The organism is Streptomyces sp. NBC_01618, assembly GCF_045209435.1.
GTDB lineage: Bacteria > Actinomycetota > Actinomycetes > Streptomycetales > Streptomycetaceae > Streptomyces.
In genome coordinates this window covers 5548662-5664004 of the sequence record NZ_CP109297.1, presented here as the reverse complement: position 1 = coordinate 5664004, position 115343 = coordinate 5548662, and the positions used below count along the sequence as shown (strand labels likewise).

Annotated in this window: 103 protein-coding genes and 1 pseudogene (1 of these 104 only partly in view); 43 read left to right on the top strand and 61 right to left on the bottom strand. The window is 70.1% G+C overall.

What is annotated here, in order from left to right:
- Positions 1-1094: 1094 nt before the first annotated feature.
- Complete coding sequence (locus OH735_RS26400; RefSeq protein WP_406384120.1) at positions 1095-2126, top strand: alcohol dehydrogenase; 1032 nt, start codon at positions 1095-1097, stop codon at positions 2124-2126.
- A gap of 34 nt (positions 2127-2160) precedes the next feature.
- Here OH735_RS26400 and OH735_RS26395 read toward each other — a convergent pair whose 3' ends face one another.
- Complete coding sequence (locus tag OH735_RS26395; protein ID WP_406384118.1) at positions 2161-2877, bottom strand: MFS transporter; 717 nt, start codon at positions 2875-2877, stop codon at positions 2161-2163.
- Between OH735_RS26395 and OH735_RS26390 the strand changes: the two genes are divergently transcribed.
- Together OH735_RS26390 and OH735_RS26385 are read left to right on the top strand one after the other, a co-directional pair.
- Positions 2876-3268, top strand: a complete 393-nt coding sequence (locus OH735_RS26390) for a TetR/AcrR family transcriptional regulator C-terminal domain-containing protein (protein WP_406384117.1) — start codon at positions 2876-2878, stop codon at positions 3266-3268. The two genes, OH735_RS26395 and OH735_RS26390, sit on opposite strands and share 2 nt — an antisense overlap.
- A 160-nt stretch (positions 3269-3428) precedes the next feature.
- Positions 3429-5456, top strand: coding sequence for a M4 family metallopeptidase (locus tag OH735_RS26385; protein WP_406384116.1), 2028 nt, complete (start codon positions 3429-3431; stop codon positions 5454-5456).
- 127 nt (positions 5457-5583) lie between these two features.
- Here the strand turns inward: OH735_RS26385 and glgP are convergent, their stop codons facing one another.
- The gene (glgP, locus tag OH735_RS26380; RefSeq protein ID WP_406386740.1) at positions 5584-8187 is read right to left on the bottom strand and encodes an alpha-glucan family phosphorylase; all 2604 of its coding nucleotides are present in this window, start codon (positions 8185-8187) and stop codon (positions 5584-5586) included.
- 723 nt (positions 8188-8910) lie between these two features.
- Between glgP and OH735_RS26375 the strand changes: the two genes are divergently transcribed.
- From OH735_RS26375 to OH735_RS26350, 6 genes are all read left to right on the top strand, one after another.
- Positions 8911-10962 (top strand): alpha-1,4-glucan--maltose-1-phosphate maltosyltransferase, encoded by a 2052-nt coding sequence (locus OH735_RS26375; protein WP_406384115.1) that lies wholly within the window; start codon positions 8911-8913, stop codon positions 10960-10962.
- A complete protein-coding gene (gene treS, locus OH735_RS26370; RefSeq protein WP_406384113.1) occupies positions 10959-12665 on the top strand; it encodes a maltose alpha-D-glucosyltransferase in 1707 nt (568 codons plus the stop codon). Before OH735_RS26375 ends, treS begins: the two co-directional genes overlap by 4 nt.
- A 237-nt stretch (positions 12666-12902) precedes the next feature.
- Positions 12903-14300, top strand: a complete 1398-nt coding sequence (locus OH735_RS26365; RefSeq protein WP_406384112.1) for a maltokinase N-terminal cap-like domain-containing protein — start codon at positions 12903-12905, stop codon at positions 14298-14300.
- A gap of 274 nt (positions 14301-14574) precedes the next feature.
- Positions 14575-17049 (top strand): 1,4-alpha-glucan branching enzyme, encoded by a 2475-nt coding sequence (gene glgB / locus OH735_RS26360; RefSeq protein ID WP_406384111.1) that lies wholly within the window; start codon positions 14575-14577, stop codon positions 17047-17049.
- 148 nt (positions 17050-17197) lie between these two features.
- Positions 17198-17470 carry a type II toxin-antitoxin system Phd/YefM family antitoxin gene (locus OH735_RS26355; protein ID WP_406384110.1) on the top strand — a complete coding sequence of 91 codons (273 nt, stop codon included), beginning with the start codon at positions 17198-17200 and terminating at the stop codon, positions 17468-17470.
- Positions 17463-17915 (top strand): PIN domain-containing protein, encoded by a 453-nt coding sequence (locus OH735_RS26350; protein ID WP_406384109.1) that lies wholly within the window; start codon positions 17463-17465, stop codon positions 17913-17915. Before OH735_RS26355 ends, OH735_RS26350 begins: the two co-directional genes overlap by 8 nt.
- A 27-nt stretch (positions 17916-17942) precedes the next feature.
- Here the strand turns inward: OH735_RS26350 and OH735_RS26345 are convergent, their stop codons facing one another.
- Positions 17943-18152 (bottom strand): hypothetical protein, encoded by a 210-nt coding sequence (locus OH735_RS26345; protein WP_406384108.1) that lies wholly within the window; start codon positions 18150-18152, stop codon positions 17943-17945.
- Positions 18153-18278: 126 nt separating this feature from the next.
- On the opposite strand from OH735_RS26345, the gene OH735_RS26340 reads away from it, so the two are divergent.
- Positions 18279-19208 (top strand): TIGR04222 domain-containing membrane protein, encoded by a 930-nt coding sequence (locus tag OH735_RS26340; RefSeq protein WP_406384106.1) that lies wholly within the window; start codon positions 18279-18281, stop codon positions 19206-19208.
- Positions 19209-19255: 47 nt separating this feature from the next.
- Here the strand turns inward: OH735_RS26340 and OH735_RS26335 are convergent, their stop codons facing one another.
- From OH735_RS26335 to OH735_RS26305, 7 genes are all read right to left on the bottom strand, one after another.
- Complete coding sequence (locus OH735_RS26335) at positions 19256-20536, bottom strand: hypothetical protein (RefSeq protein WP_406384105.1); 1281 nt, start codon at positions 20534-20536, stop codon at positions 19256-19258.
- Positions 20533-20793, bottom strand: a complete 261-nt coding sequence (locus OH735_RS26330; protein ID WP_406384104.1) for a hypothetical protein — start codon at positions 20791-20793, stop codon at positions 20533-20535. Before OH735_RS26330 ends, OH735_RS26335 begins: the two co-directional genes overlap by 4 nt.
- Positions 20790-23441, bottom strand: coding sequence for an SUMF1/EgtB/PvdO family nonheme iron enzyme (locus OH735_RS26325; protein ID WP_406384103.1), 2652 nt, complete (start codon positions 23439-23441; stop codon positions 20790-20792). Before OH735_RS26325 ends, OH735_RS26330 begins: the two co-directional genes overlap by 4 nt.
- Positions 23438-24223 (bottom strand): class I SAM-dependent methyltransferase, encoded by a 786-nt coding sequence (locus OH735_RS26320; RefSeq protein WP_406384101.1) that lies wholly within the window; start codon positions 24221-24223, stop codon positions 23438-23440. Before OH735_RS26320 ends, OH735_RS26325 begins: the two co-directional genes overlap by 4 nt.
- A 148-nt stretch (positions 24224-24371) precedes the next feature.
- On the bottom strand, positions 24372-24611 hold the full coding sequence (locus OH735_RS26315) for a hypothetical protein (RefSeq protein ID WP_406384100.1): 240 nt from the start codon (positions 24609-24611) through the stop codon (positions 24372-24374).
- Positions 24608-24838 carry a hypothetical protein gene (locus OH735_RS26310; RefSeq protein ID WP_406384098.1) on the bottom strand — a complete coding sequence of 77 codons (231 nt, stop codon included), beginning with the start codon at positions 24836-24838 and terminating at the stop codon, positions 24608-24610. The genes OH735_RS26315 and OH735_RS26310 overlap by 4 nt, the downstream gene beginning before the upstream one ends.
- 94 nt (positions 24839-24932) lie before the next feature.
- Complete coding sequence (locus tag OH735_RS26305) at positions 24933-26165, bottom strand: helix-turn-helix domain-containing protein (protein ID WP_406384096.1); 1233 nt, start codon at positions 26163-26165, stop codon at positions 24933-24935.
- Positions 26166-26651: 486 nt separating this feature from the next.
- Between OH735_RS26305 and OH735_RS26300 the strand changes: the two genes are divergently transcribed.
- Positions 26652-27704, top strand: coding sequence for a MarR family transcriptional regulator (locus tag OH735_RS26300; RefSeq protein WP_406384095.1), 1053 nt, complete (start codon positions 26652-26654; stop codon positions 27702-27704).
- Between the two features lie 59 nt (positions 27705-27763).
- Here OH735_RS26300 and OH735_RS26295 read toward each other — a convergent pair.
- A pseudogene (locus OH735_RS26295) lies at positions 27764-27925 on the bottom strand (thioredoxin family protein); the annotation flags it as partial.
- Between the two features lie 206 nt (positions 27926-28131).
- Between OH735_RS26295 and OH735_RS26290 the strand changes: the two are divergent.
- Positions 28132-29145: a LuxR C-terminal-related transcriptional regulator gene (locus tag OH735_RS26290; RefSeq protein ID WP_406384094.1), complete on the top strand. Its 1014-nt coding sequence runs from the start codon at positions 28132-28134 to the stop codon at positions 29143-29145.
- A 163-nt stretch (positions 29146-29308) separates the two neighbouring features.
- Here OH735_RS26290 and OH735_RS26285 read toward each other — a convergent pair whose 3' ends face one another.
- Together OH735_RS26285 and OH735_RS26280 are read right to left on the bottom strand one after the other, a co-directional pair.
- Positions 29309-30532 (bottom strand): hypothetical protein, encoded by a 1224-nt coding sequence (locus OH735_RS26285; RefSeq protein WP_406384092.1) that lies wholly within the window; start codon positions 30530-30532, stop codon positions 29309-29311.
- Between the two features lie 160 nt (positions 30533-30692).
- Positions 30693-30854 carry a hypothetical protein gene (locus OH735_RS26280; protein ID WP_406384091.1) on the bottom strand — a complete coding sequence of 54 codons (162 nt, stop codon included), beginning with the start codon at positions 30852-30854 and terminating at the stop codon, positions 30693-30695.
- A 140-nt stretch (positions 30855-30994) separates the two neighbouring features.
- Between OH735_RS26280 and OH735_RS26275 the strand changes: the two genes are divergently transcribed.
- The 4 genes from OH735_RS26275 to OH735_RS26260 all read left to right on the top strand — a co-directional run bounded on the left by OH735_RS26275 (position 30995) and on the right by OH735_RS26260 (position 36008).
- Entirely contained in the window at positions 30995-31984 is a 990-nt protein-coding gene (locus OH735_RS26275; protein ID WP_406384090.1) for an alpha/beta hydrolase, read from the top strand.
- Between the two features lie 14 nt (positions 31985-31998).
- Positions 31999-33537 (top strand): peptidoglycan DD-metalloendopeptidase family protein, encoded by a 1539-nt coding sequence (locus tag OH735_RS26270; RefSeq protein ID WP_406384089.1) that lies wholly within the window; start codon positions 31999-32001, stop codon positions 33535-33537.
- A 260-nt stretch (positions 33538-33797) separates the two neighbouring features.
- Positions 33798-34577: a serine/threonine protein kinase gene (locus OH735_RS26265; protein WP_406384087.1), complete on the top strand. Its 780-nt coding sequence runs from the start codon at positions 33798-33800 to the stop codon at positions 34575-34577.
- A 12-nt stretch (positions 34578-34589) separates the two neighbouring features.
- Positions 34590-36008: a serine/threonine-protein kinase gene (locus tag OH735_RS26260; protein ID WP_406386738.1), complete on the top strand. Its 1419-nt coding sequence runs from the start codon at positions 34590-34592 to the stop codon at positions 36006-36008.
- A gap of 208 nt (positions 36009-36216) precedes the next feature.
- Here OH735_RS26260 and OH735_RS26255 read toward each other — a convergent pair whose 3' ends face one another.
- Positions 36217-36585 (bottom strand): hypothetical protein, encoded by a 369-nt coding sequence (locus OH735_RS26255; RefSeq protein ID WP_406384086.1) that lies wholly within the window; start codon positions 36583-36585, stop codon positions 36217-36219.
- Between the two features lie 227 nt (positions 36586-36812).
- On the opposite strand from OH735_RS26255, the gene sigJ reads away from it, so the two are divergent.
- Positions 36813-37754, top strand: coding sequence for an RNA polymerase sigma factor SigJ (sigJ, locus tag OH735_RS26250; protein WP_406384085.1), 942 nt, complete (start codon positions 36813-36815; stop codon positions 37752-37754).
- Positions 37755-37877: 123 nt separating this feature from the next.
- Here the strand turns inward: sigJ and OH735_RS26245 are convergent, their stop codons facing one another.
- From OH735_RS26245 to OH735_RS26225, 5 genes are all read right to left on the bottom strand, one after another.
- Positions 37878-39023 carry an RNA polymerase sigma factor gene (locus OH735_RS26245; protein WP_406386737.1) on the bottom strand — a complete coding sequence of 382 codons (1146 nt, stop codon included), beginning with the start codon at positions 39021-39023 and terminating at the stop codon, positions 37878-37880.
- Positions 39024-39031: 8 nt separating this feature from the next.
- Entirely contained in the window at positions 39032-39439 is a 408-nt protein-coding gene (locus tag OH735_RS26240) for a YciI family protein (RefSeq protein WP_406384084.1), read from the bottom strand.
- A 129-nt stretch (positions 39440-39568) separates the two neighbouring features.
- Positions 39569-39910: a thioredoxin gene (gene trxA / locus OH735_RS26235; protein WP_406384082.1), complete on the bottom strand. Its 342-nt coding sequence runs from the start codon at positions 39908-39910 to the stop codon at positions 39569-39571.
- A 3-nt stretch (positions 39911-39913) separates the two neighbouring features.
- Complete coding sequence (locus OH735_RS26230; protein WP_406384080.1) at positions 39914-40318, bottom strand: MerR family transcriptional regulator; 405 nt, start codon at positions 40316-40318, stop codon at positions 39914-39916.
- Positions 40319-40416: 98 nt separating this feature from the next.
- Complete coding sequence (locus OH735_RS26225; protein ID WP_406384078.1) at positions 40417-41787, bottom strand: cation:dicarboxylate symporter family transporter; 1371 nt, start codon at positions 41785-41787, stop codon at positions 40417-40419.
- 130 nt (positions 41788-41917) lie between these two features.
- On the opposite strand from OH735_RS26225, the gene OH735_RS26220 reads away from it, so the two are divergent.
- Entirely contained in the window at positions 41918-43888 is a 1971-nt protein-coding gene (locus tag OH735_RS26220; RefSeq protein ID WP_406384076.1) for an ATP-binding protein, read from the top strand.
- The gene (locus OH735_RS26215) at positions 43885-44559 is read left to right on the top strand and encodes a response regulator (RefSeq protein ID WP_406384074.1); all 675 of its coding nucleotides are present in this window, start codon (positions 43885-43887) and stop codon (positions 44557-44559) included. Before OH735_RS26220 ends, OH735_RS26215 begins: the two co-directional genes overlap by 4 nt.
- 93 nt (positions 44560-44652) lie before the next feature.
- Here OH735_RS26215 and OH735_RS26210 read toward each other — a convergent pair whose 3' ends face one another.
- Positions 44653-45366 carry a TetR/AcrR family transcriptional regulator gene (locus tag OH735_RS26210; protein ID WP_406384072.1) on the bottom strand — a complete coding sequence of 238 codons (714 nt, stop codon included), beginning with the start codon at positions 45364-45366 and terminating at the stop codon, positions 44653-44655.
- Positions 45367-45510: 144 nt separating this feature from the next.
- Between OH735_RS26210 and OH735_RS26205 the strand changes: the two genes are divergently transcribed.
- A complete protein-coding gene (locus OH735_RS26205; protein WP_406384070.1) occupies positions 45511-46731 on the top strand; it encodes a saccharopine dehydrogenase family protein in 1221 nt (406 codons plus the stop codon).
- Positions 46732-46742: 11 nt separating this feature from the next.
- Here the strand turns inward: OH735_RS26205 and OH735_RS26200 are convergent, their stop codons facing one another.
- Positions 46743-46964, bottom strand: coding sequence for a hypothetical protein (locus OH735_RS26200; protein ID WP_406384068.1), 222 nt, complete (start codon positions 46962-46964; stop codon positions 46743-46745).
- 68 nt (positions 46965-47032) lie between these two features.
- Here OH735_RS26200 and OH735_RS26195 point away from each other — a divergent pair, with 68 nt between their 5' ends.
- A complete protein-coding gene (locus tag OH735_RS26195; protein WP_406384066.1) occupies positions 47033-47752 on the top strand; it encodes a helix-turn-helix domain-containing protein in 720 nt (239 codons plus the stop codon).
- A 233-nt stretch (positions 47753-47985) separates the two neighbouring features.
- Here the strand turns inward: OH735_RS26195 and OH735_RS26190 are convergent, their stop codons facing one another.
- The gene (locus tag OH735_RS26190; protein ID WP_406384064.1) at positions 47986-49011 is read right to left on the bottom strand and encodes an ATP-dependent 6-phosphofructokinase; all 1026 of its coding nucleotides are present in this window, start codon (positions 49009-49011) and stop codon (positions 47986-47988) included.
- Positions 49012-49377: 366 nt separating this feature from the next.
- On the opposite strand from OH735_RS26190, the gene pta reads away from it, so the two are divergent.
- The 3 genes from pta to pyk all read left to right on the top strand — a co-directional run bounded on the left by pta (position 49378) and on the right by pyk (position 54261).
- A complete protein-coding gene (gene pta, locus OH735_RS26185; RefSeq protein WP_406384062.1) occupies positions 49378-51504 on the top strand; it encodes a phosphate acetyltransferase in 2127 nt (708 codons plus the stop codon).
- Positions 51505-51508: 4 nt separating this feature from the next.
- Positions 51509-52756, top strand: a complete 1248-nt coding sequence (locus OH735_RS26180) for an acetate kinase (RefSeq protein WP_406384060.1) — start codon at positions 51509-51511, stop codon at positions 52754-52756.
- Positions 52757-52830: 74 nt separating this feature from the next.
- Positions 52831-54261 carry a pyruvate kinase gene (gene pyk, locus OH735_RS26175; protein ID WP_406384058.1) on the top strand — a complete coding sequence of 477 codons (1431 nt, stop codon included), beginning with the start codon at positions 52831-52833 and terminating at the stop codon, positions 54259-54261.
- A 96-nt stretch (positions 54262-54357) separates the two neighbouring features.
- Here the strand turns inward: pyk and OH735_RS26170 are convergent, their stop codons facing one another.
- The 4 genes from OH735_RS26170 to OH735_RS26155 all read right to left on the bottom strand — a co-directional run bounded on the left by OH735_RS26170 (position 54358) and on the right by OH735_RS26155 (position 58496).
- Positions 54358-55635: a hypothetical protein gene (locus OH735_RS26170; RefSeq protein WP_406384056.1), complete on the bottom strand. Its 1278-nt coding sequence runs from the start codon at positions 55633-55635 to the stop codon at positions 54358-54360.
- Positions 55625-56194 (bottom strand): DUF6114 domain-containing protein, encoded by a 570-nt coding sequence (locus OH735_RS26165; RefSeq protein WP_406384054.1) that lies wholly within the window; start codon positions 56192-56194, stop codon positions 55625-55627. Before OH735_RS26165 ends, OH735_RS26170 begins: the two co-directional genes overlap by 11 nt.
- Before the next feature lie 92 nt (positions 56195-56286).
- Positions 56287-56913: a DUF6230 family protein gene (locus OH735_RS26160; RefSeq protein WP_406384052.1), complete on the bottom strand. Its 627-nt coding sequence runs from the start codon at positions 56911-56913 to the stop codon at positions 56287-56289.
- Between the two features lie 602 nt (positions 56914-57515).
- Positions 57516-58496: a tetratricopeptide repeat protein gene (locus tag OH735_RS26155; RefSeq protein ID WP_406384050.1), complete on the bottom strand. Its 981-nt coding sequence runs from the start codon at positions 58494-58496 to the stop codon at positions 57516-57518.
- Between the two features lie 318 nt (positions 58497-58814).
- On the opposite strand from OH735_RS26155, the gene OH735_RS26150 reads away from it, so the two are divergent.
- Positions 58815-59444 carry a TetR/AcrR family transcriptional regulator gene (locus tag OH735_RS26150; protein WP_406384048.1) on the top strand — a complete coding sequence of 210 codons (630 nt, stop codon included), beginning with the start codon at positions 58815-58817 and terminating at the stop codon, positions 59442-59444.
- Between the two features lie 46 nt (positions 59445-59490).
- Here OH735_RS26150 and OH735_RS26145 read toward each other — a convergent pair whose 3' ends face one another.
- The 4 genes from OH735_RS26145 to OH735_RS26130 all read right to left on the bottom strand — a co-directional run bounded on the left by OH735_RS26145 (position 59491) and on the right by OH735_RS26130 (position 63689).
- A complete protein-coding gene (locus OH735_RS26145; protein ID WP_406384046.1) occupies positions 59491-61191 on the bottom strand; it encodes a methylmalonyl-CoA mutase in 1701 nt (566 codons plus the stop codon).
- Positions 61192-61299: 108 nt separating this feature from the next.
- Positions 61300-61632, bottom strand: coding sequence for a DUF3817 domain-containing protein (locus tag OH735_RS26140; RefSeq protein WP_406384045.1), 333 nt, complete (start codon positions 61630-61632; stop codon positions 61300-61302).
- A gap of 64 nt (positions 61633-61696) precedes the next feature.
- Positions 61697-62206: a MarR family winged helix-turn-helix transcriptional regulator gene (locus OH735_RS26135; RefSeq protein ID WP_383751004.1), complete on the bottom strand. Its 510-nt coding sequence runs from the start codon at positions 62204-62206 to the stop codon at positions 61697-61699.
- 10 nt (positions 62207-62216) lie between these two features.
- A complete protein-coding gene (locus OH735_RS26130; RefSeq protein WP_406384042.1) occupies positions 62217-63689 on the bottom strand; it encodes an MFS transporter in 1473 nt (490 codons plus the stop codon).
- A gap of 73 nt (positions 63690-63762) precedes the next feature.
- On the opposite strand from OH735_RS26130, the gene OH735_RS26125 reads away from it, so the two are divergent.
- Positions 63763-64746, top strand: a complete 984-nt coding sequence (locus OH735_RS26125) for a DUF5937 family protein (protein ID WP_406384040.1) — start codon at positions 63763-63765, stop codon at positions 64744-64746.
- A gap of 66 nt (positions 64747-64812) precedes the next feature.
- Here OH735_RS26125 and OH735_RS26120 read toward each other — a convergent pair whose 3' ends face one another.
- Positions 64813-65109: an MTH1187 family thiamine-binding protein gene (locus OH735_RS26120; RefSeq protein WP_266748636.1), complete on the bottom strand. Its 297-nt coding sequence runs from the start codon at positions 65107-65109 to the stop codon at positions 64813-64815.
- The gene (locus tag OH735_RS26115; RefSeq protein ID WP_406384038.1) at positions 65106-65456 is read right to left on the bottom strand and encodes a DUF3817 domain-containing protein; all 351 of its coding nucleotides are present in this window, start codon (positions 65454-65456) and stop codon (positions 65106-65108) included. The genes OH735_RS26120 and OH735_RS26115 overlap by 4 nt, the downstream gene beginning before the upstream one ends.
- A gap of 268 nt (positions 65457-65724) precedes the next feature.
- Between OH735_RS26115 and OH735_RS26110 the strand changes: the two genes are divergently transcribed.
- The 4 genes from OH735_RS26110 (at position 65725) to OH735_RS26095 (ending at position 68370) form a co-directional block, all read left to right on the top strand.
- Positions 65725-66357 (top strand): AIM24 family protein, encoded by a 633-nt coding sequence (locus tag OH735_RS26110; RefSeq protein WP_406386736.1) that lies wholly within the window; start codon positions 65725-65727, stop codon positions 66355-66357.
- On the top strand, positions 66357-67007 hold the full coding sequence (locus OH735_RS26105; RefSeq protein ID WP_406384036.1) for an AIM24 family protein: 651 nt from the start codon (positions 66357-66359) through the stop codon (positions 67005-67007). Before OH735_RS26110 ends, OH735_RS26105 begins: the two co-directional genes overlap by 1 nt.
- Positions 67004-67768: an AIM24 family protein gene (locus OH735_RS26100; RefSeq protein WP_406384034.1), complete on the top strand. Its 765-nt coding sequence runs from the start codon at positions 67004-67006 to the stop codon at positions 67766-67768. The genes OH735_RS26105 and OH735_RS26100 overlap by 4 nt, the downstream gene beginning before the upstream one ends.
- Before the next feature lie 125 nt (positions 67769-67893).
- On the top strand, positions 67894-68370 hold the full coding sequence (locus OH735_RS26095; protein WP_406384032.1) for a MarR family winged helix-turn-helix transcriptional regulator: 477 nt from the start codon (positions 67894-67896) through the stop codon (positions 68368-68370).
- Between the two features lie 84 nt (positions 68371-68454).
- Here the strand turns inward: OH735_RS26095 and OH735_RS26090 are convergent, their stop codons facing one another.
- Both OH735_RS26090 and OH735_RS26085 read right to left on the bottom strand, forming a co-directional pair.
- Positions 68455-69903, bottom strand: a complete 1449-nt coding sequence (locus OH735_RS26090; RefSeq protein WP_406384030.1) for an ATP-binding protein — start codon at positions 69901-69903, stop codon at positions 68455-68457.
- Positions 69900-70562, bottom strand: a complete 663-nt coding sequence (locus OH735_RS26085; protein ID WP_406384028.1) for a response regulator transcription factor — start codon at positions 70560-70562, stop codon at positions 69900-69902. The genes OH735_RS26090 and OH735_RS26085 overlap by 4 nt, the downstream gene beginning before the upstream one ends.
- A gap of 117 nt (positions 70563-70679) precedes the next feature.
- Between OH735_RS26085 and OH735_RS26080 the strand changes: the two genes are divergently transcribed.
- The gene (locus tag OH735_RS26080; protein WP_406384026.1) at positions 70680-71276 is read left to right on the top strand and encodes a PepSY domain-containing protein; all 597 of its coding nucleotides are present in this window, start codon (positions 70680-70682) and stop codon (positions 71274-71276) included.
- A gap of 17 nt (positions 71277-71293) precedes the next feature.
- Here the strand turns inward: OH735_RS26080 and OH735_RS26075 are convergent, their stop codons facing one another.
- From OH735_RS26075 to OH735_RS26060, 4 genes are all read right to left on the bottom strand, one after another.
- Entirely contained in the window at positions 71294-73612 is a 2319-nt protein-coding gene (locus OH735_RS26075; protein WP_406384024.1) for a protein kinase domain-containing protein, read from the bottom strand.
- A 28-nt stretch (positions 73613-73640) separates the two neighbouring features.
- On the bottom strand, positions 73641-76100 hold the full coding sequence (locus OH735_RS26070; RefSeq protein WP_406384022.1) for a protein kinase domain-containing protein: 2460 nt from the start codon (positions 76098-76100) through the stop codon (positions 73641-73643).
- Positions 76101-76492: 392 nt separating this feature from the next.
- Complete coding sequence (gene meaB, locus OH735_RS26065; RefSeq protein ID WP_406384020.1) at positions 76493-77449, bottom strand: methylmalonyl Co-A mutase-associated GTPase MeaB; 957 nt, start codon at positions 77447-77449, stop codon at positions 76493-76495.
- A gap of 117 nt (positions 77450-77566) precedes the next feature.
- Complete coding sequence (locus OH735_RS26060) at positions 77567-78766, bottom strand: acetyl-CoA C-acetyltransferase (protein ID WP_406384018.1); 1200 nt, start codon at positions 78764-78766, stop codon at positions 77567-77569.
- Positions 78767-78901: 135 nt separating this feature from the next.
- On the opposite strand from OH735_RS26060, the gene mce reads away from it, so the two are divergent.
- The 7 genes from mce to OH735_RS26025 all read left to right on the top strand — a co-directional run bounded on the left by mce (position 78902) and on the right by OH735_RS26025 (position 88815).
- Entirely contained in the window at positions 78902-79330 is a 429-nt protein-coding gene (gene mce / locus OH735_RS26055) for a methylmalonyl-CoA epimerase (RefSeq protein WP_266748626.1), read from the top strand.
- A gap of 242 nt (positions 79331-79572) precedes the next feature.
- Positions 79573-83430 carry a polarized growth protein Scy gene (gene scy, locus OH735_RS26050; protein ID WP_406384016.1) on the top strand — a complete coding sequence of 1286 codons (3858 nt, stop codon included), beginning with the start codon at positions 79573-79575 and terminating at the stop codon, positions 83428-83430.
- A 185-nt stretch (positions 83431-83615) separates the two neighbouring features.
- Positions 83616-84554 carry a cellulose-binding protein gene (locus OH735_RS26045; protein WP_384450906.1) on the top strand — a complete coding sequence of 313 codons (939 nt, stop codon included), beginning with the start codon at positions 83616-83618 and terminating at the stop codon, positions 84552-84554.
- 96 nt (positions 84555-84650) lie between these two features.
- The gene (locus OH735_RS26040) at positions 84651-85643 is read left to right on the top strand and encodes an ABC transporter ATP-binding protein (protein ID WP_406384013.1); all 993 of its coding nucleotides are present in this window, start codon (positions 84651-84653) and stop codon (positions 85641-85643) included.
- 5 nt (positions 85644-85648) lie between these two features.
- Entirely contained in the window at positions 85649-86428 is a 780-nt protein-coding gene (locus OH735_RS26035; protein WP_406384011.1) for an ABC transporter permease subunit, read from the top strand.
- 318 nt (positions 86429-86746) lie between these two features.
- Positions 86747-87937, top strand: a complete 1191-nt coding sequence (locus tag OH735_RS26030) for an ABC transporter ATP-binding protein (RefSeq protein WP_406384009.1) — start codon at positions 86747-86749, stop codon at positions 87935-87937.
- On the top strand, positions 87934-88815 hold the full coding sequence (locus tag OH735_RS26025) for an ABC transporter permease subunit (protein WP_406384007.1): 882 nt from the start codon (positions 87934-87936) through the stop codon (positions 88813-88815). Before OH735_RS26030 ends, OH735_RS26025 begins: the two co-directional genes overlap by 4 nt.
- A 45-nt stretch (positions 88816-88860) precedes the next feature.
- Here OH735_RS26025 and OH735_RS26020 read toward each other — a convergent pair whose 3' ends face one another.
- The gene (locus OH735_RS26020; RefSeq protein WP_406384005.1) at positions 88861-89190 is read right to left on the bottom strand and encodes an ATP/GTP-binding protein; all 330 of its coding nucleotides are present in this window, start codon (positions 89188-89190) and stop codon (positions 88861-88863) included.
- A 211-nt stretch (positions 89191-89401) separates the two neighbouring features.
- Here OH735_RS26020 and OH735_RS26015 point away from each other — a divergent pair, with 211 nt between their 5' ends.
- Positions 89402-90445: an LLM class flavin-dependent oxidoreductase gene (locus OH735_RS26015; RefSeq protein ID WP_406384003.1), complete on the top strand. Its 1044-nt coding sequence runs from the start codon at positions 89402-89404 to the stop codon at positions 90443-90445.
- Between the two features lie 74 nt (positions 90446-90519).
- Here the strand turns inward: OH735_RS26015 and OH735_RS26010 are convergent, their stop codons facing one another.
- Positions 90520-90912, bottom strand: a complete 393-nt coding sequence (locus OH735_RS26010; RefSeq protein ID WP_406384001.1) for an SCO5389 family protein — start codon at positions 90910-90912, stop codon at positions 90520-90522.
- 261 nt (positions 90913-91173) lie between these two features.
- On the opposite strand from OH735_RS26010, the gene nucS reads away from it, so the two are divergent.
- Positions 91174-91845: an endonuclease NucS gene (nucS, locus tag OH735_RS26005; protein WP_406383999.1), complete on the top strand. Its 672-nt coding sequence runs from the start codon at positions 91174-91176 to the stop codon at positions 91843-91845.
- Between the two features lie 61 nt (positions 91846-91906).
- Here the strand turns inward: nucS and OH735_RS26000 are convergent, their stop codons facing one another.
- From OH735_RS26000 to iscB, 4 genes are all read right to left on the bottom strand, one after another.
- The gene (locus tag OH735_RS26000; protein ID WP_406383997.1) at positions 91907-94438 is read right to left on the bottom strand and encodes an ATP-binding protein; all 2532 of its coding nucleotides are present in this window, start codon (positions 94436-94438) and stop codon (positions 91907-91909) included.
- Positions 94439-94658: 220 nt separating this feature from the next.
- On the bottom strand, positions 94659-94982 hold the full coding sequence (locus OH735_RS25995; protein ID WP_351788426.1) for an STAS domain-containing protein: 324 nt from the start codon (positions 94980-94982) through the stop codon (positions 94659-94661).
- A 235-nt stretch (positions 94983-95217) separates the two neighbouring features.
- On the bottom strand, positions 95218-96066 hold the full coding sequence (locus tag OH735_RS25990) for a 3-hydroxyacyl-CoA dehydrogenase family protein (protein ID WP_406383994.1): 849 nt from the start codon (positions 96064-96066) through the stop codon (positions 95218-95220).
- Between the two features lie 170 nt (positions 96067-96236).
- Positions 96237-97574 (bottom strand): RNA-guided endonuclease IscB, encoded by a 1338-nt coding sequence (gene iscB, locus OH735_RS25985; protein ID WP_406386735.1) that lies wholly within the window; start codon positions 97572-97574, stop codon positions 96237-96239.
- Positions 97575-98209: 635 nt separating this feature from the next.
- On the opposite strand from iscB, the gene OH735_RS25980 reads away from it, so the two are divergent.
- Positions 98210-98782 (top strand): cob(I)yrinic acid a,c-diamide adenosyltransferase, encoded by a 573-nt coding sequence (locus OH735_RS25980; RefSeq protein ID WP_406383992.1) that lies wholly within the window; start codon positions 98210-98212, stop codon positions 98780-98782.
- A 54-nt stretch (positions 98783-98836) separates the two neighbouring features.
- Here OH735_RS25980 and OH735_RS25975 read toward each other — a convergent pair whose 3' ends face one another.
- A complete protein-coding gene (locus OH735_RS25975; RefSeq protein WP_406383990.1) occupies positions 98837-99379 on the bottom strand; it encodes a hypothetical protein in 543 nt (180 codons plus the stop codon).
- A gap of 151 nt (positions 99380-99530) precedes the next feature.
- Here OH735_RS25975 and OH735_RS25970 point away from each other — a divergent pair, with 151 nt between their 5' ends.
- Positions 99531-100727, top strand: coding sequence for a sensor histidine kinase (locus OH735_RS25970; protein WP_406386733.1), 1197 nt, complete (start codon positions 99531-99533; stop codon positions 100725-100727).
- Entirely contained in the window at positions 100724-101374 is a 651-nt protein-coding gene (locus tag OH735_RS25965; protein WP_406383988.1) for a response regulator, read from the top strand. Before OH735_RS25970 ends, OH735_RS25965 begins: the two co-directional genes overlap by 4 nt.
- A gap of 234 nt (positions 101375-101608) precedes the next feature.
- Here the strand turns inward: OH735_RS25965 and OH735_RS25960 are convergent, their stop codons facing one another.
- The 16 genes from OH735_RS25960 to prmC all read right to left on the bottom strand — a co-directional run.
- On the bottom strand, positions 101609-102055 hold the full coding sequence (locus tag OH735_RS25960) for a DUF2550 domain-containing protein (protein WP_406386732.1): 447 nt from the start codon (positions 102053-102055) through the stop codon (positions 101609-101611).
- 141 nt (positions 102056-102196) lie between these two features.
- Positions 102197-102571, bottom strand: coding sequence for a F0F1 ATP synthase subunit epsilon (locus tag OH735_RS25955; RefSeq protein WP_406383986.1), 375 nt, complete (start codon positions 102569-102571; stop codon positions 102197-102199).
- A gap of 110 nt (positions 102572-102681) precedes the next feature.
- On the bottom strand, positions 102682-104124 hold the full coding sequence (atpD, locus tag OH735_RS25950; RefSeq protein ID WP_406383984.1) for a F0F1 ATP synthase subunit beta: 1443 nt from the start codon (positions 104122-104124) through the stop codon (positions 102682-102684).
- Positions 104124-105041 (bottom strand): F0F1 ATP synthase subunit gamma, encoded by a 918-nt coding sequence (locus tag OH735_RS25945; RefSeq protein WP_406383981.1) that lies wholly within the window; start codon positions 105039-105041, stop codon positions 104124-104126. Before OH735_RS25945 ends, atpD begins: the two co-directional genes overlap by 1 nt.
- Before the next feature lie 3 nt (positions 105042-105044).
- On the bottom strand, positions 105045-106616 hold the full coding sequence (gene atpA / locus OH735_RS25940) for a F0F1 ATP synthase subunit alpha (protein ID WP_266748597.1): 1572 nt from the start codon (positions 106614-106616) through the stop codon (positions 105045-105047).
- A gap of 138 nt (positions 106617-106754) precedes the next feature.
- Complete coding sequence (locus OH735_RS25935; protein WP_406383979.1) at positions 106755-107570, bottom strand: F0F1 ATP synthase subunit delta; 816 nt, start codon at positions 107568-107570, stop codon at positions 106755-106757.
- The gene (locus OH735_RS25930; protein ID WP_406383977.1) at positions 107567-108112 is read right to left on the bottom strand and encodes a F0F1 ATP synthase subunit B; all 546 of its coding nucleotides are present in this window, start codon (positions 108110-108112) and stop codon (positions 107567-107569) included. Before OH735_RS25930 ends, OH735_RS25935 begins: the two co-directional genes overlap by 4 nt.
- A gap of 38 nt (positions 108113-108150) precedes the next feature.
- Positions 108151-108378 (bottom strand): ATP synthase F0 subunit C, encoded by a 228-nt coding sequence (gene atpE, locus OH735_RS25925; protein WP_030386954.1) that lies wholly within the window; start codon positions 108376-108378, stop codon positions 108151-108153.
- A 72-nt stretch (positions 108379-108450) separates the two neighbouring features.
- Complete coding sequence (atpB, locus tag OH735_RS25920; RefSeq protein WP_406386731.1) at positions 108451-109287, bottom strand: F0F1 ATP synthase subunit A; 837 nt, start codon at positions 109285-109287, stop codon at positions 108451-108453.
- Positions 109288-109497: 210 nt separating this feature from the next.
- The gene (locus OH735_RS25915; protein WP_406383974.1) at positions 109498-109935 is read right to left on the bottom strand and encodes a hypothetical protein; all 438 of its coding nucleotides are present in this window, start codon (positions 109933-109935) and stop codon (positions 109498-109500) included.
- Between the two features lie 262 nt (positions 109936-110197).
- A complete protein-coding gene (locus OH735_RS25910) occupies positions 110198-111583 on the bottom strand; it encodes an MraY family glycosyltransferase (protein WP_406383972.1) in 1386 nt (461 codons plus the stop codon).
- Between the two features lie 85 nt (positions 111584-111668).
- Entirely contained in the window at positions 111669-112940 is a 1272-nt protein-coding gene (glyA, locus tag OH735_RS25905; RefSeq protein WP_406383970.1) for a serine hydroxymethyltransferase, read from the bottom strand.
- Positions 112941-112982: 42 nt separating this feature from the next.
- The gene (locus OH735_RS25900) at positions 112983-113168 is read right to left on the bottom strand and encodes a hypothetical protein (protein ID WP_406383969.1); all 186 of its coding nucleotides are present in this window, start codon (positions 113166-113168) and stop codon (positions 112983-112985) included.
- Positions 113169-113269: 101 nt separating this feature from the next.
- Positions 113270-113911 carry a protein-tyrosine-phosphatase gene (locus OH735_RS25895; protein ID WP_406383967.1) on the bottom strand — a complete coding sequence of 214 codons (642 nt, stop codon included), beginning with the start codon at positions 113909-113911 and terminating at the stop codon, positions 113270-113272.
- On the bottom strand, positions 113908-114555 hold the full coding sequence (locus OH735_RS25890) for an L-threonylcarbamoyladenylate synthase (RefSeq protein ID WP_406383965.1): 648 nt from the start codon (positions 114553-114555) through the stop codon (positions 113908-113910). The genes OH735_RS25895 and OH735_RS25890 overlap by 4 nt, the downstream gene beginning before the upstream one ends.
- Before the next feature lie 64 nt (positions 114556-114619).
- Positions 114620-115343 carry the 3' portion of a peptide chain release factor N(5)-glutamine methyltransferase gene (gene prmC / locus OH735_RS25885; RefSeq protein WP_406383963.1) on the bottom strand. Its footprint extends 122 nt past the window's final position, so only the last 724 of its 846 coding nucleotides appear in the window; its start codon lies off the right edge, out of view; its stop codon occupies positions 114620-114622.

The following is a 115343-nucleotide window of genomic DNA, read 5'->3' as shown; positions in this document are numbered from 1 at the left end:
CGAACGCGGGCCTACTCGGTGACCATCACAGGATCATTCGGGAAGGTACGCCCTCCGCGTCCCTCCCAGGGACTGATCCACAGGTCTTGAGCATTGCTCGATCAGAGGTACCCGCGCCCCGCCGCGGAACTGAAGCAACACTGGCACTCTGCAGTACGTCACCCTCAGCCCCAGCCGGATCGGCGACATCGCCGACGCCGCCCTCGTACCCAACAGAATCTAAAAATGATTCCCGCTGAGAGAACGTCACTCAGTGCCCATCTCTTCAGTGTGCTCTGGTAACCGCGATCGAACGCGGCCCACCCGACCTCACACCCGGGCCGAACGTTATGGAATGCGGATCACAGAGCTGCTGCTACTCACAGTGACCGCACTCGATATCCTGGTGCCGGTTTCTGCTCGTGATCAGCCGACACGAGCAGTGCTCATCACTCGCGGATTTCGACGTTCCCGCAGGAACTCATGCTCACGATCCCGCGCTCCCTACACTGAGTCCAGGATCCGCGAGTCGACGCGCAATGTCGGCTGAGGATGCGCACTCGATGGGCACATCTCGGTCCGAGTGCGCAATGGATCTCGCGACCAGCGCCGATGCGTACCTTGCCGTCGATCCGCGCCACCATGCGGCAGCGCTGGGCGCCACTTGCCGCGGAGTTTGGCGATGCCGGTGCTGTCAGCGCTCGGGGCAGCTCACACCGCCAACCCGAGCGAGCAAGGCAGCGTCCTCAGTGGGTAACGCGTCCATCGCCAAGCCGCCGAGGTCGAGTCGTCTGTTCCCGCCGGCTCTCAGATCCCAAGGGTCGCTACTCACGGTGACTACCAAAAACGTCCGGACACGGAGTTCTGCTCAGGATCAGTCGACACGAGCGCTGCTCATCACCCGCGGATTCCGACGTATCCGCAGGAGCCAGTGCTCACGAAGTCGCGCTTCCTACAAGGGTACGGGGCGCGCGCGGGGTTTGACGACGGGGGTGTGACGACGGGCCCGGGCCCGCCCCTCGCCCGCTCCACCCGGCGTGCGTGATCGGGCCGGAGCTGGTCTGCTGATTCCGGGGGGCCGTCCACCCGTGTCCCCGTATCCCGGAGAGATCCAGATGAGCGTCTCCAACGTCTATCGGGCCGCGCAGGTCGCAGCCGCCGGCGGTCCGTTCGAGATCGTCGAGCGTGAGGTACCGCGCCCCGGCCCCGGCCATGTACGGGTGGCCGTGGATGCCTGCGGGGTTTGCCACAGTGACGCCTTCTTCGTGAACGACGCGCTTTTGGGCGTACGGTTCCCGGTGGTCCCCGGGCATGAGATCGCCGGGCGGATCGAGGAGCTCGGCGAGGGGGCGGAGAACGCCTGGCGGGTGGGTGACCGGGTGGCGGTGGGCTGGTTCGGCGGCAGCTGCGGCCACTGCACGCCCTGTAGGCAGGGCGACTTCATGGTGTGCCGGTATCTGAAGGTGCCCGGGTGGGCGTACGACGGAGGCTATGCCGAGACGGTGATCGCGCCGGTGGACGCCCTGGCCCGGATCCCCGACGCGCTGGACGCGGCCGACGCGGCGCCCATGGGCTGCGCGGGGGTGACCACGTACAACGGGCTGCGGCGCAGCTCCGCGCGGGCGGGTGACCTGGTCGCCGTGCTCGGCATCGGCGGCCTCGGCCATCTGGGTGTGCAGTTCGCGGCCGCGATGGGCTTCGAGACGGTGGCCATCGCCCGCGGAGCCGCCAAGGCCGACTTCGCCCGGGACCTCGGCGCGCACCACTACATCGACAGCACGTCGGACACCACCGTCGCGGACGCGCTGCAGGCCCTCGGCGGCGCCAGGGTCGTCCTGGCCACCGCCTCCAACTCCGGGGCCATCACGGCGACTGTGGACGGCCTCGCGCCCCGCGGCGAGCTGGTCGTCATCGGCGCGGACCCCGAACCGCTGGGAATCAGCCCGACCCAGCTGCTCATGAGCGGCAAGGTCGTCCGGGGCCACCCGTCCGGCACCGCGCAGGACGTCGAGGACACCCTGGCGTTCAGCGCCCTGCGCGGAATCCGCCCGATGACCGAGACCGTGCCGCTGGACGCGGCCGACGAGGCGTACCGGAAGATGCTGTCCGGCGCCGCCCGCTTCCGGATGGTGCTCACCACGCACTGACGCACCCCGCCGCGCACCGGGGCGGCGGGCTCCGTCACGACCGTGGCTTCTCCTCGGCACGGTCGTGGCCGCCCGGTCCGTCGGCCGTTACGGACGCCGCGCCCCGGAGCAGGACGACGGAGAGCACGGCGGCCCCGGCCATCGCGGCCCCGGCCCCGGCCGCGGCTGCGTTCAGGCTGTGGGTGAAGGCGCGGAAAGCCGTGGGGAGTACCGCGTCCCGCAGCTGGTCCGGGAGCTGCCGGGCGCCCGCGACCGCGCCTGACAGGGTCTCCCGCGCGGCGTCGGGTGCGCCGGGGGCCGTAGCGCTCATATCCCGGCCATAGACGGCGGCGCCGACCGAACCGAGCATCGCCATCCCCAGGGCGCCGCCGAGCTCCTGACCCGATTCGAGGACGGCGGCAGCGGAGCCCGCGCGCTCGGGCGGTGCGGCGCCCAGGGCGAGTTCGTTGGCGAGCGTCATCGCGGAGACCAGGCCGCCCGCGTAGACGGCGGACCCGGCGAGTGTCACCCAGAGCGGCGAGTCGGTCCCGATCCGGGTGAGTGAGAGGAAGCCCGCAGCGGAGACGAGGAACCCGCCGCCCATGACGTACCCGCGGTCGAACCGCCGGGCGAACGCACCGGCCGCCGGCGCGGCGACCATGACACCGAGGGACGGCACCAGGCTCCACATGGCCGCCTCGAGGGGACTCTTGCCCAGGACGGACTGCACGCACTGGGAGAAGAACGCCGCGAATCCGACCGTTGCAGCCATGGCGCAGGCCGTGGCTTCCTTCACCCGGCCGACAGCGTCCCCGCACGCTATGCGGTACACGGAGTGGGTGCTGCACACCCTGGCCGGCACCGGGCTACCGCCGTACACGAAGCTGCACATCCATCTCACCATTTTCGCCCACGTCCAGGGGCTTGCCATGGCCGAGGACATGGAGACACAGGCGCGTCAGGACACCGGGCTGTCCGCCGCGGAGTGGATGGTAAGAAATGAGCCACAGTTCGACGCCATCTCGGCCAGTGGCGACTACCCGCTCCTCAACTCGCGGTTCGAACACGAGGAGTTCGAGCTCGATCTCGACGAACTCTTCGAATTCGGCCTGCGCAGGACGCTGGACGGCATCGCGGTGATGATCGGCGAAACGTCCGCTTAACGAACATGACCTTTACGGCAACGGACGACTTCCGGCCAACTTGTTGACGCGGTCCTGACAGGACCGTCTTCCGGCTGACACTCTTCACCCCGTTCCGCGCACTTCTCGTTCTCCCGACGGCCACCCTGCCGCCGGTACCCCCCTCGCAGAAGGAGCCCGCGTGAGATCAACGCCCAGCCGTCGTGCCACCGCGACCGGCGCTCTGATAGCCGCAGCAGCCCTCCTCGCCGTCGGAGTCCAGGCCGGTACGGCCACTGCCACTCCCGGCAGCACCACCGCGGCGGCGACCGCCGGCGCCAAGCACGGTGCACTGGCTAAGCAGCTCACCCCGTCCCAGCGCGCCGAGCTGATCCGTGAGGCCGACGCGAGCAAGGCGGCCACGGCCAAGGAACTCGGTCTCGGTTCTCAGGAGAAGCTCGTCGTCCGGGACGTCGTCCAGGACAACGACGGCACCACGCACACGCGTTACGAGCGCACCTTCGCCGGACTTCCGGTGCTCGGTGGCGACCTGGTCGTCCAGGAGTCCAAGGCCGGCGCGACCAAGAGCGTCACCAAGGCGTCCAAGGTCACCAGCGGCCAGCTGAAGGCCGTGGACACGACCGCCGATATCGCGCCCGCCGCGGCCGAGAAGCAGGCGCTCGGCCGCGCCAAGGCCGACGGCTCCAAGAAGACCGAGGCCGACCGGGCACCCCGCAAGGTGGTCTGGATGGCGCAGGGCAAGCCGCAGCTCGCCTACGAGACCGTCGTCGGCGGTCTCCAGCACGACGGCACGCCCAACGAGCTGCACGTCATCACCGATGCCACCACCGGCGCGAAGCTGTACGAGTGGCAGGCGGTCGAGAACGGCGTCGGCAACACCCAGTACAGCGGCCAGGTCACCCTCGGCACCGCGCCGTCGTACACGCTGACCGACACGGGCCGGGGCAACCACAAGACGTACAACCTGAACCGCGGCACCTCCGGCACCGGGACGCTGTTCACCAACTCCACGGACGTGTGGGGCAACGGCAACCCGTCGAACGCCGAGACGGCCGCCGCGGACGCCCACTACGGCGCGGCCGAGACCTGGGACTACTACAAGAACGTGCACGGCCGCTCCGGTATCCGGGGTGACGGTGTCGGCGCGTACTCCCGCGTCCACTACGGCAACAACTACGTCAACGCCTTCTGGCAGGACAGCTGCTTCTGCATGACGTACGGCGACGGCAGCGGCAACGCGAAGCCGCTGACCTCGATCGACGTGGCCGCGCACGAGATGTCGCACGGTGTCACCGCCGCCACCGCCAAGCTGGTCTACAGCGGCGAATCCGGTGGCCTCAACGAGGCGACCAGCGACATCATGGCCACCGCGGTCGAGTTCTACGCCAATAACGCCAGCGACAAGGGCGACTACCTCATCGGCGAGAAGATCGACATCAACGGCAACGGCACCCCGCTGCGCTACATGGACAAGCCGAGCAAGGACGGCGCGTCCAAGGACGCGTGGTACTCGGGCATCGGCAACGTCGACGTCCACTACTCCTCGGGCCCGGCGAACCACTTCTTCTACCTGCTCTCCGAGGGCAGCGGCGCCAAGGTCATCAACGGCGTCTCCTACGACTCGCCGACCTCCGACGGCCTGCCGGTGACCGGCATCGGCCGCGACAAGGCCGAGCAGATCTGGTTCAAGGCGCTCGCCACCAAGTTCACCTCCACCACCAACTACGCGGCGGCCCGCACCGGTACCCTCGCCGTGGCCGGTGAGCTGTACGGCACGGCCAGCGCCGAGTACAAGTCCGTCGCCGACGCCTGGGCCGGCATCAACGTCGGCTCGCGCCCCGGTGGCGGCGGCGACCCCGGCGGCACGGTCTTCGAGAACACCACCCCGGTCGCCATCCCGGACCGCGGCGCGGCCGTCACCAGCTCGGTCAACGTCACCGGCGTCACGGGCAACGCGCCCAGCACCCTCAAGGTGGGCGTGGACATCACCCACACCTGGCGCGGTGACCTGGTCATCGACCTCGTCGCACCGGACGGCACGGCCTACCGGCTGAAGAACTCCTCGATCTTCGACTCGGCGGCCAACGTCCAGACGACCTACACGGTCAACGCCTCCTCCGAGGTGGCCAACGGCACCTGGAAGCTGAAGGTGCAGGACGTCTACTCGGGCGACACCGGAAAGATCAACAGCTTCAAGCTGACGTTCTGAACCCATCGACCCGCTGAACCAGGAGCCGGCTCCGGCTCCGATACGAACGAACCGCCCGGGAGGAGCTCTCGCTTCCTCCCGGGCGGTTTCACGTCCGCAACGGGTACGGGGCCGGGCGGACGGTACGTCAGCGCATCAGCACGCCCGCGCCGTCCCCGGCCGACTCCGTGGGCAGCGCCACCAGGCCGAGTTCCGCACCGGTCGCCAGCAGCGGATGGGCGGGGAGCACCCGCACGGTGTAGCCGTACGGGCCGGTGCGGTCGAGGGCCAGCGGACCGTCGTACAGCCAGCGGCCCTCCAGGTCCTGGCCCCCGGCGGGCTTCAGCGGGAAGAACTGGGCGTCCGAGATCCCGTCGGCGGCGTCCACCCGGCCGGCCACCGCCTGCACCTCCACATCGCCGGGCTCCAGCGCCCCGAGGCCGATCCGGACCCGCAGCACCAGCGTCGACCCCAGCTCGGCCGAACCGCCCGCCGTGTCGGGCGCCACCGCCTGCACATGGTCGACGGCGACGCGCGGCCAGGCGGCGCGGACCCGGGCCTTCCAGTCGGCGAGCTGCCGCGCCGCGCCGGGGTCCAGCGCACGCTGGGCGAGCGCGGCGGGCGCGTACAGCCGCTCCACGTACTCGGTCACCATGCGCCCCGCCAGAACCTTGGGCCCCAGCATGCCCAGGGTGCGGCGGACCATCTCGATCCAGCGTTCGGGGAGTCCCTCGCCGCCCCGGTCGTAGAAGCGCGGCGCGATCCTGTCCTCGATCAGCTCGTAGAGGGCGCCCGCCTCCAGATCGTCGCGGCGGTCCTCGTCCAGGGCCAGACCGTCGGCCGTCGGGATCGCCCAGCCGAAGTCCGGCTCGAACCACTCGTCCCACCAGCCGTCGAGGACCGAGAGGTTGAGGCAGCCGTTGAGCGCCGCCTTCATGCCGCTCGTACCACAGGCCTCCAGCGGGCGCAGGGGGTTGTTGAGCCAGACGTCGCAGCCCGGGTAGAGCTTCTGCGCCATGGCCATCCCGTAGTCCGGCAGGAACACGATGCGGTGGCGCACCCGTGGATCGTCGGAGAACCGCACCAGTTCCCGCACCAGCCGCTTCCCGCCGTCGTCGGCGGGGTGGGCCTTGCCGGCGACGACGATCTGGATCGGGTGGGTCGGGTGGAGCAGCAGGTCCCGCAGCCGGTCGCGGTCGCGCAGCATCAGCGTCAGCCGCTTGTACGAGGGCACCCGCCGGGCGAAGCCGATGGTCAGCACGTCCGGGTCCAGCACGTTGTCGATCCAGCCGAGTTCGGCGGCTTCGGCGCCCCGGCCGCGCCAGGAGGCGTAGAGCCGTGTCCGCACCTCGGTGACCAGTTGGGCGCGCAGCGACCGCCGCAGGTCCCAGAGTTCCCGGTCCGGGATGTCGGCGGCGGAGTCCCAGCGGCCGGGTGTGCCGCCGTAGTCCTTGCGCAGCCGGAGGATCTCGGGCGCGACCCAGGTGGGCGCGTGGACGCCGTTGGTCACCGAGGTGATCGGCACCTCCGCCGCGTCGAATCCCGGCCACAGCCCCGCGAACATCTCCCGGCTGACCGAGCCGTGGAGGGTGGAGACCCCGTTGGCCCGCTGGGCCAGCCGCAGTCCCATGACCGCCATGTTGAAGAGCTCGGGCTCGCCGCCGGGGTAGGTCTCCATGCCCAGTTGCAGGATGCGTTCGACGCCGACCCCCGGGAGTTCGCCGTCGTCCCCGAAGTGCCGGGCGACGAGTTCGCGGTCGAACCGGTCGATCCCGGCGGGCACGGGCGTGTGGGTGGTGAAGACGGTGCCGGCCCGTACGGACTCCATCGCGGAGTCGAAGTCCAGTCCGGCACCGGAGAGTTCACGGATGCGTTCGAGCCCGAGGAACCCGGCGTGCCCCTCGTTGGTGTGGAAAACCTCGGGCGCCGGATGCCCGGTGAGACGGCAGTACGTCCGTACCGCGCGTACGCCGCCGATGCCGAGGAGCATCTCCTGGAGCAGCCGGTGCTCGCTGCCGCCGCCGTACAGCCGGTCGGTCACCTCGCGTTCGCCCGGCGCGTTCTCCTCCACGGCGGAGTCGAGCATCAGCAGCGGTACGCGTCCCACCTGGGCCTGCCAGATGTGGGCGTACAGCGAACGGCCGCCGGGCAGGGCGAGCACCACCCGGCTCGGGGTGCCGTCGGCTTCGCGCATCTGGGTGAGCGGCAGCTCGTTCGGATCGAGTACCGGGTAGTGCTCCTGCTGCCAGCCGTCGCGGGACAGGCTCTGGCGGAAGTAGCCGTGCCGGTAGAGCAGGCCGACCGCGACGAGGGGGACGCCGAGGTCGCTGGCGGCCTTCAGGTGGTCCCCGGCGAGGATGCCGAGTCCGCCGGAGTACTGGGGCAGAGCGGCGGTCACCCCGAACTCGGGTGAGAAATAGGCGACGGCGGCCGGCAGCTCCGCCCCCTGGGCCAGTTGCTCCTGGTACCACCTGGGTCCGTCCAGATAGTCCCGGAGGTCCGCGGACGCCTCGGTCAGCCGGTGCAGGAACTGCTCGTCGCGGGCGAGCTCGGCGAGTCGCCCGGCGGATACGGCACCGAGCAGCCGCACCGGGTCGCGCTCCGCCGTCCGCCGGACCTCCGGGTCGACGGCCTGGAAGAGCTCACGGGTCTCGGTGTGCCAGGACCAGCGCAGATTGCGGGCGAGGTCGCTGAGCGGTTGAAGGGGGTCGGGGAGGACGGGACGCACGGTGAATCGACGAATGGCCTTCACGTATTCCACCATTGCAGGGGACCTACGGATCCGAGGGGACGCACCACGGTGTGCGCCGCTCCGTCACCCTCGATGTCGGCCATGGACCTCGCCCCTCGATGTCGGCCATGGAACTCGCCCCTCGATGTCGGCCATGGACCTCGCCCCGCGACCACGGCGCGCGACCGGCTCCCGGCGCGCGCTGCCAACCGCAGGACACACCCGGCGCGCCCCTCACGGCCCGTGAATGCGCATCCGCCCCACAGGTAATGGCCGATTCCCTTCCCTCGTCCGGTCTTGTGGCACCTCACACCAAGGGGAAAGCTGCCCAGTGGCGTCCGGGAAGCACCGACGTGCGGCACGCTCGGCTTATTCGGATCGTCACAGATACGCGCGAGTAGTTGACACACCACCGGATTGGCCCCCCGGGAATCGTGGGAAGGCTTCTCCGGTACGGAGCCCGAGTGCATCACGGGAACATGCGAATGCCGCCCGAATGCAGCACGAATACGAGGCACCCGCGGGACCGGTGTCCAGCCGGTTTACCTCCGCGAAACAAATCCGCACCCAGCAATTCGAGTGCCATTCGAGTGAATGCGGACAGGAGCGGCCATGCCCACACCCCGTCAGTCGTCAACAGAGCAGCTAGAAAGGACGGACCCCATCGGTCGCGGTGCGCGAATTCCGCCCTCCGCGGTCGCGTCGCGTCCCGTTCGGTCCGAGCCCCAGTCCCCAGGTGATTCCATGATCGGTCGCATTCCCGTCCTCGACGTCCGCCCACTCGTCGACTGCGGCAGAAGGCCCGCCAAGGCCGTTGCCGGTGAGACCTTCCAGGTCACCGCGACCGTCTTCCGCGAGGGCCATGACGCCGTCGCCGCCAATGCGGTCCTGCTCGATCCGAACGGGCGCCCCGGTCCCTGGACGCCGATGCGCGAACTCGCCCCCGGCACCGACCGCTGGGGCGCCGATGTCACCCCGGCCTCCGAGGGCCACTGGACGTATACGGTCGAGGCCTGGAGCGATCCGGTCACCACCTGGCAACAGCAGGCCCGGATCAAGATCCCGGCCGGGATCGACACCGCGCTCGTCCTGGCGGAGGGCGCCGAACTGTACGAACGGGCCGCCGCGGGCGTGCCCAAGCGGGACGGGCGCGAGGCGGTGCTGGAAGCGGCCGACGCCCTGCGCGACGAGTCCCGCCCGGCCGCCGCCCGGCTCGCCGCGGCGCTCGCCCCCGAGGCCCGTGCCGCGCTCGCCCGTCACCCACTGCGCGAACTGGTCACCGCGTCACCCCCGTTCCCCCTGCTGGTCGAGCGCCGGCGGGCCCTGTTCGGCTCCTGGTACGAGCTGTTCCCCCGCTCGGAGGGCGCCCGGGTGGTACCGGCCAAGCCCGCCGGTACGGCGAAGAAGGGCAGAACCGGCAGGGCGGGCAAGACGGCGGCCCAGCCGGAGAGGATCATCAGCGGCACCTTCCGTACGGCCGCCGAACGGCTTCCCGCGGTCGCCGCCATGGGGTTCGACGTCGTCTACCTCCCGCCCATCCACCCCATCGGAACCACCCATCGCAAGGGCCCCGACAACTCGCTCTCCCCCGCTCCGCGCGACGTGGGCGTGCCCTGGGCGATCGGTTCGGCCGAGGGCGGTCACGACGCCGTCCACCCCGAGCTCGGCACGCTCGACGACTTCGATCATTTCGTCGCGACCGCCCGCACCCTGCGCATGGAGATCGCGCTGGATTTCGCGCTCCAGTGTTCCCCCGACCACCCCTGGGTCGAAAAGCATCCCGAGTGGTTCCACCATCGCGCGGACGGCACGATCGCGTACGCGGAGAATCCGCCGAAGAAATATCAGGACATCTATCCGATCGCCTTCGACAAGGACCTGAGCGGCCTGGTCGAGGAGACCGGGCGCATTCTCCGTTTCTGGATGGATCACGGCGTACGGATCTTCCGCGTCGACAATCCGCACACCAAACCGGTGATCTTCTGGGAGAAGGTGATCGCCGATATCAACCGGACCGACCCGGATGTGATCTTCCTGGCCGAGGCATTCACCCGGCCCGCGATGATGCGTACGCTCGCCACCATCGGCTTCCAGCAGTCCTACACGTATTTCACCTGGCGCAACACCAAGCGCGAAATCACCGACTACGTGACGGAGTTGTCGGGCGAGACCGCCTCCTACATGCGCCCCAACTTCTTCGTGAACACCCCGGACATCCTGCCGGGCTACCTCCAGGACGGGGGCCGTCCGGCCTTCGAGGCGCGGGCCGTTCTCGCCGCCACGCTCTCGCCGGCCTGGGGTGTGTACGCGGGGTACGAACTGTGCGAGAACACCCCGATCCGGCCCGGCAGCGAGGAGTACCTCCACTCGGAGAAGTATGAGATCCGGCCCAGGGACTGGGAGTCGGCGGAGCGGGAGGGCCGCTCGCTGGCCCCGCTCATCACCCGCCTCAACCGCATCAGGCGCCGCCACCCGGCGCTGCAGCAACTGCGCGATGTGCACTTCCACTCCGTCGACAACGATGCGTTGATCGTCTACAGCAAGCGTTCGGGTTCGAACATCGTTCTGGTGGTCGTCAACCTCGACCCGCACCACACCCACGAGGCCACGGTCTCGTTGGACATGCCGCGACTCGGCCTCGACCGGCATGAGAGCGTGCCGGTGCGCGATGAGCTCACCGGCGATACCTATCACTGGGGCAGGACCTTCTATGTGCGTCTGGAGCCGGGCGTCACGCCCGCGCACATCGTCGTCCTGCGACCGTCCCCGCCGACCGGAGGGTCACCCACACCATGATCGTCAATGAGCCCGTCCACGACCTGTTCGAGGACACCCCGGCCAAGGACCGCGATCCCGACTGGTTCAAGCGCGCCGTTTTCTACGAGGTCCTCGTCCGGTCCTTCCAGGACTCCAACGGCGACGGCATCGGCGACCTCAAGGGCATCACCGCCAAGCTGGACTACCTGCAGTGGCTCGGCGTCGACTGCCTCTGGCTGCCGCCGTTCTTCAAGTCGCCGCTGCGCGACGGCGGTTACGACGTCTCCGACTACACCGCCGTGCTCCCGGAGTTCGGCGACCTCGCCGACTTCGTGGAGTTCGTCGACGCCGCGCACCAGCACGGCATGCGCGTGATCATCGACTTCGTCATGAACCACACGAGCGATCAGCACGACTGGTTCCAGCAGTCCCGCACCGACCCCGACGGGCCGTACGGCGACTACTACGTCTGGGCCGACGACGACAAGCAGTTCCCCGACGCCCGGATCATCTTCGTCGACACGGAGACGTCCAACTGGACCTTCGACCCGGTGCGCAAGCAGTACTACTGGCACCGGTTCTTCTCGCACCAGCCCGATCTCAACTACGAGAACCCGGCGGTGCAGGAGGAGATCATCTCCGCGCTGCGCTTCTGGCTGGACCTCGGCATCGACGGTTTCCGCGTGGACGCCGTGCCGTACCTCCACCAGCGCGAGGGCACCAACTGCGAAAACCTCCCGGAGACCCACGACTTCCTCAAGCGGGTCCGCAAGGAGATCGACGCGCACTACCCGGACACCGTGCTGCTCGCCGAGGCCAACCAGTGGCCGGAGGACGTCGTCGACTACTTCGGCGAGTTCCAGGCCGGCGGCGACGAGTGCCACATGGCGTTCCATTTCCCGGTGATGCCGCGGATCTTCATGGCCGTCCGGCGCGAGAGCCGCTACCCGGTCTCCGAAATCCTGGCGAAGACCCCGGCGATCCCGAAGAACTGCCAGTGGGGCATCTTCCTGCGCAACCACGACGAGCTCACCCTCGAAATGGTCACGGACGAAGAGCGCGACTACATGTACGCGGAGTACGCCAAGGACCCGCGGATGCGGGCCAACATCGGCATCCGGCGGCGGCTCGCCCCCCTGCTGGACAACGACCGCAACCAGATCGAACTGTTCACGGCGCTGCTGCTGTCCCTGCCCGGCTCCCCGATCCTCTACTACGGGGACGAGATCGGGATGGGCGACAACATCTGGCTGGGCGACCGGGACGCGGTCCGCACACCGATGCAGTGGACCCCCGACCGGAACGCCGGATTCTCCTCCAGCGACCCCGGGCGGCTCTACCTCCCCACGATCATGGATCCGGTCTACGGCTATCAAGTCACCAATGTCGAGGCGTCGATGGCCTCTCCGTCGTCGCTGCTGCACTGGACGCGGCGGATGATCGAGATCCGTAAGCAGAACCCCGCCTTCGGTCTCGGTTCGTTCAGCGAACTGCCGTCGTCGAACCCCGCCGTGATCGCCTTCACCCGGGAGCACGGGGACGATCTCGTGCTGTGCGTGCACAACTTCTCGCGGTTCGCGCAGCCGACGGAGGTCGATCTGCGGTCGTTCAACGGGCGTCATCCGGTGGAGCTGATCGGTGGGGTGCGCTTCCCCGCCATCGGTGAGTGGCCCTACCTGCTGACTCTCGCCGGACATGGTTTCTACTGGTTCCGGCTGCGCAAGGACGCGCCGCCGAACTGACCGGGCGTCACTTCCCACCCCCGTGCGGGGGCGGTTTCCGCCGCCCCGCACGGGGCACTCTCCCCCACATCGAGCACTTCCGGGACCTTCCGGGTCCCCGCTGGCATTTCGAACCCTTCGAGTCGAGTCCGTACGGACCATCCTGACCCGACACGTCCCGCACAGCCGGACAGCCAATGCCGCAATCCGGGACACTCTTCGCATCCTGTGGTGTGCCCGGGGAAAGGACGCGATGCCATGTCGGAGGCTGCATCCACTCGGGTCGCCCTGGCTGACAGCACAGCTCTGCTCCCGTCTCTCGCCCCCCTGTTGCACGAATGGCTGCCCCGGCAGCGGTGGTTCGCAGGCAAAGGACAGCCGATCGCGGCCTTCTCGCTGCTGTCGGCGACCGAGATGCTGCCGGTGGACACCGGCCCGGCCGGCACCCGGACCGGGCTGCTCCATCTGCTGGTCCGGGCCCATCAGCCGTCCATGCCCGGGCAGTCGCCGGACGACTGCTACCAAATCCTGCTCGGCGTACGGTCCGTGCTGCCGCCGCGGCTGGCGCCCGCGCTCATCGGCCACGTGGCGGACGGGCCGCTCGCCGGCCGCACCGTCTACGAGGGGCTGCACGACCCGCGCCTCGCCGAAATCCTGCTGGAACGGTTCCGTACGCCCGGCACCCTCGGCTCGCTGCGCTTCGACCGGGGCGACGCCCCGATCGCCGCGGGGCTGGCCCCGCGACTGCTCGAGACCGAGCAGTCCAACACCTCGCTCGTCTACGGCAACGCCTACATCCTCAAGATCTTCCGCCGGATCTTCCCGGGCACCAACCCCGATCTGGAACTGCCGCTCGCGCTCGCGCGCGAGGGCTGCGGACGGGTGCCCGCCCCCGTCGCCTGGTTCGAGGCCACCGCCTGTGAGCCGCTCACCCTCGGCGTCCTGCAGCCGTTCCTGCGCGACGCGGAGGACGGCTGGCAGCTCGCCCTGCGCGCGCTCGCCAAGGGCATCGACTTCACCGGCGAGGCACACGCCCTCGGCAGGGCCACCGCCGAGGTCCACACCGCGCTCGCCGCCGCCCTGCCGCAGCCCGCCCTGCGCCGCGCCCAGACCGAGCACCTCGCCGCCGCGATGGTGCAGCGGCTGGAGGCCGCCGCACACGCGGTACCGGCGCTCGTGCCGTACGTCCCCGGACTGCGCACCGCCTTCGACGCGGTGGCCGCACTGGGGCACCGGGGCCGCAACTGGGCGGCCCAGCGGATCCACGGCGATCTCCACCTCGGCCAGACGCTGCGTGCGGCCGACGGCTTCTGGTCACTGATCGACTTCGAGGGCGAACCGGCCCGGCCGCTGCCCGAGCGCCGTCGGCCGCAGCCCCCGGTGCGCGACATCGCGGGCATGCTCCGCTCCTTCGACTACGCGGCCCGCTCGCACCGCCCCTGGAACGCCGAGTGGGCGGCGCACTGCCGGACCGCGTACTGCGAGGGGTACGCCGAGGCCGCGGGCGTCGACCCGCGCAGCGAACCGGAGCTGCTGCGCGCCCATGAGACCGACAAGGCGGTGTACGAGGTGCTGTACGAGGCACGGCACCGGCCCGACTGGCTGCCGGTCCCGATGGCGGCGATCCACCGCCTGGCCGCCACCGTCGCCGACTGACGGGCCGGGGCGCCGCCCCCGTCGCCCGGTTCGGGGCCGCCGCCCGTCCCCGCCCCGTTCCGTTCCCGTCCCCGCCCCGTTCCCGTCCCCGCCCCGTTCCCATCCCCGCCCCCGCCCCGTTCCCATCCCCGCCCCGTTCCCATCCCCGCCCCGTTCCCGTCCCGTTCCCGTCCCGTTCCCGTCCCTCCCGCCCCGCTCCCGCCCCGTTCCCGTTCCTCCCGCCCCGCTCCCGCCCCGTCCCGCTCCGCCAACACCCTCCGAGGAGGCTGTCCCTGTGACCGCCCGCAAGCCGTCCCGTAAATCGCCCGCCCGCACCGAGGCCGAGACCAAGGCCGCGACCGAGGTCGAGGCCCCTCAAGTCCCGCCGGTGACACCGGCCGGGAAGGCGTCCCCCGCGGCCCCGGCGAAGGCGGCCACCCAGCCCTCTGGGGAACCGACCACTCCGGCCGAGCGGAAGAAACCGGCGGCCGGGCGAGGCGCTGCTGATGCCGGTGCCGTTTCCGGTGCTGCGCCGCCGCTTCGTCGGGAAGGCGCGGGCAGCAAGGGAGTACGCAAGGCCCAGCCCCTCGACGAGGGCGACCGGGCCCGGCTGCTCCACGGCGAGCACCACGCCCCGCACGACGTGCTCGGCGCCCACATGGGCCGCAGCGGTGTGACGTTCCGGGTGCTGCGCCCGTTCGCGCGGTCCGTCACCGTGCTCGCCAAGGGGCTGCGGGCCCAGCTGCACGACGACGGCGACGGCCTCTTCTCCGGCCTGCTGCCGATGCCCGCGCTCCCCGAGTACCAACTCCTGGTCGCCTACGACGACAACGAGATCGAGGTGCAGGACCCGTACCGCTTCCTGCCCGCGCTCGGCGATCTCGATCTGCATCTGATCGGCGAGGGACGGCACGAGGAGCTGTGGACCGCCCTCGGCGCGCAGCCCATGGAACACCAGGGCGTCGCGGGCACCCGGTTCACCGTATGGGCCCCCGACGCGCGCGGGGTGCGGGTCGTCGGCGACTTCAACTTCTGGGACGGCACCGGCTTCCCGATGCGTTCGCTCGGCTCCAGCGGGGTGTGGGAGCTGTTCCTGCCGGGAATCGGGGAGGGCGCGCTCTACAAGTTCGACATCTGCCGCCCGGACGGTTCGCACACCACGCGCGCCGACCCGATGGCCCGCCGCACCGAGGTCCCGCCCGCCACCGCCTCGATCGTGACGGCCTCGCACCACGAGTGGCGGGACCAGGAGTGGATGGCCCACCGGGGCGACGTACCGGTGCACGAGGCGCCGTTCTCCGTGTACGAGGTGCACCTGCCGTCCTGGCGCCCGGGGCTCACGTACCGCGAGCTGGCCACCCAACTCCCCCGGTACGTCAAGGATCTGGGGTTCACCCATGTGGAGATGATGCCGGTCTCCGAGCACCCCTTCGGCGGTTCGTGGGGCTATCAGGTCACCGGCTTCTACGCCCCGACGTCCCGTCTGGGCACACCGGACGACTTCCGGTACCTCGTCGACGCGCTGCACCGGGCCGGCATCGGCGTCATCGTCGACTGGGTGCCCGCGCACTTCCCGCGCGACGACTGGGCGCTCGCGGAGTTCGACGGCCGTCCGCTGTACGAACACTCGGACCCGTCGCGGGCGGCGCATCCGGACTGGGGCACGCTGGAGTTCGACTACGGGCGCAAGGAGGTACGCAACTTCCTTGTCGCCAACGCGACTTACTGGTGCGAGGAGTTCCACATCGACGGACTGCGGGTCGACGCCGTCGCCTCGATGCTCTACCTCGACTACTCACGCGAGGACGGGAACTGGTCCCCGAACGAGCGCGGCGGCCGGGAGAATCTGGACGCCGTCTCCTTCCTCCAGGAGATGAACGCCACCGTCTACCGGCGCAACCCGGGCGTCGTCACCATCGCCGAGGAGTCCACCGCCTGGAACGGAGTCACCCGCGCCACCCACCATGTCGGCCCCGACGGTTTCGGCGGGCTCGGCTTCGGGCTGAAGTGGAACATGGGCTGGATGCACGACTCCCTCCAGTACATGTCGAAGGAGCCGGTGCACCGCAAGTACCACCACAACGAGATGACCTTCTCGATGGTGTACGCGTACAGCGAGAACTATGTCCTGCCGATCTCGCACGACGAGGTGGTGCACGGAAAGCAGGCTCTGGTCAGCAAGATGCCCGGCGACTGGTGGCAGCGGCGCGCCAACCACCGGGCGTACCTCGGCTTCATGTGGGCCCACCCGGGCAAGCAACTCCTCTTCATGGGGCAGGAGTTCGCACAGGGAGCGGAGTGGTCGGAGGGACACGGCCCGGAATGGTGGCTGCTCGACCCCTCGTACGAGGCGGAGAGCGACCACCGGGGCGTACGCACCCTGGTCGGCGACCTGAACGCGGTGTACGCCGCCACGCCCGCGCTCTGGCAGCGCGACACCGTCCCGGAGGGCTTCGACTGGGTGGACGGCGGCGCGGCCGAGGACAACGCCTTCGCCTTCCTGCGCTACGACGCGCACGGCTCGCCGCTGCTCGCCGTCTGCAACTTCTCCCCGGTGGTGCGGCACGACTACCGCATCGGCGTGCCGGACGTCCTCGGCGATCAGGTCCCGTGGGCGGAGGTCCTCAACACGGACGCCGCCCGGTACGGCGGCAGCGACGTACACCATCCCGGCCCGCTGAAGCCCGAACGGGTGGCCGCGCACGGCCGCCGCGGCAGCATCCTGCTGACGTTGCCACCGCTGGCGACGGTCTGGTTCAAGCCGGCGTGAGCACGGGGGCGGGGCCCGCGACCACCACCCGGTCGCGGGCCCTGCCCCGCGCCACGCCCCGCTCAGCCGCCGATCGCCTCGACCGTGCTCGCCCAGGAGTCGACGCCGTGCGAGGCCCGGGATGTAGAACGAGTAGTACCCTGGAGTCATGGGCGACAGCAGAGAAGTTCCGCTCCGAGAACTGAATCAGCAGACCTCGCGCATCATGGCCCGCGTCGAGGCCGGGGAGACCGTAACCATCACGAAGGACGGCGTCCCCATAGGAGACATCGTTCCCCGGGGCTCCCGCCTGGGACGGCCGGCCTATCCCTTCCGTACCGACCCCATGGGGCCGCTCGACCTTCCCGATCTGGGCGGGCCGGAGCTCACTGACGACGAGATCGACGTGACGCTGCGGGGCATGGGTGCGGTCGATGAGTGAGATTCCGGTCGCGATCGCCGACACGAACGCTCTGTACCGCCTGTTCACGCCCAAGGACCCGCGCCATGCGGCGCACAGGGATGCGCTCAGCGCCACGGGCCACCTCGTGGTGTCGCCCATGGTGCTCACCGAACTCGACTATCTGATGACCTCCCGGATCGGTGCGGACGCCTCGATGAACGCGCTCGACTTCATCGCACGCCAGGTCGAGGCCCGGCGCTTCGAAGTGCCCGAGGTCGCACCGCATCTGCGCAGCGCCATGGCAGTCATGCGCGGCTACCAGGACGCGGACGGCGGCCAGGGGGTCGGACTGGCCGACGCGATGAACGTAGTGCTCGCCTCCGCGTTCCAGACCGCCGACCTGTTCACCACCGACCGGCACTTCCGGATGATGCGGCCACTCACCGCCCATCGCGCGTTCCGTCTCCTGCCCGACGACCTGTGATGTGCCGGACCGCGGGCGGTCAGGTGCTCACACGGTCTGTACGGTGATCGTCCCGCTGCCGGGCACCTGGTCCAGATACGCCTGAATGCCCTCGGGGTTCGAGGTAGCGGTGATCGCCGCATCGATCTCGACGGCGGTCAGGGCAACCAGACCGTCGACCGGGACGGGTTTCTTCTTCGACGGAAGTCCCGCTCGCCCGATCAGTTCGCCGACTCGCCGCCACTCGGTACGAAGCACCGTTGCCTGCACCCCGACAACAGTTCCCTCTGGGATCGGACCTGTTCGGATTGGCCGCGCTTCACGCGGAGATATAACCCGCATACGCACATTCGTCCGGAGCACAACCGGATCGGGGCGGTTGCCATGTGGACCACTCTTGCGCTCATCGACGCGACGGCCGCGCTGACCGCCTGCGTCCTCTCCCTCGCCCTGTCCCGCCGGCGACTGCTCCGGACGCGCCGGGAGCACGCTCCTGAGCTGGGCCCGTACGATGCCGCGTTCCTGGCGGGCGGACCGGATCGGGTGGTGGAAGCGGCCCTGCACACCCTGTGGGGCGGCGGCGGCAGTGTCGTGGCCGGTTCGGGCGGGCGGCTCCGACTGCTGGAGCCCGGGACGGAACCGGCCCATCCGGTGGAGCATGCCCTGGTCGAGCAGTGGCGGGCATCGGGCCGTGCGAGCTCGACCATGCTGCGTCCGCGAGCGGTACGGACCAGGGCGGTACGCGAGGTCGGCGACCGGCTCGTCTCGTACGGTCTGGTGTTGAGCCCGGCGCGCGCACGAGCCCGGATGTTAGCCGCGCGGTCCCTGGTCGCCGTGGCGTTCGGCACGGCGGCTCTGGCGGCCTTCGCCCTCACGCAGGGGCTGCGGCATGCGGTTCCGTTCCTCGCGGTGGGCGTCTGCTGTCTCACGGTGCGGGTGCTGTGCCCTGCGCGTGACCTGTTGACTCCTATGGGCCGTCGCCGCCTCTCAGCATTGCGTAGGAGCGAGCCGTGGGCCGCGGCGCCGCTCGGCGCGGTGGTGTTCGACGGCCGGAGCGGGTTGCCGGGCGAGCGCCGACGTCCGCAGCGGCGGAACGAGGGCGGGAGCCGGCTGCCGTCGGTGGGGCGGATGCTGGTCAAGTTCGGCAAGGCGCTGGATTCGGACTCGGACGACCGGGGCACGCACTACAGCAGCGGTGGCCACGGCGCTCAGGGCTCCGACAGCTCCCACGACACGCACGGCTCCTCGTACGACGGAGGAGGTCACCACCACATCTGCGGCGGTGGCAGCAGCTGTGGTGGCGGCAACTACTGAGCACTGGGGAAGCTGCATCGTTGCGCCGAGCGCTGAGGAGCCCCCGTCTACAACCTGCTGTCCCTGCGCAGCGAGGACAGAACCAGTCGCCCGTAACGCGTCGCGAGCGCGGCTCCCGTTGCGGCGACGGAGAGCCCGAGAGCGACGAACAGGTGCGAGGGTGACTCGTCACCGATGACTTGGAGTATGCCGAGCATGGTGCCGAGCGGCAGGCCCAGAATCGTGAGGATCCCCAGGGCGCCGCTGATCTGCTGGCTCTCCTGTGTCTGCACCAGCCGGCTGTAGTCGGCGGCCTCGGCCAGGATTTCGCCGAAGCGGTCCGATAGTCGGTGCTGGTTCTGGAAGGCGAGCAGCAGTTCGTTGGCCGGGCCGTGGGCGGTCAGGTGCTGACGCCAGTAGGTGCTGCGGAAGACGGCGATGTTCCGTTCCAGGGTTGCGACCCGCCGTGCCAGGTGCGTGGTGTCGAAGACGTCCGAGAGTTCGTCGGTCAGCTCGTCGATGTGGTCGCGCTGGAGTGACCCGAGCAGCAGTGCGTCGAGGTAGACGGTGCGCGAGTGCAGGGCGCCGAACGCGTAGAAGTCACCGTCCCCGCCATCGGCACGGTGGCCGAGGAATGCGGCGCCCTGCCGGAGCACCAGGGCACTCCAGTCCGCCGAGATACGCACGGCGCTGCCGAGCTCTGCCGCGGCGGTCTCCGGCGCAAGCGGAAAATCGGCCGGGTTCGAACGCGACGCCAGTTGCCAGAGCCAGCGGTCGGCGGTGTCCGGCAGCGGCCCTTCGCGGCCTGCCCGCAGCGCTGGAGTGTGGTCGGCCTCGGGCGTCAGAAAGGCGATGGTGTAGGGGCGGGCTATGGCGAATGTGCCCGTACCGCTGGTGACTTCCGCGATTCCTGCGAGAAGCTCGCCGGGATCCAGCGGGCTCGTGAGCGTCGCGGCGTCGCCGTCGGTAATCACCCGTCCCGCTATCGCGCGCACCACAGGCAACAGCGGCCTGTACACCGTGAAGTGAAGGACCGCGAGAGCGTGTTCAGGATTACGGGCGGTGGCCGTGCGGAGCAGCTCCATGCCGATGAGGTGCAGACCGTTATGAACGATCGACGCCGACCGGTACCAGCGTCGGGGCCGGCCGGGCGCGCCGTAGAGGACTCTCGCGGAGGCCGGAGCGAAATAGGTCGCCCGGGTCGCAGTATCGGTGCGACGGCTGCCCAGCTCGAAGGGGAACGGCCCCTCGGCCCAGTCGGGCGTCCGCAGCAGACGCACCGGGACGACAACTGTCAGCTCCTGACGCACACCGGTGATGGTTTCGAGTGAAGGTGGCACGTCGGTCATCCGTAGTACTCGGACGGATCAGGCTGGTCGAGGCGGATGACGAACTCGGCCTGGCCGGGGCTCGCCGAGACATGGAAGCGGACACGCTCACCGGTGCGGATGGTGCGGAAGCCTTCAGTCACGATCTGCCGGTAGTCGAATCCGTAATACCGCTGGTCCTCGTCGTCCCGGACGATGTACGAACCGAGCGTGCCGTTCACTCCCCCGCCACTCGAACGCCTGTCGACAATCCTGCCGTGCCGCGGCTCGCCACTCATGCCACCGCCTCCTCGGTGTCGGTGATGTCCTCCACGCAGCGGAAGCCAACCGCGTTGCTTCCCCCACGTTTCCGGTAGAGCCCCTTACTGCTTGCCTGTACAGCACGCATCGGGTTGTCATAGCTGCCGCCGCAGATGACGGCCTCACCCGGATCACCGAGGCTGGTCGACGTCCATTCCCAGCAGTTGCCCACCATGTCCCCGATACCGAACGGCGAGCGGTTTCCAGGCCGTTCGTCCGATGGAGTCACCCACGCGTGGCGGACGGCGTCGCCCGCGAAGTCCGCGTACCACGCCTGGTAGGTGACGACGGGGCGCCCGACCCACGAGTCCGCACAGTTGACCAGCCCGTCCCGGGGCTGGTCGCCCCACGGAAACAGACGGCCGTTCGTACCACGCGCAGCGGCTTCCCACTCCAGGGAGGTAGGCAGCCTTTTGCCCTCGAACCCGGCGAAGGCGTACGCACTCCACCAGTTGACGCAGACAGCCGGGTACGCGTCGTAGCGTGCGTCGGCGTAGTAGTCGGATTCGCGCAACCTGTCGGTCCACGGATGGTGCGTAACGTTGGCCGGCTGGTCTGGATGGTCCCAGTTCGAGGTGCCATCGCTGTTGAGCGCTTGGAGGAAGCGCCGGTAGCGCTGCACCGTTACCGCGTGGCGGTCGAATCGTACGGATCGCGGGACTCGACGGAGCAGCAGTCGTTCGGCGGGGCCGACCAGGTATGTCCCGGCGGGCAGTACGCAGTCGTCGGTCGCGGGAGCACTGGGAAGACTGGCGAGGTAGGCCCGGACCTGCTCGGTAAGGAAGGCGCCGCCCGGCACGTCCACTGCCGCGCCCTGGTTTCCGGCCTCGGCCAGATACCGCGCCGCGAGCAGTTCCTGGTACGCAGTGTGCACGAAGGCGACCTGATCGGGCCCTGCCGGACGTAGCAAGGGTGAGAGCACACAGGCGTCGAACTCAAGGCGTCCGTCGGTGAACGCACCTGTCCCCAGCGACCGGTGCAGGTCGAGGAGGGAGAAAACCGTCCGGTCGGTGAGAAAGGCATGCCCGAAGCAGCCAGGCAGACGTTGCTCGATGCCGGCTTGTCCGCGCTCGGCCAGGGTCCGGGTGATGTGCGTTCCGAGGATGTCGGCGAGGGAGCGCCCCGGAGAGAGCCCGAGCGACGCGGTGAGCCTCTTTTCCAGTGGTGTCGCGTCAGGTTCGGCGAGGCGTACGAGGTGGAAGTGCGGCACCCTGGCCGGGTCGACTCCATTGGCATACATCTGCTCGACGAGTTGTTCGGAACGGCCTGCGCCGCTGTCCAGGAGCTGACGGACCTGCGGCGAGTCGGCAAGGAAGGACACGCGTGAGCTCATGACCACGGCGGACTCCGCCGAGAGCACGGCCGCCAGATCCGCGAAGAGGCGCAGGAATCCGGCGGGGCTCGCCTCATCGACCCCCTCGTCGACGGCGTCGAGCACGCAGAGTGCCGTACCTGAGCGGATCAAATAGAGAAAGAGGTCGTAGGCGCGGGAGCGGTCCGAAGCCATGGACGGTGCCAGGAGTCGCGCGGCGTACTCCGAGAAGGGTTCGTCCTTGGGCTTGAGTCCGAGGTCGAAGTAGAAGCGGAAGCGGCGGGTGTCCGGGTTGACGGCCAGAGAGCGTAGAAGCGTGCTCTTCCCACTCCCGGGGCGACCGGTGACCAGTACGTTCGCGCTGCCCCGGGCGAGACGGGTGAGCAGCTCCGCAGCGTCCGCGGACTCCGTTTTCCGGGGCTCCCCTGTGTGCGGGTCGCTGGACAGCACGGCGGCGTTGATCGCCACGCGGGGCTCCGCGGGTGCGGCCATGGAGGAGACGGCACCGAGGTGTGTTTCGAGGTTGACGAGTGTGTCGACGAAGCCGTCGTAGCGGACGATCCGGAAGTCCATTCCAAGCATCTGATGGAGCGCCCCGGATGCCGCACTGTCGTTGTCGTCCTCCAGGACGACGAACCTGGTGAGCTTGGGCAGTCGGGTGCGCAACAACTCACCGTCGCTGGAGGCGAGGACCGTGCTCAGATCGTCGGCGTCCCGGGAGAGCATGAGCTCCACGTACTCAAGTCGCATGCCCGATTCACGGCAGAACAGCTGGTAGACGGTGTCGGGGCTGAGAACGAAGCGTTTGGCCTGCCGATAGCCGAGGGTGACGTACAGACCTGCGAGGAACTCACAGCGGCGGGCCACCTCGGGAGCCAGGTCCGGCTCTCCGCCGAGGAGCGCGGGGCTCCCCGTGTTCGTGAACCAGACCAGCACATCGACGAGGCGGCGCACGGCCAGCAGCCCGTCCTCGTCGCTGATGTCGTAGCCGTCGTGCGTGGATCGATTACGAAGACGGCGGATGTCGTCCAGCGCGTCCATCACGGTGCTGCTTCGGATGTGCGGACGGCAGCGCTTGACGAGGTCGTTCAGCGCCTTGGTCGAAGGATCACCTTCGATGTTGTGGTGGCGCCATAACTCCTTGAGCAGCTTCTCGGTCAGTTTGCCGACGAGCGCGACAGCGTTCTCGGGATAGCCGTCGTCGAGGGACCGCAGAGGACGCTCGAGGTCGAGCCCGAGACGGTCCGCGATCCGTGCGTGATCGTCCAGTTCACCCCGGAGCCGACGCAGCCGCTCGTCGACCACGGTACTCACTCGCCTTCACCTCGTTGATCCGGCAGTTCCCCGAGGACAAAGGCGAACCGGTCGGGAAACACAAGGACGGGCTCGGGGTGGGAGGCACGCATCTCCTCGATCCCCATTTCGATCTCGTGGTCGCTGAAGGTGGAGAGCAAGGACATGTAGCGAGCGCGCACCATGCCGAAGTACCTGTCCCGGTCGATGCGCAACTCGTGTTCGACGTAGGAGAGACCTGCCTCCAGGCCGGCGGATGTCAGGTGCTCCACGATGTCCGACGGGTCGGGTTGCAGCTCTTCGAAGCGTCTGAGAGCACTATCGAACAACGGGTACTGGATCGTGGCCGGGAGCATGACCACGAGCAGTCGCCCGCCGGGCGCCAGCCGCCCCGCGAGGCCGCGCAACGTCCGGGCCGGGTCCGAAAGGTGATGTACCGATTCCTTCAGCCACATCGCATCGATCCGGCCATGGGGCAGGTCTGCATTCCCCTCGGCCATGTCCTCGGCCGAGGCAAGAACCGGTACCAGACCGGGTGGAGGCGGCACCCCGATCCGACGAAGCATCGCCTCCGAGGGATCGACGCAGAGAACGGGACGGCTCGGCCGGACGGCCTTCGCCACTTCGCGCGTGAACAACCCTGTTCCGCAACCGATGTCGGCGATACGGTCGTCGGCAGTGAGCCTCAGCGTTTCAGCGATGCGGGCCGACATCCAGGGGATGTGGTCCGGCCCGTACACCCAGTGCTCGTCGTACTCGGCGGCCAGCTCCTCATAGTGCCCTTGTACATCGCGCCGCTCCACGGTCCCCCTCGCGCGCCACAGGTCTCGATGTGCTGTACAACAACAGGCTATCGCGCCGCACTTGACCGGCGACACCGTGTATTGCGCCGTTGCTTCCCCGCCGGCTCGGCCACGTCCGACGGGGCAGCAAGCAGGAAATTGACCCTTGTCAGGAATTCATCCAGGTTCTCCAGGGTCTGGTAATCAGCTCTCGGTACGTGTGATGGGAGGGGTTACGCCCCGAGTGGGAGAGGGTCCATTCCTGCGGGGCGTCCCAGTCCTCCGCCGCGGCGGAGGACTCTCCGCAGACGACGCACAGCATGGCGTACGTCTGCGGTTCGGCATCCGGCTCCTGGTTCGGCGCGAGGGTCCACTGGACGTGCCTCACGATGGCCCGGGGCCCGCTCATTCTCCGCGCCTGGACTCGGCATTGAGGGCGGCGAGTCGTACGGTCAGCTCCTGTCGCGAGGAGAGCGTCTCGATGCCGTCCGGATCGACTTCCCACGACAGTCCGCCGCTGATCGGGCGGAGCTGGACGAGCCCGCCGATGGCGGCCATCACGACGCCGAAGCGGTCGGTCTCTGTGTCCTTGACTACCGCCCCGATCCGGGGGCCGGCCTGCTGGTTGTTCGCCATGCCGAAGACGCTATGCCGGCACAGTGTGTCGAACCAGGCACGGTGCGTGGCACTCTCCTGGCTGCCGAGGAAGAGGCACCACGCCCCGTAGTTGCTACCCGGAGATGCCCAGGTGAACTGCCATGTCACGCATGTCCGCGGTGAGGGTACGCTTCCGACCCGCCAAAATGTCACTCATGATGTAGCGAGCCATTTGCTGGTGTCTGAGCCACTCGGGAGAAGCCCTCCTGATGGTGTTCAGCTCGTCCATGGCGTCCTGGTGGGAGCCGAGCATCGCGTGGGCCCTGGCGACGTCGAGACGGTGCCGGTCCCAGTTGTTCGCGCTCGGCCGGCCGAACTTCTTCAGCGCCTTACGACTCAGAGTTCCCTCGTCGGCCCGGCTGAGCACTCCGCGGGCGTCCCCGATGAGGGAGAGGTCCTCGATCGCCTTCATCTCAGCCGTAACGGGCCCGAAGGTGGTCCAGTGCTCCCGGAAGTCGACGTGCTCGACGTCCAAGGCCGAGGCTGCGGTCGCAGCCATGCGCCGGGCTTCCTTGGCAACCTCGGGACGGTTGTTCCGCATCGCCGCAGCGGCTACGCGCTGGCACAGCTCTCCCCAGAGGGCGAGCTGGCCAGGCAGGGCGTTCGACATGCGCGGCTCCACCTCGGCGGCCGTGACGGTGGCGAGGTGCTCGGCTTCGTCGAACCTGTCCTGCCGCAGAAGGAGCCAGCCCATACCGACGACCCCGGTGGTCGCAAGGAGAGTCTGACCGGTCTCTCTCGCATCCCTGATGCCCTGCGAGAGGGCGTGGTAGGCCATGTCGTAGCGCCGGACCTGGGTGAGGTACTTGCCCGTCAGGAGGAAGGCACTGGCCCTGACGATGGTGGCTCTCCGTCGCGGCTCCCCCGCGTCGCTGAGCACGACGGCGGCCTCTGCGGCGCGAAGGATGCCCGGCAGGCGCTTCGCGACGGAGTCGTAACGGTCGGCTTGGTAGAGGGTGTGCGAGTCGTCGATGTCCCGCCGGATGGAAGCGAGGCCGACTGCCCCTTCAGGTTCTACGAGGTCCTCGGAGAGACCGACCGGCGGCATGAGCGCGCGGCGCAGTTCCATGAGGCGGACGCTGTCGCCTTCGTCCCCACGGACCGGCTCGGGAGCCGCGGTCTCGAAGAGGCTGGACGTGGTGGTGCCAAGCGCCCTGGCGAGTATGTGAAGTGTCTCGACCCGCACGCTTCCGCCTTGCTCGGCCTTTCGAACGACACCCAGAGAAAGGCCCGCGTGCTCGGCGAGCTGTTCCTGGCTCAGGCCGACACGGCGTCGAAAGCTGCGAATGTTCTCCGACAGCGGCATGGGATCACCTCCTTTTCAGCGTACGTCCGTTGGGATCGAGGAGAGAGGGCCGTCCCTCAGCAAAACGGATCCGCAATTCATGGGCAGTGGTGGCGTGCGGGTCCGTCGGTCGAGCAGCGCCACCACACTGCGGCCCAGAACCCGAGTTCCGGGTTTCGAGGGACGGGGTTCGAGGGCCGGGACCGGCTGATTCACTCTTTCGTGGGTACGAGGAGGGGACCGGTTCCGACGCTTGAGCTTCGGGATCCGGGTGTCGGGACCCGGGGTCCGGGATTCGAGCGCTCTCTTTCAACCGGTGGGAAAAAGCAGGGGGTTGGGGAAACGTCCCCAACCTCCCTTACCCGTCACGGCCAGCAAGTACGACTAATCCTGACCAGCTTGCGGCGCGCTGTCGCGGCTGCTTACGGTGCCCCCAACGAAACGACCCCGACGCGGTGTTAGAGCACCGGGCCGGGGTCTCACCCCAAGATCGGAAAAGGCGATCCTGTGGCTACCGAGAACCTTAGCCCTGCCCTGCGTACGCCCGCATCCTCGCGCCCGTACGCGAAGGCCAACCGCGGCTACGGAAAGCGATCCGCACCGGACCAATGCCCGTCGCGCGCAGACGACTTCGCGCTGCTGCCCGAGCGCGAGCGCTACATCGCCGGGTACGTCGACCATCTGCCCGACGGTGCGGCCATGGACATCAAGTCGCTGGCCAAGAACATCCCCCTGTACGGACAGATGGCCGTCGGCAGCGCCCTCAGGGCACTGGGAGTGGCCGGTCACCTGCGGCACGCCCAATGCCGGGTCGAAGAACGCGGCCAGGTCCGCTGGGTCACCCGAACCTTCTGGTCCCGCACCGCCCGTGACAACGAATGGTGGGGCGCCTTCCTGGACGCCGAGAACAACCGGGCCGCCCAAGAAGCAACCGCTCCCCAGCCGCCGCCCCGGATCCCCACGCAAGCGCCCGCTCCCCAAGCCGGAGCAGAATCGCAGGCCCCGGCCCCCGTGACACCGGCCGGGCCCGCGGCGCAGCCCACCTCGCCCGGTCCCGTACCCGCCGTACCGCAGCAGCGAACCCCCGAACCCACCCCGGGGCACCCCTCGCCCGCGTACCTCGCCCTGGCCCAACTGGGCCGAATCGAACCGCGCCTGGCCCTCTCCGCCGCCGACTGCACCGTCCTGGAATCCCTGGCCGCCCAGTGGTTCACCCGGGGCGTCGACACCGACTACCTCACCCACGCCCTCACCTCCGGCCTCCCCACCCAGGTCGACTCCCCCATCGGCTTCGTCCGCCGCCGCCTCAACGACAAGATCCCACCCGACCTGCCCACCACCCCAACACCGGCCGCGCCAGGTACTCCCGTCCGCCGCCTGATGGTGGAATGCACCGAATGCGGCACACCCGGCCCATCCGAAGCACTCCCCGACGGCCTCTGCCGCACCTGCCGCACACCAGCGCTGGGCCCGGCCCCGACAGCCCCCGCCGACCCGCCCGTCGCACGTGACATCCACGCACTGGTCGGCACCCTTCGCGACCTGATGAAAACCCCCTGAACGCGTCGAGTTGCGCAGGCACCGCGCAGACGGCCGCCTGGAGATACGAACGCCCCGCCTCACACCGCCTCGAACACGTCCTCCAGCTCCTGGAGCAGCCGGCGCTTGGGGCGGGCGCCCACCATCGACTTCACCGGTTCGCCGGAACGGAACACCATCAGGGTCGGCGTCGACAGCACCGCGTAACGGCTCGCGATCCCCGGGCTGGTGTCGATGTCGAGCGTTCGGGTCGCGTGATCACACGGTGCTACGCTGGCGGCGCCTCAGCGGATGCGCGGAGCGCCCTGGGATGGGCCAGTGGGGGTGCGTGTCGCGGCCGTTCATCGTCACGGTTCGCCCTGATCCGCTGAACGTTGGCGGCGGGCCTTCCGGCGATCCGCCCCGTACGGATCCGTAAGAGACCGCCGACCGGCCCGAGGGAGGCTGCGTGTCCGTCACTGCCCCTGGGGCGCACGGCGACATACTCAGGACGCGCCCGTTGCAGTCCCTCGGACTCTCCGCGACTGCCGAAGCCGCCTACCTCGCGCTCGTGGAGTACGGTCCGCAGACCCTGGCCGAGCTCGTCGGACGGTGGGGACCGGTCGGGTCGCCCGCCGAAGAGCTCCCGCAGGCGATCGACGAACTCACCCGCATCGGCCTGGTGTCGCGCGCCGACGACAGACTGACCGCGCAGCCACCGCGCGCGGCGCTCGAGGCCGTCGCCGAACGGCGCGCACGCGAAGCCCGGAACGCCTACGAGAGTGCGACGCTCCTGTCGCGGTTCTGGCTCGACCACACGTCGGGATCGGACTACGTCGAGGTCGTCGACACCTCCTCCAGCCCCGATGCGATCCAGCGGCGGATCCATCGTGAGGCCACGTCGGAGGTGCGCGCTCTGTCAATCGGGCCGGCGGGTGGCGGCGAGCGTGTGCCGGAGGTGGACACGGAAGCGTTGGAAGCCATGTCCCGCGGGATCGTCTACCGGGTGGTGTACAGCGCCGACATCCTGCAGGTACCCAAGGCCCTGGAGGCGGCACACGCGTGCGTCGCCCGCGGGGAGCAGGCACGGGTCTTCCACGATGTCGCGCTGAACGCCCTGGTCTGCGACGACCGTCTGGCCGTGCTGTCCGTCACCGCGCCGGACCGGGTGGGACACCACAGCGTGATCGTCCACCGGTCGGGCCTGCTGGACGGGCTTGTCAGAGTCTTCGAGTCGTACTGGCGGATGGCCGTCCCGCTTCCTTCCGTCCGCGAGGTCGTCGACTTCGAGACCAGTCGGAGGAACGACGCGCGACAGCTCTTGAACTACCTCGGTGCCGGGCTGACCGATGAGTCGATCGCCCGTGAGCTCGGGGTGAGCGAGCGGACCGTGTCCCGGCGCATCGCCCGACTGCAGGAAGTGCTCGGCGCCCAGACCCGGTTCCAGCTCGGGGTCCAGGCCGGCCGCCGCGGCTGGTTCTGAACCGCAACCTGTCCAGGCACCGCAGCCTTGGCGAAGCGCTCCCTCGCGTTCTCTGCCGGCATGCCGCTCTCGCCCGGCGTGCGCCCGGGGCGGGCCAACCCGCTCCGGGCGAGTGGCGGGGCACTGGGACGAGTGCCCCGCCGTACTGCCGCCGGACCGTGCGTCAGCCGACGGCGTCCGGCTTGACCAGGTCGGGAAGCTTGGCATCGAACATCCCGGCGAACTTGAGCGACGGCAGGATGTGGCCCTGGTCCGGGGCGTCCTTGACCACGTCAGCCGCCCAGGTGGACGCGGCGAGCCGCTGGTTCGGCGTGCCGTGGTGGCCCGGGTTGTCGAAGCCGCAGTCCCCGACCTCGTAGAAGGACTTCTGGGCCTTCAGGACGCGGGCGGTGTTGAGCGCCTCGCCGCGGGCGTGGGTGACGTAGTACGTCCCGAAGGCATCTGCCATGAGCTCGGTACGGCGGGTGGCCTCGGGGCCGTTGAGGTCGCCTGCGAAGAGGTCGTCCTCATACTGCACGTGGTGGCCGAACTCGTGGCCCACGATCGCCCGCGGCGCGACATCGCCCAGTCCCACGGCGTCCATGCCCTGCAGGATGCCGTCGCCCACGATGATCCGGTCGGAGATGCCGGTCGGCTCCGGTTCGCGGTCCTCGGTGTAGGCGAATGCGTTGAAGCTGAAGATCGGGTTGGCGCCGCCCTTGAGGATCGGTTCCATGTTGACCAGTTCGATGAACATGTCGGCCAGGTCGAGCTGGTCCTCGGGGGTCCCTCCGTACAGCGCGGCGAGCGTACGGGCGACCCGCTCGGGGCTGGAGAAGACATCGGCCCCGTGCAGAGGTATCAGCTGGATGTCCGCCGAGTTGATGTCCCAGAAGCGCTTGAGGTTCTTCATCTCGGCGGGGAGCTTCTGGGTGTACTCGCCGTCGACACCGAAGGTGTTCGAGCTTGACTCCTCGCCGAAGATCAGCGCGTCGTAGGTCGGGAGGTTGAAGCCGTCGAAGATCGAGAGCATAAAGATGGTGAACGGGTCTTCGGCGCCCATGAGAAGGCTGCGGGCCCAGGTCTTGAGCTCCGTCGACTGGCACTGGTGGTCGTCGGGGTTGATCACGCTGTCGCGGATCGCGCTCCACCGCGAGTCGTCGATGCCGTACTTCGCAGCGGCTGCCTGGGCGCGGGACTCCCAGTCAGCCGGCAGTTCGGCCAGGATCCGCTCGGCAAGGGCTTTGGCCTGCGGGGTCGCCGTGGAGCTGTCGATGGCCGACTGCAGTGCCTGGCTGGTGACGCTCGTCGTCGCGGTCCTGTCGGCGGCGTGCACAGGAAGCGCCGCACCGAGCGCACAGGTCGCGGCGACTGCCAGACTGGCTGCCAGGGAGAGGGTCTTCTTCACAGGGGCTCCTTTTCGAGGCACCCGCAGGTGCATCCGCGGGCGAACCCAGTGTGTAAGCCGCGTTACGGCTGGTGAAGACCTTCCGGCTGACCGGAACCGGCAGTGTCTGAAACCTGACAACCACTTCAACGGCTGCCGACCGTCTACGCCGTCACCTGACTCACAGCCGAACGAGCCGGGCCGTCCCAACTCGCCCACGCAGGCCCTCACCGCCCACCGTGTGGCCCAGGGTGTCGGCGTTGCCCCACACATGGACGAAGGCGACGTCGTACTCGCGGTACTGATTCTGCGTCCAGCCGGTGAAGGCGGTCTTGTTGGCCACGTACCACGTGCCGTGGGGTGGGCCGGCTCTGTCATTCCGTAAGGTTCCGGGTTCTCCGCCCGGAGGCCGGTCGCTACCGTCCCAAGCGATTGTCACCCAGCGGTCGGACAGACCGTCATGGCGCTTCCAAGGAGGACACGTTGACCGCACATCACCCTACCCGCAGGAGTCTCCTCAAGTCCGCCGGCGGGCTCACCGCCGCCATGGCTCTGGGCACCGGAGGCGTGCTCGCGTCGGCATCGACGGCCGCGGCAGCCGGTGACGGCTTCGGCCTGCACATCGTGGAGCACAACGAGGGCGACCCCCGGATGTGGTATTACCGGTTCCAGACCTCCGCGATCGGCTGGAACCCCGGCGTCAACGTTCTGCTGCCCGACGACTACCACTGGAGCGGCCGCACCTACCCCGTCCTGTACCTCTTCCACGGCGGCGGCACGGACCAGGACTTCATCACCTTCGACCGCGAGCGCATCCGTGATTGGACCGCCGGCAAGCGGATCATCGTGGTCATGCCCGACGGCGGTCACGCCGGCTGGTATTCCAACCCCGTCAGCTCCAACGTCGGCCCCCGTAACTGGGAACACTTCCACATCAACCAGCTGCTGCCCTGGGTCGAGGCCAACTTCCGTACGTTCGCCGAATACGACGGCCGGGCCGTGAGCGGGTTCTCCATGGGCGGCTTCGGTGCGCTCAAGTACGCCGCCAAGTACTACGGCCACTTCGCCTCCGTCAGCGCCCACTCCGGCCCGGCCAGCCTGCGCCGTGACGGCGGCCTCGTCGCCCACTGGGCCAACGCCTCATCCGCGGCCCTGGACCTGAACGGCGGCACCATCTACGGCGCGCCGTTCTGGGACGAAGCGCGGGTGAATGCCGACAACCCCGTGCAGCGGATCGAGAGCTACCGCAACAAGCGGGTCTTCCTCGTCGCCGGCACCAGCCCCAACCCGATCAACTGGTTCGACACCATCAACGAGAACCAGGTGCTCGCGGGGCAGCGGGAGTTCCGCGGGCTGCTCGACCGAGCCGGGATCCCGCACGAGTCGTACGAGGTGCCCGGGGGCCACTTCATCCGCCACGACATGCTGCAGCGCGACATCAACGGCGTCATCGCCCGCCTGCGCAAAGCGTGACGGGGGGACGTCACATGTCGCACGCCGGCTCGCCGTGGTGCGCACCGCGCCTCGTGCTCGCGACGGTCGTGGCCCTGATTTCGGGCCTGCTCGTGACCGCCTCAGCCGCCGCCCAGGTTCCTGCGCAGGCCACCGCCCAGGTCACCGGGTTCGCCGCCGCCTGCCCGACCACCGGATTCATCTCCCAGGGATACAGCTCGTCGCACAACGGCATCGACATCGCAGCCGACTACGGCACCCCGATCTACGCCGTCGGCGACGGCAAGGTGACCATCTCGGGTTACGAACCCGGCTACGGCCAGTGGATCCGTGTCCTGCACCCCGACCAGACCATCACCGAGTACGGCCACATGTACCAGCGGGACGTCCAGGTGGGCGACCGCGTCGTGGCGGGTCAGCGGATCGCCCTGATGGGCAGCGAGGGCCAGTCCTCCGGTCCCCACCTCCACCTGCGGGTCTGGGTAGACGCGGGTGCGAGCAGGAGCACCGACCCCATCCCCTACCTGGCGGAACGCGGCATCAGCATGCCCTGTACACCGGGCACCCGCCCCCGTCCCACGCCGTTGGTGTATCCGGCGGAGTCGGGGCGGGTGGTGTCGGCACGTTCGGCGGACGGCCGTCTGGAGGTTTTCGCGGCGGGTGCCGACGGCATCCATCACGCATGGCAGGTGGGGGTGAACGGCAGCTGGTCGGAGTGGGAGTTCCTGGGCGGTCCGGGCGGTGCCGAGCTGGCGATCGGCCCGAACATGGACGGGCGCCTGGAGGTCTTCGCGATCAACGGCAACGTGTTCCAGCACCGGTACCAGACCGCTCCTTCGGGCGGCTGGTCGGGCTGGGAGAACTTCGGTAGCGGCGGCCGGGACATCGCGGTGGGTGCGAACGCGGACGGACGCCTGGAAGTGTTCGCCTCCGGACCCGTGGGGATCTTCCACAAGTACCAGACCGCACCGAACAGCGGCTGGTCGGACTGGGAATCCGCGGGCGGTGGCCCCGCGAACAGCCGGATCGAGATGGAGAAGGCACCCGACGGGCGTCTTGAGGCCTTCGCGATCAACGGCGATGTGTTCCAGCACCAGTACCAGACCGCCGTCAACGGCCGCTGGTCCGCCTGGGAGAACTTCGGCGAAGGGGGCCGTGACCTGACCGTGGACCACAACCAGGACGGACGCCTCGAAGTCTTCGCCTCGGGCCCCGTCGGAGTCTTCCACAAGTACCAGACCGACCCCACCAGTTGGTCCGACTGGGAACCGACCGGCGGCCCCGCCGACGCCCAGCTGACCAGTCAACTGACCGCTGACGGCCGGGTGGAGGTCTTCGCGATCAACGGCAGTGTCGCCCAGCACCTCTGGCAGAACGGGGTGAACGCCCCGTACGGCCAATGGGAGTCCTTCGGCACCGGCGGCACGGAAATCACCGCAGTGGCCAACGGCGACGGCCGCATCGAAGTCCTCGCGACCAGCAACGCCGGCGTCTACCACAAATGGCAGACCGGCTTCTCGACCTGGTCCGACTGGGCCTGGCTCAACCGTACGTCCGGTCCCGCCGTCAACTGACCCCACCCGGGTCCCTCCGGAGAAAGAACCATGCATCCGATCAGCAGGCGGCACCTGCTGCGTGCGGCCGGAGCGGGAGCACTCGTGCTCCCGCTCCCTGACCCACCCCGCGCCCCAAGCTCCGTGCTCCGTCCGCCCCCGTTCCCGTCGTCACCGCTGCGCGCCGAAGTGTCCGAATACCGCACATGCTCAGCCGTATGCAGGCGGTAACATCCCTCCGTCGGGCAATGGTCACGGTCGGCGCGCGGGACGGGGGAGCGGTGAGCGGAATTGTCGTCCACCTGCAGGAGGGAAACGGCGGCGACGCGGTGACCCTGCGGCTCGGCCCCGGAGAGCACGCCAGATTCGGCCGCGGTTCGGCACGCACACCGGTCGAACTCCGCCTCGCCGACGAGGCGGTGTCCCGGCTGGCCGGAGAGATCCGCGCGACGGACGACCACTGGCAGCTGAGCAACCTCAGCACCACCCACGGCTACCTGGTCGAGAACCCGGAAGGGGCGGGAGAGTACCTGCGCGTCCCGCCGCGCCGCATCGGCGCACCCATCCCGTTCGAATTCGCCCGGGTGGTGCTGCCCTCCCGTCGTGACACCCCGCTCTCCTTCCAGGTGTTCGCCCCCGATCACGTCTTTCTGGACGCGCACGCGCCCGGCGGCGGGTCCTGGGAGAGCCGCACCCTCACCGCGTACTCCCTGGACGAGAGCGCCACCTACTTCCTCGTGCTCGTCGCGCTCTGCGAGCCGTGGCTGCGCGACCGGTCACCGGCCGCCGTACCGACCACCCCGCAGATCGTCGAGCGGCTCAGGGGCCACGGCGCATGTGCCAGACTCACGGCCCGCGCGGTCACGTCGCACATCGACTACCTCACCGACGAGAAACTGCGCATCGGCGTCCCCGCGGCCGCGGGCGACACCGACCGCGCGAACCGCCGCAGCGGAAAGCGCGAGGCCGTCGTCGGGCTCGCCCTGAAGTTCGGGATCGTACGGGAGGAGCACCTCACCCTGTTACCGCCGCGCACCGGACCGGCCGGGCGCGGACACTAGGACGCGGTGACGATGCATGTGCAGGCAGCCCTGGCCGACAGCGGCGAGCCGGAATTCCTGCCCGCGGGCCACCGGGTCGGCCCGTGGGTCGTCGGCGAACCGATCGGCGCGGGCGGCTGGGCCACCGTCTACACGGGGCGGCCGGCGGACGGGGCGACTGACCGGCCCGGGGAACGGCCGGACGAGAACGAGGTCGCCCTCAAGGTCATGCCGACCGCCGGACTCGCACCCCGCCAGGCGCGCACCGTGGCCGAGGCCGCCCGCCGGGAGCTCGAACTGGGACGTGGGGCCGGCCATCCGAAGCTCGTCCGGCTCCTCGACTTCCTGGTGCTCAGCACCCCGGACCGGCCGTCCCTGGACGGCGCGATCGTCCTCGTCATGGAACGGGCCCGGTGCAGCCTGCGCGAACTGCTCGCCACCGCGGTGACCGAGGCCGAGGGCGCCCGGCTCGTCACCGGCATCTGCGAGGCCCTGGACCACATGCACCGCAGCGGCTGGGTGCACGCCGACCTCAAGCCCGAGAACATCCTCATCGGCCGGGACGGCGAGGTCCGGCTCTCGGACTTCGGCTTCTCCATCGAACTGACCGGCACCCACGGCTGGACGGCCCCGATGGGCACCCTGGACTACCTTCCGCCCGAGCGGTGGCGGCAGCCGCTCGGGGAGCGGGGCGTCCAGATCCGGCCCAGCGCCGACATCTGGGCGCTCGGCATCGTCATCCACGAGGTGTTCGCCCACGGCGCCTTCCCCTTCCCCGGCGCCACACCGACCGCGCGCGGTGCGGCCGTGCAGCAGTACGCGGAGGGCCGGGCGCCGTTACGGATGGCCGGTGCCGTCCCGGAGTTCTGGCGGGCCGTGGCCACCGACTGCCTCGCTCCCACGCACGAGGCCCGCGCCCCGCACACGGCGGGGAGCCTCCTCGAACGCATCGGAGCCCACGAGGCCGGGAGCGAGCCCGGGCGCCGCCCCTCCGGGCAGTCCCGCACCCGGCTCCGCCTGCGCTCCGCCATCCTGCTCGCCGTCGCCGGATGCGCGACGGCGGTCGCCGTGTTCTGGGCCTGCACGGGAGGGGAACATTCCGCGCGGAGCCCCGCCCCGATCCGGGTCTTCAACGCCGAGCGCGGCTGCCAGGACCGCTCGGACCGTGACCCGCAGTGCAGCCTGGGCCTCGCGATCGACCCGCGGCGGTCCTACACGGCCGGGAACGTCGTGGACACCCGTGTCTGGCACGGCGACGTCCTCGACGCCGACTGTCAGCTGCCGAAGGGGCAGCCCATCATCAACGAGGAGGACCAGCGCTCCACCCTCTGGTTCCGTGTCCGCCTCTCACGCACCGACGGCGCAGCGACGGCCCCCGCCACGGCTTGGCTGCCCGCCGTCCGCACAAAGGACCGCCCTGCCCTCCCCCCCTGCGCCCACCTCACGCGCTGACGGCCTCCTGACCAGGACTCCGGAGCACTCCCCGACGGCCTCCGTCGCCCCTGCCGCACACCCACCCCGGACACCACAAGCAAGCAGGCCGCCGGAGCCGACGCAGAACGCGACGTCCGCGGCCTCGTCGCCGAACTCCGGGGCATGCTCAAGCGCCCCTGACACTCCCGACGTCGACGACCCCACCAGCCCGACGGGCAGTCGGCCGTCATGTCGCGGGATTCGCGTGAGTGCGGCGGCCGGCCAGCACCTGGCCCAACCGGAGGACGCTCAGGCCGAAGATCAGGACTCCCAACGGGACGTGCAGGGACGGCACATGTGCGATGCCCAGGACCACCTGCACGGACGCGAGGACCAGGAATCCGAACGCGTCCAGGATGGACTTGGGCGAGCCGCCGCCCGGCCGCCACACCAGGATCGCGGTGAGTACGTACAACATCGACGCGGCGTACATCCCACGCGCCCCGGCACCGTGCAGCGTCTCTCCGTACGACGTGGACAACAGCAGCCCGGCGGTGACCGCCTGGAAGAAAATGGCCGCGGTCTGCAAGGCGATCGCGGCTCGCAGGTACCTCATGAACGTGAGGCTGCGCTGCTGTGCCGTCGTCCCTATGGGCATGGTGAGCCCATCCCTTCTGTTGCTCAACTCTGCTTGTCGACAGTGGTTCCTCGTGGCTGCCGCCCCGACGTCCCACCGGTCCGACGACGTAGCCACCGGGAATGTGAGGCGGCGCACCGGCCTTTCGCTGCGGTGTCTCGTCGAACATGGTGAAAACAGACTCGAACAAGGGAATCGTCGAGACCATGACCACCCGATCCGAGCCCGAACTCGGCCGACCCGATGCGAGCCTGAGCGCGATCATGAGCGAGCGTCGGCAACTCATCAATCTCGCCTACCGGCTCCTCGGCTCCCTGGCCGAGGCCGAGGACGCCGTACAGGAGACCTACGTCCGCTGGTACGCCATGTCCCGGCAGCAGCAGGAGGCCATCGAGTCCCCCGGTGCCTGGCTGACGAAGGTGGCCGGTCGTATCTGCCTCGACATGCTCGGCTCGGCGCGGGCGCGGCGCGAGAGCTACGTGGGCGAGTGGATCCCGGAGCCGCTGCCCGACCGTACCGAGTGGATGAGCGGGCGGCCGGGTGACGGCAGAGGTGACCCGGCCGACCCGGCCGACCGGGTCACCCTGGACGAGTCGGTCGACATGGCCTTCCTCGTCGTGCTCGAATCGATGACCCCGGCCGAACGGGTCGCGTTCATCCTGCACGACGTCTTCCGGTACCCCTTCGCCGAAGTGGCCGCGATCGTCGGCCGCACGCCGGCGGCGTGCCGGCAGCTGGCGTCGTCGGCCCGCCGTCGTATCCGTGCGGCAGCGGCTCCGGTGGCTCCGACGACCCGACAGTCGGACGTCATCAGGGACTTCAAGCAGGCATGGGTGGCCAAGGACATCGCCGCCCTCGTCGGCCTGCTCGACCCCGACGCCACGATGATCGCCGACGGCGGCGGCCGGGTCGGTACGGTGCTCCGCCCGGTCGCAGGCGGCAAGCGCATCGCCCAATACGTCATCGAGATCGGCGACATGGCACCCGGCCTGACGCTCCTGGAACGTTCGGTCAACGGCCGGCCCGGTCTGGTGGCCCAGCACGGCGGCGTCACCGTGACGGTGGCCGCGTTCGGCCTCGTGGACGACCGGATCACGCACATCTGGGCGGTGCGCAACCCCGAGAAACTCCGGCCGTGGACCGTGTAGCCCGGCCCGTACGACACCGGCTCCTCGGACGCAGCGACCCCCGCCTCAGCCGGTGCGGGCCTCCGGCTCGCCTGTCGTCGCCGCCGAGCTTCCCCGCCGGCAGGGCGTGAGCCGCCCGGCCCGTCAGCGACACCCGCGGGCGTTGAGCCGGGCGGCCTGGCGGGTCAAGTGGTCGCGTTCGGCGAGGTTGGGTGCCTTCAGGGCCGCCTCGGCGTACAGGCGCGCCGCCGTCGCCAGGTCGCCGTCGCGCTCGTGGAGGTACGCCGCCACCGCGTCGTGGCGGGGCAGCGTGTCGTCCAGCGCCGCGAGCGCCGCCAGACCGGCGCGCGGTCCGTCGGCCTCGCCGACGGCCACCGCGCGGTTGAGCCGGACGACCGGGCTGTCGGTCAGGCGCGCGAGCTCGTCGTACCACTCGACGATCTGCACCCAGTCGGTCTCCTCGGCGGTGGGCGCGTCGGCGTGGAGTGCCGCGATGGCGGCCTGGGCCTGGAACTCGCCCAGCCGGTCGCGGGCGAGGGCCGCCTGCAGGATCTCGACGCCCTCGGCGATCGACTCGGTGTCCCACCGGCCGCGGTCCTGCTCGGCGAGCGGCACCAGGCTGCCGTCGGGCGCGGTCCGGGCGGCGCGCCGGGCGTGGTGGAGCAGCATGAGGGCGAGCAGCCCCGCCACCTCGGGGTGGTCGATCGCGGCCGCGAGCTGCCGGGTGAGCCGGATCGCCTCGGCGGCGAGGTCGACGTCACCGGAGTAGCCCTCGTTGAAGACCAGGTAGAGGACGCGCAGCACGGTGGCGACGTCGCCGGGCTGGTCGAACCTCACGCCGGAGACGGTGCGCTTGGCCCGGCTGATGCGCTGCGCCATGGTCGCCTCGGGCACCAGGTAGGCCTGGGCGATCTGGCGGGTGGTCAGCCCGCCGACGGCGCGCAGCGTGAGCGCGACCGCGGACGACGGCGTCAGCGACGGGTGGGCGCACAGGAAGTAGAGCTGGAGCGTGTCGTCCACCGCGGGCGCGGGCCCGGGCGCCGGCTCCTCGTCGACGAGGTTCTCACGCCGGCGGCGGGCGGTGTCCGCCCGGGTCGCGTCGAGGAACCGGCGCCAGGCCACGGTGACCAGCCAGCCCTTCGGGTCCCGCGGAGGGTCGGCCGGCCAGACGCGGACCGCCTCGACGAGCGCGTCCTGCACGGCGTCCTCGGCCGCCGCGAAGTCGGCTCCGCGGCGGACGAGGATTCCGAGCACGCTCGGCGTGAGGCTCCTGAGCAGGGCCTCGTTCATCGGAGAGGTCACTCCGTGATGGTGGGGCACGCGGCCAGGAACGGGCGCACCTCGAGCCACTCGTGGATCGGCTTCCCGCCCGCCCCGGGTGCGGCCGAGAGTTCCCCGGCCAGTTCGACGGCGCGCTCGTAGCTGTCGACGTCGATCACCATCCAGCCGGCGATGAGGTCCTTGGTCTCGGCGAACGGGCCGTCGGTGACCGGCGGGCGCCCCTCGCCGTCGTACCGGACCCACGTCCCCTCGGGGGCGAGCGCCTGACCGTCGACGAACTCGCCGGTCTTCTCGAGCCGGTCCGCGAAGTCCTGCATGTACTGGACGTGGGCCGAGATCTCCTCCGGTGTCCACTGGTCCATACACACGTCGTTGACCGCTGCCGGGGCGCCGCGGTAGTGCTTGAGCAGCAAGTACTTGGCCATCGTGTTTCTCCTCGGTGCTGGTGCGACCCATTCTGGTCGCGTTCATTGCTGGGACGTAGCCAGTCACCGGTTCTCGACATCGCCGTACGAAATCGGCGGCCGAATTTTTTCGGGCGTATGCAGCCCGCCTCACACCGCCTCGAACACGTCCTCCAGTTCCTGGAGCAGCCGGCGCTTGGGGCGGGCGCCCACCATCGACTTCACGGGTTCGCCGGAGCGGAACACCATCAGGGTCGGCATCGACAGGACCGCGTACCGGCTCGCGATGCCGGGGTTCCGGTCGACGTCGATCTGGACGATCTTGATGCGCCCGGACTCCTCGGCGGCGACGGCGCTGAGTACAGGGGCGAGCCGGCGGCACGGGCCGCACCAGTCGGCGGTGAACTCGACCAGTACGGGGAGGTCGGCCGCGAGGACCTCCGTATCGAAAGTGGTGTCCGTGACCTCGGCCACGCCCTCTGCCTGAATCATCTGTCATCCTCCCAGTTCACAACGTGGTTCGGGGCCGCCCGGAAGCTCCGCCTCGGTCTCCAGCTCGGCCTTCGCGAGCTGGGCGCCCACGTGGACGCGTACCTCCTGGAGCTGTTCGATGAGCGCGTCGAGCTCACCGAGCTTGCGCCGGTAGACGGCGAGCGAGGCGGGGCAGGCGTCACCGGCCGGGTGGCCGGCGCGCAGGCACTCGACGAACGGGCGGGTCTCCTCCAGTTCGAACCCGAAGTCCTGGAGGGTCCGGATCTGCTGGACGAGCCGCAGATCGTCCTCGTCGTACGCGCGGTAGCCGTTGCCGGCCCGCCGCGCGGGCAGCAGTCCGCGGGACTCGTAGTACCGCAGAGTCCGTGTGGTCGTTCCGGCCCGTTCGGCCAGCTCCCCGATGCGCATGTCCTTGACGGTAGACCTTTACGCGGACGTCAAGGCAAGCACGAAGGGCCGTCACGGGAGTTCCCGCGACGGCCCTTCACGTGTGCTGGGTGTTGCGCCTAGACCTTCGCCACGGCGGGCTCCTGGCCACCGTCCCGCGGCTGAGGAACGGTGCCCGTGCCGTCGCCGTGGTCGGCGTCCTGGGTGAGCGACTTCTCGTCGAACGGGATGGAGCCGGCCAGTACCTGCTCGACCCGTTCCCTGTCGATCTCCTTGGTCCAGGTGCCGATGAGCAGCGTGGCGACGGCGTTGCCCGCGAAGTTCGTCAGGGCGCGAGCCTCACTCATGAAGCGGTCGATGCCGATGATCAGGCCGACGCCGTCGACCAGAGCGGGCTTGTGCGACTGGAGCCCGCTCGCCAGCACGGCGATACCGGAACCGGAGACACCGGCCGCGCCCTTGGAGGCGATCATCATGAAGAGGAGGAGCGAAACCTGCTGGCCCAGCCCCAGCGGCTGGCCCATCGACTCGGCGATGAACAGCGACGCCATGGTCAGGTAGATCATCGTGCCGTCGAGGTTGAACGAGTACCCGGTGGGCACGGTGATGCCGACGACCGGGCGGCTGACGCCCAGGTGTTCCATCTTCGCGATGAGGCGCGGCAGCGCCGACTCGGAGGAGGACGTGGAGAGGATCAGCAGGAACTCGCGGCCCAGGTACTTCAGGAGCTGGAAGAGGTTCACCCCGGTCACCAGGCGCAGCAGGGTGCCGAGCACCAGGACCACGAACAGGATGCAGGTGACGTAGAAGCCCAGCATGATCGTGGCGAGCGCCTTGAGCGCGTCCACGCCGGTCTCGCCGATGACGGCGGCCATCGCGCCGAACGCGCCCACCGGGGCCGCCCACATGATCATGGACAGGATGCGGAAGACCAGCTTCTGGATGTGCTCGACCCCGCGCAGCACCGGCTCACCGGCCGTGCCCATGGCCTGCAGCGCGAAGCCGGTGAGGAGCGCGATCAGCAGGGTCTGGAGCACCGAGCCACCGGTGAAGGCCGACACGAAGGTGGTCGGGATGATGCCGAGCAGGAAGTCGACCGGCCCCTCGGCGGCGTTGTCCGCCGCCGTGTGGCCGACATCCTTCACCGACTGCGAGAGCTGCATACCGTCGCCGGGGTGCAGCACATTGCCGACGATCAGGCCGATCGCCAGCGCGACCACCGACATGGCCAGGAAGTAGCCGAGCGCGAGGCCGCCCACCTTGCCGACCTTGGCGGCCTTGCGGACCGATCCGACGCCCAGCACGATCGTGCAGAAGATGATTGGCGAGATCATCATCTTGATGAGGTTCACGAACCCGGCGCCGATCGGCTTGAGCTCGACGGCGACGTCCGGGGCCACGAAGCCCATGAGGATGCCGAGCCCCACGGCCGCGATCACGGCGATATACAGATAATGCGTACGGTCCCGCTTGGCGGCTGCCACTCCCACGGGGGTCTCCTCGGTTCGTCCTGGTCGCTCCCCCGTCCCTGGGGGTCCCGGCGACTATCCCTCCGCTTGTGACGCCCGTCACGGTTACGTGCATTTCGTTCATATGTTTTCGGCCAGGCAGACTGGTGCCATGCGTCTCCCCCGTCCCCGTACCCGCCCGCGCAGCCTGGCAGGCCAGCTCTTCGCCATGCAGGTGGTGCTCGTCGCCGCGGTGGTGGCGGGGTGCGCGTTCTTCGCGTACGTCTCCGGCAGCGGACAGGCGAAGGAGACCGCGACCCGGCAGGTCAGGGCGACGGCGCTGGCGATCGCCGACTCGCCGTCCGTACGTGAGGCGATCCGCACCCCGGACCCGTCCGCCGTGCTCCAGCCGTACGCGGAGAAGGTCCGCAGGGACACCGGGATCGCCTTCGTCACGATCATGTCCCCGCAACGGGTCCGCTGGACGCACCCGGACACGGACCGGATCGGGGAGGAGTTCCTCGGGCACACCGCGCAGGCGCTGCGTGGCGAGACGTTCTCGGAGACGTACACCGGCACGCTCGGTCCCTCGATCCGGGTCGTCACCCCGGTCCGGGACGGCGGCAGGATCACCGGTCTGGTCAGCGCGGGCATCACGGTCGAGCGGGTCTCCTCGCAGGTGCGGGCGGAGCTCGGCGCGCTGGGGCTGGCGGCGGGGGGGGCGCTGGCGCTCGGCGGCATCGGTACGTATGTGATCAACGCCCGGCTGCGGCGGCACACGCACGGCATGAACGCCGCCGAGCTGAGCCGGATGCACGACTACCACCAGGCCACGCTGCACGCGGTGCGCGAGGGGCTGTTGATGCTCGACGGGCAGCGCAGGATCGCGCTGATCAACGACGCGGGCCGGGAGCTGCTCGGTCTCGAACCGGGTGCGGTCGGACGCAGGGTCGCCGAACTGGATCTGCCGGCGCGGCTGACCGGTGCGCTGCTCGCCGCCGAGGAGCGGGTCGACGAGCTGCATCTGACGGCGGACCGGGTGATCGTGGTCAACACCCGTCCGGTGGTGGGCGGCGAGCAGCACGGCACGGTCGTGACGCTGCGCGATCACACGGAACTCCAGGCGCTGTCCGGTGAGTTGGACTCCGAACGGGGGTTCACGCAGGCGTTGCGCTCGCAGGCGCACGAGGCGGCGAACCGGCTGCACACCGTCGTCTCGCTGATCGAACTGGGCCGGGCCGAGGAGGCGGTCGGTTTCGCCACCGCGGAACTGGAGCTGGCGCAGGCCCTCACCGACCGGGTGGTGGACGCGGTCGCCGAACCGGTGCTGGCGGCGCTGCTGTTGGGCAAGGCCGCGCAGGCGAACGAGCGGGGTGTGGAGCTGGTGCTCGCGGACGACAGTCTGATCGACGACGGCGCCCTGCCCACGACGCTGCCGCATCGGGACCTGGTGACGATTCTCGGCAACCTGATCGACAACGCGGTGGACGCGGCGTCGGAGGCGGCGACGGACACGTCGGGGGCGGGGGCCGGTGCGGGGGCCGGTGCGGCCGGCGCGGAGGCCGGTGCTGCCGGCGCGGGGGCCGGTGCTGCCGGCGCGGGGCCTGGTGCTGCCGGCGCGGAGGCCGGTGCTGCCGGTGCGGGGGCCGGTGCTGCCGGCGCGGAGGCCGGTGCTGCCGGCGCGGGGGCCGGTGCTGCCGGCGCGGAGGCCGGTGCGGCCGGTGCGGGGCCTGGTGCTGCCGGCGCGGAGGCCGGTGCGGCCGGTGCGGGGCCTGGTGCTGCCGGTAGTACGGGGGCCGGTGCGGCCGTGCCCGCCCAGCGGGGAGCGGCCGGGCCGGGGCGGGCCGCTCGTGCCCGGGTCACCGTCACCGCGCTCGCCGGGGACAGTGAGCTGCTGCTGCGGGTCGCCGACACCGGGGCCGGGATCGATCCGGACGACGCCGCCGAGGTGTTCGACCGGGGCTGGTCGACGCACGGCGCAGGCCGGGGGATCGGGCTGGCCCTCGTACAGCAGGCGGTGCACCGCAACGGCGGGACGGTCGCACTGAACCGCGGCCCGGACGGCGGTGCGGAGTTCACGGTACAGCTGCCCCTGGTCGGCGGCGGCCGCACGACGCGCACGACGAAGGAGGCCACCGCGTGATCCAGGTACTGGTCGTCGAGGACGACCCCGTAGCCGCGGACGCCCATCAGCTGTACGTGGGCCGCGTCCCCGGATTCACGGTGGCCGCGGTCGCGCACTCGCGCGCGGAGGCGGTGCGGGCGCTGGACCGTACACCGGTCGATCTGCTGCTCCTGGATCTGTACCTGCCGGACGGACACGGTCTGCAACTGCTCCGCTCCTTGCGCGCGGCCGGGCACTCGGCCGATGTCATCGCGGTGACGTCGGCGCGTGATCTGGCGGTGGTCCGGGAGGGGGTGTCGCTCGGCGTCGTCCAGTACGTGCTGAAGCCGTTCACCTTCGCCACCCTGCGCGACCGGCTCGTCCGCTACGCCGAGTTCCGCGCGGCGGCCGGTGAGGCGAGCGGCCAGGACGAGGTGGACCGGGCGCTCGGCGTCCTGCGCGCACCGCAGCCGAACCGGCTGCCGAAGGGGCTGAGCGGCCCGACGCTGGAGGCCGTCACCCGGGTCCTGCGGGCCGCGCCGGACGGGGTCACGGCAGGCGCGGCCGGGACGGAGCTGGGCATCTCGCGGATCACGGCACGCCGCTACCTGGAACATCTGGTGACGGTGGGGCGCGCGGTGCGCAGTCCTCAGTACGGTCAGATCGGGCGCCCGGAGCTGCACTACCGGTGGGTGGCCCAGGGGCGCTGACCGCGTGCAGGACGGTATGCAACGTCTGCTCAAAAGGGCCTGAGGATCGGCCTCGACGGGCGGGTCCGCCCCGCGACGACCCCGGACGATCCTCTATCGCCGCGCTCGCAGTGTCTCCCACTGCGCTGCGGCGCCGTCCAGCAGCATCTCCAGGGCCGTGGGATAGGCGCTGTCGACCATGCGGGTCGCCAGGAGGGGCGCCGCCTCGGCAATCCGGGGGTGTGTGGTGCGCGGCAGGCGGGCGTACGTCGAGCGCCACATGTTCTCGTCGGCGCTGAGGCTTTCGCGTGGCAGGGCCAGCGAGGCGGCGTCGAGCGCGGCGAAGGCCAGGGTCTGGTCGATGAAGGCGTGGTAGATCCGTACCGTGTCCGGCAGCGGGAACCCCGCCGTGCGAAGTACGTCAAGGATGGCCTCGTCGGCCGCCAGCTCGTGGGCCCGGCCGGTGACCCGGTTCGCGGTCAGCAGTGCCGCATGCGGATGACCGAGGTACACGGCGTGGATGCGCAGCCCGAGGCCGCGCAGATCCGACCGCCACTCCCCTGTGGGTCGCCAGCCCTGCAGGGCCTGCCCGATGAGGGCGTCGCCGATGGCGAGGGTCAGATCGTCCATGCCGCGGAAGTACCGGTAGAGGGTGCTGGGGTCGGCGTCCAGGGCCAGGCCGAGACGGCGGGCGGTAAGTCCAGCGCTGCCGTGCTCACGCAGCATCCGCAGGGCGGTCTCGACGATCAGTTGCTCGGACAGGACGGTGCCGCCCCTGGTGGGACGGCGGCGCCGCCGTTTCTCCTCGGGCACCACAGCTTTCGCCACCGCCGCCTCCTCGCCTCGCCCCGGAGTCTTATGCCAACACCATTGACCTTATCCCGGCACGCGGCGTTGGATCTCCCGGCAGGGGCGCCCGCACTTCCGGTCCGCGCGGGCACGCCCCGTCTCCAGAGAGAGGAAGTCCGTGTCATGCGTGTTCTGCTTGTGGGAGCCGGCGGTGTGGGCACCGCGATCACGAAGATCGCGGCCAGGCGCTCGTTCTTCGACGAGATGGTCGTGGCCGACTACGACCTGAGCCGGGCCGAGGCGGCGGTCGCCGCCCTAGCGGGCGCCGCGGGCCGCTTCCGCGCCGAGCACGTCGACGCGTCCGATCAGGCGGCGGTGACGGCGCTGCTGACGCGGCACGGGTGCGATGTCCTGCTCAATGCCACCGACCCGCGGTTCGTGATGCCCCTCTTCCAGGCGGCGCTCGCGGCCGGAGCGACCTACCTCGACATGGCGATGTCTCTGTCGCGCCCGCACCCCGAGCGGCCGCACGAGGAGTGCGGGGTCATGCTCGGCGACACGCAGTTCGCGCAGGCCGCCGACTGGGAGAAGGCGGGCGCGCTGGCCCTCGTCGGCATGGGTGTGGAGCCGGGGCTGTCCGATGTCTTCGCGCGGTACGCGGCCGACGAACTCTTCGACGAGATCGAGGAGATCGGCATCCGCGACGGCGCGAACCTCACCGTCGACGGCTACGAGTTCGCACCCTCCTTCAACATCTGGACCACCATCGAGGAGTGCCTCAATCCGCCGGTCGTCTACGAGGCGGACCGCGGCTGGTTCACCACCGCGCCCTTCAGCGAGCCGGAGGTGTTCGACTTCCCCGAGGGCATCGGCCCGGTCGAGTGCGTGAACGTGGAGCACGAGGAGGTTCTACTTGTTCCCCGTTGGATCGATGCACGACGCGTGACCTTCAAGTACGGCCTGGGCGAGGAGTTCATCCAGACCCTCAGGACGCTGCACCTCCTGGGCCTGGACCGCACCGACCTGGTGACCGTGCCGAGCGCTGCGGGTCCGGTGGGTGTGTCGCCCCGCGACGTCGTGGCCGCCTGCCTGCCGGACCCGGCGACGCTGGGCGAGCGCATGCACGGCAAGACCTGCGCGGGCACCTGGGTGCGCGGCACCAAGGACGGCGCGCCGCGCGAGGTCTACCTCTACCACGTGGTCGACAACCAGTGGTCGATGGCCGAGTACGGCTCCCAGGCGGTGGTGTGGCAGACGGCCGTCAACCCGGTCGTCGCCCTCGAGCTCCTGGCCACGGGCGCGTGGACCGGCTCGGGAGTCCTCGGCCCAGAGGCCTTCCCCGCCCGCCCCTTCCTGGACCTGCTCAGCGCGTATGGCTCTCCGTGGGGCATGCGGGAGCAGTAACCGTCCTCGGCTCACCAGAGGATCGGACGTCCCTCCTCGGTGGGAGCGAGCGTCGGACAGCCGATCCACTCGCCGCTGTCGGGGTACTCCCAGTTGTCGGCGTCGGCCGGGAGCACCGGCGGTTCCTCCCCTGCAAGGGGCGTGCCGTGGTGGAAGCCGTGCCTCCCGTCGGGAGCGGTCCAGGAAATGACAGGGCACACCTCGATCCAGCCCCGGTCGACGACGGGCAGCATACGGTTGCAGTACTAGGACGTTCATACGAGTCGTGATATCGGTGGAACACACCGTAGTCAGAGGACATATGGACTTCTACGGTGGGGCCGTGCACCCCTCCCCGCCCTTCAACGCCCCCGCCGCGCGCCGACTCCGCGTGGCCCTGGGGATGCTTCCCGGCCATGTCGCGTACGGTCTCGGAGCGCAGTATGGACTCCGTATCAGCACCGAGACGGTGGTCGCCTGGGAACGCGGGCTGGCCGTCCCCAGCGAGTACGAACTCACCGCGCTGGCCGGGGTGTTGTGGTGCTCGCCGGGCGAGCTGATCACCGCCGCGCGCACCCTGCGCGAGCACCGGGTGGCCCGGGAGCTGGCGGTGGAGGAGCTGGCGCGTCTGCTGGGGCTTACCACCTCCGCGTATCTGCGGATGGAGGAGTCGGGGCGCTGGCGCGGCAACGAACGCCAGTCCGCGGCGCTCAGCGAGGTGCTGGGGCTGACCGCCGCCGGATTCGTGACGGTGTCCGGCCTGGACGAGGAGCTCGCGGACCTGTTGCGCGCGGCGGTGACGACGCGCTGGCAGGCCCATGTCCGGACGGTGGCGAAGCTGGTGCCGCTGGAGCGCGGCCTCCTGCAGGACGTACTGGAACAGCTGCACACCGACTATCAGGCGCTGATGGTGTCGACGCTGAGCTGGAGCAGCACGGGTACGGAGCGGGCCGGGGCGACGGGGGACGCGGGGCGGGCGTTCCTCACGCAGATCGTGGAACGGTTCTGGCAGGCCGCAGGGGTACGGGGGACGACCGTCTGAACCACCCGGCTTCCAAGCGACCCTGACCGCCCACGGGGGGACTGTCAGGGCCGCCGGTCAGCTCTTGCGAAGCCGCCGCGCCCCGTCAGGGGCCGGGAGGGCCGGGAGGGCCGGGAAAGACCGGAAGGGCCGGGAAAGACCGGAAGGGCCGGGAGGGCCGGGAGGGACGGGAAAGACCGGAAGGGCCGGGAGGGACGGGAAAGACCGGAAGGGCCGGGAAAGACCGGAAGGGTCTAGAAGACCGACTCCGCCTCGTCCATCCGGTCCGCGGGCACCGTCTTGAGCCGGGTGATGGCGTCGGCGAGCGGAACCATCTTGATGTCGTTGCCGCGCAGCGCCGTCATCCGGCCGAAGTCGCCCCGGTGCGCGGCCTCCACCGCGTGCCAGCCGAAGCGGGTGGCGAGCACCCGGTCGTACGCGGTCGGCGTGCCGCCGCGCTGCACGTGCCCGAGAATGACCGGCCGGGCCTCCTTGCCGAGCCGGGTCTCCAGCTCGATGGCCAACCGGTTGCCGATGCCCTGGAAGCGCTCGTGACCGTACTGGTCGATCTCGCCCTTGGCGTACGGCATCGAACCCTCGGCCGGGTGCGCGCCCTCGGCGACACAGATGACCGCGAACTTCTTGCCGCGAGCGAAGCGCTCCTCGACCATCTTGACCAGGTCCTCGACCTTGAACCGGCGCTCGGGGAGGCAGATGCCGTGCGCGCCGCCCGCCATTCCGGACTCCAGCGCGATCCAGCCGGCGTGACGGCCCATCACCTCGACGACCATGACCCGCTGGTGCGACTCGGCGGTGGTCTTGAGACGGTCTATGGCGTCGGTGGCGACGCCCACCGCCGTGTCGAAACCGAAGGTGCGGTCGGTGGCGGAGATGTCGTTGTCGATCGTCTTGGGAACGCCGACGACGGGCATTCCGGCGTCCGACAGCATCCGCGCGGCCGTGAGGGTGCCCTCGCCGCCGATCGGGATGAGGGCGTCCATGCCGTAACGGCGGCTGAGCTCGGCGCAGTTCTCGGCGGCCTCGCGCAGCCGGTCGCGCTCCAGCCGGGCCGAGCCGAGGATGGTGCCGCCGCGGGCGAGAATGCCGCTGACCGCGTTGAGGTCGAGGGGGCGGAAGTGGCCGTCGAGGAGTCCCTTGAACCCGTCCTCGAAGCCGATGACCTCGTCTCCGTGCCCCACCACGGCTCGGTGCACGACCGACCGGATCACTGCGTTCAGGCCCGGGCAGTCTCCGCCTGCGGTGAGAACTCCGATGCGCATCGTGCTGTATCTCCTGCTCGCTGGTGCCGTTCGATTCGGGGGCGACCACAGAATCCCCCGCGAGAATCCCCCGTACTGTGAGCCACGTCGATTGTCCCACGCCAGGTCTGGACCTCGCGCCCCCCGCCGCTCCCCGTCGCTCCCCGGATCCCCGCACGGGTGTTCCGCCGAATGCGACAGGCCGTCCGGGCAGGCGTCCGGCGAGGCATGCGGCAGGCCCTCCGGCGAGCGGATCCGTGAGGCCCTGGTCGGGCCGTACGCCCCCTGACTCAGGGCCCTTCGCCCGGCGGGCGACGCCCGGGCCCCCGCAGGTATCGTCAACATGGCAATACCATCCCAAACCGCAATCTGGACAGGAGAGCACGCGTGACGCGCAGCGTGTACGTGACCGGGATCGACCGGGGAGACGGCCGCCAGGTCGTCGATCTCGGAGTCATGGAGCTCCTGACGCGTCAAGTGGACCGGGTCGGGGTGTTCCGGCCGCTCGTCCACGACGGACCCGACCGGCTGTTCGAACTGCTGCGGGCCCGCTACCGCCTCCCCCAGGACCCCGATTCGGCCTACGGCCTGGACTACCACGAGGCGTCCGCGCTCCAGGCGGAGCAGGGCACCGACGAGCTGGTCTCCCGGCTCGTCGAGCGCTTCCATCAGGTGGCCCGGAAGTACGAGGTGGTGCTGGTGCTCGGCACCGACTTCGCCGCCACCCAGCTCCCCGACGAGCTGGCGCTCAACGCCCGCCTCGCCAATGAGTTCGGCGCCTCGGTGATCGTGGTGGTCGGCGGGAAGGGACAGACCGCCCAGTCCGTGCGGGCCGAGACCCGCAATGCCTACCGGGCATACGCGGGCCTGGGCTGCGACGTCCTCGCGATGATCGTGAACCGGGTGGCGGCCGAGGACCGCGAGGCCATCGCGGAGCGGCTGGCGGCCCGGCTGCCCGTCCCCTGTTCGGTCCTGCCCGACGACGCGGCGCTCTCCGCGCCGACCGTCGCCCAGATCGCCGCGGCGCTCGACGCCACGGTGCTGCTCGGCGACGACTCCGGGCTGGCCAGGGACGCGCTGGACTTCGTCTTCGGCGGGGCGATGCTGCCGAACATGCTGAAGGCGCTGACGCCGGGCTGTCTGGTGGTCACGCCCGGGGACCGGGCGGATCTGGTGGTCGGCTCGCTGGCCGCGCACAGCGCCGGGACCCCGCCCATCGCCGGTGTGCTGCTGACCCTGGACGAACGCCCCGGCGAGGAGATACTCAAGCTGGCCGCGCGGCTCGCACCGGGTACGCCGGTCCTCTCCGTGGCCGGCGGCTCCTTCCCGACCGCCGGGCAACTCTTCGCCCTGGAAGGAAAGTTGAACGCGGGGACGCCCCGCAAGGCGGAGACCGCGCTGGGCCTCTTCGAGCGCCACGTGGACACCGGGGCGCTGCTGGACCGGATCAAGGTGGCCCGCAGCGGCCGCGTCACCCCGATGATGTTCGAGCACGAGCTGCTGGAGCAGGCCCGCGCCGTGCGGCGCCGCGTCGTCCTGCCGGAGGGCACCGAGGAACGGGTGCTGCGCGCCGCCGACGTACTGCTGCGCCGCGACGTCTGCGACCTGACCCTCCTCGGCGACGCCGACGTCATCCGCAAGAAGGCCGCGGACCTCGGCATCGATCTCGCCGGGACGCAGCTCATCGACCCGCAGACCGCCGAGCTGCGCCAGGTCTTCGCCGAGCGGTACGCGCAGCTGCGCGCGCACCGCGGGGTCACGGTGGAGCTGGCGTACGACGTCATCGCGGACGTCAACTACTTCGGCACGCTGATGGTGCAGGAGGGACTCGCCGACGGCATGGTCTCCGGGGCGGTGCACTCCACCGCGGCGACGATCCGCCCGGCGTTCGAGATCATAAAAACAAAGGGGGCCGAGCGAAGCTCGTCAGGCAGGGCGGTGGCGGGCGACGGGAGGGCCAAGCCGGACGCCTCGATCGTGTCGTCCGTCTTCTTCATGTGCCTCGCCGACAAGGTTCTGGTGTACGGCGACTGCGCGGTGAACCCGGACCCGGACGCGGAGCAACTCGCGGACATCGCGGTGCAGTCGGCCGCCACCGCCGCCCGGTTCGGTGTGGAGCCACGGATCGCGATGCTGTCGTACTCGACGGGCACTTCGGGATCGGGCGCCGATGTCGACAAGGTGCGCGAGGCGACGGAGCGGGTCCGCAGGAGCAGGCCGGACCTCATGATCGAGGGCCCGATCCAGTACGACGCCGCGGTGGAGCCGAGCGTCGCCGCGACGAAGCTGCCCGGCTCCGAGGTGGCGGGGCAGGCGACGGTGCTGATCTTCCCGGACCTGAACACCGGCAACAACACCTACAAGGCCGTGCAGCGCTCGGCGGGCGCGGTGGCCGTCGGACCGGTGCTCCAGGGGCTGCGGAAGCCCGTCAACGATCTGTCCCGGGGTGCGCTCGTCCAGGACATCGTCAATACCGTGGCCATTACGGCGATCCAGGCGCAGGGCGAGGAGTGAACGGATGACCACCCCGACGACAGAGGGCTCTGCCACGGGCGCGTACCGCGTGCTGGTCCTCAACTCCGGCTCCTCGTCGGTGAAGTACCAGCTGCTGGACATGAGCGACCGCGCCCGGCTCGCGGTCGGGCTGGTCGAGCGGATCGGCGAGGAGACCTCCCGGCTGGTGCACACCCCACTGGTCGGGGGAGGCGCCGAGCCGCGCGAGCGGACCGGTCCGATCGCCGACCACGAGGCCGCGCTGAAGGCGGCGGCCGATGAGCTGGCGGCCGACGGGCTGGGCCTGGACTCCCCCGCACTGGCGGCGATCGGTCACCGGGTGGTGCACGGTGGGCTGCGGTTCACCGAGCCCGTGGTGATCGACGACGTGGTGCTGGAGGAGATCGAGCGCCTGGTCCCGGTGGCCCCGCTGCACAATCCGGCGAACATCGTCGGCATCCGTACCGCACGGGCCCTGCGTCCCGACCTGCCGCAGGTGGCGGTCTTCGACACGGCGTTCCACACGACGATGCCGGAGTACGCGGCGCGGTACGCGATCGATGTGGAGACCGCCGACGCGCACCGCATCCGGCGTTACGGCTTCCACGGCACCTCGCACGCGTATGTCTCCCGCAAGGCCGCCGAGCTGCTCGGACGTGCGCCCGAGGAGGTCAATGTCATCGTGCTGCACCTGGGCAACGGCGCCTCGGCGTCGGCGGTGGCGGGCGGTCGGTGCGTGGAGACCTCGATGGGGCTGACGCCGCTGGAGGGGCTGGTGATGGGTACGCGTTCCGGCGACATCGATCCGGCCGTCACCTTCCACCTGCGGCGGGTGGCGGGGATGTCGACGGACGAGATCGACGACCTGCTGAACAAGAGGAGCGGCCTGGTCGGGCTGTGCGGTGACAACGACATGCGGGAGATCCGGCGCCGGATCGACGAGGGCGACGAGCGTGCGGCGCTGGCGTTCGACATCTATGTGCACCGGCTGAAGAAGTACATCGGCGCCTATTCGGCGGTCCTCGGGCGGGTGGATGCCGTGGTGTTCACGGCGGGGGTCGGAGAGAACTCGGCGCCCGTACGGGAGGCTGCGATCGCCGGTCTCGAGGAGCTCGGTCTGGTGGTGGACGCGGATCTGAACGCCGTACGGTCCGGCGAACCGCGGCTGATCTCGCCGGACTACGCACGGGTCGCGGTCGCCGTGGTGCCGACGGACGAGGAACTGGAGATCGCCGTCCAGACCTTCGCGCTCGTCGGACAGGCCTACAACTGAGCACCCCCGCGCCCCTTTGTACCTTCCACCAGACGGAATATTCCGCAACGAAACAAACCGATAGGATCCGCCTCATGCGCCGTTCCAAAATCGTCTGCACACTCGGTCCCGCCGTCGACTCCCATGAGCAGCTCGTCGCTCTGATCGAGGCCGGCATGAGCGTGGCCCGTTTCAACTTCAGTCACGGCAGCCACGAGGAGCACCAGGGTCGTTACGACCGGGTCCGCAAGGCCGCCGCCGAGACCGGTCGTGCGGTCGGTGTGCTCGCCGACCTCCAGGGCCCGAAGATCCGCCTGGCGAAGTTCGCCGAGGGCCCCGTCGAGCTGGTCCGCGGGGACGAGTTCACCATCACCTCGGAGGACGTCCCCGGCGACAAGTCGATCTGCGGCACGACCTACAAGGGCCTGCCCGGCGATGTCGCCAAGGGCGACCCGATCCTGATCAACGACGGCAACGTCGAGCTGAAGGTCGTCGCGGTCGACGGCCCCCGGGTCAGGACGATCGTCATCGAGGGCGGCGTCATCTCCGACCACAAGGGCATCAACCTGCCCGGTGCGGCGGTCAATGTCCCGGCCCTGTCCGAGAAGGATGTCGACGACCTGCGGTTCGCCCTGCGGATGGGCTGCGACCTGGTGGCGCTCTCCTTCGTACGGGACGCCAATGACGTCAAGGACGTCCACAAGGTGATGGACGAGGAGGGCCGCCGGGTCCCCGTCATCGCCAAGGTGGAGAAGCCGCAGGCGGTCGAGCACATGGAGGGCGTCGTCATGGCGTTCGACGGTGTGATGGTCGCCCGTGGCGACCTGGCCGTGGAGTACCCCCTGGAGAAGGTCCCGATGGTGCAGAAGCGCCTGGTGGAGCTCTGCCGGCGGAACGCCAAGCCGGTGATCGTGGCGACCCAGATGATGGAGTCGATGATCACCAACTCGCGGCCGACCCGCGCCGAGGCGTCCGACGTCGCCAACGCGATCCTGGACGGCGCGGACGCGGTCATGCTGTCTGCCGAGTCGAGCGTGGGCGCGTACCCGATCGAGACGGTCAAGACGATGTCGAAGATCGTCGTCGCCGCCGAGGAGGAGCTGCTCTCCAAGGGTCTCCAGCCGCTGGTCCCGGGCAAGAAGCCCCGTACCCAGGGCGGTTCGGTGGCCCGTGCCGCCTGCGAGATCGCGGACTTCCTGAACGGCAAGGCACTGGTCGCCTTCACCAAGTCCGGTGACACGGCCCGCCGTCTGTCCCGCTACCGTGCGGCGCAGCCCATCCTGGCCTTCACCACGGACGAGTCCACCCGCAACCAACTCGCCCTGAGCTGGGGCGTGGAGGCCCATGTCGTCCCGCACGTGGACAACACGGACGCGATGGTCGACCTGGTCGACGGCGAGCTCCTGAAGCTGGACCGCTACAACGAGGGCGACACGATGGTCATCACGGCCGGCTCGCCCCCCGGCATCCCGGGCACGACGAACATGGTGCGGGTGCACCACGTCGGCGGCGGGGCGCGCGACTGACGCGACCGGCACCCGTACGACGGGACCGTGGGCCGCACTCCTTCCGGAGTGCGGCCCACGGTCCCGTGCGGCTCCCGAACGGGTCGGTACCGGCTGCTAGCTGTTGCCGCCGGTGAAGTAGTTGTGCAGCCCGGGCACCGTGAGCGAGCCGCCGAACTGGCCTGCCTGGGTCACCTTGACCTTGGTGAAGAAGGCGAAGGGTACGTTCACCGGCGGCGGCGTCCGAGGGCTGAACGTGACCGGGATGAGGCCGAAGAGGTTGCCCTTCAGCTCCTCCGTGTACATCGTCACCGTGCCGTTGCGGATGGTGGACGTGGAGCCCTTGCGCGCCTGGACATGCGCTGTGGTGCCGTTCGGACCCACCGTCAGCTGGTGGAGGTCCCTGATGTCGATGGAGCTCGCGGTGAACTTCAGCACCTTCTTGATGGTGCCGTCCTGCGTCTTCACCTCGACGATGCCCTTGTAGTCGAGCCCGTTGAGGGTGAGCAGCGAGCTGTCCAGGATCCACGGGTCGGTCGGGAGCAGCGGGATGCCCGTTTCCAGGTCGGCCGCGGCCAGCGCCTCGGGGTCCGCGGTCGGACACGGGAAGCGCTCCTTGGCGCCGTCCGGGATGTCCTCGTCCTTCTTGGCGTCGAGCCCCTTGACGCTGTCGTCGAGCTCCTTGACCGTCTTGCCGGCCTTGTCGGCGGCATCACGGATGGCGGCGGCCGTCGTGTCGGCCGTCTCCTTCACCGCGTCCACGGCCTTCTCCGCGGGCTCGGCCTTCTCCGCGTCCGCGGCCTTCTCCGTGGGCTCGGTCGTGGCGCTGTCCGCGGGCTTCGGGGACGCGGTGCTCTCGCTCGGGGACGGGCTCGCCGTCTCCTTGTCCGGTCCGCCGAAGAGGTCCCCCAGCGCGTCGCCGACGCCCAGCGGGTCGAGCGGGTTCGTCGACTTCGTGGGGCTGGGCAAGGCGCTCGGCGAGGTCGCGGGTGCGTCGGCGGACTTCGCCTCCGGCTTCACCGCGTCGCTCGCCGACGGGGTCGTCGAGGGCTGCGGGGTCGACGTGTCGCCCATGTCAGCGGAATGGGTGGCGGACGGGGACGGCGACTTCGTCTCCGACGCGGACGGGGAGGGCGACTCGCTCGGCTCGTCGGAGCGGGTCACGCAGGGGCCGGGTGCGAAGGGGATGTCCGAGTTGTCGTCGGCCAGCGCGAGCTTGGGGGTGAGCCCCATGCCCACGAAGACGGCCGTGGGCATCGCGGCGAGTGCGAATGCCTTGCCCGCGGGTATGTGCAGCTTCGTCAGCAGCGACTTCCTGGGGGCCGCGTGGCGCGGTCCGCTTCTCGTCCGGAGGTCGTCCCCGGTCGAGTTCAGCTGCGTCTCGTCACCCCGCACAATGCCTCCCGCCGTCGGCCTCGACTGTCGTGTCGTACTGCGCCGGCTGCTGCTGAGGCACCGCTGCCGTGCTGTGGAACTCGGGTCCGGGCTCGGGTGTCCCGGGACCGGCGCCCTTGAACATCCGGTCTTCCGCACCGGCATCCACGGAGTCGGGCGTCGGCTCGCCCGGTGCCCAGGAGATGGAGAGCGCTCCACCGAGCAGGGAGAACAGGAAGCCGATCAGGAACCCGCCAATGTTGGCGACCGGTATGGAGACCAGCGCGAGCAGGATCGCGGCGACTCCGGCGAACACTCTCACGATGTGGTGGAACCACATCGTGAGGCCCAGCGTGATCAGCAGGATCCCAATGATCAGAGATCCGGCACCGGCGGTCGTGGACATCGCCAGCGTGACGTTGCCGAGGTGCATGTTGGCGTACGGGAAGTACGCGATGGGTAGACCACCCACCATGGTGAACAGGCCCGCCCAGAACGGCCGGTTACCCCGCCAGGTGCGGAATCCTCGCCAGAAGACGCGGAGGTAGTGCTCGTTCTGCCCTGTGGACTCGGGGCTCATGGAAAACAGCTCCCTGGAACCGGTACTGCTGTGAGAAGAGACAAGGTGGGCGGCCGGAGACCCCGGGGGCGCTCCGGCCGCCCGGGCGAGTGCTAGTAGCACTCCTTGGTGCCCGGCTTCAACCGCAGGCTCAGGTTGCTGAGCTTGAAGGTGCCGGCGGTGGTCGCCCACGCCTTCTGCCTCACGTCCTTCAGCACGGCCGTCTCGGAGCGCTGCGCGAAGCCGTTCGGGTTGACGGCCTTCTTGGTGCCGGGCTGGATGCCGGGCTTGCCGATGGAGCCGGCCGCCACACCGATGTCGATGTTCTCGAAGTACGCGTCGGCGTCGAGCTCGGCGACATCCAGGTACAGATTGGTCGCCCTGACCGGCTTCTTCGGGTTCGTACCCGCGTTCAGCTGCAGCGTGACAGTGCCGATGCCGAACGGAAGGTCCGGAGTGACCACCGACTGGCACATGTTGGTGATCGTGGCGTCACTGAAGCCGGACACGGCCACGGGGTGCGACCCGGCCTCGCCGCTGGCGATGCTGCCGTACTGGACGAAGTCGTGGCCGACGAGCTTGTCCGCGTGCACCTTGAAGCTCTGGCCGGACACGCTGAACGACGCCGCGAGGGCGCCCTGCGCGAGACCGACACCCACCGCCGCGGTCGCGACGACGCTCGGCACCATGACCAGAGCGAAACGCTTCCATCTGGTGCCGCCACGAACCTGGGAACTCATATTTTTTCCTCCTTCTCGGACGTACATCTCCGGTCCGGGCCCTGGGCCCGTCCTGGGATGGGAGAAGTGCTACGTCCTCGGAAAGGAGAGCGCCCGCGTACGGAGGCAGGAACCGCGTCCGAATCGCCGGCGATCACCCCCGAGCGACAACCACTGGCCACGCGTTCGCGCAACCTGTTCGGACAGGCCCTGCCGGACGGCAGGAACCCCCCTGTCCGGAGCCGGCGCCACTGCCGCCGACCCACTCGGCGGGGACCCAACAGGGCCGCCGCGCCCGACTGGCAGCCGGGCCGGCGTTATTGGACCGAGCCTGGCCGATCGTGGTGCATTCGCGCCCGTCGCACAAGGGGTTCGTTACTCACTAGTAACGGCCCGATGGCCGACGCGCGACCGGGTGATACCACCCAGCCACACAGGGTGGCGCCGAACGGAAGGACGAAAGGGAGAATCAGGGCCGTTATACGGACAGATCCCGAGGGGTGATTTACTGCGAGTAACAGACGACACTTTTATCAAGATTCGGTAAAGCAGAGTCGTCTCTTATCGCCCCGATCACGAAAACGGCCGCGGCACCCCGGGGGTACCACGGCCGTGTTGTCACATCAGAACAAGACCCGCGCCAGCGCCGTACGCGCGGCGACGACCCGCGGATCATCGGGGCCGATCACCTCGAACAGCTCCAGCAGTCGCACCCGCGCCGCGTCCCGGTCGTCACCGAAATTACGGCGCACCGTCTCGACGAGCCGCCCGAAGGCATCCTCGACATGACCGCCGACGAGATCCAGATCGGCGGCCGCGAGCTGCGCCGCGAGCTCGGCCGGCTTCTCCGCCGCATCCTGACGGACCCGCTGCGGGTCCAAGTCCTTGACCCTGGCGAGGAGTTCGGCCTGGGCGAGACCGAGCTTGGCCTCGGTGTTGGCCGGGTCGTCGGCGAGGACGCTCTTGTACGCCTGGACGGCGCCGGGGAAGTCACTGGCGTCCAGGGCCTGTACGGCTGCTTCGAGCAGCGCGTCGTACGGCCCGGCGGGCGCCTCGGCCGGGGCCTGACCGGCCCCCTCGGCGGCGGCCGCGTCCTGGTCGACCGCGATCCCGGTGAGACCGAACCGCTCCTCGGCGACCTGGATCAACTGGTCCAGCGTCTGTCGGATCTGGGCCTCGGGGGCCGCGCCCTGGAAGAGCGGGAGGGCCTGCCCGGCGACGACGGCGAAGACCGCCGGAATGCCCTGGATGCCGAACTGCTGCATCAGCATCTGGTTGGCGTCGACATCGACCTTGGCCAGCACGAAACGGCCGTTGTACTCCTGGGCCAGGCGCTCCAGGAGCGGTCCCAATTGCTTGCACGGCTCGCACCACTCGGCCCAGAAGTCGATGACGACCGGGACTTCCGTGGAGCGCTGCAGGACTTCGCTCTCGAAGCCCGCCTCATCGACATCGATCACCAGGGCGGACGGCGGTACGGCACCGCCACCACCCTGCCGGGCGGCCTCGGCACGGGCCTGCTCCGCCTTCACCTTGGCCTCGCCGGCCGCCTTCACCGCGGCGAGGTCGACGACGCCGCTCATGGACATGTTCCTAGGCTGCATACGTACATCCTCCCCCCTTGGCGCACCGATACGGAAAGCGGTACGGGAACCACACCCGTCCGTAGCCCCCGCCGGCGTGCGGGGGTGCCCGGACGGACGCGACCCGAGGGCCCCTGAAAGACCCGGTTCGGCGCCGGGTCCCCACCCGGTGCCTGTGGCTGTCGTTCGGTCGTGGCGTCACGACGGTACGACCATCATCCTTACGCTACGCCCCGTAGCGTAACTGCCCCGCACTCCTCGCGCACAAGTGCGTCCGGTGATCTAGGTCACGGCGAACGGGGTCGGTCGGCACTACTTACTGGCGGGTATGGTCACGGCATGCTGAGCCACAGCCACCCCGAACCCCCTCGAACGGGACGCCCGCGCAGCGCCGCGGCCGATGAAGCGATCCTGGAGGCGACCAGAGCCTCCCTGGTGGACCTCGGCTGGTCGAGGCTGACGATGGGCGATGTGGCGACGCGGGCGGGGGTCGCCAAGACGACCCTGTACCGGCGCTGGGCGGGCAAGAACGAACTGGTCGTGGACGCCGTCGCGGTTCTCTTCGACGAGCTGGAACTGCCCGATCTGGGCAGCCTGTCGGCCGATGTGCAGGCGATGGTGCTGCAGTTCGCCGCGCTGCTGGAGCGGCCGGAGACCCAAACGGCGCTGATGGCGGTGGTCGCGGAGTCGACGCGCGACGAGGCGCTGCGGACCCGGATCCGCGACTCGATCGTGGACCGGCAGAAGCGGCTGGTGCTCCAGGGGCGTCAACGGGCTCAGGAACGCGGAGAGTTGCCCATCGAGCAGGACGAGACGGCGGCGGCCACGACCGCCGATCTGATCTTCGACGTGATCGCCGGCGCGGTCGTGCACCGGGCCCTGGTGAGCGCCGAACCCGTCGACGCGGACTGGGCCCGGCGCTTCACCGTACTGCTGCTCGCGGGGCTGGGGGCGGCGGCCTCCGGTTGACGGGGCGGGCCGCTGCCGCCTTCCTCCCTGCGCCGCCGGCCGTTTGTCAGAAGCCGGGCGGCTCCGTGTAGGTGCCCCACTCGTCGCGCAGGACCCCGCAGATCTCGCCGAGCGTCGCCTCGGCCCGTACCGCGTCGAGCATCGGGCCGATCATGTTGGAGCCGTCGCGGGCGGCGGCCAGCATCGCGTCCAGCGCCGACTTCACCCGGGTGTCGTCGCGGGCGTCCTTGCGGCCGCCGAGCACCCGGACCTGCTCACGCTCCACCTCATGGCTGACGCGCAGGATCTCCAGGTCGCCGGTGACCGAGCCGTGGTGGACGTTGACGCCGACGACGCGCTTGTCGCCCTTCTCCAGCGACTGCTGGTACCGGAACGCGGACTCGGCGATCTCGCCGGTGAACCAGCCGTCCTCGATGCCGCGCAGGATGCCGGAGGTGATGGGGCCGACGGGGTGCTGTCCGTCCGGATGGGCCCGGGTGCCGCGCTCCTTGATCTGGTCGAAGATCTTCTCGGCGTCGGCCTCGATCCGGTCGGTGAGCTGCTCCACGTACCAGGAACCGCCCAGCGGGTCGGCCACATTGGCGACGCCGGTCTCCTCCATCAGCACCTGCTGGGTGCGCAGCGCGATCTCGGCGGCCTGCTCGGAGGGGAGCGCGAGGGTCTCGTCGAGGGCGTTGGTGTGCAGCGAGTTGGTGCCGCCGAGGACGGCGGAGAGCGCCTCGACCGCGGTGCGTACGACGTTGTTGTACGGCTGCTGGGCGGTGAGCGAGACACCGGCGGTCTGGGTGTGGAAGCGGAGCCACTGCGCCTTGTCGGTCTTCGCGCCGTACGTCTCCTTCATCCAGCGGGCCCAGATCCGGCGGGCCGCGCGGAACTTGGCGATCTCCTCGAAGAAGTCGAGGTGCGCGTCGAAGAAGAAGGAGAGACCGGGCGCGAAGGTGTCGACGTCCAGCCCGCGGGAGAGGCCGAGCTCCACGTAACCGAAACCGTCGGCGAGCGTGTACGCGAGCTCCTGCGCGGCCGTCGCCCCGGCCTCGCGGATGTGGTAGCCGGAGACGGAGAGCGGCTTGTACGCGGGGATGTCGCGGGCGCAGTGCTCCATCAGGTCGCCGATGAGGCGCAGATGGGGCTCGGGCTGGAAGAGCCACTCCTTCTGCGCGATGTACTCCTTGAAGATGTCGGTCTGGAGCGTGCCGTTGAGCACGCCCGGGTCGACGCCCTGGCGCTCGGCGGCGACCAGGTACATGCAGAAGACGGGGACGGCGGGTCCGCTGATCGTCATGGACGTCGTGACGTCGCCGAGCGGGATGTCCTTGAAGAGGACCTCCATGTCGGCGGCGGAGTCGATGGCCACACCGCAGTGCCCGACCTCGCCGAGCGAGCGGGGGTCGTCGGAGTCGCGGCCCATCAGCGTCGGCATGTCGAACGCGACGCTGAGCCCGCCGCCGCCCGCGGCGAGGATCATCTTGTAGCGCTCGTTGGTCTGCTCGGCGTTGCCGAAGCCGGCGAACTGGCGGATGGTCCAGGTCCGGCCGCGGTAGCCGGTCGGGTGGAGCCCCCGGGTGAAGGGGTACTCGCCGGGCCAGCCGATCCGCTCGAATCCCTCGTACGTGTCCCCGGGGCGGGGGCCGTACACGGGCTCCACAGGGTCTCCGGAGAGAGTGGTGAAGTCCGCGTCACGCTTGCGGGCCTTGTCGTAACGGGCCTGCCAGCGGCGGCGGCCCTCCTCGATCGCGTCAGCGTCCATACAATCGAATTTACTAGGACGTCCTAGTAAATGTCGATGGCAAACCGCCCGGTGCTTTGCACGGGGCGGTTCGGGTGATGCGGCGCGGGCCGGGCCCGGCCGGGCGGCTCAGGCCTCGACGGTGACGGGAGAACCGCCGGCGACCAGCGGCTCGACCTCGCGGACGACCTTGCGCTCGACGAAGAACGCGGCCGTCGGGATGGTGCCGGAGATCAGCACCCAGAGCAGCTTGCCCATCGGCCACTTCGCCTTGGAGCCGAGATCGAAGGCGAAGATCAGGTAGATGATGTAGAGCACACCATGGATCTGGGAGACGACGAGCGTCAGATCCTTGCCCATGTCGAAGCCGTACTTGAAGACCATGCAGGTGCAGAGCACCAGCAACATGACGGCGGTGACGTAGGCCATCACCCGGTACCGGGTCAGCACACTGCGTTTCATGGAACCGAGCGTAACCGGACGCCCGGGGCGATCTTGCAGCGGGCCGGGCCCTCGAAACGCCGTTCTACGCCTCTTCGAAATCATGGGCCGCGATCCGCAGCGGCCGCAGCATGGCGAAGATCTCCGCGCACTCCTCGGCGTCGTACACCCCGAGCCCGAACTCCATGTCGACCAGGTCCTTGGTCGCCGCCTCGACGACCTCGCGGCCCTTGTCGGTGATGGAGGCGAGGGTTCCGCGGCCGTCGTTCGGATTGGGGCGCTTGGCGACCAGTCCGGAGCGGACCAGCCGGTCCACGGTGTTGGTGACGGAGGTCGGGTGGACCATGAGCCGCTCGCCGATCTTGGACATCGGCAGCTCGCCGGCCTTGGAGAAGGTGAGCAGCACCAGCGCCTCGTAACGGGCGAAGGTCAGTCCGTACGGTTTGACGACCGCGTCGACCTCGGCGAGCAGGATCTGCTGGGCGCGCATGATCGAGGTGATCGCCCCCATCGAGGGCACCGGACCCCAGCGCTGCTGCCAGAGTTCGTCGGCGCGGGCGATGGGATCGAAGGGGAGACTGAGCGGCTTCGGCACGGCACCGACCTTACCCACTGGTCATATGCTGGTCATCACTGTCTCGAACTTCGGTCCGAATTCGGGGTGCGGATGCCGTTCTGCCGACCTCACGGACGAGCAGGAGCGTGCACACCGTGCCGATCACAGCGGATCCGGCGACCACCTGATGGACGGGAAGGAATTCGGCGGCCAGCCCGGCGAGGGCCATGCCGATGCCCTGGACCGTCATCAGCCCCGCGGTCTGCAGGGTCATCGCCCGGCCCCGCAGCTCCTCGGGTACGGCTTCGACGAACCACTGGTCGAGGCCGATGACGTATGCCGCCCCCATCCCGGCCAGTGCGAGCGCGGTCATGGCCAGGGGCAGGCCGGGACGGAGCCCGTACAGCAGGAGCGGCAGGAGCCCGGCCACGGCGGCCGGCAGCACGATCCGGGAGCGGGCGCGCGGTGTGAGCACGCCGCCCACGTACAGTTCCGCGACGATGCTGCCGATCGGCATCGAGCACATAAGCAGCCCCAGCGCGGCCGGGCCGGCTCCGATCTCGTCGGCGTACGGTGCGGCGAGCGCCTCCGGTGCCACGACGAACGTGGGCGGCACCCAGAAAAGCAGCGTCAACGCGCGGATCCTGCGGTCGGCGAAGACCGTGCGCGCTCCTGCGAGCGAGTCCTTGAGCAGATTGCCCCCGTCACCGCCGTCGCCGGTCCGGGCGGGCCGGTTCCGGGTGCCGAAGCGGAGCAGGGCCGCCGAGGAGAGGAAGGTCACGACGGTGACCGCGATCGCCTCGCGCGCGGAGACCACGGTGAGCAGCACGCCTCCCACGCCGAAGCCGATCAGCAGCGCGCTCTGCGAGACGATCCGAAGCAGCGAGCGGCCCAGTACATAGAGATCGCCCTCGCCGAGTATGTCGGTGAGCGCGGCCATCCGTGTGCCGGTGAAGACGGGCGACACGAGCGCGACGGCGCAGCGCAGGGCGAGGAGCCCGCCGACGGGGGTGCCGGGCAGCACCATGACGGCGACACAGCCCGCGCAGAGCAGATCGCAGGTGACCAGGACCCGGCGGGCGGGGTAGCGGTCGGCGACCCCGGCGAGGAGCGTGCCGCCGATCAGGTACGGCAGCAGGCCGAGCGCGAAGGTGAGGGCGCTGAGCAGCGGCGAGTCGGTGAGTTCGTAGACGAGGACGGTGAGCGCCAGCTCGCTGACCATCAGGCCCAGCAGGGAGAGCAGATGGGCGGCGAAGACGGTCCGGAACTCCCGTACGGCGAAGACGGCGCGGTAGCCGCGGGACGTGCCGGGGTCCGCGGCGGCCGGGGCCCGGAGCGCGGGCGACGGGTTCGGGTCAATGGGGTCGGCGCGCTCCGGGGAGGGGGCCGGCGACGGCTCCGGTCCGGCGGGGTGGGTGTCCGCTCGGCGGCGTGCGGCCGACGGTTCGTGGGGAGTCGGGCCGTTCGGGGTGTCCGCCGCGTCGTGGGGGCCGCCCACCAGGTCGGGGCTGTTGCTCGGCATGGGCGCAGCTTGAAGGAGCCACGCCCTCGTTCCGTAGACTTTCGGCCCAAACCGAATCTTGACGAGGCGGCCGATGTCGTTCCATCTGCATTTCGACGAGAGCGATCTGCTCCGCTGCAGGTTCGCCATCTCTCCGATCTGGGAGACGCAGCAGGCGGTACGTACCCTCCTGCGCCCCGCTCGGCATGGCTACCACGAGCCGTGGCTGAGGCGTATCCGGAGCGCCGCCACGGGGCTCGATCTCCGGCCGCTGTGGTCGCTGATGCCGGAGAGCGGACACAGTCCGGACTTCCTGTCCCCGCCACCGCTGGGGCCCTACGCCTCCTTCGAGGAGGAGATCGCCGGGGTCCGTGCCATCGACCCCCGGCTGGTCCGCGAGGACCTGGCGCTGACGCTCGCGTGCCTGCCGGGTACCCGGGACTCCCCCGCCGGGCGGGCGATGCTCGCCGACCCCGCACGGGCGCAGCAGGAGCTGGCCGCGTTGCTGGAGCAGGCGTGGCGGGTGCTGGTCGAACCGGACTGGCCGCGACTGCGCGCGCTGCTGGAGGCGGACATCGCGTACCACTCGCGCCGGCTCGCCGCGGTCGGCCTCGCACGGCTGCTCGGTGAGCTGAGCCCGCAGCTGAGCTGGGCGGATTCGACGCTCACGCTGGTCGGGATCAAAGGCCGGCACTCCCGGGTGCTCGGCGGTCAGGGCCTCGTCCTGATGCCGAGCGTCTTCGCCTGGCCGGATGTGGTCAGCGGGTACGAGCCGCCCTGGCAACCCGCGGTGATCTACCCGGCGCGCGGGATCGGCGCTCTGTGGACGGAGCCCGCGGACCGCACGCCGAAGACGCTCGCCCGGCTGCTGGGGCGGGCGCGGGCCGATGTGCTGTGCGCGCTCGACGAACCGGCCGGGACGAGCGCCCTGGCCCACCGGCTGGGCCTGGCGCCGTCCTCCGTGTCGGAGCATCTGTCGGTGCTGCGGGCGGCGGGGCTGCTGACGTCGCGGCGATACGGACACCAGGTGCTGTACGAGCGGACGCCGCTCGGCATCGCGCTGGCGGTGCCTGCCTGAGTACGCCCGGACGACGGAAGAGCCCTCCTGCCGTGCGGCAAGGGGGCTCTTCGGGCGGTACGGGCGTCAGTCCGCGAGGTACCGCTCGACCGTCTCGACCTTGGAGGTCAGACCGTCGGTGACACCGGGGCGGATGTCGGCCTTCAGCACGAGGGAGACACGTCCGGCGCGGGCCTCGACGGCGGCGACGGCCCGCTTGACGACGTCCATGACCTCGTCCCAGCTCTCGCCCTCGATGGAGGTGAACATGGCGTCCGTGCGGTTGGGCAGCCCGGACTCACGGACGACCCGGACGGCGTCGGCGACGTACTCACCGACGTCCTCACCGACCCCCAGCGGACTGACCGAGAACGCGACGATCATGCGCTGACCACGCCTTCCCGGCGGGCGCGGGCGGCGATGGCGCCGTCGGCCTCGTAGCGCCCCAGCACCTTGTCGCCGTACAGCCCGCCGAACGGCACCAGCGCGAGCAGGAAGAAGAACGCGACGCGCTTCAGCGGCCACTTGGTCTTGGACCAGACGTCGAGCAGCAGGACGGCGTAGATCACGAAGAGCACACCGTGGATGATGCCGAGCGGCATCATCAGGAAGTCGATGTCGGAGACCCGGCTGAGGATCGAGCCAAAGATGATCAGCGCCGGGAAGGAGAGCGCCTCGGGAACCGAGATGAGGCGCAGCCGGTGCAGGGCGGTAGCGGTCTTGACGTCCACGAGGGCACCTTCGGTGGGAGGATCGTGACAGCTTGTGAATACAGGCACAAGCGCGATCCATTGTGGCATCGGCTCGGGCGGCGGTCGGTGCCGGGGGCGTATGTCGCCGGTCACGTGTCGCCGCCCCGGCCTCGGGTACCAGTACGGGTACGTCCTGATTGCGTACGGGTCCCGTACCGGATGCGTATCAGGGGCCGTCCAGGGGGGCCCGTTCCTCCCCTGGGCCCTGTCCTGGCCGGGCTCCTGCGGTTAACGTCGCTCCGTGGCAATGTTCCGACTCCAAGGCAGCAGAACGCTCGCCGTCGACCTGGCCGGCGACGCCGTGAAGGCGAAGAACGGTTCGATGGTCGCGTACGACGGCCGGATCGCGTTCAAGAAGATGACCGGCGGTGGTGACGGCCTGCGCGGCATGGTGACCCGCCGGCTGACCGGCGAGCAGATGGCCGTGATGGAGGTGAAGGGGCAGGGCACCTGCTACTTCGCCGACCGCGCGAGCGAGATCAGTCTCGTCTCGCTGCACGGCGACAAGCTCTGCGTCGAGGCGAGCAATCTGCTCTGCGCCGACGCCGGGCTGCGCACCGGCACCACCTTCACCGGCCTGCGCGGCGGGGCAAGCGGCAATGGCCTGTTCACCACCACCGTCGAAGGCACCGGACAGGTGGCGATCATGTCGGACGGTGCGGCGGTGGCGCTGCGGGTCTCGGCCTCGTACCCGCTGTTCGTCGACCCCGGCGCCTACATCGCCCATCAGGGGAACGTGCAACAGCACTTCCAGTCCGGGGTGAACTTCCGGACGCTGATGGGCGAGGGCTCGGGCGAGTCCTTCCAGATCCGCTTCGAGGGCGAGGGCATCGTCTACGTCCAGCCGAGCGAGCGGAACACCATCGGGGGCGATGTCTGATGCCGTTCCGCGAGATCAACTCGAAGATGGTCGAGGCGACGGTCGTTCCCGGCCAGCGGATGTACAGCCAGCGCGGCGCCATGCTCGCCTACCGGGGCGATGTGTCGTTCACCCCGAACATCCAGGGCGGCCAGGGCGGTGTGATGTCGATGATCGGCCGCCGGGTGGCCAATGAGGCGACCCCGCTGATGACGGTCGAGGGCAACGGCACGGTGATGTTCGGCCACGGCGGTCATCACATCCAGGTGATCAACCTGGCCGGCGACACCCTGTACGTGGAGGCCGACCGGCTGCTCGCCTTCGACGGGACGCTCCAGCAGGGCACGATGTTCATGGGTTCGCAGGGCGGGGTGATGGGCATGGTGCGCGGTCAGGTGACCGGGCAGGGGCTGTTCACCACCACCCTCAAGGGGCATGGCGCGGTCGCCGTGATGGCACACGGCGGGGTGATCGAGCTGCCGATCGTCCCGGGCCGCGAGGTGCATGTGGACCCGCAGGCGTACGTCGCGCACCACGGCGACGTGCGCAACAAGCTCTCCACCGCACTCGGCTGGCGCGACATGGTGGGGCGCGGCTCCGGCGAGGCGTTCCAGCTGGAACTGAGCGGCAGCGGCGCCGTGTACGTCCAGGCCTCGGAGGAGAAGCTGTGAGCACGCCCGTGGTCTTCGACCCGATGACGCTGCCGTCGGACGACAACGTCGACTCCTACACCTTCTGCGTGGAGCTCAAGGGGAGCCAGTGGTTCCTGCAGAAGGGCAAGATGATCGCCTATTACGGGCGGATCGAGTTCAACGGCGTCGGTCACGGCCGCTTCGAGCGGCTGATCCGTACGAGCTTCCACTCGCCGCTGCACGCGAGCGACTGGGTGGTGGCCGAGGGCAGCGGCAAAATGCTGCTCGCGGACCGGGCCTTCGACGTCAACTCGTACGACCTTCAGGACGGGAATCTGACGATCCGGTCCGGCATTCTCCTCGCTTACCAGCCGACGCTGGCACTCAAGCAGTCCATCGTGCCGGGCTTTCTCACGCTGATCGGCACGGGGAAGTTCGTGGCGGCGTCCAACGGTCCGGTGGTCTTCATGGAGCCGCCGCTGCGGGTCGATCCGCAGGCCCTGGTGGGCTGGGCGGACTGCCCCTCGCCGTGCCACCACTACGACCACGGCTACATGACGGGCGTGCTGGGCGGGCTGCGGTCGCTGACCGGGATCGGCGGGACCTCGGGGGAGGAGCACCAGTTCGAGTTCGTCGGCGCGGGTACGGTGCTGCTCCAGTCGACCGAGATCCTGATGCCCGAGCAGCCGACGGGGGCGGTGCCGCAGCAGCCGGGGGTCCCGGGCGGGGGCGGTCAACCCGGGTCCGCACCCCGCATGCCCGGTCAGCTCGGGGATCTCCAACGCCGCTTCGGTTTGTGAACGGTAGTCTACGGAATGTGACGTCGCACGTCCGCACCCCGCATCCGAATCCACCTCCGGGTGAGTGCCGGGCGTCACACTCCCCCACTTCGTCCGGCTTTCAACTTTTTAGGTAGAATCCACACATGGAGACCGAGACGGCCACCCGCTGGCTGAACGACGCGGAGCAGTGCGCCTGGCGTACCCACCTGGACGTCAGCAGGCTGCTGACCCACCAGCTGGAGAAGGACCTCCAGCCCTTCGGGCTGACCATGAACGACTACGAAATCCTGGTCAATCTCTCGGAGTCGGATGACCAGCGCATGCGGATGAGCGATCTCGCCGCCGCGACGCTGCAGTCCAAGAGCAGGCTCTCGCACCAGATCACCCGCATGGAGAGCGCGGGCCTGGTCCACCGGGAGAACTGCGAGTCCGACCGGCGCGGTCTGTACGCGGTCCTCACCGAGGACGGCGCGGAGACGATGCGGAAGGTGGCTCCGCACCACGTGGCGTCGGTGCGCAAGCACTTCATGGACCTGTTGACGCCTCAGGCGCTGGCGGAACTGCACGCGGCGCTGGCCCCCGTCGCCGATCATCTGCGGGGCCGACGCGGCAAGGTGTGACCCGCGGCGGGGCGGCGGCCTGCCGGGGCGCTCGGCCTGAGCGGTCCACGGCAGGGCTGAGCGCTCGGCCTGAGCGGTCGGCGGTCAGTCGGCGGCCGGCAGCCACAGCTCGAAGCGCGCGCCGCCCTCCCGCACACCGTCCACCGTCAGCCGGCCGCCGTGCCGGACCGCGACGTCGCGGGCGATGGCGAGGCCGAGACCGGCGCCGCCCTCGTCCCGCGTACGGGCGTCGTCGAGGCGTACGAACCGTTCGAAGATCCGCTCGCGTTCCTCGGGCGGCACCCCCGCCCCGTCGTCGGTGACCGCGACGACCACGCCGCCCCGCTCGCCACGCACCGAGACCGTCACCGCGTGCTCCGCGTGACGCTCGGCGTTGTCCAGCAGATTGCCGATCACGCGCGCCAACTGCCCACGGGAACCGGCCACTTCGAATACGCCGGACTCCGGCACGGACACCGCCACCGGGATCCGGTCGCCGATGCGCTGCGACACCTCCTCATGGACCAGTGCGCCCAGGTCCAGCTTCGTGCGGCCCGACCGCTCCCCCGCGTCCAGCCGGGCCAGCAGCAGCAGATCGGCCGCCAGCGCCTGCAGCCGTACGGTGTCGGCGACCGCGCCCGGCACGTCCAGCAGCTCCGGATGCGCGACACCCACCTCCAGCTGGGTGCGCAACGAGGCGATCGGGCTGCGCAGTTCGTGCGAGGCGTCGGCGACGAAGCGCCGCTGGCGGTCCACCGATGCCTCCAGGGCCGTCAGGGTCTCGTTGGTGGTACGGGCCAGCCGGGCGATCTCGTCGCGCGAACCGGGCTCGGGCACCCGCCTGCTCAGATCCTCCGAGGCGGTGATCGCGGCCATCTCGCGCCGGATGCCCTCGACCGGCCGCAGCGCCCGCCGGGTCACCAGCCCCGTCACCCCGGCGACGACGAGCAGCAGCACCGGCAGCCCGATCAGCATCGCGTCGCGCACACTGCCCACCGCCTCCTGCTCGGCGGCCAGCGGGGCGCCCGCGTGGACGGTCAGGGTCACACCGGCGGAGGTGGTCGCCCGCACGGACGCGAAGCGGTAGTCGGCCGTGTCGCCGTCGACGGTGGCGGTGCCGTTGCCGAAGTCCGGGTCGCCGGAGTCGACTTCGCCGCGGCCGGGGGCGCTGTGCCGCCCGTCGTCGTCATCGCCGCCGTTGTCAAAGCCGTCGGAACCCGTGGTGCTCCCCGTGGCCGGCGACTTGGCCAAAGTGACCTGGTCCGTGCCGGTGCCGGAGATCGCCTCCAGGTCCTTGGAGACGGCCACCACGCGCCCGTCCTCGTCGGTCACCTGGACCGGATTGTCCTCCTCCGCGCGCATCTCCAGCCGGTCGTACGGCACGTCGAGGGCCAGCTGCCCGGCCACCTCGCGGGCCACCACCTCGGCCTGCAGCCCCGCCTGGTCGGTGAGGTTGGCGCGCAGGACGAGGAGTACGGCCAGCCCGGCGCCGATCAGTGCCACGGCGACCACCACCGTGGCGCCGAGCGCGGCCCTGGCCCGTACCGACCTCACAGCGCCTCCAGCCGGTATCCGGCGCCGCGCACCGTACGGATGGCCGCGGCGCCGAGTTCGCGGCGCAGCGCGCTCACGTACACCTCGACGATGTTCGGGTCGCCGTCGAAGGCGAAGTCCCAGACGTGTTCCAGGATGTCCGCCTTGCTCACCACCTGCCCGGCCCGCAGCACCAGCTGCTCCAGCACCGCGAACTCCTTGGTGGTGAGGGCGATTTCGGCCGCACCGAGATGCACCCGGCGGGCGGCGGTGTCCATGCGCAGAGCGCCTACGGTGACCACCGGCGAGGCCGTACCGCCGCCCCGGCGCCGCAGCAGCGCCCGGATCCTGGCCACCAGCACCACGTACGAGAAGGGCTTGGTCAGGTAGTCGTCGGCGCCGGTGTCCAGGCCCTCCGCCTCGTCGTACTCGCCGTCCTTCGCCGTCAGCATCAGGATCGGCATATCGTGGCCGGCGGCGCGCAGGGCGGCGCACACCCGGTAGCCGTTCATCCCGGGCAGCATGATGTCGAGGACGACGAGGTCGTACGCGCCCTCGGTGGCCCGGTGCAGCCCTTCGAGGCCGTCGTGCACGACGTCCACGGCGAAACCCTCGGCGGTGAGTCCCCCGGCCAGGGACATCGCCAGCCGCTTCTCGTCCTCCACGATCAACAGGCGCATGCACCCAGGGTCGCAAATCGATCCTGAAGACGGCTTCAGGTGGCTTCAGGCTGCGTTCAGCATCACCCCGGCAGTGTGGTCCCTGTCGAAACCGGCCACCGAACGGGAGGAACCCTCATGAAGCGCAAGATCGCCATCTCCGCCGTCACCGCGGCCGTGCTCGCCGGCGGCGGAGCCGCCACAGCCGTCGCTTTCGCGGACGACGACAGCCACGACCGCGACACCCGGAGCAGCGCGGCGAGCGGCAGCACGGCCCGCGTCACCGTCGGCGACGCGGTCGCGGCGGCCGTCGGGGCCGTCCCGGGGACGGTCACCGAGGCCGAGCTGGACGACGAGGACGGCGGACTGGTCTGGGAGGTCGACGTGTACGGCTCGGACAGGGCCTGGCACGACGTGACGGTGGACGCGGGCAACGGCAAGGTGCTCGGCAAGCACGTCTCCGACGACGATGACGACCGCGACCGGCATGCGCCCGGGTCGGCCCCCGTCTCGCTGAACGCGGCCGTCGACGCCGCGCTCCGGGCGACGCCGGGGACGGTCACGTCGATCGACCTGGACGACCACGACGGCCGGAGCGGCGGGGCGCTGCACTGGGAGGTCGACGTCCGGGGCAAGGACGGCAAGCAGCGCGAGCTGAACGTCGACGCCAAGACGGCCAAGGTCACGGCGGACCGGTCGGACGACGGCGACGACCGCCACGGGGACGACGACTAGCAGGGACCGGGGAGAGCTCAGGGCGCGTAAACGGAGATGACCGTCCCGTCGCCGAAGCCCAGGAACACCACGTCGCCCCGGGCGATGTACGAGATCGACGCCGGGTCGTGCCGGGCTCCCTGCCCACCGGGCCACTCGGTGGGCAGCCGCGAGCCCGTGTTGTCCGCCTCCCCCGTGGAGCCCATGGCGAACGCGCCGATCCCCTGATCACCCACCACAACGGCACTGTCACCGGCGAGGACGGGCGCGCCCCAGACATCCAGCCCCCCGCCGCTGTCGTCGTACGTCGCCCAGTACTGCCTCCCGTCGGCCAGGCCGAACGCGTACACCCGGTGCCGACTGCTCACCACGACCTTGCCGTCGCGTGACACGGCGGGCCGGAAGGCGATGTCCACGCCGGCGGCGATCGACCGGCGGTTCTGCGGGGCCGTCACATCGACGACCGTCAGGCCGTCCGGGCCCGAGCAGAGGAGTTCCCTGCCCTTCAGGACCGGCGCACGGCAGGTGATGTCACCGGCGGCGACGGCTCCCAGCCGTGCGCCGTCCGTGCTCCCCAGGACGGTGACGCCGTCGCCGACCGCGACGAGCCGGCCGTCGGCGAAGGACAGCTCCCCGTCGTCGGCCGGGTCGTCCCACGGCTTGTCCCACTTACGAGTCTGCTTGCCGGTGAGCTGGTGGGCGAGGATCCGGGCCGCACCCGTGCCGGTGGCCCTCGTGGCGTAGTACAGGACTCCGCCCGACTGGACGGAGTCGGTCACCCGGGCACCGGCCGCCAGCGGCTCCCGCCACTGCTCGGCGCCGTCGGCGAGGCCGAGCGCCACCAGGGCGCCGTCCTCGAAGGCGTACACGGTGGTGCCGATGACGGCGGCCACCGAGGCCGGTCCACTGCCCGCCCTGCCCAGCTCGGTCCGCCAGCGCTGCCTGCCGTTCGCGGCGTCCAGCACGGTGATGCGCTGCGGGCCGCTGCAGACCAGGGACGTGTCCGCCAGTACGCACTCCACCGATCCGTCCTCGATCTTGGCCTTCCACGCCTGCCAGCCCGCCGGCTTCCTGGAGACATCGGTGGCGGCCGGGCCGAAGTCCCCGGTGCGACCCGCGTCCGCGCCCGGAATGACGGCGGGCCCGGCCTGCGTCCGCGCGGCGTCCGAGGCGGAAGCTGTCGGCTGCGCGCCGCCACCGGCTCCGCCCGCCTTGCCGTCGCCCGCGCCGTCCCCCTCGAAGAGACCCGGCACCAGCACCGCCCCCAGCACCACGCACACCACCGTGGCCGCTGCCGCCAACGCGATCCACAGTCCCTTGTTGCCCTGTCGGTCACCCGGTACGGCCACCGGCACGACGGGCGTCGGGGCGAGGGCGGGCCCGCCGGGGCGCGGGGCACCGGACGGGACCGGTGGTACGGCAGCGGCCGGCGCAGCCGCCTCCGCGACGGCGCGCGCCCCCGCCGCGTGCGCGGCGAGCTGCCCCCGTACCGCTTCCGTCCAGGGAAACGGTCCGCCCGCCGCCGCGCCCGCCCGGTCGCCCGACAGCAGCATGTCGGCCAGTTGCCGAGGGGTCGGCCGGGCCTCGGCGTCGCTGCGCAGGCACTCCTCGATCACTGCACGCAACTGCGGTGGTACGCCCGACAGTTCGGCCTCGCCCTGGGCGATCCGGAAGATCACGGCGGCCATGTCGGAGTCGTCGAACGGGCCCCGACCGGTCGCCGCGAAGGCGAGCACCGCACCGAGGCAGAAGACGTCCGACGCCGGTACGAGCGACCGTGAGCCATTGACGTGCTCGGGCGAGATGTAGCCGGGGCTGCCCACGACCACACCGGTCCGGGTGAGCTGGGTGGCATCGAATGCCTGGGCGATCCCGAAGTCGATCACCTTCGGCCCGTCGGCGCCGAGCAGCACATTGCCCGGCTTGAGGTCGCGGTGGAGTACGCGTACCGCGTGCATGTCGGCGAGCGCGCAGGCGAGACTTGCGCCCATCTCGCGCACCACCGGCTCGGGCATCGGCCCGCCGCGGATCACCGCCTCGGCGAGCGAGGGCCCGGGGACGTACTCGGTCGCCAGCCAGGGCAGCCGGCCGCTCGCATCGCCGCCGACGAGGGATGCGGTGTGCGGGCTGCGCACGGCGCCCGCCGCGTCGATCTCGCGACGGAAGCGGATCCGGAAACCGTCGTCCAGGTCGAGATCGGCGCGTACGGTCTTCAGCGCGACCAGGCCATCGAGAGTGTCCGTCCCACCGGCCGGCCGGGCCAGATACACCTCGCCCATACCGCCCGCGCCCAGCAGTCCGAGCAGCTGGTACGGGCCGATCAGCCTGGCCCGGCCGGGTGGAAGCGGCTCGATCACTGCGCGGTCTCCTTCATCGTGCGACGGTTCACTTGGGCAGCGGCACCGAAACCACGGTGCCGTCGTCGTACACGACATGCACGACGCCGCCGACCGGCAGCACCTGCGGGTCGTTCAGTTCCTTGTCCAGCTGGATGCCGTTGGCCATGTCGTATTCCGGTGTGCGGCTCGGGCCCGGGGCGCCCGCCAGGCGAGTCCTGCCCAGTGCGCCCAACGTGCCGTCGGGGCGGATCGGGACGGTGTACAGCGTCGTGCTGTCCGCCCAGACCACGGTGTCGGCGACGATCAACGGGTTGGAAGCCGGGTTGCTCATGCCCTCCTCCGCCTTTGCGCCGAGTGGAAACCTGCCGAGGGTCCGGCCGTTGTCGCGGCCGACGACGACGAGCTCGTCGTGCACGTCCGTCTCGTGTTCGCTGCTCCGGCGAAGGACCATCACCCGGTCGTGGACCGCGGTGGGGGTCGCCTCGGCGACGAGCGCGGAGTCCACCGGCACCCGCCCCTGCGCCTTGAGGGTCCCCGCCGCGAACCGCAGCACGCTCATGTCGGTGCCGAAGCCGGAAGAGCTGCCGTTGGAGGCGTAGGTGGCACAGTAGGCGAAATCGCCCCGCAGCCGGAGATCCCCGCAGCCCGGTTTCGTACCCTCGCCGCCCGCGGTGCCCAGCAGCGTGCCGTCCTTCGGCCGGAACGCCTTCGGCCCGTCCTCACCGATCGCGTACACCACCTTGCCGTCGGTGGCGACCGGCCAGAAGTTACCCCTCTCGGCTTTGGCCAGATCCTGCGGGGCCAGCGGCTTGTGCCACTTCTCGGCGCCGGTCCCGAGGTCGTACGCAGCGAGCTCCGCGCCCTCGGACGACCATGTGGTGGCGGCGAAGACCAGACCGTCCACGACCAGCGGCGCGCTTTCCAGGTTGTGCGCGCCACCGGACCGGGTCTCCCAGCGGACCTTCCCCGTGCGGGCGTCCAGCGACTGCAGCCGGTCACCCGCGGCGAGCAACACGGTGTCGTCGTACGCGGTGGGGCGGGTGGCACTGGCCGGCATGAAGAACTGACCGGTCGGCCCCCAGCCCGCCACCTTCGAGGTCTCCCCCGTGTCCAGCGTCCACATCCGGTGCCCGTCCGCCGCCGACAACGCCTCGTACGTACCGTCCGTCTTCCGGCAGACCACGACGTCCCGGCCCGCGGAGCAGCCGATCGCCGACCCGGTGAACTTCCCCTGCCAGGACTTCGTCCACCCCGCAGGACGGACGTCGCGGCCGTACGGGACCGTGCCCGAGGCGTCCGGGCCGCCGTTCTCACCCACGCCCGCCACGATCTCGGTGGCTGCGGGTGAACCGCCGCCGGGAGAGGCCCCGTTGGGGGTGGTGCGGTTGTTGCGCCAGGCCAGGATGGACCCGGTGGCCGCGCCCAGCACGATCAGCGCGGCGAGGACCGCGCCCAGGGTGCGCCGGGAGCGGCGCGGGGGCGGGGCGAGTCCCGGGCCCTGGGTGGGCGCGATGCGCAGGCCGGGGGTGAAGCCCGCTCCCTGGGTGGGCAGTTGGTGGGAGGCCAAAGGACTTCCGGCGGCCACCTCGGTCGGCGTGTATCCCGGCAGCAGCGGTCCGCCCAGGGCGACGACCCGGGCCAGCTCCCGCTCGTACTCGGCGATGTGCCGCACCACCGGCTCCGGCCATCGCGCGGCCGCGTCGGGGGCGAGCCGCTGCGCGAGTTCCGCGGCGGTGGGACGAGCGGCAGGGTCGGCGACCAGGCAGTCCGCCAGGACGGCACGCAGCGCCTCGGGCACGTCACCGAGGTCGGCCTCGACGTACTTGACCCGGTAGAGCACGGCGGCGACCGGCCCGTCACCGAAAGGATCGCGCCCGGTGGCGGCGAAGCAGAGCACGGAGGCGAGGCAGAAGACGTCGGACGCCGGGACGACGCGTCCGCTGCCCGCCACGTGTTCCGGGGACATGAAGGCGGGGCTGCCGACCATGCGGCTGGTGGTGGTGAGCGGGGTCGCGCCGGCGTCGCGGGCGATTCCGAAGTCGATCAGGCGCGGGCCGTCGGAGGCGAGCAGCACGTTGCCGGGCTTGACGTCGCGGTGGACGATTCCGGCCGCGTGGACGGCCGTCAGCGCGTGGGCGAGTCCGGCGCCGAGCATCCGCACCTCGGCCTCGGCCATGGCCCCCGCCCCGCGGACGGCGGCGGACAGGGTCGGTCCGGCGACGTATTCGGTGGCGAGCCAGGGCACTTCGGCGTCGGCGTCCCCGTCGAGCAGCGGCGCGACATGGGGGCCGGTGACGGACCGGGCGACGGCGATCTCGCGGCAAAAGCGGCTGCGGAAGCCGGGGTCCTGGGCCACGTCGCGGCGTACCGTCTTGACGGCGACCGGGTCGCCGCCGCCGTCCGGGGCGCCGAGGAAGACCTCCCCCATGCCGCCCGCGCCGAGCCGGGCCCGTATCCCGTAGCTCCCGATCCGCCTGGGCGAGTCGTCCCGCAACGGTCCGAGCATGCGCCATTCCCCCCGTCGTCACGCATGAAACGCCGGACGCCCCGTGCTCGCGTCCGGCGGTAATCCTGCCACGAGCACGTCATCAACCGCAGCGCCGAACGGCACGGAAACCGCACGCCGGGGCCCCGGCTGACGCACCATCAGCCATCAAGGACGGGCGACGCCGGACGGCGGTTCCAGGGTTCGGCGCCCGCCGGAAGGGCCGTCGTGACCGGAGGTCTCCAACAGGGCCCGGCCCACCGGAACTCGGCCACCCCGAGGAACCCGGAGCGGCCCGAGGAACCCGGAGCGGCCCGACGGCCCGGACAGGCGCCGGGCCGGGCCGGGGCAAGCCGCGGACGCCCCCGATGCGGCCCGCACGCCGCCCCGGACCCGTCCGCACCGGATCGGGATCAGCCTTCGGTGAGCCCCGCCACCAGTTCGTCCGCCGCCGCGTACGGATCGAGGTTCCCCGCCACGATGCGTTCGGCGAGTGCGCCGATGTGGCGGTCGCCGTGCAGATCGCCGATGCGTTCGCGCAGCCGCGTGACGGCGATCGTCTCGACCTCGCGGGCCGCACGGGCCGTGCGCCGCTCGACGAGCACGCCGTGCTCCTCCATCCACGCCCGGTGCTTCTCCAGCGCCTCGACCACCTCGTCGATGCCCTCGCCCCGGGCGGCGACCGTCTTCACGATCGGCGGGCGCCAGTCGCCGGGACCGCGGGACTCGCCGAGACCCAGCATGTGGTTGAGCTCGCGCGCGGTGGCGTCCGCGCCGTCCCGGTCGGCCTTGTTGACGACGTACACATCGCCGATCTCCAGGATTCCGGCCTTCGCCGCCTGGATGCCGTCGCCCATGCCGGGCGCCAGCAGGACGACGGAGGTGTCGGCCTGGGAGGCGATCTCCACCTCGGACTGGCCGACGCCGACCGTCTCCACCAGGATCACTTCGCAGCCCGCCGCGTCCAGCACCCGGATCGCCTGCGGGGCCGACCAGGCGAGGCCGCCCAGATGTCCGCGGGTGGCCATGGAGCGGATGTAGACGCCCGGGTCGGAGGCGTGCTCCGACATCCGGACCCGGTCGCCGAGGAGCGCGCCGCCGGAGAACGGCGAGGACGGGTCGACGGCCAGGACGCCGACCCGCTTGCCCGCCCGCCGGTACGCCGAGACCAGCGCCGACGTGGATGTCGACTTGCCGACACCGGGCGAACCGGTCAGGCCGACGACGTACGCGTTGCCCGTCAGCGGCGCCAGGGCCGCCATCACCTCGCGCAGCTGCGGCGACGCCCCCTCCACCAGGGAGATGAGCCGGGCCACGGCCCTCGGCCGGCCCGCGCGGGCCTGCTCGACCAGGGTGGGGACGTCCACCATCACCGCTCCGTTCACTCGCTGCGTGCTCTTCGCGTACTGCACCGTGCATGACGTACGCCGTGCATTACGTACTACGTACGGCTCGGCCGGGCCGTTCCTGCCCGGGAACCCCGGGTCCTACTTGGGCACGCGGATGATCAGCGCGTCGCCCTGACCGCCGCCGCCGCACAGCGCCGCCGCCCCGGTGCCGCCGCCGCGCCGCTTCAGCTCCAGCGCGAGGTGCAGCACCACGCGGGCGCCGGACATGCCGATCGGGTGACCCAGCGCGATGGCGCCGCCGTTGACGTTCACCTTGTCGGGGGTGACGCCGAGGTCCTTCATCGACTGGACGGCGACCGCCGCGAAGGCCTCGTTGATCTCGATGAGGTCGAGGTCCGCGACCTCCAGGCCGTCCTTCTTCAGGGCGTGCTTGATGGCGTTGGACGGCTGGGACTGGAGGGAGTTGTCCGGGCCCGCCACATTGCCGTGGGCGCCGATCTCGGCGATCCAGTCCAGGCCCAGCTCCTCGGCCTTGGCCTTGCTCATGACGACGACCGCGGCGGCGCCGTCGGAGATCTGCGAGGAGGTGCCCGCGGTGATCGTGCCGTCCTTGGTGAAGGCCGGGCGCAGCTTACCGAGGGACTCCGTGGTCGTCTCCGGGCGGATGCCCTCGTCCTTGGAGAAGAGGACCGGGTCGCCCTTGCGCTGCGGGATCTCGACCGGGGTGATCTCGGCCTCGAAGATGCCGTTCTTCTGGGCGGCGGCGGCGCGCTGGTGCGAGAGGGCGCCGATCTCGTCCTGGTCGGCGCGGTTCAGCCCGAGCCGGGAGTTGTGCTTCTCGGTGGATTCGCCCATCGGGATGTTCTCGTAGGCGTCGGTCAGACCGTCGTACGCCATCGAGTCGAGCATCTCGATCGCGCCGTACTTGTAGCCCTCCCGGGACTTCGGGAGCAGATGCGGGGCGTTCGTCATGGACTCCTGGCCCCCGGCGACGACGACGTCGAACTCACCGGCGCGGATCAGCTGGTCGGCGAGCGCGATCGCGTCGAGCCCGGACAGACACACCTTGTTGACGGTGAGCGCGGGGACGTTCATCGGGATGCCCGCCTTGACCGCGGCCTGGCGGGCCGGGATCTGGCCCGCACCGGCCTGCAGCACCTGGCCCATGATCACGTACTCGACCTGGTCGCCGCCGATGCCGGCCCGGTCCAGCGCGGCCTTGATGGCGAAGCCGCCGAGATCGGCCCCGGAGAAGCTCTTCAGCGAGCCGAGGAGGCGGCCCATGGGCGTACGCGCGCCCGCGACGATCACTGAGGTGGTACCGGTCGTTCCTGACATGAGGCACGGCCCCTTGGGATGAGGAGTGAACGAGGGTTTACACGAATGTACTGAGCGGTACCTCGCCCGTCATCCCGCAGCCGGTGTGATCGCGCGCACGTTGCGTAACCATCGGTGGAGCGCTGCACTGGTTGCATGCTGACGCGAATCGACCACATCGGGATCGCCTGTTTCGACCTGGACAGGACCGTCGAGTTCTACCGCTCGACCTACGGGTTCGAGGTGTTCCACTCCGAGATCAACGAGGAGCAGGGCGTACGGGAGGCCATGCTCAAGATCAACGATACGTCCGACGGCGGTGCTTCCTACCTTCAGCTCCTGGAGCCGACCCGGGAGGACTCGGCCGTGGGCAAGTGGCTCGCGAAGAACGGTGAGGGCGTCCACCACATCGCCTTCGGCACCGCGGACGTCGACGCCGACGCGGCGGACATCCGGGAGAAGGGGGTCAGGGTGCTGTACGAGGAGCCCCGGACCGGGTCCATGGGGTCCCGGATCACCTTCCTCCATCCGAAGGACTGCCACGGCGTCCTGACCGAACTGGTCACGTCCGCAGCGGAGCACTGACCTCCGGATACCCGGCCCGGTAGAGTGGGCAGTTCCGGGCCGGGGCCGGGTCGGGGCCGCGCCGCGTCCCCAGCCGTTGATCTGTCACCATTCCCCGGGGGACCGTTCACCGGTGAACGGTACTCGTTGGAGAGTTGCGACCAGGGTTGGGGTCTCCCCTGCTCAGTGGGGCATCCCCTGCTCGAACGAAGTTGAGAGTTTGGGGAAGAAGTTGAGAGCTCGGGGAAGGATGGGACCGCGCAGTGCGGGGCTACGAACGCCAGGAGAGCCACCGAGCTGACGACGACCATCTCTCGCGGTTCGAAGCCGAGATGGACCGGCTGAAGACCGACCGGGAGAAGGCCGTCCAGCACGCCGAGGACCTCGGTTACCAGGTCGAGGTCTTGCGCGCCAAGCTGCACGAGGCTCGACGCAATCTCGCGACCCGTCCCGCCTACGACAGCGCGGACATCGGCTACCAGGCCGAGCAGCTGCTCCGTAATGCCCAGATCCAGGCCGAGCAGCTGCGGACGGACGCCGAGCGGGAGCTCCGTGACGCCCGCGCGCAGACGCAGCGCATCCTGCAGGAGCACGCCGAGCACCAGGCGCGGCTCCAGGCCGAGCTGCACAACGAGGCCGTGCAGCGGCGCCAGCAGCTCGACCAGGAGCTGGCCGAACGCCGCCAGACCGTCGAGTCCCACGTCAACGAGAACGTCGCCTGGGCCGAGCAGCTCCGGGCCAGGACGGAGTCCCAGGCCCGCCGGCTGCTGGAGGAGTCCCGTACGGAGGCCGAGCAGTCCCTGGCGGCGGCGCGCGCCGAGGCGGGGCGGCTGGCGGAGCAGACCCGGCAGCGGCTCGGTTCCGAGGCGGAGTCGGCCCGTACCGAGGCCGAGACAATCCTGCTGCGTGCCCGCAAGGACGCCGAGCGGCTGCTGAACGCCGCGTCCAGCCAGGCGCGGGAGGCCACCAGCCACGCCGAGCAGCTGCGGGCGTCGACGACGGCGGAGACCGAGCAGAACCGGCAGCGGACCGCCGAGCTGAACCGGGCCGCCGAGCAGCGCATGCAGGAGGCCGAGACGCAGCTGCGCGAGGCCCGGCTGGCGGCCGAGAAGGTCACCTCGGAGGCGAAGGAGGCCGCCGTCAAGCGGCTGGCCGCCGCCGAGTCGCAGAACGAGCAGCGCACCCGTACGGCCAAATCGGAGATCGCCCGGCTGGTCGGCGAGGCCACCAAGGGCGCCGAGACCCTCAAGGCGGAGGCCGAGCAGGCGCTCGCCGATGCCCGTGCCGAGGCGGACCGGCTGAAGTCCGAGGCGTCCGAGCAGGCCCGCACGGCGGCCGCCGAGGATGCCGCGGCCCAGCTCGCCAAGGCCGCCAGGGCCGCCGAGGAGGTGCTGACCAAGGCGTCCGAGGACGCGAAGTCCACCACCAGGGCGGCGAGCGAGGAGGCCGACCGGATCCGCCGCGAGGCGGAGGCCGAGGCGGACCGGCTGCGTGGTGAGGCCGCCGAGCAGGCCGATCAGCTCAAGGGCGCCGCCAAGGACGACACCAAGGAGTACCGGGCCAAGACGGTCGAGCTGCAGGAGGAGGCGCGCAGGCTGCGCGGCGAGGCCGAGCAGCTGCGTTCCGAGGCGGTCGCCGAGGGCGAGCGGATCCGCGGCGAGGCCCGGCGCGAGGCCGTCCAGCAGATCGAGGAGGGCGCGAAGACCGCCGAGGAGCTGCTGGCCAAGGCGAAGGCGGACGCAGAGGAGCTGCGCGGCACCGCGGGCGCGGAGAGCGAGCGGGTCCGTACCGAAGCGGCCGAGCGGGCCGGGACGCTGCGCAAGCAGGCCGAGGAGGCCCTGGAGCGGGCCCGTGCCGAGGCCGAGCAGCTGAGTACGGAGTCCGAGGAGCAGGCCCGGTCCACCACCGCCGCGGCCGAGCAGGCGGCGGCGGGGCTGCGCGAGGAGACCGAGCGCGCGGTCGCGGCCCGGCAGGCGGAGTCGGCCGAGGAGCTGACCCGGCTGCACACCGAGGCCGAGACCAAGGTCACCACCGCCGAGCAGGAGCTCACGGACGCGCGCGCCGAGGCGGAGCGCATCCGGCGCGAGACGAACGAGGAGTCCGAGCGGCTGCGCGCGGAGGCCGCCGAGCGGCTGCGGGCGCTGCGGGAGCAGGCCGAGACCGAGGCGGAGCGGCTGCGCAACGAGGCCGCGGCGGATGCGTCGCAGTCGCGTGCGGAGGGCGAGTCCGTCGCCGTACGGCTGCGCGGTGAGGCGGTCGCCGAGGCGGAGCGGCTCAAGTCCGAGGCGCAGGAGAGCGCCGACCGGGTGCGGGCCGAGGCCGCTGCCGCCGCGGAGCGGGTGGGCACGGAGGCCGCCGAGGCGCTGGCCGCCGCGCAGGAGGAGGCGAACCGGCGCCGCCGGGAGGCCGAGGAGACCCTCGACGCGGCGCGCACCGAGGCGAACCAGGAGCGCGAGCGGGCCCGCGAGCAGAGCGAGGAGCTGCTCGCCTCCGCCCGCAAGCGGGTCGAGGAGGCACAGGCGGAGGCGCGCCGCCTGGCCGAGGAGGCGGACAGCCGGGCGACGGAGCTGGTCTCCGCGGCCGAGCAGACCGCCCAGCAGGTTCGGGATTCGGTCAGCGGACTGCAGGAGCAGGCCGAGGCGGAGATCGCCGGGCTGCGCTCCACCGCCGAGCATGTCGCGGAGCGGACGAAGTCCGAGGCGCAGGAGGAGGCGGACCGGCTCCGCGCCGACGCGCACGCCGAGCGCGAGCGGGCGGGCGAGGACGCGGCCCGGATCCGCCGGGAGGCGCAGGAGGAGTCCGAGGCCGCGAAGGCGATGGCCGAGCGGACCGTCGCGGACGCGATCGCCGAGTCGGAGCGGCTGCGCGCGGATACCGCGGAGTACAGCCAGCGGATGCGTACCGAGGCTTCCGACGCGCTGGCCTCCGCCGAGCAGGACGCGGCGCGCAGCCGGGCCGAGGCCCGCGAGGACGCCAACCGGATGCGTGCCGACGCCGCGGCCCAGGCCGACCGGCTGGTCGGCGAGGCGACGAGCGAGGCCGAGCGGGTCCGTACGGAGTCGACGCAGCAGGCCACCCGGCTCGTCGAGGAAGCGACGCAGCGGGCGAACGGGCTGGTCGACGAGGCGACGCAGCAGGCTGCCCGGGTGACGGGCGAGGCCGCGGACGAGGCGGAGCGGCTGCGGGCGGAGGCGGCGGCCACCGTCGGTTCGGCGCAGGAGCACGCGGTCCGTACCCGCGAGGAGTCGGAGCGGGTGCGCGCCGAGGCGGAGTCGGCGGCCGAGCTGATGCGTGCTCAGGCCCGCGAGGAGGCGGACCGGCTGCTGGACGAGGCGCGGGAGGTCGCGGCGAAGCGCCGGGCCGATGCCGCCGAGCAGGCGGACCAGCTGATGAACAAGGCGCAGGAGGAGGCGCTGCGCGCCGCCACCGAGGCCGAGGAACAGGCCGACACGATGGTCGGCGTGGCCCGCAAGGAGGCCGCGCGGATCACCTCGGAGGCGACCGTCGAGGGCAACTCCCTGGTGGAGCACGCCCGTACGGACGCGGACGAGCTGCTGGTCGGCGCGCGCCGGGACGCCACGGCCATCCGGGAGCGGGCCGAGGAGCTCAGGGCCCGGATCGAGAGCGAGATCGAAGAGCTGCACGACCGGGCCCGGCGGGAGACGTCCGAGCAGATGAGGACGGCGGGCGAGCGCGTCGACAACCTGATGAAGGCGGCGACCGAACAGCGCGACGATGCGGCGGCCAAGGCCAAGGAGCTGCTGGCGGACGCGAATTCGGAGGCGAGCAAGGTCCGGATCGCGGCGGTGAAGCGGGCCGAGTCGCTGCTGAAGGAGGCCGAGCAGAAGAAGGCCACGCTGATCCGCGAGGCCGAGAAGCTGCGGGCCGACGCCGAGACCGAGGCGAAGCGCACGGTCGACGAGGGCAAGCGCGAGCTCGATCTGCTGGTGCGCCGGCGCGAGGACATCAACACCGAGATCTCCCGTGTCCAGGACGTGTTGGAGGCACTGGAGTCGTTCGAGACACCGGCCGCCGGCAGCAAGGGCGGTGCTTCCAACGGCGGCGTCAAGGCCGGGGCCTCGGCGGGCACTCGTTCGAGTGGCAAGTCGTCCGATGGCTAGTCGCCCCGTCATCTCCCGTGCTTCGTCAGGAGCGTTCAACTCTCCGAGCGGCAAGGGTTACGGTGGGTCAGCCACTCGAAAGGGGTGTCATTCTCCAGATCAAAAGGGCATCAGCTCGATGACACGCCGTCCGCACCCCTAGGATTCCCCCTAACACCTCACCGGTCTCATTCGACAGGAACCCCATGAGCGACCCTTCCTCCCCCTTCGGCTTCGAGCTCGTGCGACGTGGATACGACCGCGGTCAGGTGGATGACCGCATTACCAAGCTCGTCGCCGACCGTGATAGTGCTCTCGGCCGCATCACGTCTCTGGAAAAGCGCATCGAGGAGCTCCACCTCGAAACGCAGAACGCCCAGGCCCAGGTGAACGACGCGGAGCCGTCGTACGCCGGTCTCGGCGCCCGTGTGGAGAAGATCCTCCGCCTGGCCGAGGAGGAGGCGAAGGACCTGCGTGAGGAGGCCCGTCGCGCCGCCGAGCAGCACCGTGAGCTCGCCGAGTCGGCCGCCCAGCAGGTGCGCAACGACGCCGAGTCGTTCGCCGCCGAGCGCAAGGCGAAGGCCGAGGACGAGGGCGTCCGTATCGTCGAGAAGGCCAAGGGCGAGGCCGGCACGCTGCGTGCCGACGCCCAGAAGGACGCCGCGCAGAAGCGTGAGGAGGCGGACGCCCTCTTCGAGGAGACCCGCGCCAAGGCCGCCCAGGCCGCCGCGGACTTCGAGACCAACCTGGCCAAGCGCCGCGACCAGTCGGAGCGCGACCTCGCGTCCCGTCAGGCCAAGGCCGAGAAGCGTCTCGCCGAGATCGAGCACCGCGCCGAGCAGCTCCGACTGGAGGCCGAGAAGCTCCGTACGGACGCCGAGCGCCGGGCCCGTCAGACGGTGGAGACGGCACAGCGCCAGTCCGAGGACATCGTGGCCGACGCGAACGCGAAGGCCGACCGGATCCGCAGCGAGTCGGAGCGCGAGCTGGCGGCGCTCACCAACCGCCGCGACTCGATCAACGCCCAGCTGACCAACGTCCGCGAGATGCTGGCGACGCTGACCGGTGCCGCGGTGGCCGCCGCCGGCACCCCCGCCGACGACGAGCCGGTCACCCGCGGCGTTCCGGCTCAGCAGACCCGCTGACCCCGGAGTACGCAGTCGTACGGCCCGTGCAACCCTCGCGCGCCCGGTTCCGCCTTTGTGGTGGCGCCGGGCGCGCGGCCGTTCTAGCGTGAACGCATGATCGAGCTCGATGGCCTCACCAAGCGCTTTGGCAACAAGGTTGCCGTCGACCGGCTCTCGTGCCGCGTCAGACCCGGAATGGTGACGGGCTTTCTGGGGCCCAACGGGGCGGGCAAGTCCACCACGATGCGGATGATGCTCGACCTCGACAACCCGACCAGCGGTTCGGTGCGCATCGACGGCAAGCACTACCGCGACCTCGAGGAACCCCTCAAGTACATCGGTGCGCTGCTGGACGCCAAGTCGATGCACGGCGGGCGCAGCGCGTACAACAACCTGCTCTGCCTCGCCCAGAGCAATCGCATCCCGCAGAGCCGGGTCGCGGAGGTCCTGGACACCGTCGGCCTGACCGCGGTGGCGAAGAAGAAGTCGAAGGGTTTCTCGCTCGGCATGGGCCAGCGGCTCGGCATCGCCGCGGCGCTGCTCGGCGACCCGAAGGTGCTGCTCTTCGACGAGCCGGTCAACGGTCTGGACCCCGAAGGCATTCACTGGATCCGTAATCTGATGAAGGCACTCGCCGCAGAAGGCCGGACGATCTTCGTCTCCTCGCATCTGATGAGCGAAATGGCACTCACCGCCGACCACTTGATCGTGATCGGTCAGGGCAAGCTGCTCGCCGACACCTCGATGGCCGATTTCATCCACCAGAACTCCCGCAGTTACGTACGGCTGCGCTCCCCGCAGCAGGAGCGGCTGCGCGACGTGCTGCACCAGGAGGGGCTCGTCGTGGTCGAGACGGGGAACGGCACGCTGGAGATCGACGGCGCCACCACCGAGGCGCTGGGCGAGCTCGCCGCCCGGCATCAGATCGTGCTGCACGAGCTGAGTTCCCAGCGGGCCTCCCTGGAGGAAGCGTTCATGCAGATGACGGCGGATTCGGTGGAGTACCACGCACACTCCGACCTCGCCGAGTCACCGCCTCCCGTGGGCCCGCACTGGGACGATCCGTACAGTCGGCAGACGCCCTCCGGCACCGGGAAGGGGGCGTGACGACGATGGCATCGGTACCCGCGGTCCTCACCTCCGAGTGGACCAAGATCCGTACGGTCTCGTCGACCGTCTGGACCCTGATCTCCGCGTTCGTCGTCACCGTCGCGATGAGCGCGGCGCTCTGTGCCCTGATGAACGCCCAGTTCAACGACCTGCCCGTGGCGGAGCGGGCCACCTTCGACCCGACGCTCATCAGCTTCTCCGGCATGGTCCTCGGCCAGCTGGCCATGGTCGTCTTCGGTGTGCTCGTGGTCGGTACGGAGTACAGCTCGGGCATGATCCGCACCTCGCTGGCGGCCGTGCCGCAGCGTGGTTCGTTCCTCTTCAGCAAGGTCGCGGTGGCCGGTGTGCTGGCCCTGGTGGTCGGCATCGTCACCAGCTTCGTCTCGTTCTTCCTCGGACAGGCCCTCCTCGGCGATCACCACACCGACATCGGCGCCGAGAACGTCCTGCGCGCGGTCGTCGGCGGCGGCATCTACATGGGCCTCATCGGGATCTTCTCCATGGGCGTGGCGACGATGCTGCGCAGCTCCATGCTGTCGCTCGGCATCCTGATGCCGTTCTTCTTCCTGGTCTCCCAGATCCTGTCGGCGGTCCCGGGCGCGAAGAAGGTCGCCCGCTACTTCCCCGACCAGGCCGGGTCCAAGATCATGCAGGTGGTTCCGGACGCCATGAACAGCAATCCCGCTCCGTACGGTCCGTGGGGCGGACTCGGCATTCTGCTCGCCTGGGTGGTGGCCGCGCTGGTCGGTGGCTATCTCGTACTGAAGAAGCGCGACGCGTGAGCGAAGGGCGAGACGGGTGACCGGAGCGCTCCGGGGTGTGTGACCGGAGCGTTCGGGGGTGTGTGACCGGGGTGCTCGGGGGTCTGTGACCGGGGTGCTCGGGGGTCTGTGACCGGGGCGCTCGGGGGTCTGTGACCGGGGTGCTCCGGAGTGCGTGTCCCGCCCCCGGAAGCGCTCCGTCCGCTCCGACGCGGGGATGTGCTCGCGCAACGGCTTGGGCGGAACCGTCAAGGCCTGGATATCCTCCTAACTCTTACGGGGGTGTGCGGCCGAACGGCCCGGGCCCCGACGACAGACAGAAGTCGATGGGGCTGGAGCATGATCGAGGCAGTCGGCCTGACCAAGCGCTACGGTGCGAAGACGGCCGTGCACAACCTTTCCTTCCAGGTGCGGCCGGGCGCCGTCACCGGATTCCTCGGTCCCAACGGGTCGGGCAAGTCCACCACCATGCGCATGATGCTGGGCCTGGACCGTCCGACCTCCGGTCATGTCACGATCGGCGGCCACCCCTTCCGCAGCCTGCCGAACGCCCCGCGTCAGGTGGGTGCGCTGCTGGACGCGAAGGCGGTGCACGGCGGGCGCAGCGCCCGTAACCACCTCCTCTCGCTCGCCCAGCTCGCCGGTATCCCGGCCGCCCGGGTCGACGAGGTGCTCGGCGTCGTCGGTCTGCACGACGTCGCGCGCAAGCGGTCCAAGGGCTTCTCCCTCGGCATGGGCCAGCGGCTCGGCATCGCCGCGGCGCTGCTCGGCGACCCGAAGGTGCTGCTCTTCGACGAGCCGGTCAACGGCCTCGACCCCGAGGGCATCCTCTGGGTCCGCAATCTGATGAAGACGCTGGCGTCGGAGGGCCGTACGGTCTTCGTCTCCAGCCATCTGATGAGCGAGATGGCACTCACCGCCGACCATCTGATCGTGATCGGCCGCGGGCAGCTGCTCGCCGACATGAGCATCAAGGAGTTCATCTCCGCCAACTCGGCCGACTTCGCCCGGGTGCGGGTCGCGGACGGTGTGCGGGAGCAGCGGGAGAAGCTGACCGCCGCGCTCACCGAGGCGGGCGGCCAGGTCATGCCGGAGCCGGACGGGGCCCTGCGGGTCACCGGTCTGCAGCTGCCGCGGATCAGCGATCTGGCCCACGAGTCCGACGTCCGGCTGTGGGAGCTCTCGCCGCACCAGGCCTCGCTGGAGGAGGCGTACATGCGGATGACGCAGTCCGCCGTGGACTACCGCTCGACGGCGGACCAGAAGGTGGGGCTGCAGCAGCCGGTGCCCGACGGGTACGGGTACGGCCGGCCGCCCGGTTACGGGCCGCAGCCCGTGCCGGAGATGCCGCAGCAGGGCTGGTACGCCCCGCCGCCGCCCGGACAGAACCCGTACGCGGCAGCCCCGGCGGCGCCGGCCGCCCCGGCCGCACCTGCCCCGGCCGCACCTGCCCCGGCCGCACCTGCCCCGGCAGCGCCCGCAGACCCCGCAGACCCGACCAAGAGCGAGACCAGCGAGGACGCCCGATGACGACACCGCCGCCCCCGCAGGCGCCGTACCAGCAGACCCCCGCCCCAGCCGATGCCCCGCGGCAGCACTGGCAGGACGACGCGGCCGGGCTCTACGCCTCACCGATCCCGCTGCGCGCCGCCACCCTCGGTGACGCGCTCGCCTCCGAGTGGACCAAGATCCGTTCAGTGCGCTCCACGATGTGGACGCTCGGCATCATGATCGTGCTGGTCCTAGGCTTCGGCGTGACGACAGCGGTCCTGCTCAGCGTGACCGACGCCAACACCGAAGGCGTCCCGAAGCTGAGCTTCGGATTCTTCGGCGTGCTCCTGGGCTCGATCTGTGTGATCACGCTCGGTGTCATGACCATCGCCTCCGAGTACGGCACGGGCCTGATCCGTACGACGCTCACGGCCTGCCCCAGCCGTGCCCGGGTGCTCACCGCCAAGGCGATCGTCTTCTTCCTGCTCACCTTCACGATCACGACGGTGGTGACCACGGCGGTCGCCGCGGTGCAGTCGGCCATGCTGGACGGCAGCGAGCCCACCGGCGGCGAATGGCTGCGCGCCACGGTCGGCGTCGGCCTCTACATGGCGACGCTGGGGCTGCTCTCGCTGGCGATCGGCGCGCTCATCCGGCATTCCGCGGGTGCGATCACGATCATGATCGGGGTGGTGCTACTGCCACTCGTGCTGGCCCTGTTCATGTTCACGAAGGCGCTGGAGGACCTGCAGCGGGCACTCTTCGAGTACTCGATCCCCAGCCAGCTCAGTGCCTTCTACGACACCTCGGTCACCGGATCGGGGCCGTCCGGCTGGGACCCGCTGTGGATCATGCTCGGGGTGACCGCCGTGGCCATGCTCGGCGCGTACGTCACGCTGGAGAACCGCGACGTCTGACCGCGCCCCGGCCCGGCCCGCGACTGGCCCGGCCGGTCGCCGGGCTCAGTAGCGAGGCGCGTTCCTGGACCGCTGCACCTGTGTGGTGCGGCGGTCCTTCGCGTTCCAGCAGGCCTTGTGCCAGTGCCTGCGGTCGTCGATCCCGCCGTACTCGGACCAGGCCACCAGGTGCGGGACGCCGGACGCGATCTCCTGGTCGCAGCCGGGGCAGCGGTAGCGCTTGCCGAGCGCGCTCGCGCCGCTGACCGGGCGTACCGTCCACTCCTCGCCCCGCCACTCCTCGGTGCGTCCCCCACCGCCGTACCGGGCGCCCGGTTCCGCGGTGCTGTCGTGGGGACTCTCGCCGCCTCGGGGGCGGTTGCGGCGCGGGGACACGTGACACCTCACGGGGCAGGCTGGGCAGTTCCGTCCAGCGTAGGGCCATTCGGCCGAGCCCCGTGTCCGGCACCGTCCGGGGGGGGCGCCCCGGACGGGGTGAGTTACCGGAAAATCGCAACAACCTGCCGGTGGACCGTGCCCTTGGCACGTGTCAGACGTTGTTGCAAGTAGGGGAGAGCCCGCGTCGGCCGCAAGGAGGCAATTGGCGATGCGTGTGGGAACGTTCGTACTGGCAGCCCAGTTTCCGGGACAGGGGCCGGCTGAAGCGCTGCACCGCGCGATCCGGTCCACCGAGGTCGCGGAGGAATCCGGCCTCGACTCCGTCTGGCTGGCGGAACATCACTTCGTGCCGTACGGGGTCTGCCCGTCCGCCGTCACGCTGGCCGCGCTGCTGCTCGGCCGCACCCGGAGAATCCGGGTGGGTACGGCGGTGAGCGTGCTGCCGACCCAGCATCCGGTCGCGCTCGGCGAACAGGCCGCGCTGCTCCACCTCACCAGTGGCGGCAGATTCATGCTCGGCGTCGGCCGGGGCGGCCCCTGGGTGGATCTGGAGGTGTTCGGCGGGGGCCTGGAGGCGTACGAGAAGGGCTTCCCGGAGTCCCTGGAGCTGCTGCTGGACTGGCTGACCCGGCCCCGGGTCGCGGGCCACGGGGAGCGCTACGGCTTCCGCGAGGTGGCGGTGGTCCCCCGGGCCGACGAACTGCTCGGCCAGGACGGCGCCGAGAGCCCCGGCGGCCCCGAGGTGGTCGTCGCGTGCACCTCGCCGAAGACGGTGCGGATCGCCGCGGAGAACGGTCTGCCGATGCTGCTCGGGATGCACTGCGGGGACGAGGAGAAGGCCGAGATGGTCGCCCTGTGGCGCTCCGCCGCGCTCGCCGCGGGGCGCTCGCCCGAGAGCGTCCGGGGAGCCGGACATGTGTCCGCAGGGGTGGCCCAGATCGCCGACCGTGCCGAGGACGCCGTGGAGACGCTCGTGAAGACGATGCCCGGCTGGCTGCGGCAGGGCCTGGACGCCCATGTGACGGTCGACGGCCGGCACCGGGTGATGCGCGACCCGGTCGCCTATACGGAGCTGCTGTGCGGCCTTCATCCGGTGGGCCCGCCCCGGCTCGCCGCCGACCGGCTCGCCGCCACCGCGGAGCGGACCGGCATCACCCGCTTCGCGCTTCTGGTGGAGGGTTCGGGAGATCTGGCGGCCACGGAGGAGAACGTAGCGCGGCTGGGCACCGAAGTACTGCCGCTGCTCACATGACACATCGTAAGGAGTAACGGTGCTGCCGCCCCGGAGCCAGTTGCACCTCCCGCGGCCCGGAGCGGCAACAGGTCCTAGCAGTCCCGCAGTTCGGGCGACTGATTGAGCAACTGACCCCTCACCGAGGTGAATCGGGCCAGCCGCTCGTCGACCGAGGCATCCAGCGGGAACACCGCGACGCGGTGGCAGTTCTGGAATGCCAGACGCACCCCGAAGTGCCGCTGCAGAGCGCCGCGTATCGCATCACTCGCGAGCGCGCGCAGCAGCTGACCACGTGCCTGCTCGTCCGGCGGGGGCGTCTGGTTGTCGGCGAACTCTCCGCCGTCGACCTTCAGCTGAGCCACCAGAGAGCTGATCATCTCCCAGGCGTAGGGCAGGGAGGTCCGGACGCAGTCGACGAAGTCGGCTTCGTCGACCTCGCCTCGCTCGGCCTGTTCCAACAGCACCGGTGAGACGTCGAGCGACATGGGTTCTCCTCTCGCGACCCCGACGACGGGCCGGGGCCTTACGGGCAGGGAAGGAGGACGGCGACGCAGCGTGCACACACGGCGACCTCCTGCTTACACGGTAAGGGTGCAGTCCTGGCCGCACCAGGAGATTGGGAACACAACCGGCCAATAACGAAGGGGAGCAAAGAGGGGCAAGACCGAAAGCCGTCGGTCCGGGTGATCGCGGGCGGCAGGGGGAGAATCGCGTGGAGCACCCGTCGTCGAGTAGCGTTGCCGACCATGCGTCTCGTCATCGCCCGCTGCTCCGTGGACTACGCCGGCCGGCTCACGGCCCACCTGCCCTCCGCTCCCCGTCTGATCCTGGTGAAGGCGGACGGGAGCGTGTCGATCCACGCCGACGACAGGGCGTACAAACCCCTGAACTGGATGTCACCGCCCTGCACCCTCAAGGAGGGCATGGACGACACCGCGGGCATCTGGACCGTGGTGAACAAGGCGGGCGAGAAACTGATCATCACGATGGAGGAAATCCTCCATGACTCGTCCCACGAGCTGGGTGTCGACCCGGGCCTCATCAAGGACGGCGTCGAAGCGCATCTGCAGGAACTGCTCGCTGACCGGATCGAGACACTCGGCGAGGGCTACACCCTGATCCGCCGTGAGTACTTCACCGCGATCGGCCCCGTCGACATCCTGTGCCGCGACGCCGACGGGCAGACCGTGGCCGTGGAGCTGAAGCGGCGCGGCGACATCGACGGCGTGGAGCAGCTGACCCGCTATCTGGAGCTGCTCAACCGCGATCCCCATCTCGCCCCGGTGAAGGGCATCTTCGCGGCGCAGGAGATCAAGCCGCAGGCGCGGGTGCTGGCGACGGACCGCGGGATCGGCTGTGTGGTCCTCGACTACGACGCGCTGCGCGGCATCGAGGACGACAAGCTGCGGCTGTTCTGAGACCTCCTTCGAACGCCGGACGTGCACGTCGCGTCCGGCGTTCAGCGTCCCCGGGGGCGGCTCAGACCACCGTGGGGCCGCTGTCCCCGCTCGCTGCCGCCGCCGGTGACGACAACGTCAAGGAGGGCCCGCTCGCCGAGTCGGACGTGTCGGGCTCGGTCGGCTCGGGCTCGGTCGCCGTGTCCGTCGGGCTCGGGGCTTCGGTGTCCGACGGGCTCGGGGGCGGGCTGCTCGGCTTCGTCGACGTGGACTCCGTCGGGCTGGGCGACGTGCCCGGCCCGGTCGGCCCGTCCGGCGACGGCTTGCCGCTGGACGGCTCGGCCGACGACGAGGTCTCGCCCGGCTCCGCCGAACCACCGGACGGCGTACCGCTCCCGCTCGGCGTGACCTCGCTGCCCGACGGGCCAGGCGTCACCGCGGCGCCGCCGGCCGCCGGGCCCGCGGGGGCCGAACCGTCCGTCGGCCCGTCCGCCGGGACCTCGTTCCCGCTGTCGTCGCGGCTCACCGACTCCTCGCTCGTGACCCCCGGGTTCCCCTGCGCATCGCCGCCGGAGGTCAGCCCCAGCACCACCACCGTCCCGAGCACACCGGCCAGGAGCACGCCGGCGCCCGCGGCGACGGAATTGCGACGGACCTTGCCCAGCACCGCCAGGCGGCCTCCCCGCGCACCTCCGGCGGCCGAGGGGGCGCTCTGCCGGGCTATCACCGCGGTGGCTTCCTCGTACGGCCGCGACAGGGTCTGCGTCACGCCTGCCGTCGGACCGACGGGCGGCCGCACCGGCTCGTCCGGCCACGGGACCGGCACCTCGTCGCCCACCGGCGCGAGAACGTCCGGCAGCGGGCCGCCGGAACGGTCCGCGACCAGGGCGAGCGCGCGCCGCCCGGCCACCGCACCGGACTTGTCGGCGAGCGCCCCGCGCATGCTGATCGAGGTCTCCAGCTCCGCCCTGGCCCGGTCCGGATTGCCGGTGCAGAGCGCGAGAACACCCAACTCGTGGTGGAAATAAGCCTCTTCGGCGACCTCTCCGACGATCCTGGCCGCCTCCTGACCGAGCCGCAGGGCCCTTTCCCAGGCACCCCAGTGCAGTCCGGCGGCGAAGGCGGGAGCGGCGCTGCGGGCCAGCAGCACGGCCGCGCTGGTCTGCCTTGACCCCTCGCCGGGGACGAGCTGCGCCATGGCCGCGACGACGGCGTCGGCCTCGGCGGTCACCCGTGCGGGGGTGACCGAGGGGTGACCGGCCCACCAGGCGTAGTGCTGGGCCGCCGTCCGGGCCCGGTCGATGGCGTCCTCGGCGTATCCGGCGGCCGCCAGCTGGGCGGCGACTGAGGCGGCCAGCCGGTAGCGGGGACCGGCCGGGGAGAGCAGTCCGCAGCCGGCCAGTTCACCGAGCGCGGCGTCGGCGTGGGTGTCCCCCACGAGCGCCGGCAGATGCGCCTGGTGGGGCACCTCGCCGCCGAGTGCGACCGCGAAGCGCAGGGTGTCGCGGGCGGGCCCGCTCAGCCGCGAGGCGAGCAGCGCGGCGGGCGCCGCGCCCTCGCCGAGGCTGGGCAGCGGTATGTGGACGCCGTCGACGTCCTCGTCGTGCCCGAACGGCGCGTCCGCGGACCGGAGGTCGAGGCCGTCGTACGCCTCGGGGTCGGTGCGCAGCAGGTCGCGCTGGCGCAGCAGGGCGCCCGCCTGGACGAAGCGCAGCGGCAGCCCCTCCGACTCGAACCAGAGGTCTCCCGCCCAGTTCGCCTCCTCGTCGGTGAGCGGTCGCTCGACGACATTCTCCAGCAACTCGAGCGAGGAGCCGCGTCCGATGCCCGCGAGGAAGACCTCTTCGAGGTGCGAGTCAGCGGTGGGTGCGGCGACATCCGGAGTCGTCGCGAACAGGAAGGCGCACTCGGGCGTCGCATCGAGCAGCTCCTCCAGAGCGGCCCCGCCGAATTCCAGGTCGTCGAGCACGACGACGGCGCCGATGGTCCGGACCCGGTCGAGGAGACCGGCGCGGTCGGGCCGGTGCAGCGGCGCCTCGTACACGGCCTCGAAGAGCCCGTACAGCAGGTCGGTGGCGGTCCGCTTGTGGCCGCTGAGCCGTACGACCCCGTCCGGCGCGAGGTCCGCGCAGTCGGCAGCCACGGCGTCCAGCAGTGCCGTACGCCCGGATCCGGCCGGTCCGGTGAGCCGCACCGAGCGGCCGCGGGCCAGCAGGCGCACCAGCCGTTCGCGCTCTTCCGCGCGCTCCAGGAGGGGCAGTTGCGGAGCGGGCGGCCCCGGCGGCACGGGCGGCGCGGTGGCGCGTTCCCGGTCGGTGCGCTCGGCCGCGGTGCGCCGGACCGGCGAATCGGGCTGCTCCCCCGGAGGGCACAGCTCGACCTCGCTGCCGTCGACCGGGTTGACGGTGAGGAGGTAGTCGCCCGATATGAGCCGGACGACGCGCGCCTGCTGCGGCGTTTGCTGGCCGAACTCCGGCGCCACGGGGCCTCCCCTGCCCGAACGCGGCTGAGAGCCCGGGGACGCGTCGCGGGACGGCCGGCGTCGGCCGTCCGCCTCGCCGAAGTCGTCGTCGTCCCGGCCGTACTCTTCCGGCCCCCGGTGTGTCGGGTCCATCGCCAAAGCCCCCAGACGCGTCGCGCACGATTGCCCCTCCCGGCCTCGCACGCCCTGCTGTCGCTTCTGGTCCGGTGTCCGCCCGGTGGGTTCCGTCAATCGGCGGACGGCCGAACCCTAAACCGTCGCACGATGCCCCCGCACAGTCGGGGTGCCACGCCGCCCGAAGCGCGCGTTCTCGTGCGGAATGTGCACCCCGCTCACGCCGCGCGGCCGGGCCCTACACGCGGGGCAGGAAGTCCGCGGCGATGCCGCCTTCGATGGCCAGGATGCGGTGCAGTCGGGTCGCCACCAGCAGGCGTTGCATCTGCGGCGGCACGCCGCGGAGCACCAACCGTCGTCCGGCCCGTCCGGCCCGGCGGTGCGCGCCCATGATGACGCCGAGTCCGGTGGCGTCCCAGGAATCCAGCTCGGTCAGGTCGAGCACCAGGTCGCCGACTCCGTCGTCGAGGGCCGAGTGCAGGGCCGTACGGGCGTCCGCCGCGCTTCGGACATCGAGGCGGCCCCCGACGACCAGCTCGGCGTGGTCGCCCCTGATGTGCATATGCGCTCCCCGGGATTACTCCGTAGAAAGGTTCGTCTGTCTGTTCTGCCTCTCCCACAACTGACTGCGGCAGTGACAGGGAAGTTGCCGTCTGTAAGCGAACCGATACCGAATTCACTCCGTGGAGTGACCCAGGCCCGGCACGGAACCGTGCGGATCCGCTGATTCCGGGTGACTCCCCCCGGTCTCCGGGCCTGACTGACGGCAGATCAGGCAACCGGAGGACCGAAAACGATCAGTACGTGTAGAAGCCCTGCCCGCTCTTGCGGCCGATGTCACCTGCATCCACCATCCGGCGCATCAGCTCCGGCGCCGCGAACTTCTCGTCCTGCGACTCGGTGTAGATGTTGTCCGTCGCGTGCAGCAGGATGTCGACGCCGGTCAGGTCCGCCGTGGCCAGGGGGCCCATGGCGTGGCCGAAGCCCAGCTTGCAGGCGATGTCGATGTCCTCGGCCGAGGCGACGCCCGACTCGTACAGCTTGGCGGCCTCGACGACGAGCGCCGAGATCAGCCGGGTGGTGACGAAACCGGCCACGTCGCGGTTCACGACGATGCAGGTCTTGCCGACGGACTCGGCGAACTCCCGTGCGGTGGCGAGGGTTTCGTCGCTGGTCTTGTAGCCGCGTACGAGTTCGCAGAGCTGCATCATCGGCACCGGCGAGAAGAAGTGCACACCGACGACCCGCTCGGGGTGCTCCGTCACGGCCGCGATCTTCGTGATCGGGATGGCGGAGGTGTTGGAGGCGAGCACGGCGTCGTCCCGGACGATCTTGTCGAGGGTCCGGAAGATCTCGTGCTTGACCTCCAGCTTCTCGAAGACGGCCTCGACGACGACATCCGCGTCGGCGACCGCGTCGAGGTCGGTGGTGGTGGTGATGCGGGCAAGCGCGGCATCTGCGTCGGCCGCCGCCAGCTTCCCCTTGGAGACGAATTTGTCGTACGAGGCCTTGATGCCGTCGCGTCCACGGGTCAGAGCCTCGTCGGTGACATCACGCAGCACGACGTCCCAGCCCGCCTGGGCGGAGACCTGCGCGATGCCGGATCCCATGAGTCCGGCTCCGATGACGGCGAGCTTCCTGGCCACGTCTGCACCCCTTGGTTTCTGTTCGCCTCTGCAGCTGGTCCCTGCACGGCCGGTCCTAACGGTTGTTCACATGCTCTCCGGCGGAGATTAGTACCCGTGAGGGGCCCTGGGGAGGCGAAGAGATGCGCGTCACGTCATACGTCACGCACATCACATTTCCAGCAGGCGCATCACCCGGTGAAAGAGTCTTCGGGGCGAGTGCCGTAGCCGTAGCCGTCCGCTCGCTTCAGCATCCGAAGACGGCGGTGGTGGACACCCTGGACGAGCCCCGAGGCCGTACGGATATTGAAGCGCCCCGTGGCCCGCACAGCCACGCGCCCCACGTGATGGCCCCGGTACTTGCCTGAGGGAAGAGATGCGGCGACCAGATCCCCGGTGGCATATCCATGGTGCTGCTTCTGCCGGGGGCGGCGGAGCCGCGGAAAGCCGAACTTGTCCGGAGTGGTGCGCGCGTAGACGCCGCGTCCGGTCGCGATCACGACCAGAACAGCATTCGGGTGGCTGACCAAGCTCGTGGATTCAGCGAGTTCGCCCACGCACAAAGCGTCGAGCGTATGTGTCTTGGGCAGACTGGAGCGGATCCGGTTGTACTTTGTCCGCCCTCCGGACCAGGCCCGCACCGGCCTGCCGAGCCCAGTCAGCGCCACGTGGAGAAGACGACGCGTGGCGTTCACGGCTGCAGCATCCCTCAGCGGGGCTTTGGCCTGCGCAACGATTCTCGCAAGCCGTTCAGGGCTGTCGGCGAGGAAGTCGGCCGGCATTCTCGAGCCCTTGGCCTGGTTACACGGCCCGCACGCCAGGGTCAGGTTGGAAGCGCGGTCACTCCCACCTCGCGCGCGAGGACAGATGTGCTCAATCTGCAAAGGGACGCCAGTCACACCGCAGTAGGCACATGTGCTGCCCCATTTCACCAAAAGGTACTCACGTATCTCAAAGCCACACAAGGTGCCTTGCTGGTACTCGGCGCCTTCCAGCGGATGTCCCGCCGACAAGGCGTGCGTGTCAAAGGCGACGCGTTCCACGTGGATCTCATTCACAGGAAACAACCGTCCCAGCCGTCGGACGACAGAAACCGTGGTGTCGATCCGATGCTGAACTGAAGGGGGAAGCCACCCGTCCTTCCTCGCTCGGTTCCTGAAACGCACAGGACGGTAGCGCAGATTCGCACTGCGGCGGCGTCGTCGGTAGGCGGCGCGCTGTTGCATGCGCTTGCTGATGTGACTGCCGCGGTGCCTGAGTTCAATGGCGAACAGGCCACGCCGGACGCTCTTGGGAACCGCTGCAGAACTGGGTGCGCTCTGCTCCATCGTGACCGCGATGCCCGTGCCCTTACTCCCGGGATCGACCCTCACTTCGACACCGGTCCCCTCGGACTGTGCGAGCGTCCGATCCTTCATGCGTATGGCGAATGGCATGTGGCTGATCACTGCCGCGCGCCCTTGGCTCAGGAGCCTCCTCGCTCGTGCCGGGTGCGTGGGCATAAGCGGCCGCCCGTGGCAGTCAAGCACGGGCACCCGGGAGTCACCGGCTGCAACTCTTCGGACGGTGCCGTCCTCACGGACGGCGTGTACTCCCTCAGCAGCGGACGCGGCTTGCGCATTCGCGGCCTCGGGGTGACGCTCCCGGCGCCTGGTGCGGCTGCCGGGAGTCTCCCCTCGCTCATGTCCGATGCCAGCGCCGTCGGACGACCGCCGACGGGGTCCGCGCCCCGTTTCGTCCCTGCTCCCAGGGTTGTCTGCAGGCGCAGATTCCAGAGCCTGCCGCTGAGGAAGCACGACAGGGTGGGTGGGCTCGCTCACATCGAACGTAGTCATCGAGGCACCTCTTTGAACTGATGACTTGAGCTGGTCAACCTGAGCCCGACACCGGTCAGGGCGGCTGAACTCCGACCGGCAAGGCCGAGGAGCGGTTGACGTCTCACATGACGGACATGCGCCGAGTCGCTACGGACCCCGCACACCGGTTCGTCATATCAAACGAGTGATCACGTCCAGGGTTACGCCCGGCACGACAAACAATCACCTACCGCGGGACGACCGTGCTGTGCTGTACGGGGTACTGGCCGCGCTCACCTTCGCGCTGTCGGCCGTGACGGTGGGCACACGCGTCTTCCGTAGCACCGGTGCCCAACTAGGCTGGCCACATGGTCAATCTGACACGTATCTACACCCGTACCGGCGATCAGGGCACCACCGCCCTCGGCGACATGAGCCGGACCGCCAAGACCGATCTGCGGATCTCCGCGTACGCCGACACCAATGAGGCCAATGCCGTCATCGGTACGGCGATCGCGCTCGGGCAGCTTTCCGAGGATGTCGTGAAGGTCCTCGTCCGGGTACAGAACGACCTGTTCGACGTGGGCGCGGATCTGTCGACGCCGGTCGTCGAGAACCCGAAGTATCCACCACTGCGGGTCGAGCAGAGTTACGTCGACAAGCTGGAGGCGGACTGCGACCACTTCCTCGAACAGCTGGAGAAGCTGCGCAGCTTCATCCTTCCGGGCGGTACGCCGGGGGCAGCGCTGCTGCACCAGGCGTGCACGGTGGTCCGGCGGGCGGAACGGTCCACGTGGGCGGCGCTGGAGGTGCACGGCGAGGTGATGAACACGCTGACGGCGACGTATCTCAACCGGCTCTCCGACCTGCTGTTCATCCTCGCGAGGACGGCGAACAAGGAGGTCGGCGACGTGCTGTGGGTGCCGGGCGGCGAGCGGTAGCGGTTGTTGTCATCAAGCGCCGGACGGGCTTGAAGATCAAGCCCGTCCGACCTCTCAGCGGCCCGCCCTCTCCCGCTTCGGGAACACCGTGTAGCTCCCCGCGATGACCACGTTGATCCCGATCACGAACAGCATCTTCTGCTGCCACGCCTGGAGCGACGTCACGTCGCCGTCCCCGCCCACGTACCAGACCGCCGCTTGGAGCAGCGCCACGGCCACCACCGCCGCGACCGTCCAGCGTGCCGCGACCCGCCACTCGTGCGCCGCCCGGGCCATCCCGTACCTCGGCGGCTTCACCGGCGGCGGGCCACCCGCGAAGCGGTGGGCGAACCGGGCGTCGGCCCAGCGGATCGTGGAGTGGCCGAGTCCCACCGTAAAACCGATGTAGACCGCCGCGAGCCCGTGTTTCCAGTCGGGCTCGGCCCCGTTCTTCAGGTCGATGGCCGTGACCACCAGCAGCACGACCTCCAGCAGCGGCTCGCACAGCAGTACGGCCGCGCCCAGGCGCGGCATCTTCGCCGGGTACCGCAGCGCGAGCCCCGCGGCCAGCAGCACCCAGAAGGCGACTTCGCAGAGCACGATCAGCGTGACGATCACGGCACTTCTCCTTCCCGTTGCTTCCAGCTTTCCGGCCGAGGTGCCCAAAATCGTCGTCGGCAGTGACGAACCGCGACTGCATCCTTCGATGTACACGTTCCTCACCCCCGGTAGGGAGGTCCGGGGCCGGGCCGCCGTGTTGGATGGGAGGGTGTTCTCCTTCACCCGGCCGCACCGCCACGACGTGCTCATCGCCGCCATCGGTCTCTTCGGCGGTCTGTTCCTGTGGGTGCTCGGGCTGCACATGCAGGGCGACCGGACCTTCGTCGCGCCGTGGGTCTCCCTGCTGCCGCTCGCCGTCGTCTCGGGGCTCGAACTGGTACGCAGGAACGCCCCGCAGACAGCTCTGGTCATCGGCACGCTCGCGCTGGTCGCGGACCAGTTCACGGTCGGGAATCTGGCGACGGTGCTGATGTTCACCGACCTGATGTACGCGGCCGTGCTGTACGGGACACCGTCCGCCGCCCGCCGTATCCCGGTGACCACGTTCCTGATCACGGTCGCGGTCACCATCGGGTTCCTGGCGTGGTTCCGTAATCCTCAGGCGCTGCTCATCGGCGTCGTCACCGGCATGGTCTCCTTCCTGCCCGCCATCACGGGGGTCAGCGTCCGCAACCACCGGGACGCCGCCGAGGCCGCCCTGCTGCGCGCCGATCAGACCGCGCTGCTGGCCGAGATGGACCGCACGCAGGCGGTGACCGCGGAGCGCGCCCGGATGGCCCGCGAGTTGCACGACATGGTGGCCAACCATCTTTCCGCCATCGCGATCCACTCCACCGCCGCGCTCTCCATCGACGAGCCGGACACTTCGCGCGAGGCGCTGGGCGTGATCCGCGAGAACAGCGTCGACGGTCTCGCCGAGATGCGCCGACTGATCGGGCTGCTGCGTACCGGTGGCGCGAACTCGGAGCCGAGCGCCTCGCCGACGCTCGCCTCGCTGGACGCGCTGATCGAGCAGGCCCGTACGAACGCCGCGGCGAGCGGTCTGACCTGCGTCTTCGAGGACGCCCGCGACGAGCGTGGCCCGCTGCCCGCGCCGGTCGAGCTGGCCGCGTACCGGATCGTCCAGGAGTCGCTGACGAACGCGCTCAAGCATGCCGCGCCCGGCCCGGTGGTGGTGCGGCTCGGGTGGGCCGGGCCGCTGCTCGCCGTGGAGGTCAGCAGTGTGTTCGGTGACCGTGCCGGGCCGCGCGCGCCCGGCTCGGGGGCCGGTCTGGTGGGCATGCGGGAGCGGGTGGCACTGCTCGGCGGAGCGATCGAGGCGGGTCCGGTGCGCACCGGCGACGGAACGGGGATCTGGCGGGTACGGGCCGAACTGCCCGTGGCGGAAGGGAGTGTGAGGGCATGACGATCCGGGTGGTGGTCGCCGAGGACCAGTCGGCCGTCCGTGCGGGGCTGGTGCTCATTCTGCGCAGTGCGCCGGACATCGAGGTCGTGGGCGAGGCCGGGGACGGCGAGGAGGCGGTGCGGCTGGCACGCGAGCTGCGGCCGGATCTGGTGCTGATGGACGTGTCGATGCCTCGGCTCGACGGGGTGTCGGCGACCGGGCAGGTGGTGGCCGAGGGACTCGCGGACGTGCTGGTGCTGACGACCTTCGATCTGGACGAGTACGTCTTCGGGGCGTTGCGGGCGGGAGCGGCGGGATTTCTGCTGAAGAACACCGAGGCGCGCGATCTGCTCGAAGCGGTACGTACGGTGGCACGCGGCGAGGGGCTGATCGCCCCGGCCGTGACGCGCCGTCTGATCGCGGAGTTCGCCGGGGCCGCCCCCGTACGGCCGGCGAACGCGCCCGATCCGGCGGTGCTCGACGCCCTCACCCGGCGGGAGCGGGAGGTGCTGGCCTGTCTCGGCGCGGGGCTGTCGAATGCCGAGATCGCGGTCCGGCTCTCGATGGCCGAGGCGACGGTGAAGACGCACGTCAGCAGGTTGCTGGGCAAGCTGGGACTGCGCAGCCGGGTCCAGGCGGCGGTGCTGGCACAGGAGTTGGGCATCTGAGGTTTAGTTTCGATCTTTGGTCTGGACCTCTTGACTTCCTAATCTCACCCAGCACACTGCGGTGAGTGCGCCATGACAAGGCGTGCTCAGGACGGCGCAGGGTTTGCAGTCCACCGACCACCCCCACTCAGTATCGCGCACACCCCCGGAAAGCAGCTGGGGAGACAGGTCCGCCCCCTGTCTCCCCGGTTCTTCGTCGGCTGCGGTACGGGCCACGTCGTACGGACCTCGGGCTCAGGCCACGTTCACCCGCTGGCCGGGCGGAGCCGCCTCCAGCCAGGCGAGGAATCCGGTCAGCGCGTCCTCGCTCATGGCCAGCTCCAGGCGGATCCCACTATGAAGACAGCCGAGCACCACAGCGTCCGACAGGAGCGCCAGCTCCTCCTCGCCCTCGGGCAGCCGACGTGCGACCACCTCGATCGCGGAACGCTCCAGGCCCCGGCGCGGCCGCGGAGCGTACGAGAAGACCCGGAACCAGTCAATCCGGTCTCCGCTGTACCGGGCGACCCCGTACACCCAGCCCTTGCCCGAGAGATCGGGCTCCTCCGGCACATTCCATCGCAGGCTGCAGTCGAAGGTCCCACCGGAGCGCTGAATAAGCCGCCGGCGCAGACCGAAGACGAAGAGTCCAACCACGACCAGTGCGACGACCAGCCCGCCCACCCACAGCGCGAGGAACATCTCCACCGACCTCCTCGCGTCGTCGAGTAACGGATACCGCCAGAACTACAACCGCACCTGCATCGCCTCAGCCGCGGCACGGTCTGGAGTGGTCTCCAGCCCGGGCCGCGGCTGAGGGTAAAGCTACGTTGTCGCGGGGCGCTAGCGCACCGCCACCGCACGCAGTCGCACTTCGGCGCGCCGCTCGGAGGCGGCGTCCGTGTCCGACTTCGCACGCTCCAGCGCACGCTCGGCGCGCTTGACATCGATCTCGTCCGCCAGCTCCGCGATCTCCGCGAGCAGCGAGAGCTTGTCGTCCGCGAACGAGATGAAACCGCCGTGCACAGCGGCGATCACGGTCGCGCCGTCGCTCGTACGGATCGTCACCGGGCCCGATTCCAGCACACCCAGAAGCGGCTGGTGACCGGGCATGACGCCGATGTCGCCGGACGTGGTGCGCGCGACGACCAGGGTGGCCTCGCCGGACCAGACACTGCGGTCCGCGGCGACCAGCTCGACGTGCAGCTCAGCAGCCAAGGGTGGCTCCTCGGGTCACCACCCGGCCGTTCATGCCGGGTGTTGGGTCAATTCTACGGGGCGTGGTGAGGGGGACGGGACGCGCTCGTCCCCCTCGGTGAGCCATGGGCTCAGGAGACGCCGAGCTCCTTGGCCTTGGCCTTGAGGTCCTCGAGGCCACCGCACATGAAGAACGCCTGCTCCGGGAAGTGGTCGTACTCACCGTCGCAGATCGCGTTGAACGCGGCGATCGACTCGTCGAGCGGCACGTCCGAACCGTCCAGGCCGGTGAACTGCTTGGCGGCGTGGGTGTTCTGCGACAGGAAGCGCTCGACGCGACGGGCACGGTGGACAACGAGCTTGTCCTCCTCGCCCAGCTCGTCGATACCGAGGATCGCGATGATGTCCTGGAGGTCCTTGTACTTCTGCAGGATTCCCTTGACACGGCTGGCCGCGTCGTAGTGCTCCTGCGTGATGTAGCGCGGGTCCAGAATGCGGGACGTGGAGTCCAGCGGGTCCACGGCCGGGTAGATGCCCTTCTCGGAGATCGGACGGGAGAGAACCGTCGTCGCGTCGAGGTGGGCGAACGTGGTGGCCGGGGCCGGGTCGGTCAGGTCGTCCGCGGGGACGTAGATCGCCTGCATCGAGGTGATCGAGTGACCACGCGTCGAGGTGATGCGCTCCTGGAGCACACCCATCTCGTCGGCCAGGGTCGGCTGGTAACCCACTGCGGACGGCATACGGCCGAGCAGCGTGGAGACCTCGGAACCGGCCTGGGTGAAGCGGAAGATGTTGTCGATGAAGAGCAGCACGTCCTGCTTCTGCACATCGCGGAAGTACTCCGCCATGGTCAGGGCGGACAGCGCGACCCGCAGACGGGTGCCCGGCGGCTCGTCCATCTGGCCGAAGACCAGCGCGGTCTTGTCCAGGACGCCCGAGTCGGTCATCTCGTCGATGAGGTCGTTGCCCTCACGGGTGCGCTCACCGACACCGGCGAACACCGACACACCCTCGTGCAGCTTCGCCACACGCATGATCATTTCCTGGATGAGGACCGTCTTGCCGACGCCCGCACCGCCGAACAGACCGATCTTGCCGCCCTTGACGTACGGGGTCAGCAGGTCGACGACCTTCAGGCCGGTCTCGAACATCTCGGTCTTGGACTCGAGCTGGTCGAAGGCCGGGGCCTTGCGGTGGATCGGCCAGCGCTCGGTGATCTGCGCCTCGGCCTCCGGCTCGTTCAGGATCTGACCGAGGGTGTTGAACACCTTGCCCTTGGTGATGTCGCCGACCGGGACGGTGATGCCCGCACCCGTGTCGGTCACCGGAGCCTGGCGGACCAGACCGTCGGTGGGCTGCATCGAGATCGCGCGGACCACGCCGTCGCCCAGGTGCTGGGCGACCTCGAGGGTCAGCGTCTTACGAGCGCCGGCCTCGGCCGGGTCCGCTACCTCGACGTGCAGGGCGTTGTAGATCTCCGGCATCGCGTCGACGGGGAACTCCACGTCGACGACCGGGCCGATGACCCGGGCGACGCGGCCCGTGGCAGCGGCCGTCTCAACTGTCGTCGTCATTACTTGTCACTCCCCGCGGACGCGTCGGCCAGAGCACCTGCACCGCCGACGATCTCGCTGATTTCCTGGGTGATTTCGGCCTGGCGGGCCGCGTTGGCAAGCCGGGAGAGGCTCTTGATCAGATCCCCGGCGTTGTCGGTCGCCGACTTCATCGCGCGGCGGCGGGCGGCGTGCTCGGAAGCGGCTGCCTGCAACAGTGCATTGTAAATACGGCTCTCGACGTAGCGTGGCAGAAGGGCGTCGAGGACGTCCTCGGCCGACGGCTCGAAGTCGAACAGCGGAAGGATCTCGCCCTTCGTACCGCTCTCTTCAGCAACCTTGTCGAGCGAAAGCGGCAGCATCCGGTCGTCGACCGCGTTCTGCGTCATCATCGACACGAACTCGGTGAAGACGATGTGCAGTTCGTCGACGCCGCCCTCGGCCAAGTCCTTCTGGACGGCCTCGATCAGCGGCGCAGCGACGTTCTTGGCATCCGCATACGACGGGCTGTCGGTGAAGCCGGTCCAGGAGTCTGCGACCTTGCGCTCGCGGAAGCCGTAGTAAGCGACACCCTTGCGGCCGACGATGTACGTGTCGACCTCCTTGCCCTCACCTGCGAGCCGCTCCCGGAGCCGCTCCGCCGCCTTGATGGCGTTGGAGGAGTAGCCGCCGGCCAGACCGCGGTCGCTCGTGATGAGCAGAACCGCGGCGCGGACCGGGGACTCGGCCTCGGTGGTGAGCGGGTGCTTGGTGGTGGAGCCGGTCGCCACCGCGGTCACCGCGCGGGTGAGCTCGGTCGCGTACGGCATCGACGCCGCCACCTTGCGCTGCGCCTTGACGATGCGCGAGGCGGCGATCATCTCCATCGCCTTGGTGATCTTCTTGGTCGCGGTGACGGCTTGGATGCGGCGCTTGTAAACGCGAAGCTGAGCGCCCATCGATCAGCCCTCGCCCAGAAGCTTGCCGTCCGAGGTCTCGAACTGCTGCTTGAAGGCGGCGATCGCGTCGGCGATCGACTGCAGCGTGTCGTCGGACATCTTGGCGCCCTCGGCGATGCTGGTCAGGAGGTCCTTGCGCTCACGGCGCAGGTACTCCAGCAGCTCGCTCTCGAAGCGACGGATGTCCTCGACCGGGACGTCGTCCATCTTGCCGGTGGTGCCGGCCCAGACGGAGACGACCTGCTCCTCGACCGGGAACGGAGCGTACTGCGGCTGCTTCAGCAGCTCGACCATGCGCTTACCGCGCTCCAGCGACGCCTTCGAGGCCGCGTCCAGGTCGGAACCGAAGGCGGCGAACGCCTCCAGCTCGCGGTACTGGGCGAGGTCGACACGGAGTCGGCCGGAGACCTGGCGCATCGCCTTGTGCTGGGCGGAGCCACCGACACGGGAGACCGAGATACCGACGTTCAGGGCCGGGCGCTGGCCGGCGTTGAACAGGTCGGACTCCAGGAAGCACTGGCCGTCGGTGATGGAGATGACGTTGGTCGGGATGAACGCCGACACGTCGTTCGCCTTGGTCTCGACGATCGGGAGGCCCGTCATCGAACCGGCACCCATGTCGTCGGAGAGCTTGGCGCAGCGCTCCAGCAGACGCGAGTGGAGGTAGAAGACGTCGCCCGGGTAGGCCTCACGGCCCGGCGGACGGCGCAGCAGAAGCGACACGGCGCGGTAGGCGTCGGCCTGCTTCGAGAGGTCGTCGAAGATGATCAGGACGTGCTTGCCCTGGTACATCCAGTGCTGGCCGATGGCCGAACCGGTGTACGGCGCCAGGTACTTGAAGCCGGCCGGGTCGGACGCCGGGGCGGCGACGATGGTCGTGTACTCGAGCGCACCGGCCTCTTCGAGGGCACCGCGCACGGAGGCGATGGTGGAGCCCTTCTGACCGATGGCGACGTAGATGCAGCGCACCTGCTTGTTCACGTCGCCCGAGCGCCAGTTGTCGCGCTGGTTGATGATCGTGTCGACGGCCAGAGCGGTCTTACCCGTCTGACGGTCACCGATGATCAGCTGACGCTGGCCGCGGCCGATCGGCACCATGGCGTCGACGGCCTTGTAGCCGGTCTGCATCGGCTCGTGCACCGACTTGCGGACCATGACGCCAGGGGCCTGCAGCTCGAGGGCGCGGCGGCTGTCGGTCGCGATCTCGCCGAGACCGTCGATCGGGTTGCCGAGCGGGTCGACGACGCGGCCGAGGTAGCCCTCGCCCACACCGACGGAGAGCACCTCACCGGTGCGCTGCACCGGCTGGCCCTCTTCGATACCGCTGAACTCGCCGAGAACGATCGCACCGATCTCGCGCTCCTCGAGGTTGAGGGCGAGACCGAGGGTTCCGTCCTCGAACTTCAGCAGCTCGTTCGCCATGGCCGAGGGAAGACCCTCGACCTTCGCGATGCCGTCGCCGGCAACGCTGACCGTACCGACCTCCTCGCGCGAGGCCGCGTCCGGCTTGTACGACTGGACAAAGTTCTCCAGCGCATCCCGGATCTCCTCCGGCCGGATCGTGAGCTCCGCCATCTGGGTTCCCTGCTCTCCTTGTTGGGCCCGAAGTTTCTTAAGGGGGTCTGGGGGCCGACCCCCAGGAATCTTCTGCAATTTCTGCACGGCCCAACCGGGCCGCTGGTCTTGCTCTGTTCTGTTGCTGCGCTGTGCTCGTCAGCCGGCCATGCGACGGGTCGCCTCTTCGAGGCGCTCCGCGATGGTGCCGTTGATGACCTCGTCACCCACCTGCACCGCGATCCCGCCGAGGACCGTGGGGTCCACATCGAGATTCAGGTGCATCGGCCGGCCGTAGATCTTCGCCAGCGCGGCGCCGAGGCGCTGCTTCTGCTGATCGCTCAGCGGTACTGCCGAGGTCACCACGGCGACCATGCGGTTGCGGCGCTCCGCGGCGAGCTTGGAGAGGGACTCGAGTCCCGCTTCAAGGCTACGTCCACGCGGCTGGGTCACCAGCCGCACGACCAGGCGCTCGGTGGTGGACCGTGCCTTGCCGCCGAGCAGGCTGCGCAGCAGCTCGCTCTTGGCAGCGGTGGATCCGGACCGGCCGGTGAGCGCGGCGCGCAGTTCCTTGTCGGACGAGACGATCCGGCCGAACCGGAACAGCTCGTCCTCGACGTCGTCGAGGTCTCCGCTGCGCTGGGCGGCGGTGAGGTCCGCGATGTTCGCCAGTTCCTCGACCGAGTCGACCAGGTCACGCGACTGCGACCAGCGGGAGCGGATCATGCCGGAGATCAGGTCGACGGCCTCGCCGCCCACCTGACCGCGCAGCAGACGTCCGGCCAGCTCGGCCCGGGCCTCGCCGGCCTGCGACGGGTCGGTGAGGACCCGTCGCAGTGAGACCTCGCGCTGGAGCAGCGCCGTGACGGCGGCCAGCTCCTCGGCGAGCTTCGCCGCGTCGACCGACGTGTTGTCGGTCAGCGCGTCGAGACGCTCACGTGCGGCAGCCAGTGCCTCGCGGCTCGCGCCGTTCATCGGACGGCCTCGGCCTTCGCCTCGAGCTCGTCGAGGAAACGGTCGACGGTGCCGCTCTGCCGGGCGTGGTCCTCGAGGGACTCGCCGACGAGCTTGCCGGCCAGGTCGGTGGCGAGCTTGCCCACGTCCTGACGCAGCGCCAAGGCCGCGGCCTTGCGGTCGGCCTCGATCTGGGAGTGGCCGGCAGCAATGATCTCCTCGCGCTGCCGCTGGCCTTCCGCCCGCATCTCCTGCAGGATCACGGCGCCCTGCTCCTGAGCCTCCTGGCGCAGGCGCGCGGCCTCGTGGCGAGCCTCGGCGAGCTGAGCCTTGTACTGCTCAAGAACGCTCTGGGCCTCGGTCTGGGCCGCATCGGCCTTCTCGATACCGCCTTCGATGGCCTCGCGGCGCTCTTCCAGAACCTTGTTGATGTTCGGGAGGAGCTTCTTGGCGAGGAAGCCGAAGACGATGACGAAGGCGATCAGACCGATGACGAGCTCAGGGAGCGGCGGAACGAGCGGATTCTCAGGCTTCTCCGCCGCGAGCTGAACCAGGGGGTTCACATCAGTGCCTTTCGTCGGAACGGACTAGTCGCAGTTCGTCAGCTGTAGACGAACGGCATGACCAGACCGATCAGGGCGAGCGCCTCACAGAAGGCGAAGCCGAGAATCTGGTTGGCGCGGATCAGGCCGGCAGCCTCGGGCTGACGAGCGAGAGCCTGCGTGCCGTTACCGAAGATGATGCCGACGCCGACGCCGGGGCCGATGGCAGCCAGGCCGTATCCGACGGAGCTGAGGGAACCGGTGACGGCGGCAAGGGTCTGGGACATGCCAGTTCTTCCTTCTCTTTCACGGACCGGTGGGGGTTGGCCACCGGACGACTGGGGGTATGGGAGGCGCGATCAGTGGTGCTCGGCGACAGCGCCCTGGATGAAGGCGCACGCCAGGAGCACGAAGACGTACGCCTGAACAGCCTGGATGAACAGCTCGAAGGCGGTCATCACGATCACCATCACGAACGAGACGCCCGCGTAGGCGATACCGATGCCATTGAGCAGGTACCAGCTGGCGATGGTGAAGAGCAGGAGCAGCGTGTGCCCCGCGAACATGTTCGCGAAGAGTCGGACCGCGTGCGTGAAGGGGCGGACCAGGACGTTCGAGAAGAACTCGATGACCATGACCAGCGGCAGAACCGGGCCGAGCGACTTGTCGTAGCCCGTCAGGTTCTTGAAGCCGCCGACGAAGCCGTGCCTCTTGAACGTGATGCTCATCCAGAGGACGTAGACGATCAAGGCCAAGCCGGCCGGGTACGCGATGATCGACGTCACCGGGAACTGGGCGAGCGGGATGATCGACCAGAGGTTCATCATCCAGACGAAGAAGAAGATCGACACCATCAGCGGGACGTACTTCTCGCCCTCGCGCTTGCCGAGCGTCTCGTAGACGATGCCACGGCGGACGAAGTCGTAGCCGGCCTCGGCGACCATCTGCAGCTTGCCCGGAACGACCTTCGGCTTACGGAAGGCAGCCCAGAAGAAGCCGACGATGATGACCGTACCGAGGAGCGCCAGCAGCATCGTCTTGTTGAAGTAGACGTTGCTGTTCGCGTCACCGAAGATCGGCTCGAACAGGAAAGAGTGCAAGCCAGGACCCGGGAAACCACAACCGGAGAAGATGTGGCAATCGGTCTCGAAGGCGAGCACCTGTGTCGGGTCAGCACTCACCGCGGGCTCCTTCAGCGTGGCGCATAGGTACGGCAACCTCGTTGTGTCGGCGCGGCGCGCAGCCGCGGTTCGGCACTGGACTGGTGTTACGGATGTGTGAGCGGCAGTCAGGCATTGAGCCTCGCGATCGAGCAGGCGTCAGCTCACATGCCCGCGCCCGCAGTGCCGCAGTTGGAACCGGACGATAGCAGGGTCCGGGACTTGCACTTATTCCGCCCCTACCCTTCACGCCTTCGACCCCGTGTTCTCGGGCTTTTTACCCTTGTCGGATTCAGGTTCGACGTAAAGGATCTTGGCCTTCATGTGCGCACGCGCCTGTGCGCCGATCCACACGAGGGTCGTCGCGACCAGCGTGATCGCGAAGGCCTTCGGGTTGAACATCGTGGTGTTCTTGAACGCGGCGACAAAGATGAACAGCAGGAGAAGCTGAGCTGTGTAGAGCATCAGCCCCATCGCCTGGAACAGGTGGGGCAGGGACCTCGCGGTCCGTTGCAGGACCCCGAGTCCGATCCCCATGAAGAGGATCACCACGATCGCCGCAACGGCCGCGCCCAGGGCTCCCTTGCCGCCGGCAACGCCAGCGCTGACGGCGGCGGCAACAGCGCCGACGACAGCGGTGGGCACGGCGGCTTGAAGGAGAGTCCGGACGTCGTTGGACGGCATGGCGGCAGCTCCGCTTGCAGGGGGTGGTCAGTGTGTCGTCATGGACGAGCGTAGGCCCGGTCCGAGTCGAGGCCTCGGGCCGATGGACCGTGGCACTCAGGTCCTTCAACTCCGTCACCGGGCTTCGTGAACGGTATCACAAACTATTTGATGAGGTCTTTACCAAGAAAGTGTGCCCGCTATCACACGTATGGGTGAACCTGCACGTGTGAGCAAGGCAACTCAACGCCTTGTCTGGTATTGCCCCTTGATGACCGAATCGTCAACGCGTCGAATCAGCCGCGTTTCTGTCCGAAAGACGCGAACGGGGGCCGATCGCGGTCGCCCCGTTGACGCCGGAAACCCCCACGACGATCGGGGCCCTTTCCTGGGGCTCGCGCCCCTCCTGCCCCATCTGCCTGTCCAGGGGCCGCTGTTGGGCCTCGTCCGGAGCCGCTGGTTGGGTGTCGGGCACCTCGCCCTTGCCGCGGCGCCGGCGGTAGCGGGGCGGTAGGAACCGTTCCGCCCAGTACGGCGCCTGCGGGGTGAACCGGGGCAGCAGGAGCAGGACCAGGCCCAGCGCGCTCAGCCCCATGATGACCAGCACGATCCACAGGGACGCCGAGTGCACGGAGTAGCCCACCGCACCGAAGGCGATCAGCGCCGACCAGAAGTACATGATCAGCACGGACCTGCTGTGCGAATGGCCGATCTCCAGCAGTCGGTGGTGCAGATGGCCGCGGTCCGCCGCGAACGGCGACTGCCCGTTCCAGGTACGCCGCACGATCGCCAGGACCAGGTCGGCGGCCGGGATCGCGATGATGGTCAACGGCAGCAGCAGCGGGATGAAGACCGGCAGCATCGCGTGGGTGGCCTCGCGCTCACTGCCCGCGAAGAGCTTCATGGTGTCCGGGTCGACCTGCCCGGTGACGGAGATCGCGCCCGCCGCCAGCACGAGGCCGATCAGCATCGAACCCGAGTCGCCCATGAAGATCCGGGCCGGATGCATGTTGTGCGGCAGGAAGCCCAGGCACATGCCCATCAGGATCGCCGTGAAGAGCGTCGCGGGGGCCGCGGCCTCGATCATGTGCCCGTACCAGAGCCGGTACGTGTACAGGAAGAACGCCGCGGAGGCGATGCAGACCGTGCCCGCCGCGAGACCGTCCAGACCGTCGACGAAGTTGACCGCGTTGATCGTGATGACGACCAGGGCGACCGTGAGCAGGGTGCCCTGCCACTGGGTGAGCGCGACGGTGCCGACGCCGGGGATCGGCAGCCACAGGATCGTCAGGCCCTGGATCACCATGACCGCGGCGGCGATCATCTGCCCGCCGAGCTTGATCAGTGCGTCGATCTCGAACTTGTCGTCCAGCACACCGATCAGCCAGATCAGCGCGGCCCCGGAGAGCAACGCCCGCGGCTCGCTGGAGAGTTTGAAGACCCAGTCGAGGTTGTACAGATGCGCCGCGACGATCAGCCCCGCGCACAGCCCGCCGAACATGGCGATGCCACCGAGCCGCGGTGTCGGTTCTCGGTGGACGTCACGCGCACGGATCGCGGGCATCGCCCCGACCGCGATGGCGAATTTACGCACCGGGCCGGTCAGCAGATAGGTCACCGCGGCCGTGACACAGAGCGTCAGCAGGTAATCACGCACGGGCTGCCCCACAGATTTCGCCGGCCATCTCAGCCCACACCTTAACGAGGTGGGGCTCATGGTTGGGACACGGAGGACGGGCCGATGGTTGCATGGGTCACGTCTGCGCCGGATAGGGCGGGTATTTCCGGGCCAGCTCCCGGACCTCCGCCCGAATGTCGCCCTCCTCACGCACCGCCGCTCCGAAGAGCGCCGCCAGCTGTGCCATGTCGGCGTCGTCCATGCCCTGGGTGGTGACGGCCGCGGTGCCCAGCCTGATGCCCCGGGCGTCCCCGTACGGAAGCGCGCAGGTGTCCAGCACCAGGCCCGCCGCCGCCAGCCGGGCGCGGGCGACCGGGCCGTCGACGCCGAGCGCGGCCGGGTCCGCGACGATCAGGTGGGTGTCCGTGCCGCCGGTGGTGATCTCGAAGCCCTCGGCAGCCAGACCGGCGGCCAGCACCCGGGCATGGGCCACCACGCGATGGGCGTAGTCCGTGAACGCGGGCGTGGCCGCCTCCCCGAACGCGACGGCCTTCGCGGCGACGGTGTGCATCTGCGCACCGCCCTGCGTGAAGGGGAAGACCGCCCGGTCGATCCGCTCGGCCAGCTCCGCACCGCACAGGATCATCCCGCCGCGCGGACCGCGCAGCACCTTGTGCGTGGTCGCGCAGACCACATCGGCGTACGGCACCGGGCTCGGCGCCGCTCCCCCGGCGATCAGTCCCATCGGGTGCGCGGCGTCGGCGATGAGGTACGCGCCCACCTCGTCCGCGATGTCCCGGAAGAGTTCGTAGTCGGGATGGCGGGGGTACGAGATCGAGCCGCTGACGATCGCCTTGGGGCGGTGCGCGCGGGCCAGGGTGCGCACCTGCTCGTAGTCGATCAGGCCGCTCTCGGAGTCGACCCCGTATCCGATGAACTCGAACCAGCGGCCGGAGAAGTTGGCGGGCGAGCCGTGGGTGAGATGTCCGCCGTACGGGAGTCCCATCGCGAGCACCGTGTCGCCGGGGCGCAGCAGGGCCGCGTACGCGGCGAGGACGGCGGAGGAGCCGGAGTGCGCCTGGACGTTGGCGTGTTCGGCGCCGAAGAGCGCCGTGGCCCGCCGGCAGGCGATGCGTTCGGCGGCGTCGGCCTGCTCGCAGCCGCCGTGGTAGCGGGCGTCGGGGTAGCCCTCGGCGTACTTGTTGGCGAGTGGTGAGCCGAGGGCGGCGAGGACCGCGGGCGAGGTGAAGTTCTCGGCGGCGATCAGCTGCAGGGTGGTCGACTGCCGGTGCAGCTCGCCCAGGAGTACGGCGGCGATCTCCGGGTCTTCCCGGAGCAGGGCGCCGAAGTCCTGCGGCAGGGCGGTCCCGGCGTCGGAGGGGGGTGCGGCAGGAGTGGTGACCGGCATCGAGGAACTCCGGGCCTGGGGAGGGGTGCGCTTGGGTCAGCTTCAAATGTAGGCCCGGAAGGGGCCCCCTGCCCGCTGTACGGCGACGTCGTACACCCGCCCGGCCCCCAAGTGCGGGACCGGGTCGTACAGCCGTCGGAGTGCCCTGAAGCGGCCTGCGGCCCAGTGCGGGACCGGTACGCCGGTAGGCGCCGTGACGACCGGGTCCAGGGCCTGGTCGAGCACCACTCCCGACGCGCCCCTCGCACCGCTCGGCCCCAGGGGGCCTCCCCGGCTTCGGCCCGCTGCGCCGGCCTCCGGCCGTCCGGGCAGGCGGCAGAGCCCCGTCCTCAGTGGCCGGCCTTGATACCCGTCAGCGCCGTGACGACCGGGTCCAGGGCCTGATTGATCTCGTCGCCGATGGACCGGAAGAACGTGATCGGGGCGCCGTACGGGTCGTACACCTCGTCGGCCTCGGCAGTGGGGGCCAGCAGCCAGCCGCGCAGCGCCGCCGCGGCGCGGACCAGTGCGCGGGCGCGTTCGACGACGCCCTCGTCGCGCGGGGCGGGCAGCGTGGCGGGGTCTATGGCCCGGACCAGCCGGGTGAATTCCTTGAGGGTGAAGGTCCGCAGGCCGGCGGAGTGACCCATCGAGATGACCTGGGCCCGGTGGTCGCGGGTGGCGGTGAGCACCAGGTCGGCGCGGATCACGTGCTCGTCGAGGAGTTCCCGGCCGACGAAGCCGGTGGTGTCGGCGCCGAAATCGGCGAGGACGATCTCGGCGTTGGCCTCCATGGGGGCGCCCTCGTGGCCCCAGGTGCCCGCGCTCTCCACGATCAGTCCGCCCTGGCGCGGGTCGCCGAGGCGGTCCACCAGGGCGTGCCGGGTCAGCCGCTCGGTGATCGGCGAGCGGCAGACGTTGCCGGTGCTGACGTGGAGGATGCGGAAAGTGTCGGCCTGCCCCGCTATGCCACGCCCCTCAGGGGCGGTCAATTGGCCACCTCAAGGTCGGGTACCACCTTGCGGAGTTCCTCGACGGAGAGCGCGCCCGCGCGCAGCAGTACGGGGATCTTGCCGGTCACGTCGACGATCGACGACGGCACGATGCCGGGCGTCGGGCCGCCGTCGAGGTAGACGGAGACGGAGTCGCCGAGCATCTCCTGGGCGGCGTCGCAGTCCTCGGGCGCCGGGTGGCCGGTGAGGTTGGCGCTGGAGACGGCCATCGGGCCGACCTCGGTGAGCAGCTCGATGGCGACCGGGTGCAGCGGCATGCGGATGGCGACGGTGCCACGGGTGTCCCCGAGGTTCCACTGGAGCGACGGCTGGTGCTTGGCGACGAGCGTGAGGGCGCCGGGCCAGAAGGCGTCGACGAGTTCCCAGGCCTGCTCGGAGAAGTCGGTGACCAGCCCGTGCAGGGTGTTCGGGGAGCCGATCAGGACGGGGGTCGGCATGTTGCGGCCGCGGCCCTTGGCGTCCAGCAGGTCGGCGACGCCCTCGGAACTGAAGGCGTCCGCACCGATGCCGTACACGGTGTCGGTGGGCAGCACGACCAGTTCGCCGCGGCGGACGGCCGACGCGGCCTCACGCAGACCCGTCGTACGGTCGGTCGCGTCGTTGCAGTCGTATCGCCGTGCCATCAGCCGGCCTCCTCAAGCATGTACGGGTAGGGCGGGTACGGGTCGTGCGGGTGGTGGCCGCCGGTCACGGCATGGCCTTGCGGGCCGTGGCGAACCGGGGCCGGTTGTTCAGGTCGGGGTGGTCGGCCGCGTCGGCCCAGCCACGTTCCTCGGTGAAGATCCACGGCACCTGGCCGCCCTGCGTGTCGGCGTGCTCGATGACGACGAGGCCGCCGGGGCGCAGCAGGCGGTGTGCGGTGCGTTCGATGCCGCGGATGGTGTCGAGGCCGTCCTCACCGGAGAAGAGGGCCATCTCCGGGTCGTGGTCGCGGGCCTCGGGCGCCACGTACTCCCATTCGGTGAGCGGGATGTACGGCGGGTTGGAGATGACCAGGTCGACCAGGCCGTCGAGCTCGGGGAGGGCGGTGAGCGCGTCTCCCCGGTGGACGGTGACCCTGGACCCCTCGGCGTTCTTCCTGGTCCACTTGAGGGCGTCGTCGGACAGCTCCACGGCGTGCACCCGGGAGCGTGGCACCTCCTGGGCCATGGCCAGGGCGATGGCGCCCGATCCGCTGCACAGGTCGACGACGACCGGTTCGACGACGTCCATCGCGCGGACGGCGTCTATCGCCCAGCCGACGACCGATTCGGTCTCCGGGCGGGGGACGAAGACGCCGGGGCCGACCTGGAGTTCCAGGTAGCGGAAGAAGGCGCGTCCGGTGATGTGCTGGAGCGGCTCGCGGGCCTCGCGGCGGGCGATGGCCTCCCAGTAGCGGGCGTCGAAGTCCGCGTCCGGCACCAGGTGCAGC

Excerpts from the sequence above, each read along its gene's own strand:
- OH735_RS26015 (WP_406384003.1), top strand. The coding sequence starts at position 89,402 with ATGCGTGTGGGAACGTTCGTACTGGCAGCCCAGTTTCCGGGACAGGGG.
- OH735_RS26140 (WP_406384045.1), bottom strand. The coding sequence starts at position 61,632 with ATGAAACGCAGTGTGCTGACCCGGTACCGGGTGATGGCCTACGTCACC.
- OH735_RS26060 (WP_406384018.1), bottom strand. The coding sequence starts at position 78,766 with ATGTCAGGAACGACCGGTACCACCTCAGTGATCGTCGCGGGCGCGCGT.
- OH735_RS26355 (WP_406384110.1), top strand. The coding sequence starts at position 17,198 with ATGGGCGACAGCAGAGAAGTTCCGCTCCGAGAACTGAATCAGCAGACC.
- OH735_RS26025 (WP_406384007.1), top strand. The coding sequence starts at position 87,934 with ATGACGACACCGCCGCCCCCGCAGGCGCCGTACCAGCAGACCCCCGCC.
- OH735_RS26195 (WP_406384066.1), top strand. The coding sequence starts at position 47,033 with ATGGACTTCTACGGTGGGGCCGTGCACCCCTCCCCGCCCTTCAACGCC.
- OH735_RS25935 (WP_406383979.1), bottom strand. The coding sequence starts at position 107,570 with ATGAACGGCGCGAGCCGCGAGGCACTGGCTGCCGCACGTGAGCGTCTC.
- OH735_RS26255 (WP_406384086.1), bottom strand. The coding sequence starts at position 36,585 with ATGAGGTACCTGCGAGCCGCGATCGCCTTGCAGACCGCGGCCATTTTC.
- OH735_RS26110 (WP_406386736.1), top strand. The coding sequence starts at position 65,725 with ATGTTCCGACTCCAAGGCAGCAGAACGCTCGCCGTCGACCTGGCCGGC.
- OH735_RS25915 (WP_406383974.1), bottom strand. The coding sequence starts at position 109,935 with ATGCCGTCCAACGACGTCCGGACTCTCCTTCAAGCCGCCGTGCCCACC.
- OH735_RS25945 (WP_406383981.1), bottom strand. The coding sequence starts at position 105,041 with ATGGGCGCTCAGCTTCGCGTTTACAAGCGCCGCATCCAAGCCGTCACC.
- OH735_RS26395 (WP_406384118.1), bottom strand. The coding sequence starts at position 2,877 with ATGGCTGCAACGGTCGGATTCGCGGCGTTCTTCTCCCAGTGCGTGCAG.
- OH735_RS26330 (WP_406384104.1), bottom strand. The coding sequence starts at position 20,793 with ATGAGTGGCGAGCCGCGGCACGGCAGGATTGTCGACAGGCGTTCGAGT.
- OH735_RS25995 (WP_351788426.1), bottom strand. The coding sequence starts at position 94,982 with ATGCACATCAGGGGCGACCACGCCGAGCTGGTCGTCGGGGGCCGCCTC.
- OH735_RS26375 (WP_406384115.1), top strand. The coding sequence starts at position 8,911 with ATGATCGGTCGCATTCCCGTCCTCGACGTCCGCCCACTCGTCGACTGC.
- OH735_RS26315 (WP_406384100.1), bottom strand. The coding sequence starts at position 24,611 with ATGAGCGGGCCCCGGGCCATCGTGAGGCACGTCCAGTGGACCCTCGCG.
- sigJ (WP_406384085.1), top strand. The coding sequence starts at position 36,813 with ATGACCACCCGATCCGAGCCCGAACTCGGCCGACCCGATGCGAGCCTG.
- glyA (WP_406383970.1), bottom strand. The coding sequence starts at position 112,940 with ATGCCGGTCACCACTCCTGCCGCACCCCCCTCCGACGCCGGGACCGCC.
- OH735_RS26310 (WP_406384098.1), bottom strand. The coding sequence starts at position 24,838 with ATGGCGAACAACCAGCAGGCCGGCCCCCGGATCGGGGCGGTAGTCAAG.
- OH735_RS26350 (WP_406384109.1), top strand. The coding sequence starts at position 17,463 with ATGAGTGAGATTCCGGTCGCGATCGCCGACACGAACGCTCTGTACCGC.
- atpA (WP_266748597.1), bottom strand. The coding sequence starts at position 106,616 with ATGGCGGAGCTCACGATCCGGCCGGAGGAGATCCGGGATGCGCTGGAG.
- OH735_RS26390 (WP_406384117.1), top strand. The coding sequence starts at position 2,876 with ATGGCGCAGGCCGTGGCTTCCTTCACCCGGCCGACAGCGTCCCCGCAC.
- atpE (WP_030386954.1), bottom strand. The coding sequence starts at position 108,378 with ATGTCCCAGACCCTTGCCGCCGTCACCGGTTCCCTCAGCTCCGTCGGA.
- OH735_RS26365 (WP_406384112.1), top strand. The coding sequence starts at position 12,903 with ATGTCGGAGGCTGCATCCACTCGGGTCGCCCTGGCTGACAGCACAGCT.
- OH735_RS26305 (WP_406384096.1), bottom strand. The coding sequence starts at position 26,165 with ATGCCGCTGTCGGAGAACATTCGCAGCTTTCGACGCCGTGTCGGCCTG.
- OH735_RS26035 (WP_406384011.1), top strand. The coding sequence starts at position 85,649 with ATGGCATCGGTACCCGCGGTCCTCACCTCCGAGTGGACCAAGATCCGT.
- nucS (WP_406383999.1), top strand. The coding sequence starts at position 91,174 with ATGCGTCTCGTCATCGCCCGCTGCTCCGTGGACTACGCCGGCCGGCTC.
- meaB (WP_406384020.1), bottom strand. The coding sequence starts at position 77,449 with ATGGTGGACGTCCCCACCCTGGTCGAGCAGGCCCGCGCGGGCCGGCCG.
- OH735_RS26030 (WP_406384009.1), top strand. The coding sequence starts at position 86,747 with ATGATCGAGGCAGTCGGCCTGACCAAGCGCTACGGTGCGAAGACGGCC.
- OH735_RS26160 (WP_406384052.1), bottom strand. The coding sequence starts at position 56,913 with ATGAGTTCCCAGGTTCGTGGCGGCACCAGATGGAAGCGTTTCGCTCTG.
- OH735_RS26245 (WP_406386737.1), bottom strand. The coding sequence starts at position 39,023 with ATGAACGAGGCCCTGCTCAGGAGCCTCACGCCGAGCGTGCTCGGAATC.
- OH735_RS26400 (WP_406384120.1), top strand. The coding sequence starts at position 1,095 with ATGAGCGTCTCCAACGTCTATCGGGCCGCGCAGGTCGCAGCCGCCGGC.
- OH735_RS26105 (WP_406384036.1), top strand. The coding sequence starts at position 66,357 with ATGCCGTTCCGCGAGATCAACTCGAAGATGGTCGAGGCGACGGTCGTT.
- OH735_RS26220 (WP_406384076.1), top strand. The coding sequence starts at position 41,918 with ATGCGTCTCCCCCGTCCCCGTACCCGCCCGCGCAGCCTGGCAGGCCAG.
- OH735_RS26340 (WP_406384106.1), top strand. The coding sequence starts at position 18,279 with ATGTGGACCACTCTTGCGCTCATCGACGCGACGGCCGCGCTGACCGCC.
- OH735_RS26010 (WP_406384001.1), bottom strand. The coding sequence starts at position 90,912 with ATGTCGCTCGACGTCTCACCGGTGCTGTTGGAACAGGCCGAGCGAGGC.
- OH735_RS26125 (WP_406384040.1), top strand. The coding sequence starts at position 63,763 with ATGTCGTTCCATCTGCATTTCGACGAGAGCGATCTGCTCCGCTGCAGG.
- treS (WP_406384113.1), top strand. The coding sequence starts at position 10,959 with ATGATCGTCAATGAGCCCGTCCACGACCTGTTCGAGGACACCCCGGCC.
- OH735_RS26145 (WP_406384046.1), bottom strand. The coding sequence starts at position 61,191 with ATGGACGCTGACGCGATCGAGGAGGGCCGCCGCCGCTGGCAGGCCCGT.
- OH735_RS26155 (WP_406384050.1), bottom strand. The coding sequence starts at position 58,496 with ATGCAGCCTAGGAACATGTCCATGAGCGGCGTCGTCGACCTCGCCGCG.
- OH735_RS25890 (WP_406383965.1), bottom strand. The coding sequence starts at position 114,555 with ATGGCACGGCGATACGACTGCAACGACGCGACCGACCGTACGACGGGT.
- OH735_RS26095 (WP_406384032.1), top strand. The coding sequence starts at position 67,894 with ATGGAGACCGAGACGGCCACCCGCTGGCTGAACGACGCGGAGCAGTGC.
- OH735_RS25960 (WP_406386732.1), bottom strand. The coding sequence starts at position 102,055 with ATGTTCCTCGCGCTGTGGGTGGGCGGGCTGGTCGTCGCACTGGTCGTG.
- OH735_RS26045 (WP_384450906.1), top strand. The coding sequence starts at position 83,616 with ATGAGCGACCCTTCCTCCCCCTTCGGCTTCGAGCTCGTGCGACGTGGA.
- atpD (WP_406383984.1), bottom strand. The coding sequence starts at position 104,124 with ATGACGACGACAGTTGAGACGGCCGCTGCCACGGGCCGCGTCGCCCGG.
- OH735_RS26040 (WP_406384013.1), top strand. The coding sequence starts at position 84,651 with ATGATCGAGCTCGATGGCCTCACCAAGCGCTTTGGCAACAAGGTTGCC.
- OH735_RS26070 (WP_406384022.1), bottom strand. The coding sequence starts at position 76,100 with ATGCTCGGACCGTTGCGGGACGACTCGCCCAGGCGGATCGGGAGCTAC.
- OH735_RS26260 (WP_406386738.1), top strand. The coding sequence starts at position 34,590 with ATGCATGTGCAGGCAGCCCTGGCCGACAGCGGCGAGCCGGAATTCCTG.
- OH735_RS26150 (WP_406384048.1), top strand. The coding sequence starts at position 58,815 with ATGCTGAGCCACAGCCACCCCGAACCCCCTCGAACGGGACGCCCGCGC.
- OH735_RS25965 (WP_406383988.1), top strand. The coding sequence starts at position 100,724 with ATGACGATCCGGGTGGTGGTCGCCGAGGACCAGTCGGCCGTCCGTGCG.
- pyk (WP_406384058.1), top strand. The coding sequence starts at position 52,831 with ATGCGCCGTTCCAAAATCGTCTGCACACTCGGTCCCGCCGTCGACTCC.
- OH735_RS26270 (WP_406384089.1), top strand. The coding sequence starts at position 31,999 with ATGTCGCACGCCGGCTCGCCGTGGTGCGCACCGCGCCTCGTGCTCGCG.
- OH735_RS26205 (WP_406384070.1), top strand. The coding sequence starts at position 45,511 with ATGCGTGTTCTGCTTGTGGGAGCCGGCGGTGTGGGCACCGCGATCACG.
- OH735_RS26085 (WP_406384028.1), bottom strand. The coding sequence starts at position 70,562 with ATGCGCCTGTTGATCGTGGAGGACGAGAAGCGGCTGGCGATGTCCCTG.
- OH735_RS26080 (WP_406384026.1), top strand. The coding sequence starts at position 70,680 with ATGAAGCGCAAGATCGCCATCTCCGCCGTCACCGCGGCCGTGCTCGCC.
- mce (WP_266748626.1), top strand. The coding sequence starts at position 78,902 with ATGCTGACGCGAATCGACCACATCGGGATCGCCTGTTTCGACCTGGAC.
- OH735_RS26335 (WP_406384105.1), bottom strand. The coding sequence starts at position 20,536 with ATGACCGACGTGCCACCTTCACTCGAAACCATCACCGGTGTGCGTCAG.
- OH735_RS26180 (WP_406384060.1), top strand. The coding sequence starts at position 51,509 with ATGACCACCCCGACGACAGAGGGCTCTGCCACGGGCGCGTACCGCGTG.
- OH735_RS26130 (WP_406384042.1), bottom strand. The coding sequence starts at position 63,689 with ATGCCGAGCAACAGCCCCGACCTGGTGGGCGGCCCCCACGACGCGGCG.
- OH735_RS25980 (WP_406383992.1), top strand. The coding sequence starts at position 98,210 with ATGGTCAATCTGACACGTATCTACACCCGTACCGGCGATCAGGGCACC.
- OH735_RS26240 (WP_406384084.1), bottom strand. The coding sequence starts at position 39,439 with ATGGCCAAGTACTTGCTGCTCAAGCACTACCGCGGCGCCCCGGCAGCG.
- OH735_RS26120 (WP_266748636.1), bottom strand. The coding sequence starts at position 65,109 with ATGATCGTCGCGTTCTCGGTCAGTCCGCTGGGGGTCGGTGAGGACGTC.
- OH735_RS26165 (WP_406384054.1), bottom strand. The coding sequence starts at position 56,194 with ATGAGCCCCGAGTCCACAGGGCAGAACGAGCACTACCTCCGCGTCTTC.
- OH735_RS26190 (WP_406384064.1), bottom strand. The coding sequence starts at position 49,011 with ATGCGCATCGGAGTTCTCACCGCAGGCGGAGACTGCCCGGGCCTGAAC.
- OH735_RS26230 (WP_406384080.1), bottom strand. The coding sequence starts at position 40,318 with ATGCGCATCGGGGAGCTGGCCGAACGGGCCGGAACGACCACACGGACT.
- OH735_RS26200 (WP_406384068.1), bottom strand. The coding sequence starts at position 46,964 with ATGCTGCCCGTCGTCGACCGGGGCTGGATCGAGGTGTGCCCTGTCATT.
- trxA (WP_406384082.1), bottom strand. The coding sequence starts at position 39,910 with ATGATTCAGGCAGAGGGCGTGGCCGAGGTCACGGACACCACTTTCGAT.
- OH735_RS26000 (WP_406383997.1), bottom strand. The coding sequence starts at position 94,438 with ATGGACCCGACACACCGGGGGCCGGAAGAGTACGGCCGGGACGACGAC.